Origin of the sequence: Shimia sp., from assembly GCF_049116215.1 — a bacterium.
Lineage (GTDB): Bacteria > Pseudomonadota > Alphaproteobacteria > Rhodobacterales > Rhodobacteraceae > Shimia.
In genome coordinates this window covers 966,832-1,078,838 of sequence record NZ_JAGDZB010000001.1, presented here as the reverse complement: position 1 = coordinate 1,078,838, position 112,007 = coordinate 966,832, and the positions used below count along the sequence as shown (strand labels likewise).

The following is a 112,007-nucleotide window of genomic DNA, read 5'->3' as shown; positions in this document are numbered from 1 at the left end:
TGGCATCAGTTACCAAGAAATCATGGAATTTGCCGCCCATGAGGGATTGTTTGTGTTGGAAGACACGTCTCCCGATGATTGGTGCAACATGATGGAGCAGCGGTGGCACGAAGATGAGCCGGAACCGGTGATCGTGCGCTTGTGGAACGAAGAGTTCCTGAAGCTGATTGATCAGCGAGATCAGGGCGAAGACCGCGCCAGCCTTGCACTCAACATCACTGATTCCGTGAGAAAGGAAGCCGAGCTTCAACACGCGCGTCAGGAAGCAGAGGCGGCAAGCCAGGCAAAATCCGCCTTTTTGGCCAATATGAGTCACGAGCTCCGCACCCCGATGAATGGGGTTGTTGGCATGGCGAGCTTGCTGATGGACACGTCATTAAGTGAAGAACAACGGCTGTTCGCCTCCACCATCAAGAACTCCGGCGAGGCATTGCTTTCGATCATCAACGACGTGCTCGATTACTCCAAACTTGGGGCCGAGAATGTTGGACTGCGTACAGAACCGTTTGATTTAGAGCGCTGCATCCATGAAGTTATGACCTTGCATCAGGTCTCTGCCCGAGAAAAAGGCGTTGAGCTTTTGGTGGACTACGATCTGTTCCTACCTACAAAATTTGTTGGCGACATCGGTCGGATGCGGCAAATTTTGACACATCTGATTGGAAACGGCGTCAAGTTTACACATCATGGGCATGTCCAAGTGCAAGTGGTCGGTGTGATCACCAATGACGGCTCTGAAGCGGTGATACACGTGACCGTTCAGGACACTGGCATTGGCATTCCTGAAGAGAAACTGGACCATATTTTTGGCGAGTTTAATCAGGTAGATACCAGTCAAAACCGCGAATTTGAAGGCACCGGACTTGGACTTGCGCTCACCAAACAGCTAGTTGGGCTGATGTCCGGAGAAATCTGGGTAGATTCTGTGATTGCAGAGGGCACGTCTTTTGGCTTCCGTCTCTCTATGCCCATCGAAGAGGATTGTGATCAGCTTCCCATCCCGCTGCCGGACACAGTTCAGCATGTGCTGGTTGCTTCGGATATGGAGGTAAACAGCGACCTCCTGCACAAACAGCTGGAGCAAATGGGGGCCACCGTCACCATCTGCACGGACAAAACACAGGTGCTGTTGTTGGCGCCACATGTAGACTTGATTCTCGCTGATCACACGCCATCCGGGATCAATGCCCGCGAATTGGGCGCAGAGTTGCAACAGTTGGAAATCAGCACGCCAATCCTGGCGCTCACCAGCGACTTGAAGGTTTTTGCCGGCATGGAGAAAGACTCGCTTGTGAAGGCGATCCTCCAGAAGCCGGGCTCGCGCGCAGAGTTGAACCTCGGGATTGCCAAAGCTGCCAGTGCGGGCGCATCTCAAAGACGCAAGCCAACAAAACGGCGCATGCGTGTGCTGTCCGCAGAAGACAACAAGACCAATCGCTTGGTACTTGAAAAACTGCTTAAGCCTTTGGATCTCGAACTGGAGTTTGCCCATGACGGCGTCGAGGCCGTCGAGAAATTCCAGTCTTATGCTCCGGACCTCATTTTTATGGACATTTCCATGCCACGTATGGATGGCACCGAGGCTACTCAGAAAATTCGCGAGCTGGAATTGGCCACCAAGGGGCATGTGCCAATTGTTGCGTTGACCGCTCTGGCCAACGAGGGAGACGAAGAGCACATCTTGTCACACGGTTTGGACAGGTATCTGACCAAACCATTGCGCAAGAAAGAAATCTTCAAGGTGATCGCAGAAATCTATACTGGCGACACAGTTGACCCGTTCCCGCAACCCGAAGAGCTACCGCTTCAGGCCTCCGGATAATCGCGCAGGAAAACCCAGCGGTCACCATCCGACATTTCCGGCTGGTATTGGTATCCACCGTAGTCGAACTCCTTGAGGCCTTCGGCATCGTTCAGTCGGTTGTGAATGATGTAACGCGCCATGCTGCCGCGGGCTTTCTTGGCAAAGAAAGAGACAATTTTTGCCTCGCCATTGCGCTCTTCCATAAACACCGGCGTGATGACGCGCAGTTTAAGCGCCTTCAGATCGACCGCGCCAAAATACTCCTGACTTGCACAATTCACCAATGTGTCAGAATTGATTTCTTCCGCCTGAGCGCGCAGAGCTTTCGCCGGCGCTTGCCGCCAGTACTCATAAAGCGATTTGCCGCGTCGTGTCTTCAAGCGACTGCCCATTTCCAGACGATATGGTTGCATGGCATCCAACGGACGTAGCACACCGTAAAGCCCAGACAGAATCCGCAAGTGATCCTGTGCCCATTTCATCTCATCTTGCTCAAGGCTTGCAGCATCCAAACCAACATATGTGTCACCGGCAAATGCATGCACTGCCGGGCGAGTCAGTTCTTCCGAAGGTGTTGCTTCGAACGCCTTGAACCGATCGCGGTTCAACTTTGCTAAATCCGCGCTCAGGTCCATCAACTTGCGCAGATCTGCCAACGTGAGGTTACGCGCGGTCTTGGCCAGGCGGACAGCGTCTTCATGAAACTCAGGTTCCGTTTTTGGTCCCGCAACGGGATCCCAGTTCAGACGTTTTGCGGGTGAGATCACTACAAGCATCGGGCGCTCCTCATATTTCAGAACTGTCTAAATGGCATCTCGCAAGACGTCCAGAAACGCCTCGCCAAACCGATTGGCACGCCGGTCTCCCAACAAGCGTTCCATCGCTTGCGCGTCACGCGGCTTGGCGCTGGCAATTTTTGCCAACAACCCGGCGGAACAGCTCATCGGCTTGTCGATTCCCTCCGGGCCGCGCAGCAGTTTGGATTGGGCTTCCAGCAATAAGTCGTAAAGGTCGGCATCCTGCCGGCCCGCGATCTTGCGGCGGCTAGGGTGCATCTGCTCTGCTTCGCCATTGATCACTTCCAAAAAGGCGTCGCCGTAATTGGCCAGCTTTTTTGCGCCGACCCCACTCACCCGCGCCATGTCATCCAAATTGGAAGGCCGCACTTCCGCCATTTCCGCCAAGGTGCGATCCGGGAAAATCACGTATGCGGGCACCTTGGCCGCTTCTGCCAACGCGCGGCGTTTGGCTTTGAGCGCGGACATCAAAGGGGCGTTTTCTTCGCTCACCAAAGTTTTTGCAGCTGGCCTGCGCGAGGTGGCGCGAATGGTGTCTCTGCGCAGTTGCACAGTATCTTCATCCCGCAGTATTGGCCTTGCCCGGTCTGTCATGGTCAGCGCGCCGTGGCGTTCCGGATTGGGGCGCACCAAGTCATGGCCCATCATTTGCCTAAAAACCGCTTGCCATTGGCGTTTGTCGTACTCGGTGCCAACACCATAGGTCGGCAAGACGTCATGTCCTCGCTCGCGGATTTTGTCGGTGTCATTGCCAAGCAGAATGTCGATCAGGTGACCGGTGCCAAACCACTCGCCAGTGCGCAAAATGGCCGACAGCGCTTTGCGCACCGCCACGGTGCCATCAAACACCTCAGGGGGCGTGTCGCAAAGATCGCACTTCCCACAAGTGACCTCGGTTTCTCCGAAGTATTGCAAAAGGTTGCGGCGACGACATTGCAGAGCTTCCGCCAAACCCAGTAGCGCATTGAGACGCGCATGGTCAGCGGCACGGCGTTCGGGCGGGGCCAAACCTTCGTCAATCTGCGACCGCCGCAGACGAATGTCATCAGAGCCAAACAAGGTCAGTGTTTCCGCGGGCGCCCCATCGCGACCTGCGCGACCGATCTCTTGATAATAAGCCTCAATCGACTTGGGCAAATCCGCATGTGCCACCCAGCGGATGTCGGGTTTATCAACCCCCATGCCAAAGGCCACGGTTGCCACCACAATCAGGCCATCTTCGCGTTGAAATCGCACTTCGGTGTCACGGCGTTCCTGTGGATCCATACCGCCGTGGTAATGCAGCGACAGGTGACCGTCTTCGCGCAGAGCTTTTGCCAGCGATTCCGTTTTGGCGCGGGTACCGCAATAGACAATCCCGGATTGCCCTTTTCGGGCAGCCGCAAACTGTAAGATTTGCTTTCGTGGATTGTCTTTGGCCGCAAAGGCCAGATGCAAATTGGGTCGGTCAAACCCATGCAGGAAAGTTTGCGGCGCTGCGCCACCAAACAGACGTTCAACAATTTCATCACGGGTTTCGGCGTCAGCTGTGGCTGTGAAGGCGGCAATTGGAACATCTAAGGCGTGTTGCAATTCGCCAATGCGCAGGTAATCGGGCCGGAAATCATGGCCCCACTGGCTCACACAGTGCGCTTCATCCACTGCAATGAGACCAACTCCAATTTGGCGCAACATGCCCAGCGCCGCGCCAGAGGCAAGCCGTTCAGGCGCAATATAGAGAAGTTTGAGGCGACCGGCATCGATAGCATCCCAAACTTGCGCGGTTTCTTCCTCTGTATTGCCAGAGGTCAGCGCACCTGCCTCCACGCCTGCCTCGCGCAAGGCCCGCACCTGATCGCGCATCAACGCGATCAAAGGGGAGATCACAACCGTGACACCGCCACGAATAAGCGCAGGCAACTGATAACACAGCGACTTGCCACCGCCGGTTGGCATGATGGCAAGCACATTGTCACCGCGGGTGACAGCGTCCACAATCTCTTCTTGTCCCGGGCGGAAGGCGTCAAAGCCAAAAACATCGCTCAGAACCGTAGTTGCGGCCTGCATTTCTCACCTTTTATTGGGACACTCTGCGTTGCGCGCGACTGTCCCATAGGCGGGCGCCAGCCTCAAGTCCGAAGGCGCAGGTTAGCCGAGAAGAACCGCTGGTAGAATGTAGTCCCGCAAAGAGATGATGATGACAAACACCACCAACGGCGCAAGATCCAAGGGGCGGGTATCTGGCATCACACGACGCACCGGTTCGTAGATCGGCTCCAGCAGGCGGTTCAGCCCGGTCCAGATTTGCGAGACCAGAGGTTGGCGCAGATTCAGAACCTGGAAATTGATCAACCAGCTCATGATGATATGTGCCAGCATAAAGAAGAAGGCGATATCCAAGATCAGCCGCAGTGGGCCATAAATTGCCATCATGAGAGGCTCCTTTGCTCCGATTGAGGCACAGTTAAGCACCGTTGCGTCAAAGCACAAGTCTGCGCTGGAATCTCGGTTGACGATGTGTTGCAGAGCGCATTGAAAGACGGTCAAAGGAGAGCCTTATGTATCCCATCATGCGCATGGTCAAAGAGCTGATCAAATTCCGCAACGCGTCCCCGCTGCCGTTGACCGGCACTCATGTGTCCGCGCACCGCTGTTGGCCGTCCGACATTGACCTGTGGATGGAGTTGAACAACGGGCGCACGCTGACCCTGTTTGACTTGGGGCGTATCCCGCTGGCGCAACGCATTGGCTTGGTGGCTGTGTTGCGTCAGGAAAAATGGAGCATGACCATGGCGGGAGCGACGGTGCGCTATCGCCGCCGCATCCGCACGTTTGAGAAAGTGGAAATGCGCAGCCGAGCGGTGTTTTGGGATGACCGTTTTATCTACCTGGAGCAGTCCATGTGGAAACAAAACGGCGAATGCGCCAACCACGCACTGTACCGCGCCGCGGTTACGGATCGCGCGGGCATAGTGACGCCGGATCGTGTTCTGGCGGCCATGGGGCGAGAGGAAACCTCTCCGGTCTCGCCAGAATGGGTGGCCAACTGGATTGCTGCAGAGTCCACCAGACCGTGGCCTCCAATGCAGGATTAACTTGCTAAGGTTGTGACATCCCGTCTAAGTGTAAATCAAAGTCCGGGGGGATGCGGATGTCGGAAGTTTCAGCGCGTAAGCGCATTTGGGGTTGGTTCTTTTTTGACTGGGCAAGCCAGCCATATAATACCCTCCTGATCACCTTTATTTTTGCGCCATATATCAAAGATTTGATGGGCGATGGCGCCGAAGCGCAGGCGGCCTGGGGATTCGGCGTTGCAGCAGCAGGCATTGTCATTGCCATCTTAGCCCCGGTCCTAGGCGCCATGGCGGACAATTCAGGCAACAGACTACGCTGGATCTGGCTGTTTTCGGCAATGTATGTTGTCGGCGCTTTTGGGCTTTGGTTTGCGGCCCCCGGCAGTTTTGATCTGCACAAAACCCTGTTTTTGTTTGCCGTTGGCCTGATCGGAATGGAATTTGCGACGATCTTCACCAATTCCATGTTGCCGGAACTTGGTTCCACGGAGGAAGTGGGGCGCATTTCTGGCAACGGCTGGGCGTTTGGTTATGTTGGTGGACTTGTCACGCTTGTGCTGATGCTGGCGTTGTTTGCCGAAGACGCTGACAGCGGCAAAACCATGATTGGTCTGGATCCGGCCTTTGGCCTTGACGCAAGCCAACGAGAAGGCACGCGGTTTGTGGGCCCACTGACGGCATTGTGGTACGCAATCTTTATGATCCCGTTTTTCTTGTGGGTACGCGATCCGAAGCCAACCAAGCCCCCCAAAGGGGCCACAGCCAGCGCGCTCAAAGAAGTGTGGGGCACCATTCGAAACCTGCCACAAACCCCATCGCTTTTTGCCTATTTGGGCAGCTCAATGTTCTACCGCGACGCGCTGAACGGGATGTATACGTTTGGGGGCATTTACGCGGCAGGCGTATTGAATTGGTCGGTGGTGGATGTGGGTATTTTTGGCATTCTGGCGATCATTTCCGGCGCAATCTTCGCCTGGATAGGCGGACGGGCGGACGCAAAAATGGGTCCCAAGCCTGTCATTACCTTCTGCATTTTTGTACTGTGTGGCGTGGCCATTGCCATTGTTTTCGTCTGCCGCGAGAGCGTGTTTGGCATTGCTGTGGAAGAAACCTCCAAACTGCCCGACGTGATTTTCTATGTGCTAGGCGCCTTGATTGGGGCCGCTGGTGGCGTGATTCAATCGGCGAGCCGCTCTATGATGGTACGACAGGCGCTGCCGGGCAAAACCGCTGAATCCTTTGGGCTCTATGCATTGGCCGGCAAAGCGACCTCTTTCATCGCACCCTTTATGATTGGGGTCGTGACGCTCATGTCCGGCAGCCAGCAGATTGGCGTGACGCCGCTTATCGCTCTTTTCCTACTGGGTCTGATCCTGCTACGCTGGGTCAACCCAAAGGGAGATAGCGACACATGGGCTACCGCGTCTTAACTGTACTGGCCCTGATTGGGCTTGCGGCGTGTAAGAACGAGGCACCGGAGCGCACAGTTGCGGTGTCGACCCAGCAACAAGTCCCGGCAAGCATGCAGGGCATTCAAGCCAAGCAGCTTTTTGGCGCCAAACCTGTCGCCTCGCAACAAAGCAGCGCCCCGTTTGGCGGCTATTCCAAAGGTTGTCTGGCCGGGGGAGATATGCTGCCGGAAACTGGCCCAACCTGGCAAGCCATGCGGCTGTCGCGCAACCGGAATTGGGGCCATCCCGAAACCATCTCATATATCAAAGACCTATCCGCCAAAGCTGCGAAGCAGCCTGGCTGGAACGGGCTTTACATTGGGGACATAAGCCAGCCGCGCGGGGGACCGATGTTGACCGGACACCGCTCGCATCAATTGGGACTGGACATCGATATCTGGATGCTGCCTGCGAACCGGCTGAACCTGACACCAGCCGAACGGGAGAGCATTTCCTCGATTTCTATGCGGCGCGAACGAGGCGCTTACGTCAACAGCAGTTGGACCAAGCAGCATCATGAGATCCTGAAAGCAGCCGCAAGTGACCCTCGGACAGCGCGAATTTTTGTCTTCCCCGGCGCCAAGGTGCAGATGTGTGACGATGCCAAAGGCGACCGCGCGTGGCTGCGAAAAATCCGGCCATGGTGGGGGCACCACTATCATTTTCATGTGCGGCTGAACTGTCCAGATGGCACCACAGGGTGCGTGAACCAAGATCCGCCGCCCAAGGGCGATGGCTGTGATGATGCGAGACAGTGGGTGCAGGATATACTGTTCCCACCGCCCCCAGATCCCAATGCGCCCAAGCCAAAACCACGACGTGAACTTCAGATGACGGACCTTCCACAACAATGCGTCGCAGTTTTGCAATCGCCGTAGCGGCGTGTGTGCTCAGTGTTGGAGTGTTGGCGAGCCACAGCAAAAGCGGCGCGCCCGATGATCTGGCAGAGCATGTTTCGACTTATACATGGCGCCTGCACGACGGGTGGTTTGGCGGATTTTCCGGCATCGAGCTGTCTCGCGACGGTCGCGAGATGGTGGCCATTTCCGATCGCGGGATGTTTGTAACCGGCACATTGCGCCGCAACGATGGAGCTGTTTCCAGTGTTGAGGACGCTGAAGCCTTTCGGGTGTTGGACACCACGGGCACCTTCCCCAAAAAGGCGGGATTGCGCGACAGCGAAGGTCTGGTGCTTCAGACGGACGGCAAACTTGTGGTGTCCTTTGAGGGAAAACACCGCCTCAACCGGTTTGCCCAACCGGGAGCCAAGGCACAGGGTATGCCTTGGCGCAAAGCGTTCAACCGGATGAAAGTGAACGGCGGTTTTGAAGCTTTGGCGATCAACAATTGGGGCAAGATTTTTGCGATTCCCGAGCAACCGCTTGGCGATGCAAGCGTGGCCCAAGTCTTCACGTTGAAGAAAGGCCAATGGAAGAAAGCCTTTACCTTGCCGCGCGAGAAACAGTTTCAGCCTGTGGGCGCGGATTTTGGGCCGGACGGACGATTGTACCTTTTGGAGCGGGGATTCAATGGTCTGGGCTTTCGGGTTCGGGTGCGTAGTTTCGCTGTGGAACGCAACACGGTCAGTGATGAAAAACTGTTGTTGCGCAAAGGCATAGGCATTCACGACAACCTCGAAGGACTGGCGGTCTGGCGCGATGATTTGGGTCGTATCCGGCTAACAATGATCTCAGATGATAATTTCCGTTTGATCCAGCGCACCGAGATCGTGGAATACGCGATCCCTCAATAAAGCTTGATTTGCCAAACGACGCGCGGTAGGAGCGCCCCGTCCCGCGACGGTCGCGGGGCCAAGTCGCCGCTACCTTGACAAAACGGGCTCAGACAAATGAAAACGACCTATCTTCCTGGCATCATTGCCATGGCTGCCATTGTTGTAGCCTCCAATATTCTTGTGCAATTCCTCTTTGGTCAGTGGCTGACCTGGGGGGCGTTCACCTATCCTCTCGCCTTTCTTGTGACCGACGTGATGAACCGCGTTTATGGTGCGCCTGCCGCACGAAAAGTGGTTTTTGCCGGTTTCATCGTAGGTGTGATCTGTTCCTTCATTGGTACCAAGATCATGTTGCAAGGCGACGGCTTCACCTATCCTGCCGTGACATTGCGCATTGCAATTGGCTCCGGCCTGGCGTTCCTGACGGCGCAACTGCTTGATGTTGCTATCTTTGATCGGCTGCGCGAGGGCGCGTGGTGGCGGGCGCCTTTGGCCTCGACCCTGATCGGCTCCTCTGTGGATACAGCTATTTTCTTCACTGTTGCCTTCAGCGGCGCACTCTCGGTCATCGAACCAAGCAACGATGTGAGCTGGGCGGGCGAAATGCTGCCGCTTCTGGGCGCGGGCCCTGTGGTGCCACTTTGGGTGAGCCTGGGCTTTGCCGATTGGTGCGTAAAACTTTCGCTCGCACTGCTTGCGCTTGTGCCGTTCCGCATGATCGTGGGGTCTTTGACTGCGCGCACCACATGATTTTGTTTGACTTATCCCCAACCTGTGGCAGGCTGGGGGTACGCGAAACAAATTGAAGGGAGGTGCCCATTGTCTAGAGAAGCTATGGAGAACGAGGTCGGAACAGTTTGGGGGGAGCGCAGCTGAGGCAGCCCTTGGCTGACGTAAAGTCCGAATTGGTGTGATCCTAACCGATGCACCTCCAATCATCTCGAAGGGCTGCTTCCAACGCGGGAAGCGGCCCTTTTTGCTGTCAAATTAACCACTCAAAGTCACCCAAAAACCACGTCGGTTTCGCGTCGGTATTACGACTGTATTGCGGTGGTGCGAATTTCCAGCGCATATCAAAGCGGAAATCTTAATCGACAGGCCGCGCAACGCGGAGACATGCATGCGGATCAGCGACGACATCACAATTGAGGACTGGGAGCTGACCGAGCAGTTCATGCGTGCCAGCGGGCCTGGCGGGCAGAATGTGAACAAGGTCGCAACCGCGGTAGAACTGCGGTTTGAGGCGGAGCGCTCTCCTGCCCTTTCAGCCCCGGTGAAGGCGCGCCTCAAACGGCTGGCCGGACGACGCTGGACCAAAGACGGTGCGATCATAATCCAGTGTGACGAGACCCGCAGCCAAGCGCGCAATCGCGACATTGCGCGTGACCGTTTGGCGGAGCTGGTCCGCAAGTCTCTGGTGGCGCCTAAACGGCGGATCAAGACCAAGCCGACCTACGGCAGCCAGCAACGACGTCTCAAAGCCAAGAAGGTGCGCGGTGACGTAAAGGCGATGCGTGGCAAAGTCTCCCGCGACGAGTGATTGCGGGGTTGCAGCCTCAGGGCTTCAGGCGCAGTAATGGCGCCGGAGCAAATTGAGGGAGCAAGCCATGTCGGATATTTTGGCGCGGCGCAAACGGCTGTTGGGGCCACATGTCACCACCTTTTACAAAGAGCCTGTGCATTTGGCACGCGGCGAAGGGGTTTGGTTGTGGGACACGGACGGCCGCAAATATCTGGACTGTTACAACAACGTGCCGCATGTCGGGCATTGCCACCCGCGGGTGGTTGAGGCGATTGCGACACAGGCTGCCACGCTGAACACGCACACTCGGTATGTGCATGACGGGATTCTGGAGTATGGAGAGGCGTTGACCGCAAAGTTTGACCATGACCTGAGCAGCATGGTGATGGTCTGTTCCGGATCGGAAGCCAACGATGTGGCGTTGCGCATGGCGCAGGCGGTGACCGGCAAGACCGGCGTCATCACCACTGACAACACCTATCACGGCAATACCACTGCGGTGAGCCAGCTGAACAGTTCCAAGACCCCAATTGGTGGCTTTAGAGATCATGTGAAACGCGTGCCTGCGCCGGACAATATGCAGCCTACTGGCGGCACGCGCGATGGTCAGAAAGCGGCCTTCACCGCGGGCGTTAAAGCGGCGATTGCCGAGCTTGAGGCCTCCGAACACGGTCTGTCGGCGCTGATTATCTGCCCGTATTTTGCCAATGAGGGTTTCCCAACCTTGGAAGAAGGCTTCCTTGATGAGGCCGTGGCCGCAGTGAAGGCGGAGGGCGGCATTGTGATTGCCGATGAAGTGCAGCCGGGATTTGGGCGAATTGGCAGCCACTGGTGGGGACACCAGAAACTTGGATTTGCGCCGGACATTGTGACTTTGGGCAAGCCGATGGCAAACGGGCATCCGGTGGCAGCGACGATCACGCGGCCGGAAATCCTGACCGCATTTCAGGAAGGTTTCAAATACTTCAACACCTTTGGCGGCAACCCGGTGAGTGCGGCGGCGGCACATGCGGTGCTCAATGTGATTGAAGACGAAGGGCTAGTTGAAAACGCGGCGGATGTGGGCGCCTATGCGGTGGCGCAGTTGAAAGAGCTGCAGGCTCGGTATGACGTGATTGCCGATGTGCGCGGCTCCGGCCTGTTCTTTGGTGTGGAGCTGTGGCGCGATGGGAAACCGGCCACAGAGGTTTGCACGGCGATGATTGACGAGATGCGCGACCGTGGCGTGCTGCTGCACAGCGAGGGACGGTATGACAACACGCTCAAGATTCGCCCGCCCTGTGCGTTTGATCGCGGCAATGCAGACCTGTTGGTGGAGACCCTAAATTCGGCGTTTGAGGCGGTGCTATGAACAATCAAGAAGCCATTGTTGCCGCGCAGGAGGCGCTGAAGGCTTGGGGTGTGGAGATGACACCTCGGTTGATCAAGAACCGTGAGAACATCGTTTTGGAAGCGGCGGGGCCGGATGGGCAGCGCGCGGCGTTGCGGCTGCATCGGCCTGGGTATCAAAGCGATGATGCGATCCGGTCGGAACTGTGGTGGTCTGAGGCGCTGGTGGCAGCCGGTATGCTGGTGCCGCAGCCGATCCGTACCCTGGCTGGCGATGTGCTGGCGACGGGTGGCGCGCGCGTCGCCTCGCTGGTGACCTGGCTGGACGGCGCGCCACTCGGTGAAGGTGGTGTGCCGCTGGCGATGGATGTGGCGGAGCAGGACCGGCTGCATGAGGCATTGGGGGCGGAACTGGCGCGTTTGCATGTGGCCAGCGATGCGATGACACGGCCGGAGGCATTTGCGCGCGAGGTGTTGGACCTGGGCGCGCTGCTGGGCGACGCGCCGTCCTGGGGACGGTTCTGGGAGAATGCCAGCCTGTCAAAGGAGGAAGCTGCGCTGTTGCTGTCCTGTCGCGAGAAGCTGTTGGCGGAGATTGGCGCGCATGCAGACGCGGGTGGTGATTTTGGCTTGATCCATGCGGATGCCTTGCGGGAAAATGTGCTGGTTCAGGACGGGCAAACGCGGCTGATCGACTTTGACGATGGCGTGTTTGGCTTCCGCATGTATGAGCTGGGCGTGGCCATGTCCCAGAATTGGGATCAGGCCAATGAGGCAGCTTTGGGGGCAGCCTTGCTGCGGGGCTACGCCTCTGTACGGGCCTTGCCGGACCAGGCGGAGCAGCTGGTGCTGGCGTTTACCGTGATGCGGGCCATGGCATCGTGTGGCTGGGTCATCGGACGCTATGCCGACGATCATCCGGCTGTGCGCGACTACGCCGAGCGGGCGATTGCCATGGCGACACGGTATTTGGCTTAGCGGCGGGTGGTTTCAACCCAAATGGACTTTGAGGTGATTTCGGCGCCGGTGTTGGCGTCGATCACCTTGGGGTCTGTGGGTTGTCGAGTTTCGCGATCGAGGAATCTATAGGGCTCCGATTTTTCCGTGGGCAAGTGGGTCTGCGCCCAAGCTGTCATGGCCTGCATGACCGGCACAAAGTCTTTGGCGGCTTGGGTTGGGTGATACTCGTAGCGCGTGGGGCGCTCCTGATAAGGTTTGCGCTCCAGAAGGCCGTGTGATTCCAATCGCTTGAGACGATCCGACAACACGTGACGCGTGATCTTTAGGCGTTTTTGAATGTCATCAAAGCGGCGGATGCCAAACAGGGTGTCGCGCAGGATGAGCAGCGTCCAGCGGTCGCCGAGCACCGACATTGTGCGGGCTACAGAGCAGCCTTCATTGGGGAGATCGGTCCATTTCATGGGTTTCACATAGCATCTCTCGCAGATTTTCCCAACAGGTTCCAAAACAGAACTTGACTCAGTTCTGATTTGGAACTTATGAATCTCTGCATGGGTTCCATTTTGGAACCTAGCCACGTTTGGCGCAGGAGAGAGTGATGACCGACAGCAGTGTTCCTTCCATTGTGCGGCGGCGACGCAAGCTGCCGCAGATCAAAAAGCTGGCGATGTTGGCGGCACTGCGCAGCCAGATGTGGGTGATGTCCCGCACGTCGCCAGACACGGCGGCAGCACGGTTGGCAGATTTGTTCACCACCCCTCCCCGCCCGTCTGTGCGCCATTGGGAACGCCATGCCATGACACAAGCGCGCTACACGCGGCGGCGGTTTGGCGCCTTGGGGTTTCTATCGTTGTACCGATGGGTGCCGGAGGGTAATGGGCCGCATCCCAAAGTGCTCTTGATGCATGGGTTTGGCGGGCGGATCAGCCAGTTGAGCGGTTTGGCGGAGCCCTTGGTGGCCGCGGGTTATGAAGTGGTGGGGTTTGATGCGCCGGGGCATGGGCAATCACCAAAACGCAACGCCGGGTTGCCGGATTTTGTCGATGCGCTGGAGATGTTTGCCACACAGGAGGGGCCGTTTGATACGGTGGTTGGCCATTCCATGGGCGGCGCGGCGGTGGCAACGGCCTTGCGGCGGGGCATGGTAGCCAAGCGCGCGGTGCTGATTGCGCCGCCGGCCTATCCGGGTACGTATCTGGCGCAGACGGGGCGCATGTTGGGGGCCACTGAGAAGGTTTCCGGGCGGGCACAGGCGTTGATCGAGGCGCGGTATGGGCGGGCATTTGATGAGTTTCGCACGCCGCTTAATGCGTCAGTTCTAAATCAAGACGCGTTGATCCTGCATGATTGCAACGATCAGCAGGTGCCGCTGTCTGAAGGCGAACAAGTGGCCAAAGCCTGGGAAGGGGCGCAATTTGAGATCACCGAGGGCCTGGGCCACACCCGCATTTTACAGGCCCCAAGCACGGTGGCTTTGGTGCAGAAGTTTCTGATGGAAACGACTTAGACGATCACATCCATTTCATCCTGCTGCCCAACACCAAACACCCGCTTGTAGCGTTCGATTTCGCTGGCGGGACCCATGGCTTTGTTGGGGTTGTCCGACAGTTTCACTGTCGGCTTTCCGTTGGCTTTGATAGCTTTGCATACCATGGAGAACGGCGCCAGACCGTCGTCCTGGGTCAAACCGCGGAAGTCGTTGGTCAGCAAGGTGCCCCAACCAAAAGACACACGCACACGGCCAGCAAACTGCGTGTGTAATTCGGCAATTTTGTCGGTATCCAAGCCATCGGAGAAAATTACCAGTTTTTTAGTGGGGTCTTCACCACGGTCTTTCCACCAGCGAATGGCGGTTTCGGCACCTTTGGCGGGATCGCCGCTGTCGATGCGAATACCCGTCCAGCCAGCAAGCCAATCCGGTGCGCCTTGCAAAAAGCCTTCGGTGCCGTAGGTGTCCGGCAGGATGATGCGCAGGTTGCCTTCGTGTTCTTCGTGCCAGTCCGCTAGGACTTTGTAAGGGGCCTGACGCAACGCTTCGTCATTTTCTGCCAGTGCGGAGAACACCATCGGCAATTCATGTGCATTGGTGCCAATCGCTTCCAGATCGCGTTTCATCGCAATCAAGCAGTTGGAGGTGCCGACGAATTTGTCACCGAGGCCTTCGACCATAGCCTGCACACACCAGTCTTGCCAAAGATAGGAATGACGGCGGCGGGTACCAAAATCAGCAATCCGCAGGTCAGGCAAGGTACGCAGGTGGTCGACTTTCTCCCACAGCTTGGTCATGGCGCGGGCGTAGAGCACTTGCAGCTCAAACTTGCGCATGTCGTGCAGCACGGCCCGGCCGCGCAGTTCCATCAGAACGGCCAGAGCCGGGATTTCCCAGAGCATGACTTCGTGCCATTTGCCTTCAAAGGTCAACTCATACTGGCCGTCGCGCTTTTCCAGATGGTAGTCCGGTAAGCGCATGTTTTCGAACCACTCCATGAAGTCCGGACGAAACATCTGGCGCTTACCGTAGAAGGTGTTGCCGCGCAGAAAGGTGCTTTCGCCACGGCTCAGGGACAGCGATTGGATGTGGTCGAGCTGTTCGCGCAACTCGCCTTCGTCGATCAGATCCGCCAAGCGGATGTTGGAAGATCGGTTGATCAAGCTAAAGGTGACATGCGCGTCAGGGCGATTGCGAAAAATCGACTGACACATCAGCAACTTATAAAAGTCGTTGTCGATGAGGGAACGCACAATGGGATCAATTTTCCATTTGTGGTTCCAGACACGGGTGGCGATATCGACCATATTCTCTGGTCCTCACAGTCTCGTTTCGCCGTTGATACCCAGAAAACCAAGGGTCTGGAAGCCCTTATGGGTGAGTCAGCGCGACTGAACCACGCGGGTGCGGCTTTCCAGTCCCTGTGCAATGGCTTTCAGCAGGTCGATGCGGCGCACCGGTTTGGGCAGAAACCCATTCATACCCGCCTCGAGACAGGCCTGACGGTCACTGCGATAGGCATTGGCCGTCAGAGCAATGATGTGCGGCTGGACCGGGATGTGGTTGCGAATGAAGCGAGTGGCGTCGAGCCCATCCATTTCCGGCATGGACATGTCCATAAGCACCACCTGCGGCTTATGCGTCTTGACCATCTCGACTGCCTCCTTGCCGTTCACGGCCGTGATTAACGTCAGTGGCAAATCTTTCAGCAGCTTCTGCACAAGGAACCGGTTGGTGCGATTGTCTTCTGCCAAAAGCACGGTTGTGCCGGCAAACACCATTGGGTCCGGCATTACATCCGGGTCCTCGATACGCTTGGCCGGGAGGGTGACAGCAGGAAAATCCACATGCACGACAAAGCACGACCCAACGTTTAGCGCGCTGGTTGCGGTGACATCTCCGCCCATCATCCGAGCCAGCTGGCGTGAAATGGCAAGGCCCAGCCCGGTCCCACCAAAGCGCCGCGTGGTGGCAGCATCCGCCTGGGCAAATTGGTCAAACACATGTTCAATGCGATCCGGGGCGATGCCGATACCCGAATCCGTGACCGAAATCTCCAGACCGTGGTCTGGGCCTTCTTTGACCGTGCCCACATGCACAGTCACGCCACCGGTTTCAGTGAACTTGATGGCGTTGCCAATCACATTCACCAATATTTGCCGCAAGCGGCCGTCGTCGCCCCAAACCGTACGGGGCAGGTTGTCGGTGGTTTCAATCACAAGCGAAATGCCCTTTGACGCCGCTTGCGGGCGCATCAGGTTCATGACTTCGTCCAGACAGGGCTGCAACTCAAAGGCAACGGAACTGATTTTTAGATGACCGTCCTGGAGTTTTGAGAAATCAAGGATATCGTTGATGATGGTCAGCAGCGCTTCAGACGAATGGCGAATGGTCTGTACATAAAGCGTCTCTTCGGCGCTGAGCTTTGCGTCTGTCAGAAGCTCCGACATGCCAATAATGCCGTTCATCGGCGTGCGGATTTCATGGCTCATGGTCGCAAGGAAGGCGGTTTTGGCGCGCTCCCCCTGCTCCGCCGCCCGCTTGGCCTCTGCCAATTCACTTTCGCGCTGATTCTTAAGGGTGACGTCCCGGTCCACCGAGATGACCATCTCGAGCTTGCCGTTTTCATCAAACACCGGAGAGAGGTTGGTTTCGACCCAGAACGGCGCGCCAACTTTGGTGTAGTTCACGTTTTCGCCGCTGGCGGCCACGCCGTCTTTGATGGCCTGTGTGAACCGCTTCAGAATCGCGGGGTCGGACCGGGGGCCGTGCAGGTAATCGGCGGGATGTTTGCCCACAACTTCGGACAGCTTGTAGCCGGTTTTGCGGGTGAAGGCCGGGTTGACCCAAAGCGTGTTGGCATCCGCGTCCAACATGATGATGCTGTCGACGGCATTTTCGGCAATCGAGCCCAGAAAACGGCCTTCGCGCTGACGTGCGAGCAGAGAGGCGTTGGCCTTGGCCAGCTCCAGCCCCTGTTCAATCTGGCGGCGCTGTTGCCGCAAATCCCGCTGGCGTCCGGTTGTGACATAGCTGACAAATGGCAACATGGTGTACGCGACCATGAGGGCAGCAACCAGGTTGTAGAACACCTGTTCACGGTGGCTCTGCAGCATATAAAAATCTGCGACGAATAGCAGAAAGACTGAGGCTCCGTACACTGAAAGGCGGATGAAGGCCGCCGCGCGGTGGTATGACAAAGCCATAATGGCATTCACGGAGGCGGACCCTAAATAGGCCAGGCACAGCAGGAGTGCGGCTTCGCGTGGGGTTGCCAACCATAAGATCGCGACAAAGGCTGAAAGGCCAAACGCCTGAGCAAATGCCGTTAGTGTTGTTTTACGCAGGAGGGTCTTAACAGTCTCACCGCGCTCTAATTTCTTGGTCACTCCCCGTAGCACGTAGCTGTCGATTACATCGCCAATGGCCGCAACCAAAACGGCCAACGCCGCGATTTGGAGCGACACAGTATAGGCAAGGACCACAGCCCCAAACAGCACGAGCACTTGGCGGCTGGGGAAATATCGCAGACGACCACGGGCGTAACGCACCAACAGGCCGGCCGGCGTGTTGCGCCGGTCAAAAGCCTCCAGGGCCCGGTTAAGCTCGTGAATCTCCGCAGCCATTTCCCAATCTTCTCAGACAACTAACAATGGGTAAATGACCGGTATTTGGTTAACAAACCAAGAATTTTTTCTCTCAAATGCGAGAAATTCCTGCTGCATCCATGGCATTTTTAGCAGCCTTGAGGGAGCCATCGAGATCAATCGCACGACACAGGCCTTCGCGGACCGTCACCTGGAACCCCAATCGGGCGGCGTCCAGCGCGGAGAACTGCACGCAAAAATCGGTGGCCAGCCCAACCATTGTGATCTCGGTGACACCCAGTGTTTTAAGATACCCTTCCAGACCGGTTGGGGTTTTTTGGTCGTTCTCAAAAAATGCGGAGTAGCTGTCGATGGCCGGATTTGTACCTTTTCGGATGATGACATTGGCGCGGGTCACGTCGAGGTCGGCGTGTAGGTCCGAACCAGCGCTGCCCTGCACGCAGTGGTCTGGCCACAACACCTGTGGCCCATATGGCATGTCGATCATCTCGTAGGGAGATTTGCCATCGTGGCTGCTGGCAAAAGACGAATGGCCGGCCGGATGCCAGTCTTGTGTCAGAACCACCGTGTCAAAGTCCTGCATCAGGGCGTTGATTCTGGGCACAATCTGATCGCCTTCGGGCACCGCCAGCGCGCCGCCGGGGCAAAAGTCGTTTTGCACATCAATCACAATCAAAGCGTTGGCCATTCTGGTCTCCTCGTCTTTGGCGAAAGACTTACCAACCGTGCCGGTCAGGTCAACGGCTGTGAATTATTCCGCAGCCAGACTGTTTGTGTCCGGTTTGCCCAAGGCCGCAATTTGGGCCACCACCGAGGTCAGGCGCGCGCGGAAATTCTCGTAGTCAGCATGTGGTTGGATGGTGGCCTCATCCATATAGAGCGACCGGTCAATTTCAATTTGGATTGCGTGTTGCGCCTTGAGCGGGCGACCATAGTGTTGCGTGACATACGCGCCGGCAAACGGCGTGTTGCGGGACACCACAAAGCCGGCCTTCAGGAACGCGGCTTCAATCTGATCCACCAGCTCGACATCTGCGGCGGCGCCAAAACGATCCCCAAGCACAATTTCGGGCCGCGGTACGCCACGGCGGGAGGCGCCTTGCACGGCTTCTCGCGGCATGGAGTGGCAATCAATCAAAATCGCTTCGCCAAACGCCTGCCTGGCTGTTTCGAGCAAAGTTTGCAGCGCAGTGTGGTACGGGCGCCAATATGTCTCGATGCGGTCATCCGCCTCTGCACGGGTCATTTTGCCGTGATAGATCGCCCGCCCGTTTGCGACCACGCGCGGAATCACCCCGAGGCCCGAGGCAACACGTGGATTGTGTCCCACCTTGCGTACGCCTTGGATCAAGGCAGGGTCCAGCTCCTCGGCCGCGCGATTCAGGTCCAACAAGGCTCTGGGTGCCTGCGCCACAAGGAACGGTGCGCCAAAATTGGGTGCCTCCGCAAAGAGTTGGTCGACGTAAGCATCTTCGGATGAGCGAATCGTGTGCGCATTGAGCAAAGACCGCCGAATAAACCACTCCGGATAGTCACAGCCGCTATGCGGCGAGGCAAAAACCACCGATGTCTGCACGGTTTGAGGCTCAAAAATGCGGTAGGCGGGCGTTTGCATCGTCTCTCCTGTTCCCTCAAACTATAGACGAAAAAATTACTGCGCCAAAAGCCCTTGATCCCCCCTGCGACTCCTTTTATAGAGACCGCCACTGGCGCGGGTTTTCCGCGCCCCCTTTCGTTAGGGGGAGTTTGATCCAAGCTGGTAGTAAGGGCGATTAGCTCAGCGGTAGAGCACTTCGTTGACATCGAAGGGGTCACTGGTTCGATCCCAGTATCGCCCACCATGAATTCATCGCCTCTCACTTTGAGAGGTCCCGTAACCCCAGGCGCACGCCGCGCCGCGAAATGAGGAGAAGACCCATGAAGGTCAAGAACTCGCTCCGCTCGCTCAAGAACCGGCACCGCGATTGCCGGATCGTGCGCCGCAAGGGCCGCGTTTACGTGATCAATAAGACCCAGCGTCGCTTCAAAGCACGTCAGGGCTAAGTCGTAAGACTTACATCACAGCGAAGAAGAAGCCGCCTTTGGGCGGCTTTTTTGTTGCAAGCACCGTTGTTTCGCACTCACTTGAACGTATAGGCGTAAGCAATAAAGGGGCCGGTCGAGTAGAAATCCGCCCCAAACGCACCGTCAGACCTAGTGGTTTCAAAATTGATGTCGTAATGGCGCCAGCCGAACACCACAGATGAGCGTTCATTGAATTGTTTGGAAATAGCGAGATTGGCGCTCCAGGCGAGCTTATTGCCATTTGCGCCAAAGCCACTGGCATCCACCGCAACAGCACCTGTCCAAGTGTCCGCGATTTCCCAGGCATAGCGCGCGCCCACCACCGGTTCCCACCAACGTTCAGTCCCGCCAGCATCCACAAGCCCACCAGAGCCAACCACGCTTTGCGTGAGGCGATTGTAGCGCGCGCCGCCTTGCACGTCGAAGGCAAAGGGACGGCCATTGCCCATCTCACCGCTCAGGGCGCGATACCCCACCATCAGCCCCAACCAGCTTTGTGTGGATTCCACTTCTGCAGTTCGGCCTGCTCTTGGGCCGGAGGAGATCGTTCCAGTCTCGCTTAGTCCGATGTAATGCCCCTCGGCAATCAAGCCCAGCCGTCCATTCCAAGCTTCAAACCGGCCGGTGGCCGTAAAATCCAAATGCTCTAGAGCGTCGCGCAAATTCATGTCCAGCGCGGCGGTGTTACCCGCCACAGTGACATCGCCGTTGGTTTTGGCAGCCGCAAACAGGCCAAGCGTGCCGCGGATGCGCCAATCATCTGAATCAGAAAGCGTTATGGGGTTGGCCAAAAGCGGGCTGCTGCCCCAGAAGAGCAGGGTCGATAGCGCTGTAAAAAATCGAAACATCTAGAGCCTCCGGTCCTGTGAGTCCCGTCGCCTGATCCAATGTGCGCCCGATTCTATGGTTTTCCAAAGCAAAAAATGAAAGCGCCCCGCCAGGGTGACCCGGCGAGGCGCAAATATTTGGATCTCTGTCAGCTCATTAGAGGTTGAGCTTTTTGCCTTTGATCGGCGCCCAGAGCTTCTTGTTGGTCAGGTAGAGCAACACGCTGAGCAGTGTCAGGAACAGAACCGCTGTCAGGCCTGCGCGCTGACGGGCCATCATTTTTGGTTCGGCTGTCCACATCAGGAAGGCGGCCGTATCCTCTGCCACGTGGTGCAGGGAGTTGGAGTGGCCATCGGCGTACTCCACATCCTCACCATACAGTGGAGGTGCCATGGCGATCCAACCACCCGGGAAGGCGGTGTTTTCGTAGAAGGTGGTGCCAGCTTCTTCTTTCTCCTCACCGGTGTAACCGGTCAGCAGAGAGTAGATGTACTCTGCGCCACCCATGCCTTTGACCAGCTGGTTGATGCCGGTGCCCTGCGGACCGTGGAAGCCTGCGCGTGCTTTGGCCATCAAGCTGAGGTCCGGCGCTTCTGCCAGACCGCTCTCAGGGAAGTGGTCGGTTGGCGCCCGAGGGCGATCATCGTCCAGCTCCGGATCAAAGATGTCGAACTGCGCCGCGTAAGCACGCACCTGATCTTCCGGCAGGTGTGGACCACCTTCGTCAGCCAGTGTGCGCAGCGGGACATACTTCAGGCCGTGACACGCTGAGCAAACCTCGGTGTAGACCTGAAGGCCACGTTGCAGCTGGTTCTGGTCAAATTTGCCAAACGGACCTTCAAAGGAGAAGTCGATGTCTTCGACGTGGCCTGCGCCACCTGCAGCCATCGCGCCACCTGCCGAGAAGGACAGGGCGGCCAAAGCAGCAATGCTAAGTTTCTTAAGCATAATCCTGGTTCCTCTTATTCAGCAGGTTTGCCGTAGTGGGCGTTGAAGTCTTCTTCGATGGTGGCCGGCGGAGTTGTCGGCTTTTCGATCACACCGAGGATCGGCAGGATCACAAAGAAGTAAGCGAACCAGTATGTCGCACCGATCAAGGAGATGGTGGAATATGGCGGTTCTGCTGGCATCGCGCCGGCCCACATCAGAACGATGAAGTCGACAACCAGAAGGGCGTACCACCACTTGAACATCGGACGGTAACGACCGGAGCGCACGCGGGAGGTATCGAGCCATGGCACCAAAGCCATCGCAATGATCGCACCAAACATCGCCAGAACACCAAAGAACTTCGCGTCGATGATGCCACCGGTGATCCAGCTGGCACCCATCACAACCCAAACGTCGGCAGTGAAGGCACGCAGGATGGCGTAGAACGGCAGGAAGTACCATTCAGGCACGATGTGTGCAGGTGTCGCCAGCGGGTTGGCTTCGAGATAGTTGTCCGGGTGACCCAGGTAGTTAGGCATAAAGCCTACGATCGCGAAGAAGATGGTCAGAACAATTGCCAGGCCCACGAGATCTTTGATCACGAAGTAAGGCCAGAACGGCAGGGTGTCTTTCTCAGCTTCTTCTTTGGAACCCTTACGAACATCAACACCGGTTGGGTTGTTGTTGCCCGTGGTGTGGAACGCCCAGATGTGCACAACTACCAGAGCGGCAATCACAAACGGCACCAGATAGTGCAGCGAGAAGAACCGGTTCAGCGTGGCGTTGTCCACCGCTGGTCCACCCAGCAGCCAGGTCTGGATCGCTTCGCCCACAAATGGGATCGCGCCAAACAGGCCGGTGATCACGGTTGCACCCCAGAAGGACATCTGACCCCAAGGCAGAACGTAGCCCATGAAGCCTGCGGCCATCATCAGAAGGTAGATGATCATGCCAACAATCCATGTGATCTCACGTGGGGCTTTATAAGAGCCGTAGTAGAGGCCACGGAAGATGTGGATGTAGACAGCAAAGAAGAACAGCGAGGCGCCGTTCATGTGGATATAGCGGATCATGTGACCGCCGTTCACGTTGCGCATGATGTGCTCAACGGAAGCAAACGCCAGATCAACGTGCGGGGTGTAGTGCATCACCAGAACAATGCCGGTGACAATTTGCAGCACCAGGCAGAACGCCAGAACGATGCCCCAAATCCACCACCAGTTCAGGTTCTTTGGCGTTGGAATCATCAGGGTGTTGTACAGCAGACCGATGATCGGAAGGCGGCTTTCAACCCATTTTTCGCCCTTGGTCTTGGGCTCGTAGTGATCGTGTGGGATACCAGACATACGCGCGTCTCCTTATCCGAGGACCAGTTCGCTGCCCTCAAAGCGGGCAACAGGAACGTGGAGGTTTTCAGGAGCCGGACCTTTGCGGATGCGGCCGGAGGTGTCGTAGTGCGAGCCGTGGCATGGGCAGAACCAGCCACCAAAGTCACCAGCGCCGTCGCCCAGAGGCACACAACCGAGGTGGGTACACACGCCCATCATTACCAGCCATTCGCCGGTTTCATCCATCGCGCGGTTTTCATCCGCAGCGTCGGTGCCTGGCTTGTTGGCGTTTTGAGACGCTTGGTCGATGGACAGGTCGTCCATGGTGACCGCACGGGCTTCGTCGATCTCAGTTTGGGTGCGGCGGCGAATAAACACCGGCTTACCAAGCCATTTCACAGTCAACTGCGTACCTGGCTCAATGCCGGATGTATCAACGCGAATCGAGGAGAGCGCGCGCACATCGGCGGAGGGGTTCATCTGATTGACCAGCGGCCAGACGGCGGCACCAGTAGCCACGGCACCTGCGCCAGCGGTGGCGTAGTAGAGAAAGTCTCTCCGGGTGCCTTCGTGATCTTCTGCGTGGGACACGAGGTTCCTCCATTTTTCAGCCGACAAGCGGCCCATATCGGTTCGGGCCGCAGTTACCCGCAGCCTCTCTCCGCCGCTATTTAACGAAGGTGGTGCAACCCGTCCAGCGAACATTCGCTTATCTTGTACTGTCGCGTCCCCTTGTCGCGCTTGATGACACGGTTTTTCAGGCAATGGGCCGCAATATTCTTACCCTGTGCTTTGGATTTTGCGCCCCGAACCGCTCGAATCGCGGGCGAGTCCGCAGGCTGGCGCAGGCCATGTAAAGCCGCTAGAGCTTGACCCACAGCCAAGCGGAGCGGCCTTTTGATCAGCCTGAAAGACCTAGAATTTCTGTCCTCACTGGCCCGTCACGGACATTTTGCACGGGCTGCGGAGGAATGTGGCGTGTCCCAGCCTGCGTTCAGCATGCGCATTCGCAAGATGGAAGAACGCCTCGACGCGGCAATTGTGAAACGCGGCAACCGGTTTTTGGGCTTCACTCCGGAAGGGGAAGCACTGGTGCGTCACGCCCGCAAAATCATGGACAGTGTGAAGCTGCTCGAAGAGGATTTTCGCTCCGCCGGTGGAGAAATCACCGGGAAACTTGCGATTGGCGTGGTGCCAACCGCTGTGGGATTTGCAGCGGACACGGTTCAGAAACTGCGCACGGTCCACCCAGGGATTGTTGTGCGGGTGCAAGCGGCCTCATCCCTGGCCATCCAACAGGGATTGGAAAACGGGGTTTTTGACGCTGGGATAACCTATGGCGAGGGCGTGTCGCCGGAAATGATGCGCGTCGAGCATCTCTATCACGAGGCCTATCTGCTGCTGTCCCCCAAAGAACTTGCGCCGCGTGAGCGTGGCAACGCCAGCTGGGAAGAAGCCGCACAATTGCCTTTGAGCTTGCTGGAGCCGGGTATGCAGAACCGGCGCATCCTTGATTTGGTGTTTCGCGACATCGGTGTGGTGCCCACGGTGGTGGCGGAAACCGGGGAATTCACCTCCTCTATGTTAATGGCAGCCAATGGGATGGCGGCGACGGTCATTCCGGAAGGCTTGGCCAACAGCCTGGGAAAGATGGCAGGCACCGTTGCGCTGCCCTTAACCGATCCGGTGGTGCAAAAAGACGTGAGCCTGATCTCTCCACACCGCGATCCAGGATTGTCCACGGTTGAAGCGCTTCGTCGTGCGCTCAACCTGAATAATTCATAAGCAAAACTGATCGCAACTTAAGCTTTACCTGATTGATTATCAGTTTGCGTGATGCCACCCTGAGCCATCTGGCAGGGAGGTGACCATGGTACCGCTGGACGAGTCCAAAGGTGTTTGGAAGAAAAAAGGCACAGGCAAATCGCGACGCACGCCCAAGGGGCGGCAGGTCGATGATACTGCTTTGACGGACGTGCAGACGCTTTTGGGAGAGATGCCCAGACGTCGTGACTTGCTGATCGAATTTTTGCATCTCATTCAAGACGCTTACGGGCATTTGTCCGCCGCGCACATCCGCGCTTTGGCGGAAGAAATGCGCGTTGGGCAAGCTGAGATTTACGAGGTGGCCACCTTCTATGCCCACTTCGATGTGGTCACCGACGACGAGACTCCGCCCCCTGCCCTAACCATTCGAGTGTGTGATTCGCTGTCCTGCGAATTGGCCGGAGCCGAACAGCTGCACAAAGCGCTGAAAGACGGCATGGATCCTTCCAAAGTGCGGGTCCTGCGCGCGCCTTGCATGGGGCGTTGTGATACCGCACCCACATTGGAGTTGGGCCACAACCACATTGACCACGCCACGGTGGAAAAGGTTGAAGCAGCGATTGCCGCAGATGACACCCACACGCATATTCCTGAGTATGAAGACTTCGCAGCCTATCAAGCCGAAGGTGGCTTTACGGAGCTGAGCAGGCTTCGCGATGGCGGTGATTGGGAAACGGTGCAGGAACAAGTGCTGGCCAGCGGGCTGCGTGGGCTTGGCGGCGCGGGATTCCCTTCGGGCAAGAAGTGGGGCTTTGTGCGCGCAAACGCTGGGCCACGTTACCTTGCAGTGAACGGCGACGAGGGTGAGCCGGGCACGTTTAAAGACCGCTACTACTTAGAGCGCCGCCCGCATCTGTTCCTTGAGGGCATGTTGGTTGCGGCCTGGGCCGTGGAAGCGGAGACCTGCTTTATCTATCTGCGCGATGAATACCCGGCGGTGCGCCTCATTCTGACACGAGAGATTGCCAAACTGGAAGCCGCTGGAATTGTGGAGCCGGGGTACATTGATCTGCGCCGTGGCGCGGGCGCCTACATCTGCGGTGAAGAAAGCGCGATGATTGAGTCGCTGGAGGGCAAGCGCGGATTGCCCCGTCACCGGCCGCCGTTTGTGGCCCAAGTTGGCATCTTCAACCGCCCCACCTTGGTGCACAACGTCGAAACGCTCTATTGGGTGGCACGGATTGTGCGCGAAGGCGCAGAAGCAATGTCTTCTGTTGAACTCAATGGTCGCACCGGCCTGCGCAGCTATTCCGTATCTGGCCGCGTAAAAGAGCCGGGCGTGTATGAACTGCCAGCTGGGTCCACCATTTTGGACATCATCGATGCCGCAGGCGGCATGATGGACGGACATAACTTCAAAGCCTTTCAGCCGGGTGGGCCTTCCTCCGGCCTTTTGCCCGCCTCGATGTCTGATGTGCCTTTGGATTTTGACACCTTACAACCACTTGGCACCTTTATTGGATCTGCTGCTGTGGTGGTACTGTCAGATCAGGACAGCGCCCGAGATGCGGCTCTAAACATGCTGAAGTTCTTCGAAGATGAGAGCTGTGGCCAATGTACGCCGTGCCGGACGGGCTGTGAGAAAGCTGTTAAACTGATGCAAGCGGACAGTTGGGATCAGCCCCTGCTGGAAGATCTGTGTCAGGTGATGAGTGATGCCAGCATTTGTGGCCTTGGGCAGGCTGCGCCCAATCCGATCCGCCTTGTGATGAAGCATTTCAGCGAGGAGATTTAGGATGACACAGATGGATTTGGGCGCGTTTTCGGTGAGCTTGGCCGTGAAAGATCTGGCGGCCAGCCGCGCGTTTTACGAAAAGCTTGGGTTTGAAATGATGGGCGGACAGCCTGCCGAGAACTGGTGCATTTTGAAAAACGGCGACCATGTGATTGGGCTGTTTCAGGATATGTTTGAAGGCAACATCCTGACGTTTAATCCCGGCTGGGATCAGAGCGCGCAGAACACCGACGCGTTCACCGATGTGCGGGACCTGCAAAAACAACTTAAGGACAAAGGCCTTGAGTTGATGAGCGAGGCGGATGAGGCCTCTGAGGGGCCCGCGAGCCTGATGCTGCAAGATCCGGATGGCAACACCATCCTGATCGACCAACACCGATAAAGAGCGAGGTCGCCATGCTTGACGCCAGCCAGACCAACACTGTGACCTTTTCCCTGGATGGGAAGGACGTGACCGTACCCGAAGGCACCAGCATCTGGGATGCGGCCAATGGACAAGGGTTTGTGATCCCGCATCTTTGTCACAGACCGGCCAAGAGTTACCGCCCGGATGGCAATTGCCGCGCCTGTGTGGTGGAGGTGGAAGGGGAGCGCACGCTTGCGGCCTCCTGCATTCGCCCTGCCACAGAAGGCATGGTGGTGCACACCCAATCCGAGCGGGCGGTGAAAGCGCGGGAGATGGTGATCGAACTTTTGGCTGCCGATCAGCCCGAAGTGAAGCACGACGCCAGTAGCCATTTTGCCGACATGGCGACCCAAGTTGGGGTGGAACAGTCTCGTTTCCCGGCCAAAGCGCCAGAGTCTGTACCGCTGTTGGATGCCAGCCACGTGGCGATGAGCGTCAATCTGGATGCCTGTATTCACTGTAACCTCTGTGTGCGGGCGTGCCGCGAGGTGCAGGTCAACGATGTGATCGGCATGAGCGGGCGCGGGGCTGAAGCCAAGATTGTGTTTGATCAGGACGACGCCATGGGTGCCTCATCCTGTGTGGCCTGCGGCGAATGTGTGCAGGCCTGCCCCACCGGCGCATTGATGCCAGCGGCCGTTTTGGACGAAACCGGCGCAGGCGACAGCGCGGACTATGACCGCGAAGTCAAAAGCGTCTGCCCTTATTGCGGTGTGGGCTGTCAAATCAGCTTCAAGGTCAAAGACAACAAGATCAAATATGTTGAGGGCATCGACGGGCCGGCGAATGAAAACCGGCTGTGTGTGAAAGGCCGGTTTGGCTTTGACTACATCGAGCACCCACACCGTTTGACCAAACCATTGATCCGCCGCGAGGATGCACCCGCGAAAGGGTTGAACGTCGATCCCGGCAATCTGCTCACGCATTTCCGCGAAGCGAGCTGGGAGGAGGCGCTGGATGCGGCGGCGGGTGGTTTGGCCAAGCTGCGGGCAGAAAAAGGCACGAATGTTGCTGGATTCGGCTCTGCGAAGTGTTCCAACGAGGAGGCTTACCTGTTCCAAAAGCTGATCCGTCAGGGTTTTGGTCACAACAATGTCGACCACTGCACGCGGCTGTGTCACGCCTCCTCTGTTTCCGCACTGTTGGAGAATGTAGGCTCCGGCGCGGTGACCGCGACATTCAACGAGATCGAAAACGCCGATGTGGCCATTGCGATTGGCTGCAACCCAATTGAGAACCACCCGGTGGCGGCGACCTATTTTAAGCAATTCGCCAAACGCGGCGGCAAGTTGATTGTCTGTGACCCGCGGGGTGTGGGCCTTGGCAAACACGCCAGCCACAAGCTGCAATTCAAGCCGGGCGCAGATGTCTCCATGCTGAACGCGATCATGCATGTGATCGTCGAAGAAGAGCTTTATGACGCGGATTACATAACGCAGTTCACCGAGAACTGGGACGAGATGAAATCGCATCTGAAAGACTTCTCTCCTGAGGCGATGGAGTCGATCTGCGGCCTTGATCCGGAGTTGTTGCGCGACGCGGCGCGGACCTTTGCCAAAGGCAAGGCGGGCATGATTTTCTGGGGCATGGGTGTGTCACAGCACATTCACGGTACCGACAATGCACGCTGTCTGATTGCCTTGGCGCTGATGACTGGCAATGTGGGCAAATCGGGCGCGGGTCTGCACCCGCTGCGAGGTCAGAACAACGTGCAAGGTGCGTCTGATGCGGGCCTGATCCCGATGTTCCTGCCAGACTATCAGTCGGTGATGGATGATGGTGTGCGCTCGGCCTTTACCAAGGTTTGGGGCAGCGAGGATTTCTCCGCTCAGAAAGGCCTCACGGTGGTGGAGATCATGCATGCGATCCATGATGGCGACATCAAAGGCATGTATATTTTGGGTGAAAATCCGGCGATGTCGGACCCGGATGTGGATCATGCACGGGACGCGCTGGCGATGCTGGACCATCTGGTTGTGCAGGACATCTTCCTCACAGAAACTGCCAACTATGCTGATGTGATCCTGCCAAGCTCCGCTTGGTACGAAAAGTCCGGCACGGTAACCAACACCAATCGACAGGTGCAGATGGGCCGTTCTGTGACGGCGCCTCCCGGTGAGGCCAAGGAAGATTGGTGGATCGAGGTAGAGCTGGCGAAACGGCTGGGGCTGAACTGGGATTACACGCACCCCAAAGAGGTGTTTGCCGAGATGAAGCTCAACATGGGCTCGCTCGACAACATTACTTGGGAACGGCTTGAAGGCGAAGCAGTGACCTATCCGTCGCTGTCGCCGGAAGACCCCGGGCAGGCAATTGTGTTTGGTGATGGCTTCCCACGCGAAAACAAGCGCGCGCGGTTTACGCCTGCGTCGGTGATTGCGCCAGATGACAAGCAAAACGAAGACTATCCGATGGTCTTGATCACAGGGCGGCAGCTGGAGCATTGGCACACGGGATCAATGACCCGTCGCGCCAGCACGCTGGATGCGTTGGAGCCGGAAGCGAACTGTTCCTTGCATCCGTCGACTTTGCGCAAGCTGGGGGTTGAGGCTGGCGAATACGTGGCGCTGACCACGCGGCGCGGGACAGTGACCGTGATGGCGCGGGCGGATCGTGCGGTAGCGCCGGACAATGTGTTCCTGCCGTTTGCCTATGTCGAAGCGGCGGCCAATATCCTGACCAATGCCGCGCTAGATCCATATGGGAAAATCCCGGAGTTCAAGTTTTCCGCAGTGAAAGTGGAGAAGGCGGAGACGCCAATCGCGGCGGAATAGAGACTGTTTCTAACACAGCAAGGCCGCGTCCCAAATCGGGAGCGCGGCCTTTTTTGTTCAATCGCTTGGCACCGTGGCCATCATACTCTCACGCTTGGAAAACTCGGCGTACCAGCCCGCCAGACCATCGCGGCCCTTGCGCCAATCCCGATCCCCATGGCGGAAATCGAGATAACCCAGCGCGCAGCCTACAGCGATTTGTCCCATGTCGAGCGGCCCAAACAAGTGGCTCATCCAGCGCTCATTGATCGCATCCAGCGCGCCTTCGACCTTGCCCCACTGCGCGGAGAGCCAGTCGTCAAACACCATCTCTTCCGGGCGCAGGCGTTTTTCGTAGACCATCAGGACGGCGGCTTCGAGAATGCCGTCCGCAGTGGCTTCCAGCGTCAACACATCCCAAAGGCGGTCTTCAGGGTAGAGGTCCGCCCCCGTGCGGGCCACCAGATAGCGACAAATCACCCGGCTGTCGTAAATCGCCGGGCCATCGGGACGCACCAGTGCGGGAATTTTACCCAACGGGTTGGCGGCGGCGGCCTCATCTGCGGTGCTGAGTGCGGTGGTGTGCACGCGGGTCAGCTCCACATCATCCGTCTGGCCAGTCTCCGCCAAGGTCACGCGCACCTTGCGCACAAACGGTGAGGCCGGGGAATGGATCAGCTGCAATTTGGACATCTCAATTACTCCGTATCGGGGTCGGCAAAAGGGGATTGCATCAAAGCGGCGAGTTCGCGGGCCTCGCTGCCAAAGCCGTAGGCGGCCATTTGGTCAGCGGCGGCATGACGGACCTCCGCGGGTTTGTTTTGACCCAGCTTCCAGGTGCCCTGCACATCCTCAATTGTGAGACGATAAGGCACGATCATCCGCAACATGCGCTCAAAGCTGTCGCCACTCATCTTGGCCCGGGTCCAAGGCGGTTTGGGCAGCAGGTTGGCTTCAAAATGCGCGGACAGGCGGTCCAAGAGATTGGGCAAGTCGTCTTGTGGCAACGGCGTCAGATGTCCCGTGATCTGCACCGCAACATAGTTCCACGTCGGGACCTGATCGTCTGCGTTATACCAATCCGGAGAGACATAGCCGTCCGGCCCACTCACCGCCAATCGCGCAGGGGTGACGCTTTTGACGGCGCGGGCCATGGGATTGGAGCGCACCAGGTGCAGATCTGCGGTTTTGCCATCTTCGGATAGAAGAAACGGAACGTGGCTCAACATCGGCGCAACGTCAGGTGCAGAGATCGCGAGCATGCCAAAGCCACGCTCCTTGGCGAAAGCCAGGTTCTTGTCCTCTGCGGTGCCGCGGAAGGCCGGATTGGGATGCATGATGCGCCTCGTCTCTGATTTGGCGCGATCGTGCAGGGGGGATTACGGATTGGCAACCGCTATTGCGCGCTCAAAGCGCAGTGGTTCATCCCCTTCGCGCCACATCGGCAGTTTGGGCATGATCGCGGCGAACCGTTCGGACGCAATAAAGCCTTCGAGCCAGCGGGACAGATTGGCCCCCGCGTCCGCATCAAAGCGGGGTTTGTTGATAAAGGCGAACTGGCGCACAAACGGCAGAATTGCCATGTCGGCCAGGCTGGGCGTGTCGCCAAAGAGCCAGGGTTTGTCACCGATCTGTTGAGCCAATTTGGACAGAAAGGACATGGCGTTGGCCCGCGACTCTTCCGGGTCCAACTCCGGATAGCGTGAATGGTATTTGGTGTGGTCCAACGCAGCCTTAAAAGGCCCATCCGCCTCGCCAATCAGCTCATGGCCCAGTTCTGGCATATCCAGCCAGCCTTCCGGATCATTTTGCTGCAGCGCCCAGATCATCACGTCAAGACTTTCGTCAATCACATGACCTTCCGCTTTCAGACAAGGCACCGTTCCGCTTGGGGAAGCTTCGAGAAACGCAGGCGCCTTGTCGCGCAGCAAAATCTCACGCAGCTCCACCGCCGCACCGGAGACCGCCACCGCCAAACGTGCGCGCATCGCATATGGGCAACGGCGGAAGGAATAGAGAACGGGCAATTCAGTCATCTTGTTTTCTCTGTCCAGAAATATCCCGGGGGTTTGGGGGCTGGCCCCCAAGTGCTTAGGCGACCAGCTGTTGCCCGCGCACATCAAGGATGGATGCAGTCACAATCGCGCCCTCCTCTTGCGGCGCATCAAACATGACTTCGGTAAACTGTTCCGTGCGGCCCATGGTGGGGTTTTCCATCAGGATGTGATGGGTCTTGCCAAGCTGCGCCGCCAGATGTTTCTGCACCTGTGCCGCCCCTGCTTCGCGTAATTGCGCCGCCCGGCCTTTGATCACGTTGCCGTTCACCTGACTGGGGATTTTGGCCGCCGGGGTGCCTTCGCGCTTGGAATAAGGGAAGACATGCAGCCAGGTGAGGTCACAGTCCTGCACCAGCTTCAACGAGTTCTCAAAATGCGCTTCGGTTTCTGTGGGGAAGCCGGCAATAATATCCGCGCCAAAGGTCATCTCTGGACGCAGCCTTTTGGCCTCTTCGCAGAAGCGTATGGCGTCATCGCGCAAGTGGCGGCGGGCCATGCGTTTGAGGATCAGGTCATCGCCGTGCTGCAAGCTCAGATGCAGATGTGGCATCAGGCGTGGCTCTGAAGCTATGGCCAACATCAGGTTTTCATCCACCTCAATGCTGTCGATCGAACTGATCCGAAGGCGAGGCAGATCCGGCACCAGCTTGAGGATTCGCATGACCAGATCGCCCAGCTTCGGTTGCATCGGCTGATCCGCGCCCCAGCTGGTCAGGTCCACGCCGGTCAGCACAACTTCGTTGAAGCCTTTGTCCACCAGACGTTTGATTTGATCGACCACCACACCGGCAGGAACCGAACGGGAATTGCCGCGGCCATAAGGAATGATGCAAAAGGTGCAGCGGTGATCACAGCCGTTTTGCACCTGCACGTAGGCGCGTGAGCGGGTGCCAAAACCGTCAATCAGGTGCCCGGCGGTCTCCGTCACCGACATGATATCGTCGACCTGCACCTTTTCGGTCTCACCAATGAAGTCGGCGGCCATGCCCTGCCAGGTGGCAGGGTTCATCTTTTCGGTGTTGCCAATGACCTTGTCGACTTCGCCCATGGCGGCAAACGTCTCTGGCTCGACCTGTGCGGCACAGCCGGTGACAATGATCTGGGCATCCGGATTGTCACGGCGCAGGCGGCGGATTTCCTGACGGCTTTTGCGCACCGCCTCTGCCGTCACCGCGCAGGTGTTCACAATCACAGCATTCTCAAGACCGGCGGATTGCGCCATGTCTTTCATCGCCTCTGATTCATAAGAATTCAGGCGACAGCCCAGCGTGGTGAACTTTGGCGGTGCGGCGGTCATTTGTGCCGCTCCAGAAAGGCTGCGGTGAACTGACCGGACATGACATGTTCGGTCTCACCCGTCATCCAGACGCCGTCTTCGGCCCAATTGATCCAAAGCGTGCCGCCATCCAGATCGATCTGCACCTCACGGCCGGTCAGACCACGGCGGGCGGCGGCCACAGCGGTGGCACAGCTGGAAGAGCCTGAAGCGAGAGTCGTGCCGACACCGCGCTCCCAGACGCGCATGCGGATGTGGTTTTCCCCGATGATCTGCGCAACCTGCACATTGGTGCGCTTAGGATAGAGCGGGTGATGCTCATGTGCTGCACCAAAGGCTTCTAGGTTCACGCTCTCTACGTTGTCTACAAAAAAGGTGCAGTGCGGGTTGCCCATGCCGGTGGCGGTCGGCGCGCCGTCGATCGGCAGCTCCAACGTGTCCATCTCATTTGCAAGCGGCACTTCGTGCCACAAAAGTTGCGGATGGCCCATGTTCACCGACACCAGACCGTTGCCAGCCTCGCGGGCCAACAATGTGCCGCGATCCGTGGTCAGGGTTAACGACTCAGCCCCCGACTCATCCATCAGATGCCGCGCGATACAGCGGGTGGCGTTTCCACAAGCGGCCGAGGTCGAGCCATCGGCATTGTAAAACGTCAGGTGTGCGTCTGCGTTGCTGCCCTCTGTGCCATAGGTGATCACCGCAAGCTGATCAAATCCCACACCTTTTTGGCGGTGTGCGATGGCGGTTATTTGATTTTCACTCAGCGCAAAGGCGCGCGTGCGGGCATCGACAACGACAAAATCATTGCCCAGCCCATGCATTTTCATGAACGCCAAAGGGGTTTCAACACGTGTATCCATTGGGCGCATATACGCCCGTTGAACATCCTTTTCCAGTATGGCGAATTTTTTCTTGAGAATCGGCTTGACCCCTTCGTTCAGTCGGCTTAGTAACCGCGCACCAACACAGAGAGTGGGCCGTTAGCTCAGTTGGTAGAGCAACTGACTTTTAATCAGTAGGTCGAAGGTTCGAACCCTTCACGGCTCACCACTTTCAAACAAAACCCCGCCATCGGCGGGGTTTTGTTGTTTTGGGATCTCTTTAAAAAGCACGTTGAGAGCGTGCGGCCTGTGGGCCATCACACTCCTTTAGAGCCTTCCGCCGGTACTAAGTGGCGTGCCTCAAACGGAGTTGTTCTCATTGGATCGGCGCAGAGCCTGGCTGACCCGAAAGTTGCCGGGCGACAGGCCGCGAGAACGCGTGCGCAAAACCGGGGTTTGCTCGGACGTGCCGCCGGTGGCTTCGCGGGCGATAATAAAGAGACCACTGGCGACGATCACCGCCGCGCCTATCAGGGTTGGCGCATCTGGAGATTCGTCAAACAGAAACACGCCAAAGAGCACCGCCCAGATGATTTGTGAATACTGCATGGGAGCAACCAAAGCCGCTTCGCCAAGGGTATATGCGGAGACCATGAGCAAGGTGGCGACAAAGCCAAAGACCGCAACAATGGCAAAACCTGCCAAATCGGGGGCGGAAACCGGGTGATAGACAAAAGCCATGGCCACGGACATCGCAACCACGCTGATCAGCAGCGGATAGAGCATCAGCACCACGCGTCGCTCGTCCTGGCCAATTTTTCGCACGATCACTGACTGCAACGCAGCGGTGCCTGCGGCCACCAAAGCAGCCAAGTGGCCGAGGTTCAACTCAGTTGCGCCGGGGCGGACCACAATCATCACGCCCATGAGGCCAACCAAAACCGCCAACATACGCCAGATGCCAACTTTCTCGCCCAAAACGGGTATGGCCAGAACCGTGACCAATAACGGCGTTGAGAACAACAACGCATAGACCTGCGCCAGCGGTAGAACTGAAAAGGCATAGAAGGCAGCGGTAGGGCAGATGACAACGCAGAGTGAGCGTAACGCAACCCACCACGGGTGCACGGGGCGAAGGTTGCCATGAGTGGGATCGCGCACCAGCATCAGAGTGATCAGCGGAAAGCTAAACAACGCCGAAAAGAACACGATCTGAAACGGCGAAAACGTCGCGCCGAGGTGTTTCACCACGACGTCATGTGTCGAATAGATTGCAAAGGCCAGCAGGGCCAGCAGGGTCGCTTTCAGATTCATGGGGTACTCCGCGCTTGGTGGCGCTAACGGATTGAGTTTTCCGATGTGTGACACGCGCCGCCTCAAAAGGGAAGCGGCGCGTGAGATGCTAAAAGTAACTGCGCACCAAGCTGCCTGCAATCAGGCTCCAGCCGTCTGCGATCACAAAGAACGACAGTTTAAACGGCAGAGATACAATGGCTGGGGGCACCATCATCATGCCCATGGACATCAGCACGGCGGCGACCACGAGGTCGATGATCAGGAACGGCAGGAAGATCAGGAACCCAATCTGAAACGCGCGCGCGATTTCCGACAACATGAAGCTGGGCACCAGAACCGACAGGGGCGACTCTGGGCCGGGGGCGGTATCAACCGTATCCGGGCGCAAAGAAGCCAGATGGGTGTAGGTGTCCGGGTCCAGGCGGGCAGCCATGAATTGACGGAACGGTTCCGTGGTCAGCTCAAAGGCGGTTTCGATGTCAATCAGCTCAGCCATTAGGGGTTCCACCCCGGTGGTCCAAGCCTGAGTAAAGACTGGCTCCATCACGTAATAGGTCAGGAACATCGCCAGCGAGACCATCATCATATTGGGCGGCGACTGCTGCAGGCCGATGGCCTGACGCAGGATCGAAAGCACCGTCACGATGAATGGAAAACAAGTGACCATGATCGCGATCCCCGGCGCGAGGCTGAGGACCGTGATCAGGAGAAAGATTTGAATGCTGCGTGCCGTCAGCGAACCGTCTTGGGTGATCGGAATGGACAGATCCTGCGCCGACGCCGGATCTGCCATAAAGAGAAAGACGGTGGAAAACGTGACGGCAAGAAATGCCGCGCGGATCATCACAACCCGCTTTCGAACTCAGCCACTTCGGTCAGACGCACGGCCAGTTGGCCTTCTTGTCCGCCGTCCATTTCTTCCAGCTCGCCACGGGCGATGAGTTTGTCGCCCACATAAAGTTCAACCGGATCATCCACGCGCTTGTCGAGCGGCAACACAGAGTTTTCGTTCATGTTCAGCAAGTCGCCAATCAGCGGGCGCGCCTTACCAACGGAGATGGTGATCTCCACCGGCACGGAGGTGAACGGGTTACCGGAATCGGATTTGAGAGTTGGATCAGCCATTCTGGGCCTCCTTGCGTGTTTCATGTGTGAACGCGGTCATGGCGCCAGCGACGGCTTCCAAAACCTCGCTGAGATCAATCAGGCGTTCGCGTTGGGCAAACTCAAAACGTACCTGGCCTTCTGCCAGGCTTTCGTCGCGTACCACCTCAACGGGCAGTTGCTTGTCTTCGGGCATCACATCGATGACCGGTTGGTAACAATCTGGTGCTGTTGACAGCACCACAGGTGTTTCGCTGTTTTCGCGCACAATTTTATGCAGCTGTTCCACAGCCAAAGCGCCAACCGCCTGCCGGGCCAGTTCTGGCAGGACAGTCATGATGGCTTTCTCCACAGTGGGGGCCAAATCCGCGAGAATCGCTTCGCGGGCCTCGTGGTAGGTGAAAGACAGATCATTCAGACGACCGGCCAGCGCGGCGGAGACACTGGCGTGCTCCTCAGATTTGGCGCTGATTGCGTCATCCCAGCCAGCTTTGTAGCCCTGCTCAAAGGACTCGAGCATGTCGTCTTCATTGCCAACTTCCTGAGTTGCAACAGGCTCCGGCTCCGGTGCGGTGATACCGCCAAAGTCTTCAAACAGATGTGAAATTGACATCAGGCTTCCTCACGATCATCGAGCCAGTTGCGGAGGATCTCCACAGTTTCTTCTTTGCGGTCACTGATCAGGCCACGCAGACGGTCTGCGGCGTCAGATTGCGACATGCCGCCACCATCACCGCCCAGCGCGGGCAAACCACCGCCCAGATCTGGCAGACCACCAACATCGCCGCCCATGTCACCCATCATTGGCAATCCCATGTCAGCGCCACCCATGTCGCCCATCATTGGCGCCATAGCCGGGAAATCACCATCGTCGCCGCCCAAGTCAGGCAGCATCGGGGAATCGCCAATTTCGTTGAGGTCGCGGCTACCACCGCCAGCCAGAAGAGGCCGCACCACAAACAAACCTAGAACCAGAGCCACAATGGCCAATACTACGGTTTGAATGATCGACATCAGGTCGAGTTCCATGCCCTTGAACATGGAGGATTCGGCGGAAGTACCCATCGGCAGGACCGGCTGGAAGTTCATGGATTTCAAAGTGATAACGTCGCCGCGGCTTTCGTTAAAGCCAACCGCAGAGGCCACCAGTTCACGCAGGGCCTCAAGCTCTTCGTCGGGACGCGGCTCAACCACCGGCTCCCCAAGATCGTTTTCGGTTTGGGTGCCGTTCACCAGAACCGCAACCGTCATACGTTTCACCGCACCTGGCTGACGCAGGACTTCGCGTTGGGTCTCGGACACTTCGTAATTGATGCGTTCACGGGTTTCCCGATTCTGATTGGTGGAGCCGGAGCTGCCAGCCGCGTCGCCATCCGGCAGATTGGAGGCCACGGTCACCTGACCAGAGGCGTTTTGGGAATCGGTGCTGCGCTCTTCGGTATCTGTGCTGATCGCCACACGGCTGGCAGGATCAAAAATCCGTTCAGTGATAGATTCGGTCTCGGTCACGGTCTCAATGCTGACCTCAACCACCGCATTTCCAGGGCCAACCCGTGCTTCCAGCATACGCTGAACCGCCAAACGGGTTTCTTCTTCTTTGTTGTCCCCAACTTTGGTGGTGGTTTCATCTGCCACCCCAACAAGACCGCCACTGCCATCAATAATGGCGACATCTTCTGGAGACAGACCGGATACAGCAGACGCCACAAGGAATCGCAGTGCTTGGGCGTGTTTGGTGGGCAAATCCCCGGCAGGTGTGGTGATCGTCACGGAGGCGGACGGTTTGATGTGCCGTTGGAAAGGATTGGAAGACGCGTTGGCAATGTGCACCCGCGCCTGGCTGACCAGCGGGCTCACAACAATAGTGCGGGCCAGCTCACCTTCTTTTGCGCGCCAGTAAGCTGCGTCAAACATTTGCGAGGTTGTGCCGAAGCCAGACAGCGAATCAAGAAGCTCGTAGCCCTGAGTCGTATTGGCGGGCAATCCTTCACTTGCGAGCGTCATGCGCAACTCGTCACGCATGCCGTTGGCGACATAAATCGAGCCGCCGCGCACTTCGTAAATGGCACCACGTTGTTCAAGCGCCGTTACGACTTCGCCGGCGGCACCGCTTTCCAAACCACTATATAGAAGGGCCATTCCTGGTTTTGTGGCGACCCGACCCAATGACAATACGGTCGCAAAAACCGCAATCGTGGCCAATACGACGATCACCTTCCGCCGATTGTCCATTGCTGTCCACATATTCAAAAAATTTTGCACGTCTGTTCTCCGTGGGATCGCACTTTCTGCACGACCGTCACGAACTGTTTCTCTCAACAGACTTAACAATCGGTTAGTTTCTGTGTGGGAGAAGTTGCAGGGACAAAGAATTTGGAACCTGTGATGACTGACGAAACTGTCGAGACAGAAGACGCACCGAAAAAAGCGTCAAAACTCCCTTTAATCATTGGGCTTGTGCTGGCTTTGGTTGGCGGCGGCGGAGGATTCTTCGCTGTCTATTCAGGCATGATATTGGGAAATGATTCTGCTGAGGTGGCCGAAGAATCGGCGCCAGCGGAAGAGATCGAAGCTCTACCCGACGTTGTTTACGTCGGCATGGACCCTCTCATTGTTTCTCTCACGTCTAGTGGCGGCGCCGACTACCTGCGGTTCCGTGCACAGTTGGAAGTGCCTAGCGATCATCAGGAAGAAGTCGAGCGGGTGTTGCCGCGGGTTGTGGATGTGCTGAACGGCTATTTGCGCGCGCTCAATACATCAGACATCGAATCGCCAGATGCGCTGGTGACCCTGCGGTCGCAAATGCTGCGTCGTGTACAAATTGTAACCGGACCTGAACGTGTTTCTGACCTTTTGGTCATGGAATTCGTGTTGAACTGAGGAGCGTTGAGATGAACTTGATTGCAGATATCTTGTTGGTAGCCGGTGCCCTTGGGGCAGGCATTTATTGCTTTGTTCTGGCGCGGCGCCTGTCGAAATTTAATGATTTGGAATCCGGCGTTGGTGGCGCCGTGGCTGTCTTGTCAGCCCAGGTGGATGACATGACGCGCACGTTGAAAGCTGCGCAAGGCACCGCCGGGAAATCCACAGAAAGACTGGAGGCCCTGACCCAACGCGCGGAAGGGGTTTCTAAACGTCTTGAGCTGATGATGGCGGCCATGCACGACATCGAAGACGCCAAACCTGCCAAAGCCAAAGCCGCCCCGGAACCGGAAAAGGTGGAAGACACCCTCGCTCCGGCCGCCGAAGACGGCACAGCGCCAGCAGAGGCCGCTGAGGCGGACTCTGCGGTGATTGAGGAAACCGCCGAAGACGAAAACTGGGCCCAACTGCAGGCAGAGGCCATCGCAGCCGAAGAGGCCAAGCTGATCCGTCGCGCAAAGAAAAAGGCAAAAAAGAAAGCCAAGAAAAAAGCTGCCATGGCCCTGGCCGCAATGCAGGCAGAAGCCGCACCGGCGGCACCAAAGCCTGCAGCGGACAGCAAAGAGCCAGAAGCAGGCCCGATGTTTAAACGCCACGTCGCCTAACTGGAGCGTATGCGATGAAAAAAGATGCCAAGAAAACCCGCGCCAAAGCGGCCGCTGAGACGCTGACCAAAGCGGATGCCCCGGCTGCGAAGCCAAAGGCTAAGAAAAAGGCCCGCCGGAAACAGTCCAAAGGAAGCCTGTTTCTGATTGCGACGTTTTTGATTGCCTCAGCCACCGTGCGTGTGAGTATCAGCGCCACGGAAGCCCTAGCGCGAGAAGAGCCCCTTTTTGAGTCGCCACTGGCCAGTATGGCCAAACCTGAAACCTGCGAGCCGCCAGAAGACCTGCGCGAGCTGATGGCTGTGTTCAAGGAACGTGAGAAACGCATCGAACAGCGTGAGGCGGAGATCAAGAATCGCCTGCAAGCGCTGAACGTTGCGGATGGTGAAGTGACGCGAAAACTGGCTGCTTTGGAAGATGCCGAAGGGCGTCTGCGCGGTTTGATTGCCTTGTCAGAAACCGCCGCAGAGGACGATCTGGGGCGTCTCACCCAAGTCTATGAGACCATGAAGCCCAAAGATGTCGCCGCTCTGTTTGAAGAGATGGATCCGAAATTTGCCGCTGGTTTCATCGGTCGCATGAAGCCGGAATCTGCGGCGGGTGTCATGGCGGGCATGGCTCCAGACGCTGCCTATACAATCAGCGTTATTTTGGCCGGTCGGAACGCAAATACTCCCACCGAATGAGAACTTGTTAACCGCCACCGGCTTATGGTCGGACTGAAACGCTACTAGGAGTTTGATCCCGTGCTAGGCATTATTGGCATCGCTGTTGTTTTTATCATGGTGTTGGGCGGATACGTTCTTGCCGGTGGTAGTCTTGGGCCCATTATGAAGGCCCTGCCGTTTGAGATGATCATCATTGGCGGCTCCGGTGTGGGCGCCTTTTTGGTGTCCAACGACGGGTCCGTTGTGAAACACACGCTGAAAGATCTCGGCAAAGTCTTCAAAGGCCCCAAATGGAAGCCGGATGACTACAAGGATCTGCTGTGTTTGCTGTTTGAGCTCATACGATTGGCCAGGAAAAACCCTGTGGCCATCGAAGAGCACATCGAGAACCCGGATGAATCTGACATTTTCCAGAAATACCCCCGCGTCACTGCGGACAAAGAAGCGATCAACCTGATTGCAGACACCATGCGCTCTGCGTCGATGAACTATGACGACCCACATCAGGTGGAAGAGGTTTTGGAAAAGCGAATCGAAGCCAACTTTCACCACGCGATGCACCCCAACCACGCGTTGCAGTCGCTTGCGGATGCGCTTCCGGCGCTGGGGATTGTGGCGGCGGTTTTGGGGGTTATCAAAACCATGGGCTCGATCGACCAGCCACCAGAAGTTCTGGGTGGCATGATTGGTGGCGCGCTTGTGGGCACGTTCCTCGGGGTTTTCCTGGCCTATGGTCTGGTGGGTCCGTTTGCCGCGAAGATCAAAGGTGTGGTCGAAGATGAGGCGCATTTCTATCAACTGATCCGCGAGGTGCTGATTGCCAATCTGCACAACCACTCGCCAAACATCTGCATCGAAGTTGGGCGTCAGAACACGCCGGGCCACAACCGTCCGCAGTTTGCGGAGCTGGAAGAGGCGCTGGCCGAAGTGAAGAAGGAAGCGGCATGAAACAGCTTCTGCTTGCTGTTCCGATGGTATTGGCAGCCTCTGCGGGGGCTGCACAAGACGTGCTGTTCCGGTCCGGCGAGCACGAAGACTTCACCCGTTTGGTGGCGACACTGCCGTCGGCCGAAACCGACTGGACCGTGTCGCGCGACGGGCGGTTTTACACCATCAAAATTGAGGGTGACGCCGTTAATCTGCGCACCAGCACCATCTTTGACAAAATCCCACGTGACCGTTTGGCCAATATTGTTGCCAATGACGCGGCTGGCGAATTGGAGCTGGAACTGGCCTGTGCCTGCCGTGTGGTGTCGATCCCTTACGATGGGCGGTATGTGATCTTTGACATTCGCGACGATCTGCCACCGGCGCAGAACGACGACCTGCCACAGGTGCCTTTGTCGTTTGGCGAGGCTGTGCCGGTCGAGAAAAAACCACAGCGACAGTTCCGGTTCTCCTCTTTTGAGGCGGCAAGCCCGGTTCCAACGCCGGTTCAAGTGGCGGAAGCAAAGCCCGCAGCAGACTATTCCGACTTGCTTGCGCTTGAGAATTTTGTGGATCGTAGCGCCCAGGTGCGGGTCTTGCGTGGTGATCTGATCAAACAAGTGGACCGCGCGGCCAATCAAAACTTGTTGCAGGCGCAAACTCCCGAGGTGGACGACACCAGCGGGTTGGTTGGCAAGCCCGTAAAAACAGCTGAATCGCAAATGCCACAGCTCAACAGCTCGGACCACGTACCGCCACAAGCTGCCGTTGGAAAAGACCTGAACATCGTTGCGTACAACGTGCTGGACGAAGTGGGCCGAGACATTGCCGCCCTGCTGAGTGGTCAGGTGGCCACAGGCATGTGCCTACCGGATTCGGCCGTGAACATTACCGACTGGAGCGGCGAAGGCACGTTTGTGCAAGAGCTCAGCCGCCTGCGTCAGGACGTGGTCGGCGAGTTTGACCGCACCAATAAAGACGCCCTGCGTGAACTTGCGCAGCTCTACGTGCATTACTCTTTTGGCGCTGAGGCGCTTCAAATCCTGGCGTTGCTGCCGGAAAGTGGTGAAAACAGCATTTTGAGTGCAATGGCGCACATCATGGATGGGCGTGAACCACCAGCGGACAACCCATCCTTTGCCAGCCAAGGGCATTGTGCCGGAAACACCACCCTTTGGGCGGCCCTGTCGGGCGAAACTCTGGTTGGAGAAAGTGCAATTCATGGCGCGTTGGACGCGCTGCAAAAGATGCCACGCCATCTGCGCGAATACCTTGGTCCACAGCTGAGCAACCGGTTGGTGGCACAGGGTCAAACCGAGGCGGCGATGCTGGTGCTCAATGGCATTGAACGCACGTCTCCGAGGCCTGATGTAAATTTCGACTTTGCTGAGGCCACTCTGAATGCGGAGCTGGGCAACACCGAAGAGGCAACCGAGGCGCTAACGGAAATAGCCACGCAAAATGCCGACATATCCACCAAAGCGGTGATTGATTTGATCGAGACCCATATGGCGCAGGGCGAGGCCCCTTCTGCGGAGACCATTTCTCTGGTTGGCGCCTTGGCTGTGGAACACAAAGGCGGGGCCATGGGGCCAGATCTGCGCCGGGCTCATGCGCTTGCGCGTATTCTGCAGCAGGAATTTGGCGAAGCATTCAAGATCGTCAACGACATTGAAACCCGCGACGGATCCGAAGCCGCTGAAGATGTGCGTAGTAAATTGGTGATGGCCGTACTGGAACATGCGGATGACTTTGAAGTGATCTCCTGGTCCATTCAGGAACGTCTTGCTGCGCCGGGGCGCATTTCAACCAAAGCCGCGTTGCAGCTGGCCCATAAGACGTTTGAAATGGGCTTTTTGGGCGAGACCAAACGCCTGATGCAAGCTGCCCAAACCGTTATCCCAAGCGATGAAAAACGTCTTTTGAATGCGCGATTGGCCCTAGCGGAGGCCCTGCCTAAGCGGGCCGAGGCAGAGCTTATGGGCATGGAAACGCCGATAGCGGATCGCCTGCGGGCGCGGGCCAAAGCCATGGCCGGGGATCATGCCGGCGCCGCACGTTTGTTGGCCGAACTTGGCGAACGTGGTGCGGCGGAAACCGAAGCCTGGCTGGATGGTGACTTGGCATCGTTGACAGCCTCGGAAAACGACGTGTTGCGACGCGCCTCCACCTACCTCTTGCCACCAGAAGAAGGTAGCGAGACAGAGGCGGCCACAGACCGTGTGACCCATGGCATGTTGGCCCGCAATCGGGCGTTGCTGGAAGGCGCGGCGGAAAGCCGGGGCGTGCTGGGCGACTTGCTCGATCTGCACAGCGTGACCGAGCCATCTTCTTAACAACGGTTACCACATCTTAACCATGCGCCGATAGCTTGGGCCTTGAACTGGGCAGAAAGCTATCGGTATGAAGAAACAGTACGTTTTCAACGCGGTGTCGCGATTCTATTGCGACTCATTCAAGATCGTCACAATCGGTCTTCTGGGACTTGGGACAAGTCTCTTTTTGGTTTTCACCATATTTGTACAAGACAGTACCGACGGCGCGGAAACCAACTTCAGGGATAACGCGGCCTATCAGGCTCGCACCCCCAAATTTTCCGACACATACAAAGCCCGCTTTCAGCGCGATCTGGCGCAATCACCGGATCAGGCGGTGATGCCGGTGAAGCGCACTGCCACTGTGATCCGCGAAAACAATTTTCCGCTGCTGCAACGCGGCAGTTCAGCTGGCACGATGGGTTCCCTCGTGCCGCTTGGGTCCGGATCGGGCCGGTCATTGCTGAGCAATGGAGGGTAATCCGTGAACCCAACCTTTTCTCTCAAAGCGCTTTTTAGCCCGACGATCCTGCTCGCCCTCGCCCTGATGGCGATTATTGTCATGATGATTCTGCCGATGCCGTCCTGGGTGCTGGACATCGGTTTGGCAACCTCTTTTGCTTTGGCGATCCTGATCTTCACCGTGACGCTGTTTATCGAGCGTCCGTTGGACTTTTCCGCCTTCCCGACCATCTTGCTGGCGTCACTGATGCTGCGATTGTCGCTCAACGTGTCCTCAACCAAGTTAATCATTGGTCAGGGCCACACCGGCACCAATGCCGCCGGTGACGTGATTGAGGGCTTTGCCAACTTTGTCATGGGCGGCAGCGTCTTCCTGGGTCTTGTGGTGTTCTGTGTGCTGCTCATCGTGAACTTCATGGTGATCAACAAAGGTGCCACACGCATGGCCGAAGTGGGCGCACGTTTTGCCCTTGATGGGATGCCCGGCAAACAGCTTGCGATTGACAGCGACATGTCCGCAGGCGCGATTGATCACGCCGAAGCCAAAGCCCGCCGCGAGCGCGAACAACAGGAAACCACCTTCTTTGGCTCACTGGACGGTGCATCAAAGTTTGTCAAAGGCGACGCGATTGCCGGTCTGTTGATCACGCTGATGAACCTAGTGATGGGTCTGATCATGGGGGTTGCTGTGCACGGCATGCCCATTGGCCAGGCGTTTGAGACCTATGCCATCCTGACCGTCGGCGATGGTCTGGTCACGCAAATCCCGGCTGTGATCATCTCGATTGCCTCCGCACTGCTGTTGGCGCGTGGCGGTACCACTGGCTCCACCGACCTGACCCTGCTGAAACAGCTGGGCAACTACCCACCAGCGATTGCCACCGTGGCTGTGTTGATGGTGCTGTTTGCACTGGTGCCGGGCCTGCCGTTTCTGCCCTTCTTGGCCGGTGGGTCTGTTCTGGGGTTCGCAGCCTATTACCTGCATCAAAGCAAAAAGGCCGAAGCCGAGGCCAGCCTGGAACCTGAAGAGGACGATGCGCCGGTTCTGCCACGCGACAAACCCATTGGCGACGTGCTGGATTTGGACGACATCCACGTCGAATTCGCCACCGATCTGGTGAACATGGTGCTCGATCCGGGCGCTGGCCTGGACGCTCGCATCACCAATATGCGCACCCATGTCGCCTCAACCTATGGTCTGATCCTGCCGGAAATCCGTTTGACTGATGAGCCGTCCCTGCCCAATGGCACCTACACCATCCGCATTCAGGGCGTGGAACAGGTGCGCGACCGTCTGGAGCCGGAGAAGGTTCTGGCCCTGGCAGGGGACAGCCCGGATTCGCTGCCATCTGGCGAAGATGTGTCCGAGCCGGTTTACGGCGCCCCTGCCCGCTGGATCGACAGCGCCGCGCAGGAGAAAGCCGCGCTGGCGGGGATCACCATTGTGACACCTGGCGAAGTTCTGGCCACGCACCTGCTTGAAACCATCAAGTCCAACTTTGGCCGCTTGCTGACCTTCAAGGCGCTGCGCCGCATTCTGGATGAAATGATGAACCTGTCCGATCCGGTGCGCGCCGATGCCAACCGCCGGATGATGGATGAGTTTGTACCGGACAAAGTGCCACTCGATCTGTTGCACCGCATTTTGCGCATGCTGCTGGATGAGCAGGTTTCGATCCGCAACATGCCGCTGATTTTGGAATCTATCGCAGAGGCCCGTCATGTGAGCGTGCAGCCGGAAATCATCTGCGAAAACGTGCGCCAACGTCTGGGCTTCCAGTTGATTTCTGACCTGAAACGGGACGATGGCACCATTCCCTTGGTGCAACTGGCACCCGAGTGGGAAGACACATTTGCCACCTACCAAGTGGATGGCGACGCAGGCGGCATGGATGTGGCGCTGCCACCAGACGTGTTCAACGCCCTGGCCCAATCGATTGCCGATCGTATGTCTGACGCCGGTAACAGCGGGATTTTTGCCGCACTGGTGACATCAACACGACGCAGGCGGTTCCTGCGCACGGTGCTCAGCGCCAAAGGCATTTCCAATCCGGTGCTCAGTTTTGAGGAAATTGGATTGGATGCGCGGCCCGCACTTGTCGGGGTTGTTGCCGCATGATGGAGACCGCCCTCTTCCTTCTGAACACCACAGAAGCCGCGCTTTGGCACGGTTTTTTGGTGTTTTTGCGGGTGGGCACAGCGGTGGCCTTGCTGCCAGCCTTTGGCGAGACCTCGGTGCCGACCCGCATCAAGCTGGGCTTGGCATTGGCGTTTACCGTAATCGTCGCCCCAGCTGTGCCGGTGTTTGAAAGCGCCGAGCCGACTTTCCCGTTGATAGCGCAATATGCGCTGACCGAAACCATCAGCGGGTTTTTGATGGGCATTGGCATTCGCATGTTTGTGTTTGCGTTGCAGACCGCAGGCACCATTGCCGGTCAGTCGACCTCCTTGGCCCAGCTTTTGGGTGGCGCGGCAGGCGAGCCGCTGCCAGCGATTGGTAATGTGCTGGTGATTGCAGGCCTGGCGCTGGCGGTGACCATGGGACTGCACGTCTATGTCGCGCGTTACTTGATCGGATCTTACATGTTGTTCCCCGCAGGCACCTTTCCGCCGCGGGAAATCATGACCGAATGGGGCGTGCCGCATATGGCGCAGGCATTCAACATGGCGTTCCGCCTTGCAGCGCCGTTTGTGATTATTTCGGCGATCTACAACCTGATGCTTGGCGTGATCAACCGCGCCATGCCGCAGTTGATGGTGGCCTTTGTAGGTGCGCCGCTGATCACCGCCGGCGGCCTGTTTCTTTTGTTTCTTGTGGCGCCCGCGTTGCTCACCCTGTGGTGGGGCGCGATGGAGGCGTTCATGATCAACCCGGTTGAGGGCTTGAGATGAGCGGCGGCGGTCAGGACGACGACAGCGAAAAGAGTTTTGAGCCCACCCAGAAGAAACTGGATGATGCGCGCAAGAAAGGCGAGATTGCCAAGTCCATGGATGTCTCTGTGGCAGCGGGCTACCTCGGGCTGACACTTGCGTTTTTGACCGTCGGCGCCGCCACCATCAAATCCGCCGGCAACGGGTTGATGGTGTTGCTGGATCAGGCTGATGAGCTTGCGCCCATGGTGTTTGAAGGCAACCCATCTACGCCGCTTGGCGGCATAATGATCGAGACCATAACGTCAGTGGCGCCGTGGTTCGTGGTGCCGATGGTTGCGGTTATCCTGAGCATCATTGCGCAGAATGCCTTTTTGGTCACGGGTTCAAAGCTTGCCCCAAAACTGTCGCGCATCAATCCGATCTCCAACGCCAAAAACAAGTTTGGCCGCAGCGGGTTGTTTGAATTTGCCAAGAGCTTTGCCAAGCTGGTGATCTTTTCGGTCTGTCTTGGATTTTTCCTGAAAGCGCGCATGGCGGAAATGGCATCCGCCATTCAACTCGACGCCATTATGGTGCCTGCCCTTCTGGGCCGCTTGATGCTTGAGTTTTTGATGATTGTGATTGTGGTTTCCGCCTCAATCGCGGTGATCGACTATTTCTGGCAACGCGCCGAGCACATTCGAAAAAACATGATGACCCGCAAAGAAATGACGGACGAGAGCAAAGAGTCCGAAGGCGATCCGCATATGAAACAACAGCGGCGGCAGAAGGGGCAAGAGATTGCCATGAACCAGATGCTTACGGATGTGCCGGATGCGGATGTGGTCATGGTCAACCCGACCCATTACGCCGTAGCGCTGAAATGGTCCCGCATGCCCGGTGCCGCACCGGTGTGTGTGGCCAAAGGTGTGGACGAAGTGGCCGCCAAAATCCGCGAAGTGGCGCAGGAAAATGCCGTCCCTATTCATCGGGATCCGCCATCAACACGGGCCTTGCACGCGGTTGCGGAAATTGGCCAGGAAGTGCCACCAGACCACTATGCACCTGTGGCCGCGGCCATCCGATTTGCCGACGCCATGCGTCAACGTATGAAAGGACGGGTATGAGCGACGACCTGAAAGAACTGAATGTGATCACCCAGGCGCGGTACCAAAAGGCGCAGGCGGCCATGCAGGCGATCCAGGCTGAGGAAAACAAGCTGCGCGGATTGCTCGACGACCTCGCGGGCCAGGAAAAGAATGGCCGCGACATGCTCAACGGCGACACCGCGATGCGTATCACTGGCGGTGATTTGGCGTGGAACAGCTGGATTGGCCGCAACCGGAAAATCCTGAACCACCAACTGGCCAATGTGATGGTGCGCAAAGAGATGGCCTACAAAGATCTCCAAACGCATTTTGGCAAAGCGGATGTAATGGAGAAACTGTTGGAACATGAGGTGCAGACGCGGCGCCAAATTCGGGCAGTTGCGCTGGTGGATTCGATTATGGAAGGCAAATTGAGCTGCGGCATGTGAGATCTGCGTGTCACCAAAGCACAAAAAAGGCGGCGCGTTATGCGCCGCCTTTTTACTGTTAAGCGATGGGATCTTCTACGCGATGTCTTGGCGTGTGATTTGCACAATCAGAACATCGGTGATCTCGTCTCCGTAAGCCTTTTGCGCCACCTCCATGAAAGTCTCACGCAAGCGATCCAATTTGCTGGAATTGGTGAAAGCCCCATTAAAGCCGCCGATATTGGCGTGATCAAACATGGCCTGCAAAAGCGCACCGCGCAGCCGAGGCTCAGACTCAAAAATGGCTTCCCGGTTGCCGCTTTCCACTTCGATGGTGAGCGTGATCAGGATGAGCGATGCAACCGCATCATCGTTCACAACCGGGACAATGAACTGGTCCACCAAGTCGACGTATTCACGCCCGGATGGCGGGCCGTCTTCTTCGTCTTTTTTATCTGACTTTTCAGCGTGATCCGCGCTCTCTGCCCCTTCGGTCGGCTCCACCGGCGCGGGCTCTGGACGCAGGGCAAGCCCTGCGCCAACACCGACACCGATACCAACTAGGAGAAGGATGATTGGGAGAAGTTTCTTCATCAGACTACCCGATTAATATGGCAGGACCGCGTCCATAACCTGTTGACCCCAACGTGGTTGCTGCATGTCAGTGATCTGGCCACGACCGCCGTAAGACACACGCGCAGAGGCAATTTTGTCGAAAGTGATTTCGTTCTGACGCGAGATGTCCTCAGAGCGGGCAAAACCGGACACAAGCAACTCGCGCAGCTCGTAGTTCACGCGCAGCTCCTGGGAGCCTTCAATGGCCAAAACACCGTTTGGCAGCACGTCCACAACAGTGGCCGCAACACGTAGGGTGAGTTTCTCGCTGCGTTTTACTGAGCCGTCGCCAGAGCTTTTGCTGTCAGAGCTGATATCGACCAGCGGGTCCGTGGTGGCCCCGTTTGGAAGGCGCTCATTGATACGCTGCGGCAGGCCTGCCAAAGCAGGCAAGTTCAGACTGTCAGACCCGCTGCGATTTCGCTCGGATTCGTTTTTGATCTGGGCCTTTTCATCGACCTCGATCACCACTGTCAGGATGTCCCCGCGGCTGGCCGCCCGACGATCGCCAAGCAGGGAGGCTTTGTTGCCACTCCAGAGCGAAGCCGTGTCAGACCGGCGCGACACACTGGCCTGTTGCGGCAGCGGTGGGTTCATCATCGCATAGTGTTCTTGGTTATTGGTGGTTGGGGTGAAGCTGGGCGCTTTGCCCATGTGATCGGTACGGCCACAACCGGACACGGCCAGCGCCACAAGAAGAAGTGTTGTAGAGAGAATACGCACTGGGATGTTCCTTTAATTGGCGACCTGGATATTGCCGTTTGGCAATACGGTTCCGGTGATGGTGGAGCGAGAACTGAGGTTCATCACGCGCAAGCGCTCCCCCTCCCCCGCACGGGCCAAAGACCGGCCCTCAGTTTCAATGTTCAGACCATTGGCATTGTAAATCAGCGTGACAATCTGATTGCGTTCAACCAGAGCCGGCTCGCCAACGTCACCTTTGCGCACGGGGCGGCCGGGATAGATCGCCTTGCGCGCTTCCTTGCCGATGACAGCTTCCAAATCGGTATGAACGCCTGGCACGTCGCCTTCTTTGAGGCCAACAACGCCAGGTTCGATGATGGTGTTGGCGCGAATGATTTCGGTTGCCACCACGATTTCCGCAGACACCGGAGCGGCCAGAACAGTCAGGATAAGGGCAAGCGCGCGTTTCATCTTAGCGCACCTGCGCCGTGGCAGCCATCATCTGGTCAGCGGCAGTGATAACCTTGGCGTTGAGCTCGTAGCCGCGCTGGGCTTCGATCAATTCGGTGACTTCACGCACCGCGTCCACAGAGCTGTCTTCCAGATAGCCTTGACGCAGGGTGCCGAGGCCGTCTTCGCCTGGGTTGGTCACATTGGGCGCACCGGAGGCTTCGGTTTCAGCAAAGAGGTTGCCGCCCAGCGCCTCGAGACCTTTGGCGTTGGTGAAGCCTGCCAGGGTAAATTGGCCAAGCTCTTCGGCCTCTGTGGCATCGTCAAAATAGGCAAACACCTGACCGTCTCCGTTGATGGAGATGCTGGTGGCGTCTTCTGGAATGGTGATTTCAGGTGCCACCGGGTAGCCGTCCGAAGTCACGATCAAGCCGTCGGCGCTGCGTTTCAGGCCACCGTCACGGGTGTAGGCCGCTTCGCCGTTTGGCAGGGTGACTTCGAGATAGCCTTTGCCTTCGATCGCCACATCCAAATCACCGCCGGTGTTGGACAGGGAGCCTTGTTCCAGGTTCACGTTGATCGCCGCGGCACGCACACCAAGGCCAACCTGCACACCGGTTGGCAGGACCGAGCCATCAGAGGCGCTGATCGCACCCGCGCGGGAAACTTGCTGATAGTGCAAATCCGCGAACTCGGCGCGACGGGCGTTATAGCCAGTGGTCGACATGTTGGAGAGGTTGTTGGAAATCGTCTCAACACGCAGTTGCTGAGCGCTCATACCGGTGGCTGCAATTGTCAGGGCACGCATTCTGCTGTCCTCTTTCTATTAATTATCTGACGAAGGTTTTCACCGCGTCGCGGATGCGGCTGTGTTCATTTTCCAGGAAGGTCTGTCCCATTTCATAGGCGCGCTGCACCTCGATCATGCGGGACAATTGAGTAATCGGGTTCACGTTTGAGCTTTCAAGGAAGCCCTGCAAAACGCGGGCCTCTTCAATCGGTTCCACCCCATCAGGGGCCTCAAACAGCACGCCGGTTTCCCGCTTCAAATCGAGCGGGTTGACTGGGCGGTAGACACCCAATTGTCCGAGAGGATTGCCGTCCACGCTAAAGGTACCGTCGGAGGACACGTCCACGCCTTTGGCATCCGGCGGAATGAAGATCGGCGCGCCGCCTGCGTCCAGAACGAGGTGACCATCCATGTTCACCAGATCGCCGTTTTCATTTGGAGAAAACGCACCTGCGCGGGTCAGGCGCTCCCCTTCAGGAGTTTGCACCATAAAAAATCCGGGACCCTCAACAGCAAAATCCAGGCTTCCGCCTGTCTGCTTCAAAGCCCCCTGCTCCAGCGAGGTCATCTGCACATTGGCCGTGGCCATGGAGATGCTTTCGGTGCCGGGTGCCGACTTGATGAATTCTGAAAACGCAATGCCCTCGGCGCGATAGCCGGTGGTGGCCGCGTTAGCGATGTTGTTCGCCAGCACATTCATCTCACGGACAAGACCTGACTGACGGGTTAGCGTTGTGTAGCCTGCGTTGTCCATAATTAGCCTCCAGCAATCAACGGAACGAGGGTGGATTGAAAAAACGACACCAGTGTTTGGCTCATGAATCCCATGGTGGCCCAGAACACGATGACGATGCACAGCACCTTTGGCACAAAGGTCAGGGTCATCTCCTGGATCGACGTCAGCGCCTGAAACAAGCCAACCAAAACACCAGAGACCAACGCCACGGCCAGAATGGGCATGGAGATCATCACCGCGACCCATAGGCCTTGGCGCAAGGTGTCAAAGAAGATGGCTTGATCAAACATCAGACCGGCATACGCAGAATTTCTTGGTAGGCTTCGACCACCTTGTTGCGCACGGTCACGGCGGTTTCGACAGCCAGTTCGGACTGGGCCAGCGCCTGTACCAATGTGTGCGGGTCTGCCTTGGCGGTCATCGCCTGCATCGAGACCTGCTCGCTTTCCTGAAGGGTGGCGGCAAAATCTTTTGCCAGGCCAAACAGAGCATTGCCACCTTGGCCGTTTTCAGCCGGCCCTGTCGCGGGCTTTGAGGCGGTGTAATTCTGAGCGGCTAGTACTGTACGGACATCCATTCTGGGTCTCCTTAGTTAAATTTATTTGCGCAAGAGTTCCATGAGCGACGAAGACATCTGACGGGTTTGGTCAAACATCTTGAGGTTGGCTTCGTAGCTGCGCTGCGCTTCGCGCGCGTCAGCGATTTCGATGATCATGTCGACGTTGGAGCCCAGATAGTTACCGCTGGCATCCGCCATCGGGTGGCTTGGATCAAAGATTTTTGTGCCTTCGCTGCGGTCCAGTTGAACTGGGCTCACCGACACCTGACCGTCACGGGTAGATGTGTCTGCCTCAAAGCTCACGGTCTTCCGCTGATAGCCTGGGGTGTCGGCGTTGGCGATGTTCTCGGACACGTGACGCAGGCGGGCGGCCTGGGCACGCAAACCTGACGAGGTGACGCTTAATGCGGAACCAAAATCACTCATTGATCATGACTTTCTGTCTTACTTAACGTCCAAGTGCAGTTCGAAGCACGGACAGGGAGGATTTGTAGATGGCCAGCGAACGGTCGTGCTGACGTTTGACATCGACCGCTTTCAGCATCTCTTCTTCCAAGGAGACACTGTTGCCGCTTGGGGCAACTTCGGCGGTGGCGAGAGACGGGCGCAATGCGGAGGCTTCCAGCCCATGGCCTTGATGACCAGAGCGGGTGGCACGCATACTGGAGGCTCCACCGTCATTGCGGTAGACCTCTTTAAACGGCGTGATGTCGCGAGCTTTGTAGCCCGGCGTATCGGCGTTTGCCATATTCTGAGCCACAACCGACTGTCGTACAGCGGCGTGTTGGCCCATGGCATGTGCAGTTTTAAATACGTTCAAATTCTTGAACACGGGGTTTCTCCCTCGGTGGCTTAAATCAAGACTTAACCCTGATTCCTTTAGAAAGGGTTTCGAAGGAACTTTGGAGAATCCAAATGGACGCTAAAGGGCTAGAAAGCCTTGGCGCAGAGCTCAAAAGAGTGCGCCCAATCAAAGACATAGGACGAGTCTGCGCCGTGGAAGGCAACCTTCTGCGCGTGAGTGGGCTCAATAAGGTCGCACGAATCGGAGATCTGCTGGAAGTGACGCTTCATGACGGGGCAAAAATTGCCGGTGAAGTGATCCAGCTGCATACACAAGACATGACAATGTTGCCGGATGCGGCGCCGGATGGGGTCTCGATTGGCGACCGTGTGGCGCTGCGCGATCAGGTGGGCATTGCGCCGTCAGATGCCTGGATTGGGCGGATCATTGATCCTTATGGCAATCCGCTCGATGGCAAACCCTTGTTACGGGGGCCGGAAATGCGGCCTTTGAAGAACAGCCCGCCGCCGCCAGCCGCCCGTCGTGCGCTGGGCGATAGGTTGGAAACCGGGATGGCGATTTTCAACACGATGCTGCCAATTGTGAAAGGCCAACGTATTGGCTTGTTTGCAGGTTCCGGCGTCGGGAAATCGAGCCTGATGGGCCAGTTTGCCAAACATATGACCGGTGATATTGCCGTAATTGCCTTGATTGGGGAACGGGGTAGAGAGCTGCGGGAGTTTGTGGAAAACGTGTTGGGGCCGGAAGGGCTAAAACGCTCGATAGTGATCGCGGCTACCTCGGATCAATCCCCCCTGGTGCGCAGGAGGTGCGCTTTGGCGGCGATGAGTGTGGCGGAGCATTTCCGAGATTCCGGCAAGCACGTGATTTTTATGGCAGATTCCATCACACGCTTTGCCGAAGCCCACCGCGAGGTGGCTGTTGCGTCAGGCGAAATGCCGGCGCTGCGAGGCTATCCGCCATCAACCTCCCACATGATCATGTCGCTGTGTGAACGGGCCGGCCCCGGACTTGAAGGTCAGGGCGATATTACCGGTGTTTTCAGTGTGTTGGTCGCAGGCTCCGATATGGATGAACCCATCGCGGACATCCTGCGTGGGGTGCTGGATGGGCATGTGGTGTTGGATCGAAAGATTGCGGAACGTGGGCGATACCCGGCTGTGGATCTGCTGCGGTCTGTTTCCCGGAGCCTGCCGCATTGTGCGACCGACCAAGAAAATGCAACGATTTCAGAGGCTCGCAGACTTTTGGGGGCGTATGAACAAAGTGCCACGATGATCCGGGCGGGGCTGTATTCGGCGGGGTCTGATCCGGTGCTGGATGTGGCGATCAACGCCTGGCCGGAGCTGGATGCCTATATGGGCGACGGCAACAGTGCCTCAATTATGAATGCATTTCAGAAGCTTACGCTGCTTCTGCGCCGTGCAGGCGCGAAAGCGTAAACAGGCATCTACAAAACGACAAAAGCGCGCCTTTTGAGGCGCGCTTTTTGCTGAATTTTCACGTCGGTATTGCGTCGGTATCACAACTGTAATGCGACGGTTCTAGATGTTGTGGGTCAGATCAATACTGCAACAAGGTCAAAGCAATCTGACCGCCGCTCAAACCCTGCGAGGTGTTGATCTGGGACATGATCAAGTAGCGATCCACCAGCTTCTGTTGCGCGTCTTCCCCAACAAATTGGCTGATCTCGGAGTCACCGGTCAGTTTCTCCATACGACCACGGAACACCTCGAGCTGCTTGTCGAGATCCAACGCGCCAAAAGAAGACGGCAGGTTGAAAGTTTGCTCCATCACATTGCGCAAGGGCGGAGAGCCAAGAACGGAAAACCACTTGGTGTTGTCGCTGCCGCCGTTGACCGAAATCTCTTCCAACTCGCGCACAGCATTCAGCGCCAGACGCATGCTTTCGTCCTGTTCGCCTACAGCAATCTCAAACTGCCGCGTGGTGTAATCCGCTTTGATGTTTTCAACAAAGGAGTCGGTTTTGTGCCAAGGTCCGCCGAGATCCCCAAAGCCAAAATCTTTGGCAAAAGCGAGGTACCGCTTATCGGCCATTTTGTTGGCCAGCGCATCCGGGGCTTGTGAGCCCTCCTCAAGAACTTTCTTCATGAGGAAGGTGTGGTTGAGGTCTTCGTCCAAGCCGTAGGCGCCTAGCGCAATCCGCATCAGGCGGCGGTCGCTGGTGAGATCCTCTGCGGTTTCAACATTTTTGATGTTTTCTTCAAAATAGTCGAGGTCGCGCTGCATGACCGGCGAACTTTCGAACGCCTTGGTCTGCGTGTCCATCGTCCGCTGGAGAAAGTTCCAGGCAACGAGGCCGGTTCCTGCGACGATAGGTTGAAAGCTCATTGGCGCGCCACCGCCATCAAACGGTCTTCGCGTGGCAACAAGGTGCGCAACGCTTTGAGGCTTTGATAGTGACGGCCAGCCAGTACGGCCTCAGAGGCCAATGTGATCTGTTGCCGGCTGTCGTGATCGGTGAAGACCTGACTCAGATCCTCGATGTGGCGCAGCAAGGTGCGTTCCACCTCATCGGCCTCGGCATCACCAGACAGCACCAGCTGCAGCGAATAACAGGCGCGGCGCACAGGGGTGTTAGCTTCTTCCGGGTGGATGGCATCCCGCAGGCGCAGGATGTTGGCATTTGGGGTCATGATGGACAGACGGGACCGGCGATCGCCGTTCTCGATGACTGCGCCATTGACCAGAACCCGCTCTTTGGGGCTTAATTTTAGAACCAGGCCGCTCATGCTGCTGCTGCTCCGCTTCGAAGGCCGCGTAATATCGCGGTGTTGACTTCCAGTAGGGGCCGCACATTGGCGTCGCCCGCCAGCACTTTTGCGCTGTGATGATCCGTGAATTCCGCGAGGTAGAAGATCTGGGCCCGAAGCTGTTCGGGAAGACCGTTGTCATTGCCAGCAACATCCACAGCGAGAAGGGTCCAAAGGGAGCGGTTCTCATGGATGGCTTCGGCTAAAAGAGGGAAACCACGTTTGCCTTGCATGGCAGCTTGTTTCAGCTTGTGGGTGACCCGCGCGATCACGTCATATTCCAGCTTGCCTGTGGACTTTGTTGGCGCTGAGGCCTGCCCGTAGGCGCGTTTTGCGAGAGCATTAGGTGTCACGTCGGAGTTCTCCCGATATGCGAGACAGAAATTAGAAAGATGGAGGTGCTGGGGGCGCCGTTCGAGCGCCCCCAACTAAGTCCATTAACGGAAGAGCGACAGCAGCTGCTGTGGCGCCTGGTTCGCAATAGACAGCGACTGTGTCGCCAGCTGCTGCTGAACCTGAAGTGCCTGCAGACGTGCAGATGTTTCTTCCATATCGGCGTCAACCATGGAACCGATGCCCGAAGTCAGGGAGTCAGACAGCTTCGATACGAAGTCGTTCTGAGTGCTGATGCGGGATTCAACGGTACCGAAAGCTGCGGCTGCGTCGATGGAGGTGGTGATCAAAGCCTCGATGTTGTCCAGTGCTGCGGTTGCACCCGCTGAAGTAGAAACGTCGATGTTGGCCAGCTCAGCCATACCGCCGGACCCATTGTTTTTAAAGGAACCGGTTGCGGAGAGGTCTTCAGTGCCATTGTTGGTGAAAACCAATTCGCCCGGGTTGGCGCTGTCATAGACAACATCCAAATCAGCGATACCCAGATCATCGATGGCGTTCTTCATGCCAACGGCGATCATGTCAGTGGTGGTTACACCGGTAGCAATGTCTGCATCAGTCAGAGTGTAGGATGCAGTCTGATCACCAATTGTCATGGAGATCTTGTCACCTGCCGCCCACGCTGTTGCACCGTCTTGGAAGGCGATGTCGTCAGAGCCACCACCGTTGTCCAAAGACAGAACAAAGGTGTCAGCATTGGCGGATACCGTGGCGTTACCTACTGCAGTACCAGCCGCAAACACGTCATTTGCAGCGTAGCCACCGCTGGACAGGTCTTGACCAGTAACAGTGATTGAAGACGCGTTCACAGCACCTGTGGAGTCGCGGTCAAGAGAGGACAAAACGTCGGTAGAAGCGGTAGAACCATCAACCAAGTTCAAGCCGTTGAACTGGGCTGCGCCCACAACAGAACCAATCTGGTCACGCAGATCAGAAACTTCGGCCTGCAGTTTTGCACGGTCCACGTTGTCACCCTGTGCGGCAACAATGCGCTCTTTCATCTGACCCAGCAGGTCGGTCACTGTTTCGGTTGCGTTACGGGCAACAGCAACAGTGGATTCACCCAGCGAAAGACTTTCTTTCACCGATTTGAAACCGTTTACGTCAGATTCCATGGTCTTGGAAATCGCCCATACCGCGGCGTTTTGCTTGGCGTCGGCAACCTTCTTACCAGTCGAGATAGCGGACGTGGTGTCAGACAGGCTGGAGTTAACGGATTTCAGAGTTTGCAGCGCAACCATTGCGCCGTTATTTGTCAGAATGCTGGACATGGCATTTCCTATATGTCGTGACGCTTTTGCGTCGGTTTGTATTTTGCGCCTCTTTAGGGAGGCACTCCTGAACGTCATTCTGACATCTACCGGTCGGCTCAGGTCCGTGTCCGGTGCCACCCTCCTTGGGATGCGGGTTTAACATGGCGTGGTAAGTGCTAACGTTTCCCTAAACCCAAACCGTACAATCGATGGCATTTTAAACAAACTTGGTTGAGTGCGATTTACGCTCTCTTTTCAACACGTTGACCGGCGCTCAGCTGAACAGCTTGGCGCTGACCACGGTTGTCATACGATTCGAAAGAGGTGCGCACGCGACGCAGGGTTGTCATACGTTCCTGGGTGGCCTGCAGACCGGCCTGCGCCGATTCCAAAAGGTGCTGGTTGCGGGCGAATCCCTCTTGCAACGGGGCAAGGTCATCGGCGTCGATCTCCTCTTCCTCTTGCAATGTGGTGAGTTCCTCAAACAGCGCTTCCTTGCGCGTTAAAAGGTCAGGCAACGCGTCCAACTTGCCTTCGATCAGCGCAACACGTTCGTCCGCCAGCAGCTCTTGCAGCGAATCGATCAGCGGGATTTCAACGGTCTCATCAGACATCAGCGCGCTCCTTTAGGGCATTGAAGAAAGCCTCAGACAGGCCGATTCCGCCGGCGTCCACCATGGCGCGGGCTTGTTCCTGCACCAGGAAGGAGGAGAACTGGTCTTCGCCAGCGCCCCCACCAAAAGATTCGCTGGTTTTTCCGAGGCCTGCGGATTTCAGCATCTCCGCCAGGAAGCCGGCTTCGAGCTCTTTGGCCGCATCGCGCAGCGCGGTCTCGCGGGCGCTGGGCATCGGTTGAATGGGGGGCGCAGCGGGCGCCACAGGGGAAGGTGTGTTGAGCATTTCTTGCCTCACAGTCTAAACGTGGATTTTTTCAGTTGTCGCTCAGGACGGTAAAGAAAGTGGTAAGGAACACTGAGGTAGAGAGGTCGGCGAGGAAGAATTCCCGGAGACCGCTATGCTGAACCTGCCCTTTGTGACCCAACCGTCCACCACCACCGAGACAACGGCCACCAAAAATGCGCCCAAGCCCAAGCAGGAAAAGGACGACTTTTCCAAAGCTTACGAGGCATCTGACACGGGTCGAGACCGGTCGTCCGAGGATGTAAACGACACCCGCGGCACCGATCAGGATCAGCCCGAAGAGACGCCAAAAGAGGCTGATTCGCACGCTGACAAAGACGGCAATCAGAGCCAGCCCGATGGGCGGGACACAAAGTCTGAGGCACCGGATGAGGCGGAATTTGTGGCTGTGGAGGTCGCCAAAGCAATTGACGACATCCCCGAAATTCCGGCCGAGGGCGATATGGTTGTGAAGGCCATCAAAGGCTCCCCGGAGAATGCCGCGCTGATGAAGCTGGCGGATCAAGCCGGAGACGCGGCCAAACAAGCCACGGCGCAAACCACACAGACCACTGACGTGAAAGCAACTGCTCTACCGGAGCAGGTCGCCCCGAAAACCGCCGAGTCGGTTCAGATGGCCAATGCCCAAGGTTCCAAGATCGCAGCGGAAGTTGGCGAGGGTCTGGACCCCATGAAGGTTCAGGTGCGTTCCAAAGTGAGCCAGCAGGCGGCACAGGCGGCGCCACAGCAGGTTGTGCAAGAAGTGGCCGCTCAGGATGCGGGCCGTCGCGGCGCAATCAAGCAGAGTGTAGAATCGGTGGATGAGCCAACCGCGCCCAAACTCGAAACGCCATCCGTGCCAACCACGTCCACCACGCAGCAGATGCAGGCCCGTGCCATTATGGAGCAGGTCAATGCCGGTGTGCAGCAGATGAGCGGTAAGGCAGTGGACATTCAGGCCAACCAAAGCGTTGATATGGTGATTGCCGCGGCAGATGAGACCAACAACAGCTCACGCTCGATCATGAGCTCGCAAGAAGCCGCGTCGCAAGCACGTCTGAGCAACAGTGCGCCCAACCCGGCCTATGTGGTGCGTCAGGTGGCAGATGCCTTCAAAATGGCAGACAAAAACCTGATCGAGCTGGCAATGGATCCGCCGGAGCTTGGCAAGGTGCGTATGTCTATGACCGAGACCGGTGGCGTGATGACCGTGAACATCGCCGCCGAGAACCAGGCCACAACCGAATTGATGCGCCGTCACATCGACATGCTGCGCAAAGACTTTATGGAGATGGGCTATCAGGACGTCTCCTTTAGCTTTGAACAACAGGGAAGCGACGGCCAGAATGCCCAAGGTGGCAATGACTTTGCCCAAGGCGGACAGGGTGGAAATGGCCAAGGCGATGGCCCGATTCTGCCCGATGCCGCCGCATTGGCCGCACAACAGGCCACCCCACAAACCCTCGTAAGCAGCGGCCTTGATATCCGCGTCTAGGAGAGAGACATGACCCCTACCGCAACCTCCGCCGCGTCCCAGACCGGCGCAGCACAAGCCACAGCAGCGGCTGCCGCTGCAAATGAACCCACAAACGGGTCCGCAGCACTGGCCTCTGATTTTGAGACCTTTCTGACCATGTTGTCGGTGCAGATGCAGAACCAAGATCCGTTGAACCCAACCGATTCGACAGAATTTGCCTCACAGCTGGCGCAGTTCTCGACCGTGGAACAGCAAACGCTGACCAACACGCTGTTGACCAACCTTGGCACGCAACTCGGTGCGATGGGCATGGGCAATCTGGCGACCTGGGTTGGTATGGAAGCCCGCGTGACCGCGCCGGCGCATTTCACCGGTGACCCCATTGAGGTTGTGCCAAATGCCAATGAATTAGCCGCGTCGGCAACATTGATTGTGCGCAACGACTCCGGCAGCGAAGTGCAACGCTACGCCATTGATCCCAAGTCGGAAACGGTGACGTGGTCGGGTCTTGACGATGCGGGCAATCCGTTCCCGGATGGCAATTATACTTTTGTCACCGAAAGCCGTGCCAATGGCGAAACTTTGGACACGGTGTATGGCGATATTTACGCGCGGGTGACCGAGGCACGGAACACCGATCAAGGCGTGGTGTTGATCTCGCCCGGTGGTGTGGAATTTGCGGCAGACTCTGTTGTGTCCCTGCGCGAGCCAACCACCTAACACTTGCCTCCGTTCGGCACGTGAATTAGCGTCGCGGCGCTCTGCTCAAGGACCGCCGCGCTGACTGATCTGCCCCCTACCCCACCTGACGCCGTGATTGCGGATTTGGCCGATGCGCTTCCAACGCGCGCGGTGCCGTCGGCATGGCATCCGCTGTTTGGAGGGCGAACCAACACGGCTTGGCATGGGGAATGCGGGGCATATGGCGACATCGTGCTGAAGCTTTATGCTGGCCCTGCGCGCAATCCGCTGTTTCCAAATGACCCAGAGGCCGAAGCGAAATTGCTTCAGTATTTGCAACCCACGGGCTTGGCACCGACGTTTTTGGCTGGATTCGAGACCGATCTAGGCATCTGCAATGTCTACGCACATGTGCCCGGAACCACCTGGCAACAGGACGTGAATTCCGTTGCCGCACTCATGCTCAAGCTGCATGGACTAGTCGCGCCCAAAGGGCTGCGACGCGTGGCGGATGGCTCTGCCGCGCTGATTGCGCAGACGCTGGAGATTGTAAGGCGCTGTGAGAAGATCCCGCAATTTTTGTCTGATTTGCCAAACGCGGTGGTGCCGCCATCTGGGCAAGCCGTGCTTTTGCACAGCGATATTGTGCCCGGGAACCTGATACAGAGTGAGGGCGGGCTGCATCTCATTGACTGGCAATGCCCGGCGGTGGGCGATCCTTGTGAGGATATCGCGGTGTTTCTGTCCCCGGCGATGCAACACCTTTATCGTCAATCACCTCTATTAGAGACTGATATTCGTGATTTTCTAGCCACATATGGCCAAGGCGACGTGATTGCGCGCTATCGGCAGTTGGCGCCGTTTTATCATGCCCGCATGGCCGCTTATTGCCTGTGGCAAGTTGAGAATGACCGCCCAGCCTATGCTGCCGGATTACAGCTAGAAGTGGCAGCGCTTCAAAGGTCTTTGAGACCGTAGTAGAGATAGCCCGGATACATCGCCAAGCGGCGAAAGCGGCCAAGGGGGAAGCGCCTGGGGGTGGCACGCATGATGTTCGGGTGTATTAGGGTCGATTCCTGCAGGATATCCTGCGCAATCAAAGCACCGGCATAGCTGCCCATGGCGACGCCATTGCCATGGTAGGCAAAGCCCGCATATAGATTTTTCACACCAGGAACGCGGCCTGCAAACGGCGTCTGACCACGACTGTAGCAGACAAAACCGGACCAGTAATACGGCGTTTCGATGTGTGCCCAGGCGGGGAAGAGCCGCTCAAAATGCTGACGGATGCGCAGCTTGATCTGGTCGCTGGTGCGTTTGGAGGTTGAGAGACCACCGCGCATGCCAAACAGAAAGCGGTTGTCGGGCATCAGGCGGAAATAGTGCAGCAGGTTGCGGCTGTCATAGGACATCTGCCGCGAGGTCCAGCCTTGCGCGGCCTGTTCTGCTGGTGAGATCGGCCGTGTGACAATCACGCTGGATTGCGCCGGGAGGAAGCGCCCGGCGAGCCATGGCGGGGTGGACTCGCTGGAATAGCCATTGGTGGCGATCACCAGATTTTTGGCTGTGACCTGCCCCTGCGGCGTTTTGAGCAGCCAGAGGCCTCCCTGTTGAATGGTCTCTAGTACAGGCGTATCGCCATAGAGTGTGGCACCGCCTTTTTCAGCGGATTGGGCCAGGCTAGAGACGTATTTGCGTGGATTCAGTGCAAAGCCAATTGGGGTTGTAATGGCCCCATAAAACCCGCCTCCGAAGCCACGATCCGCGAGGTCTTCTTTGGCGATTACGTCTATTGGTTTTTTGTAGAGCGTGGCGAGGTCTTCTGCCTCTTGCGCAAAGCCAGCAGCGGCACGGGCATTGTGGGCAAGCATGGTTTCGCCCTCGCTGTGCTGATCCACATCCCAGTCAAATCGGGAAAGAAGGCCGTCCACGTGATCGACTGCCGCGCGTTCGGCAGTCATATAGTCTGACAGCGCCTCTTCGCCAAAGCGCCTTTTTAGAGACTTGTAAGATGCTTTGGCGCCACCAAGGCAGCAGAAGCCACCGTTGCGCCCGGACGCGCCCCAGCCAACCTGCTTGGCGTCCAGCACGGTGACGTCGACGCCCGCTTCCGCCAGCTTGAGCGCGGCGTTGAGACCAGTGAACCCCGCGCCGATGATCGCAACCTCCGTGGTCACGTCACCAGACAGGGCTGGACGGGCCGAAACAGGCACTGTTTCAGCCCAAAAGCTGCTTTCTACCGGTCCATCCGAGTAGGCAAACGGGTCGCAGATACGTCTCATGCCAGCTTTTCTGCCGCCGCTTCCTCACGCTGTTGCCGCACCACATTGCGCTTGTTGATCAGCGAGGCAGTGATCACCCCAATCGCCACCACAAAGATCATGATGGTGGAGAGTGCGTTGATTTCCGGGCTCACACCTAGACGCACCGAGGACCAGATTTTCATCGGCAAGGTGGTGGCCGAGGGGCCAGAGGTGAAGGACGCGATCACCAGATCGTCCAGCGACAGGGTGAAAGCCAGCAGCCAGCCGGAGATCACCGCCGGAGCGATGATCGGCAGGGTCACGAGGCGGAAGGCTTGCACTGGCGAACAGCCCAGATCAAGCGCGGCTTCCTCGAGGCTTTGGTCAAAACTTACCAAACGCGAGCTGACCACCACGGAGACGTAGCACATCGCAAAAGTGGTGTGTGCCAGCACAATGGTGAAGACGCCGCGATCCATGCCAAGACTGATGAACAGCAGTAGCAGGGAGAGGCCAGTGATGACTTCGGGCATCACCATCGGCGCATAGATCATGCCAGAGAACACGGTGCGGCCGCGGAACCGCCCCGCGCGAACCATGACGATGGCAGCCATGGTGCCGAGAACTGTCGCGAGGCAGGAGCTGAGGAATGCCACTTTGATGGTCACCCAGGCGGCGTCCAGGAAAGCGGTGTTGCGCAGCACTTCGCCATACCATTTAGTGCTGAATCCCGCCCAAACAGTGACCAGTTTGCTTTCATTGAAGCTGAAGATGATCAGGATCAGCATGGGCAGATAAAGGAAGGCAAAGCCAAGCGTCAGCGAGGTGACGTTGAACCAAGTCATGCGTCTCATTGGTTGGCCTCCCGCTGTTTCTGCTCGTTGCGTTGGAAGAGCACGATGGGAATGATCAGGATCAGCAGGAGCACCACAGCCACCGCAGAGGCCACCGGCCAATCGCGGTTGGAGAAGAACTCTTCCCAGAGGACTTTACCAATCATCAGTGTGCGCGAACCGCCCAGAAGTGACGGGATGACAAATTCACCGATGGTCGGGATGAAGACCAGAAAGCTGCCGGCAATAATGCCTTGTTTGGAGAGTGGAATTGTCACCAGCCAGAAGGCGGAAAAACGGGAACAGCCGAGGTCCTCGGCCGCTTCCAGCAGGCTGATGTCGAGCTTTTCCAAGGCTGCGTAGATCGGCAGGATCATAAACGGCAAGTAGGTGTAAACAATGCCGATATAGACCGCGATATTGGTATTGAGGATGATCAGCGGCTCGTTGATCACGCCGAGCCAGAGAAGCACCTGATTGAGGTAGCCCTCCTGGCTCAAAATCCCCATCCAGGAATAGACGCGGATCAGGAAGCTGGTCCAAAACGGCAGGATCACCAACATGAACAACATGGCGCGCCATTCTTGTGGGGCGCGGGCAATACCGTAAGCAATGGGGTAACCAACCAGCAGCGTCAGCAGGGTCGAAATCACCGCAATCTTGAGGCTGGAAAGGTAGGCTTTCCAATAAAGATCATCCTCGGTCAGCCAGATGTAGTTCTCAAAATCCAACTCCGCAAAGAAGGCTTTTAGTCCGGCCCAGCCTTCGGCGAAGTCCAGGGTTGGCGTGTATGGCGGAATCGCCACGGCCAAATCGGATAGGGAGATTTTGAAGACAATGACAAACGGCACAATGAACAGGGCCAGCAGCCAGACGTAAGGCGTTCCGATAAGTAACCGTTTTGCAATCGCATCTCTCAATTCACCGCTGAGCAGCCACCAAATTCCACAAGCGATACCAGCAGGAACAGCCGACTGCAGCGCCAATGACAACGAGGACACCAGGAAAGTCTGCAAGCTGATTTGATCGAGTGCGCCAAGGAACAGAAGCTGGCCAAATAGGTACAGAGTGTTCAGGAGAGACCCGAAGCTCACCAACGTAGCCAGCCCAAGGGCGCCAATTGTGAGTGCGAGGAGAAAACTTGCCGCGGACCGCATCGCTTAGCGCTCCAGAAAGACACCGGCGGTGTCTGTCCAGCTGAGCCATACTTTGTCTTCCCAGGTAAACGCACGGCGGGAGATACGGCGGTTGTTGGCGGATTGCGCCTTGATGATTTGACCACCTGGTAGCTGCACGTGGTAGGTCGAGATGTTGCCGAGGTAGGCAATGTCGTGCACTTCGCCCTGGATGGCGTTGGCGGCGTTGTCAGGCTTTTCCGCTGAAATGGAGACTTTTTCGGGCCGGATTGCATAGTGCACGTCCTGACCTTTTGCGGCCCCGTCCAGCGGAGATCCCACCACAGCAGGTTGGCCCTCGGCCCAATGCATGTGCAGCTTTTCGCCTTGCGGATCAGCCTTGCCTGAAATCAGGTTCACGTCGCCGATGAAGTCCGCCACGTAGGTGGAGTTGGGCGCCTCGTAAATCACATCCGGTGTGGACACCTGAATGATCTTGCCATGGTCCATTACCGCCACGCGGCTTGCCACCGTCATGGCCTCTTCCTGATCGTGGGTCACAATCACAAAGGTGGTGCCAGTGGTTTCCTGAATGTCCATCAGCTCAAACTGGGTCTCTTGGCGTAGCTTCTTGTCGAGTGCGCCGAGCGGTTCATCAAGCAACAACAACTTGGGCGCTTTGGCCAAGGAGCGCGCAAGCGCCACGCGCTGGCGCTGACCACCGGAGATCTGGTGGGGTTTGCGACGGGCAAATTTTTCAAGCCGGGTCAGCCGCAGCATTTCTTCGACACGCTCGCCAATCTGTTCCTTGGGCATCTTGTCCCGTTTCAGGCCAAAGGCGATGTTTTCCCAAATCGAGAGATGCGGGAACAGCGCGTATGACTGGAACATCATGTTCACAGCGCGCTTGTTGGGCGGCACAGCGCCAATGTCCTGCCCCGCAAGCAGGATCTTCCCTTCAGTGGGCGTTTCAAATCCCGCCAACATGCGCATCATTGTGGTTTTGCCACAGCCGGAGGGACCTAGAAGGGCAAAGAACTCCTTCTCAAAAATGTCCACGGTCAGGTCATCAATCGCCGTGAAGTCGCCAAAGCGTTTGGTCACGTTCTGAAATTGAATGAGGGGTTTTGCGTTGGGATCATCCCAAGGGGCAAAGACATCAAGCGCCATGGCGGGCTCCGGCAATGTTGGAGAAGTCAAAGTGGCCCGCGCAACAGGTGCGCGAGCCAGGGTCAATCAGGCTTAGGTGCCGGATTTGATTTTGGTCCACATACGGGTCACAACGCGCTGTACCTTTGGTGGGTATGGCGAGGTGGTGTAGAGGTTTTCCAGCGTGGCTTCGTCCGGGTAGATCGCCGGATCGCCAATCACGTCTTCTTCCAGCAAGGGCTGGGACGCCTTGTTGCCGTTGGCGTAGTAAACGTAGTTGGACGCATCCGCCATGTTCTGCGCATCCATGATGAAGTTCAGGAACTTGTGCGCAGCTTCAGCGTTGGGCGCATCCACTGGAATGGCCATTTGGTCAAACCACATCAACGCGCCCTCAGACGGTGCGTTGTAGGCAATTTCAACCCCGTTTTCCGCCTCTGCGGCACGGTCACGCGCTTGCAGAATGTCGCCGGACCAACCCACGGCCACACAGATGTCCCCGTTTGCCAGTGCATTGATGTACTCGGAGCTGTGGAACTTTTGAATGTAAGGCGCAACTGCGGTGAACAGTGGTTCGGTCTTGGCAATCACATCTTTGTCGTGGCTGTCAGGGTTTTCGCCCAAATACGCCAAGGCCGCCGGGATCATCTCATCCGCTGCGTCCAGCACGTGCACGCCGCACGAGGCCAGTTTTTCCATATTGGCAGGATCGAAGATCAACGCGAGAGAGCCAATCGGGGCGTCGTCGCCCAGCACTTCTTTCACTTTGCCAACGTTCACACCAATGCCGGTGGTGCCCCACATGTAGTTGATGGAGTACTCGTTGCCGGGGTCGTAGCTTGCGGTGCGATCTGCGATCACGTCCCACATGTTGCCAGCGTTGGCCAGTTTGGATTTGTCGAGCTTCTGGAACGCGCCTGCCGCGATCTGACGCTGCAGGAAGGTTCCAGAGGGCACAACCACATCGTAGCCGGAGTTGCCGGCCAGCATTTTGGTTTCCAATACGTCGTTGCTGTCAAACACGTCGTAGATCAGCTTGATTTTGGTCTCTTCTTCGAATTTGGCCAAAAGAGCCTCATCGATATAGTCAGACCAGTTGTAAACGCGCACCTCTTCGGCGGTGGCAGCAGTTGCACCAATCGCCATTGTGGCCGCGAGTGCGATGAAGGATGTCTTCATGATGTTCTCCCGTTGGACGCCAGGTTCCGACCCGGTCGCATTCTGTGAGATTAATTTGATCAAGTTTTTGCGTTATGGCAATATGCTTGTGCATTTTGCCGATGATTATACGTTCTAGCACATCGCATTGAGGATTGGATTGCACAAATGGAAGGCACTGGGAAATTGGGACAAGGTTTTGATCACAGCGACGAAAACGCGGCTCGCGTCCCGGTGCATCAGCAGGTTTATGCGCAGCTGCGCGATGCGGTGTTGTTTGGCGAATTGGCGCCGGGACAGGCGGTCACCATCCAGGGTTTGATCGAACGCACCGGTGCCGGCATGACCCCCATTCGCGAAGCGATTCGCCGATTGACCAGTGAAGGGGCGCTGGAGTTTCGCGGCAACCGGCGTGTGGTGGTGCCGATGCTGACCGTGGATGCCATAGATGACCTTATTTTTCTGAGAGAAACCGTGGAATCGCGGCTAGCTGCGCATGCCGCGGAGAAGATCACGGCAACAGATATTGCAGCGCTGGAAACGATTGATGCACAAGTTGATGAGGCGATCACGCGGGGCGATGTGTCTGCCTACCTGCGGCAGAACTATGCCTTTCACGCCAAGCTGTATGCGGTGGCCAATGCGCCTACTCTGATGGATGTGGCCAACAGTGTTTGGCTGCGATTCGGGCCGTCGATGCGGGTGGTCTGTGGGCGTATGGGCACGCAGAATCTGCCCGACAATCACAAGACTGCACTGGACGCTTTGAGGGCCAAAGATGCGCAATCCACCGCCGATGCAATGCGCGAAGATGTGGTGCAAGGCATGGAACAGATCCGTGCGGCACTGCGGGATGGCACCGCATTTAGCGAGACGATTGACTAATCAGAATTTGATCATATTTTTGTGACAAGAGATGTGAAGCGGTGATTTGGCCGTTTTGCCCACCCTGATTCTGTTGCGAGGTTAGCCATGAACGCGATCACCAATCACTTGCCCACTGCGGAGCTCCAGGCGCTGGATGTGGCGCACCACATGCACCCGTTCTCCACCCAGAACGATTTTCATGACGCTGGCGCACGGGTGATCACCCAGGCCAAAGGCGTGACGCTGACCGACAGCGAAGGCGAGCAAATTCTCGACGCGATGGCGGGATTGTGGTGTGTGAACATCGGCTATGGCCGCGATGAGCTGGCAGATGTGGCGGCTCGTCAGATGCGCGAGCTGCCGTATTACAATACGTTTTTCAAAACCACCCATGTGCCGGTGATTGCGTTGTCCGCAAAGCTGGCGGAATTGGCACCTGGCGATCTGAACCATGTGTTTTATGCGGGCTCCGGCTCGGAAGCGAACGACACCAACCTGCGTTTGGTGCGGCATTATTGGTCCGCTAAAGGCAAACCCACCAAGACTGTCTTTATCAGCCGCAAGAATGCCTATCACGGCTCAACAGTGGCAGGGGCAAGCCTTGGCGGTATGGTGCCCATGCATCAACAGGGCAGCCTGCCAATTCCGGACATTCACCACATCAACCAGCCAAACTGGTGGGCCGAAGGCGGGGACATTTCACCGGAAGACTTTGGCCTGCAGCGCGCGCAAGAATTGGAAGAAGCGATTCTGGAGCTGGGCGAAGATCGCGTGGCGGCCTTTATTGCCGAGCCGATCCAGGGAGCTGGTGGTGTGATTATACCGCCAGAGACCTATTGGCCGGAAATTCAGCGCATCTGTGACAAATATGAAATCCTGCTGATTGCGGATGAGGTGATCTGTGGCTTTGGCCGCACTGGCAATTGGTTTGGCAGCCAGACCGTGGGCATCAAACCCCATATCATGTCGATCGCCAAAGGCCTGTCGTCAGGCTATGCGCCGATTGGTGGCAGCATTGTCTGTGACGAAGTCGCCGAAGTGGTGGCCGCGACCGAATTCAACCATGGTTACACTTACTCTGGTCACCCCGTGTCTTGTGCGGTGGCGCTGGAGAATCTGCGAATTCTCGAGGAAGAGAAAATTGTCGAGCATGTGCGTGACGATGTGGCACCGTATCTGAAAGAGAAATGGGAAGCGCTGGCGGATCATCCGCTGGTGGGCGAAGCCAAGATTGTCGGCATGATGGGCTCCATTGCACTGACTCCCAACAAAGCGACGCGTGCCACGTTTGAAGCAGAGGCCGGTACCGTGGGTTACAAATGCCGCGAGCACTGCTTCGGCAACAATCTGGTCATGCGCCATGTGGGCGACCGGATGATCATTTCTCCACCACTGGTGATGACCCGTGACGACATCGACGTGCTGATTGAGCGGGCGACTCGCGCGTTGGACCAGACCTTTGAACAGATCAAATCCGAAGGGCTTTACAAGTAATCTGCCTATTCTTTGCGCAAATTTGATCAACCCGGAGCCCTGCTCCGGGTTTTTTTGTTGTCCGCTCTAGCGGAGGCTTTGCAACTTTAGCCGGAAATACTTTGAAGTTTTGCAGACTTATGGGTTTACCATTTGATCATAATTGGCGAAAATCGTCACCGAAGTGTCGCAAACAGACGTCGACCCTACCAATAGGCTGGCAGACTTTCCCATACGGAATGCTGGCTTGCGCATTTAAGCTCAGGTGTGGTTACACTTGAGACAGACGAGCAGAGTAAATCTGCCGACCGACAACACAGGGAGCCGATTATTGGCTGATAGTGCATCTAACGACGCGTTTGTCGAATTCGACCGCGTGCAAAAGAGCTATGATGGTGAGACCCTCGTCGTCAAAGATCTGAACCTAAGCCTTCCAAGAGGCGAGTTTTTGACAATGTTGGGCCCATCCGGCTCTGGCAAAACAACTTGCCTTATGATGTTGGCAGGCTTTGAAACGGCAACCCACGGCGATATTCGCCTTGGCGGAACCTCCATCAACAACATCCCACCGCACAAACGCGGCATTGGCATGGTGTTCCAAAACTACGCGCTGTTCCCGCATATGACGATTGCGGAGAACCTGAGCTTCCCACTGGAAGTGCGCAAAATGGGCAAAACCGAGCGCGAAGAGAAAATCATGCGTGCCTTGGACATGGTCGAAATGGGTGCCTTTGGCGGCCGCCGGCCTGCCCAGCTTTCCGGGGGTCAGCAACAGCGTATCGCTTTGGCGCGCGCACTGGTGTTTGAACCCGAACTGGTTCTGATGGATGAGCCACTGGGTGCGCTCGACAAACAACTGCGTGAAAAGATGCAGTTTGAGATCACCAACCTGGCGCACAATCTGGGCATCACCACAGTCTATGTGACCCACGACCAGACCGAAGCGCTGACCATGTCAGATCGCGTGGCGGTGTTTGATGACGGCCGCATTCAGCAATTGGATCCACCGGACACCCTGTATGAAAACCCACAAAACAGCTTTGTGGCGCAGTTCATCGGCGAGAACAACACGCTCGAGGGCGTGGTCAAAGAGATCAACAACGGCATCGCAATTGTTGAACTGGACGACGGCGAGTTGATCGACTGTAAGCCAGTGCATGAAAGCGTGAAGCCGGGTGCCCGCACCCGCGTGTCGATCCGTCCGGAACGTGTTGAATATAACAAAGACCGGATTCAGGAAGGCGCGCACACCCTGAAAGCTGAAGTGAAAGAGTTCATCTACATGGGTGATATCTTCCGCACACGTCTTTCGGTTGCGGGCAATGAAGAGTTTGTAATTAAGACTCGGAACGCCCCGGATGTGGAGCGCCTCACCCCAGGTCAGCAGATTGAAATTGGCTGGTTGCCTGAAGATTGCCGTGCGCTGGACGCCTAAAACGGGCTGGCGCACACAAACCGGGCGGAAGATCCGGACCCAAAAACAACAGACCATAAGAAATCAACAAGGAGTGTATCCAATGAAAACCAAGCTGACAGCTCTTGCCGTCACAACCGCACTGGTGGCCCCTGCCGCCATGGCGCAGGAAATGACCATCGTATCCTGGGGCGGCGCGTATTCTAAGTCGCAACTGAAAGCCTACCACGAGCCCTACTCTGCGAAGTCCGGCGTGACCATCATCAACGATGATAGCTCCGCTGAAGCCGTGGCCAAGCTGCGTGCGATGAACGAAGCCGGCAACGTGACATGGGATGTTGTGGACGTTGTGGCTGCAGACGCGATCCGTCTGTGTGACGAAGGTCTGGCAATGGAAATCGACGCAGACACCCAACTGGCCGCTGCGCCAGATGGCACCTCTGCTTCTGAAGACTTCGGAGACCTGCTGGTATCCGACTGCTTTATCCCGCAGATCGTATACTCGACCACATTCGGCTACCGTACCGATCTGGTAGGCGACACTGCGCCATCCACCATCTGTGACGTGTTTGACACCGATGCGTACCCAGGCAAGCGTTCGCTGGAAAAGCGCCCAATCAACAACATGGAATGGGCTCTGCTCTGTGACGGCGTTGCAAAAGACGACGTTTATGACGTTCTGGCAACTCCGGAAGGTCAAGATCAGGCTCTGGCCAAACTCGGCACCATCAAAGACGACGTGATCTGGTGGTCTGCTGGTGCGGACACACCTCAGCTGCTGGCTGACGGTGAAGTTGTGATGGGCTCCACCTACAACGGCCGTTTGTTCTCTGTGATCGAAGAGCAGAAGCAGCCGGTTGCCATGCTGTGGGACGCACAAGTGTTTGACCTTGATGGTTGGATCATCCCAGCTGGTCTGTCTGATGAGCGTAAAGCACAGGCACTGGACTACATCATGTTCGCGACAGACACACAGCGTCTGGCGGATCAGGCCAAGTACATCTCTTACGGTCCAGCACGTGCGTCTTCCGCACCGCTGGTTGGTAAGCACGCGGAACTGGGCATCGACATGGCGCCACACATGCCAACCGATCCTAACAACGCGCAGAACACTTTCCTGTACAACTACGAGTTCTGGGCTGACTACCGTGACGACATCGACGCCAAATTCCAGGCGTGGCTGGCGAAATAAGTCCGCTTAGCAAGCTAAAGACAGGGCCGCGTTGGGCGGCCCTGTTTCTCCACAAAAGATCGGGCGTCACATAAGCCTGACATGTGAGACAAAACGGGGACATTATGACCGACGCCACCTCCCAAAGCGGGCCGATGCTCGCCGCCGACGGCACACCGCTAAAGAAAAGCCTCGCTCGGGCACTCCGCTTGCAAAAAACACGTGCCTTGATGCTGATTGCGCCTTTGTTGGTGTTTGTTCTGGTCAGCTTTATCTTCCCGATTGGCAAAATGCTGTTCAAGTCGGTTGAGAACGACATTGTTGTCGAAACACTGCCGCTGACAGTGGCCGAGCTGCAAAATTGGGATGCCGAGTCCGGTGCGTTGCCAGATGAAGCGCTCTATGCAGCATTTGTTGCGGATATGGTGGTCGCGATTGACGCAAAACGGCACACCCGGTTGGGCACGCGCCTCAACTACGAACATACTGGTATGTCGTCCTTGTTCCGCAAGTCCGGACGTAAGATCAAAAAGCTGGATCCGGCCACCGATGGCCCGTTCAAAGAGCAATTGATCGACATCGACAAAAAATGGGGTGACGTGACCACTTGGGCGGTGATCAAGACCCATTCCGTGAAGATCACCAACGGCTACTTCCTGAACGCGATTGACATGCAGCGCACTCCGGAAGGCGCGCAGGCGCAGCCGGAAGACAAACGTATTCTAATCAAACTGTTCCAGCGGACTTTGTTTATGTCGCTGATGATCACAGTGAGCTGTATTCTGCTAGGCTACCCGGTGGCGTGGCTGTTGGCCAACCTGCCCGCCCGCACCGCAAATATCCTGATGATCCTGGTGTTGCTGCCGTTCTGGACCTCTCTGCTGGTGCGGACCTCGGCCTGGAAAGTGATGCTGCAACAACAGGGTGTGATCAACGAAGTTCTGGTTTGGATCGGCCTGGTGGCGGATGACGCCCGGCTGGTGATGATCAACAACCAGTTTGGTACCATTGTGGCGATGACGCATATCCTGCTGCCGTTTATGATCCTGCCGATGTATTCGGTGATGCAGACCATCCAGCCAACCTATCTGCGGGCCGCAAAATCCATGGGCGCCACCAACTGGACCGCGTTCTGGCGCGTCTACTTCCCGCTGTCCGTTCCGGGCATTGGAGCTGGGTCAATCCTCGTGTTCATTCTGGCAATTGGCTACTACATCACACCGGAAATTGTGGGTGGCACCAAAGGTGTCTTCATCTCCAACCGGATTGCCTATCACATCTCAAGCTCGCTGAACTGGGGTCTCGCTGCGGCGTTGGGCACCATCCTGCTGGGCGTCGTCCTGCTACTCTACTGGTGCTATGACAAGATCGTCGGCATCGACAACGTGAAATTGGGATAAGAACCATGGCTGCACTCACTCCGATTTCCCGCAAACCGATGTCTTTGGTTCTGCCCACTGTGGCAGCCGCAGGTGGCTTCTTTGGCCTGTTCATCGGCACCTCAAATGGCTCCGGCATTATGGGTGTGTTGATTGGCGCGCTGATGGCTGTTGTTGGCGCCGTGCTCTACATCTTTGTGCTCAAGAACGAGAAGCTGGGCAAATGGCTCACCATTGGGCTCTATGGCGCACTTGGGTTTTGGTTTGGTGGTCTCGCGGCCGCAATCGTTGGCCTGCTGTATGGCTGGTTTATCCAATGGTTCAGCTACTGGCTGTATGAGGGCCGTTATCGCGCCCGCCTGCTGCCGTATCTGACGCCGGGACAGGTGCTATGGCACTATGCGTTCCGTGTGATCTGTGGTGCGATCTTCACCTTCCTGATCACGCCAATTCTTGTGGTGATGCCGCTGTCGTTTAACGCGCAGGACTTCTTCACGTTCACACCGGAGATGCTGCGGCTTGACCCAGCCGGTTACTCGCTGAAGCACTATCAGGACTTCTTCACCAACAACGAATGGCAGCGCAGCTTCAAAAACTCGCTGATCATTGCGCCAATTGCGACTGTGATCTCGGTCAGCCTGGGTACATTGGCCGCGATTGGCCTGTCCCAAAGCCATGTACCCGGACGCCGTGCGATCATGGCGATTATGATTTCGCCAATGATTGTGCCGCTGATCATTTCCGCCACAGGTATGTTCTTTTTCTACAGCGACATCGGCAACTGGCTCGAAGGCACGCTGGGCATGAACAAGACCTTTGTCGGCTATGTGAAAGTGGTTCTGGCACACGCCGTGCTTGGCATTCCGTTTGTGATCATCACCGTAACCGCGACGCTGGTGGGTTTTGACCGCTCCCTGACACGCGCCGCAGCCAACATGGGGGCCAACCCGGTGACCACCTTCTTCCGGGTGCAAATGCCATTGATCCTACCGGGTGTGATCTCCGGTGGTCTGTTTGCCTTTATCACCTCGTTTGATGAGGTTGTGGTGGTGCTGTTTGTCGGATCTGCAAGCCAGAAAACCCTGCCATGGCAGATGTTCACCGGCCTGCGCGAGCAGATCAGCCCAACCATTCTGGCGGTGGCCACAATCCTGGTGGGGATCTCCATCCTGCTGTTGGCAACCGTGGAACTGCTGCGGCGTCGCTCTGAGCGGCTGCGGGGCATGTCGCCTAGCTAAGCAACGTTAGCGATTTCACAGCATATTTTGGGGAATATGGGCAAAGTCGGGACCACCTGACTTTGCCCGCTGTCACGTCTGTGGCATAGATTTTGCACGTAAACGGAACGAGTACTTATGCATAGACGCCATTTCCTTGCCGCTGGCGCCAGCCTTCTGGCCACCCCCCATATCCTACGTGCCGCCCAAGGCGGTGATTTCGAACTGATGGAGCACCTGAAACCCAAAGAGGTCCGGGTGAAGAAGAAATACGGTTTTCAACCGGGACAGCTGGTTGTGGTGCTGGCCTCCTACCACCTGTACCACATGCAGGATGAGCGCAACGCCGTGCGCTATGGCGTGGCGATTGGTCAGGAAGGGCTCAACTTCTCAGGCCGCGCCACCATTGATCGCAAGGTGGAATGGCCCAGCTGGCGTCCAACCCAAGAGATGATCGAGCGCAATCCGGCTTACGCCAAGTACGAAGACGGCATGCCGGGTGGCCCTAACAACCCATTGGGGTCGCGGGCGATGTATCTCTACCAGAATGGCCGTGACACGCTGTTCCGCATCCATGGCACCACCGCGCCGCAGTCGATTGGCACACCCAGCTCTAACGGCTGTATACGCATGGCCAACTGGCACATCGAACAGCTCTACGAGCAGGTTCCGTTGGGCACAGAGGTGATTGTGGTCAGTGGCCGCGAATAGGCAAGATACTCCTGACAGAACAGAAGGCGCGCCGGAATGAGACGCGCCTTTTTTGATGCCTTAACGCAGAGTTTTCAGCAGCGTTAGAGACGCATATCCATCCGGCACCATGCCTTCGGAGCGTTGATATTCACGTACAGCGGCGATGGTGAGTGGGCCAATCTTGCCGTCGATCTTTTTGGTGTCAAACCCAGCTTTGGTCAGGCGCTTTTGCAACTCAATCCGCTCCTTATATGTCAGTGCACGATCGCCACGTGGCCAATTTCCCTGAATGGCTGGGCCACCCTGAATGCGGTCTGCGAGATGACCGACGCCGATCACATAGGCATCGGCCGTGTTGTAGTGCTCGATCACGTCAAAGTTCTTGAAGATCATAAAGGCCGCCCCTTGCGCGCCGGCAGGTAGTAGGATCGAGGCCTTGCCATGATTGGGCACGGCACGACCACGCATGTCCTTGATGCCCAGACGCGCCCATTCGCTGGGGTTCTTCAGGTTCTCGCGGTTGGCGGAGGCGTAATCAAACCCTTTGGGCAGTTTCACTTCCACACCCCAGGGCTGATTTTTCTTCCAACCAAAATGCTTGAGATACGCGGCCGTGGAGGCGAGCGCATCGGTTGGGTCACCCGACCAGATGTCACGTTTGCCATCGCCGGTGAAGTCCACGGCATAAGATTGGAACGAGGTTGGCATAAATTGGGTGTGGCCCATGGCGCCAGCCCAGCTGCCTTTCATATTCTGCGCAGTGACGTCGCCGTTTTGCAGGATGCTGAGCGCGGCAGTGAGTTGTTCCTCAAAGAAATCACCGCGGCGCCCGTCATAGGCCAAGCTGGCCAGGGCCTCGATCACCGGCGTGCTGCCTTTGAAGGTGCCATAAGCGCTCTCCAGCCCCCAGATCGCGACCACAACCTCTTTGTCGACGCCGTAGCGCTTTTCAATCTTTTGCAGGGTGGCGTTGTGTTTGCTTAGTGCGGCCTTGCCGTTGTTGATGCGTGCGTCAGAGACGGCCGTATCAAGGTAATCCCAGATGGTCTTGGTGAACTCGTTTTGATTGCGGTCTTTCTTGATGATGTCGGCGTTGTATTGAACGCCCTGGAAGGCGCGGTCAAAAACTGCCGCGCTGATCCCCGCCTTGAGGGCGCGTGATTTGTAGCGTTTGATCCAGCGCTGCAGGCCTTTGGTGGAGGCGGCCACTTCGATGGGGTTTTGCGCGTTCAGAATCTCCGCCAACGGGCGCAGAACTGGGCGCAACGACTGTGATGGGGCGCCTGCAGAGACCGTTGACGCAACGACGGAGCCAATAACCAAACTCACCAAAAACCCAAATGTCCGCATCACAACTTTCCCTGCCTGTTTAAGGAAGTGTAGCGCGGCGATGGGAGCGGCAAAAGCGCTGTCAATCAGAGGCGCGGGGAATTGCCGATTGTTATTGCTCCGCTTCGAGTCGCGCTTTGAACTCCCGCAACATGGGGATCCGACGTGGGCGGAAGGAGCGGTTGGTGATGTCGAGATTGACCATACGATCCAAGCGAAACGCCCGATAGTCGGCGCGCAGGTGGCAGTAAGCCAGGAGGCAATGCACATTCTGCATAAAGACGATGGAGAGCGGATCAACTTCGCGCGTGCTGGGCCGGCCTTCGGCATCGCCATAGTCAAAGGCCACTGTCCGCTCTTCCCAGGCAGCTTGGCGCAGGGCGCCTGCGTCGATGGTGATCTCTGGGGGCTTGTGGAAGCGCTTTGCGGTCAAAACAGCGTGTTTCAAGCGATGCGCCTGCCCCTCTGGAAGGCGCGATTTGAGCTTGGTTAGTGCCGATTTTGCTGCATCTGCCAGCGATGGATCAGCCACCTCCATGACCTCGTTGAGCCCCACAACCAAGGCTTCGATTTCCTCCGGGACAAAGCCCAAAGGCGGCAAAGTGGCGTCTTCAATAAGTGTGAACCCAAACCCGGCCTCACCGTCAATCACGGCACCGAGGCCACGCAAGCTATCTATGTCGCGATAGATTGTGCGCTCTGACACGCCGGTTTCCTGCGCCAGCGCTTGGGCTGTGGCGGGGGGCGGCAGGTCGCGCAGGGCCTGCATAAGGTGGAACAGTCGGTCGGTACGGCTCATGATTTTGGGATACTGCACCCTACTGACAGAAACTGACAAGAGGCATCTGTAGGACTGTCGCCACAATCAATCAGTGGAGAGTTCCCATGAAGCTAATTTCATTTCCCGGTGACGCGCAGTTTCCAACCCATTCCCCGTTTTGCCTGAAAGCCATGTGCCTGCTGGAAATGGCCAAGGTCGATTGGCAGCCCGAAATGGTTCAGGATTTTGAAGCGCTGCCATTGGGCAAGGTGCCGGTGGCACGGGTTGGCGAGACCTTGATCCCGGACAGCCACAACATTCAGGCCTATTTAGAGTCTAAAGGCGCGGATTTCATGCCGGGATTGAGCCGGATTGAAAAGGCGGCAACCCACGCCCTGATCCGCACGGTGGAGGAGAGCCTGCGGCTTGGGCTGGTGCATGATCGCTGGCTGAATGACGCGTGTTGGGCCGTGATGAAAGAGATCTTCTTTGCCGCTGTGCCGGAGCCAATGCGGGAGCAAGCGGCGGAAGAGGCCCGCGGCCATGTGCGAGCTGGTTTGATGTCTGAGGGCATTGCGCGGTTCTCGCCAGAAGACCGTCAGGCGCGGTTTGACAACGACCTTGAGGTGATCGACGCCAAGTTGGACGGGCAACAATTCCTGTTTGGCGACACGCCAACAGCCGCAGACGCGGCGGTCGCGCCGGTGCTGGATATGATCCTGACGCTGCCTGTTGCCACCGACCTGCGTAAGGCGACCGAGGCGCGGCCCGCCTTGGCACCTTATGTGGCGCGTGTGCGGGAGGCGATTTATCCGGACATTGGCAAAGTCATGCAGGCGTTTTTTAACGTCGCCGCCGAGTGACCTTGCGTTTGGTCTTGGCCGCCTTGTGCTTTGCTTTGGTGGCCTTGCGCCGGGTGGGGCCACCGCGGCCCCGCCCCTTGCCGCCGCGACCAGCACGTTTGACCAGCTCGCCATCCAGCGAGATCAACTCAAGCGCGATGCCGCCGGTGACCGCAGTCGCCTCTTTTAAGCGCGCCGTTACACGTTGCCCCAAGCCAATCACGATGCCTGTGTCAGAGCCCAGAAGCGTGTTGGTCTCCGCGTCAAAGTGGAAGTATTCCTGCCCCAACTCACGCATCGGGATCAGGCCATCCGCACCGGTTTCATCCAGCTTCACAAACACGCCAAAGCGGGCGATGCCGCTCACCCGTCCGGTGAACTCATTGCCAATCCGTTCGGACATATAGGCGGCAAGGTAGCGATCCGTCGTGTCCCGTTCCGCCAGCATTGAGCGGCGTTCGGTGTCCGAAATATGGGTGGCGGTTTTTTCGAGTACTTCGGTGGCCTCGGGTGTGAGGCCGTCATCGCCCCAGCCGTGCGCCGAAATCAGAGCGCGGTGCACGATCAAGTCGGCATACCGCCGGATCGGCGAGGTGAAGTGCGCATAAGCCCGCAGCGCCAGGCCGAAGTGGCCGAAGTTGGACGGCGCGTAATACGCCTGCGTCATGGAGCGCAGGGTGGAAATGTTGATAAGTTCCGCCTGTTCCGTGCCTGCGGCGGCATCCAGCAGCTGGTTCAAATGGCGCGTTTGCAGCACCTGCCCTTTGGCCAACGTCAGGCCAGCGGCCTGGGCGGTGTCACGTAGGGCTGTGAGTTTCTCGGGACTCGGTTCCTCGTGCACACGGAACAGCAGCGGAGATTTCTTGGCAATCAGCGTCTCAGCCGCGCAGACGTTGGAGAGCACCATGAACTCTTCGACCAGTTTGTGGGCGTCAAAGCGGTCGCGGAAGTTCACAGAGGTGACTTCGCCTGCGTCCGAGAGCTCAATTTTGCGTTCCGGCAGGTCGAGTGCAAGCGGCTGACGCTCGGCTTTGGCCTTTGTTAGAGCCTTATATGCTGCGTAGAGCGGGGTGATGATCTCATCCATTATCGGCGCGCAGCGCTCATTTGGATGGCCGTCTTGCGCCTGTTGCACTTCGCCGTAGTTCAATGACGCCACAGAGCGGATCATGGCGCGGGTAAAGCGGTGGCCGATTTTTTTGCCCTTGCTGTCGATCTGAATGCGCAGGGCCAACACGGCGCGCGGCACACCTTCGTGCAGTGAGCACAAATCGCCAGAGAGGCGGTCCGGCAGCATCGGCACCACACGGTCCGGGAAGTAGCTAGAGTTGCCACGTTTGCGGGCCTCTCGGTCGAGCGCCGTGTCGGATGTCACGTAGTGCGCGACATCGGCAATCGCGACCCAAAGCACATGGCCGCCCTCGTTTTTTGGATCGTCATCCGCATGCGCCCAGCAGGCGTCATCATGGTCGCGCGCGTCGGCCGGATCGATGGTGACAAACGGCATGTCCCGCAAGTCTTCACGTTGACCCAAAGGCGCCGGCTTGGCTTTATCAGACTCTGATAGCACCTCATCGGGGAAAGTGTCTGGGATGCCATGTTGATGGATGGCGATCAGGCTCACAGCTTTGGGTGCTGTTGGATCCCCAATGCGGGCCACAATACGGGCGCGCGGCAAACCAAGTCGGCCTTTGGGGCCGGATTGCTCAGCCTCGACCAGTTCGCCGTCCTTGGCGCCGTGGGTTTGATCGGAGGCCACGGACCATTCTTTGCCGTCGCCCTTGTCGATGGGCAGGATGCGACCGCCTTCGGCGGTTTTGCGGAACATGCCCAGCACGCGGCGCGGGTTGGTGCCAATCCGGCGGATCAGACGGGCCTCATATTGGATGTCGCCGTCATCCAGCTTGGTCAGCCGACCGAGAATGCGGTCGCCTGCGCCCAGCGCCGGATCAGACGCACGGGGCAGCACCAGAATTTTGGGCTCTTCGCCTTCGCCATGCCATTCCAGAGGGCGGGCAAAAAGATCGCCATCGGCGTCTGCCTCAAGGATCTGCAACACGGTGACCGGCGGCAGGCTTTCCGGATCGCGATAAGTTTTCTTCCGTTTTTGCAGATGCCCTTCGGCCTCCAGCTCCTTGAGCAGGCGCTTCAGGTCAATGCGCGCAGCCCCTTTGATGCCAAAAGCTTTGGCGATGTCACGTTTGGAGGTGAGGGTCGGGTTCTCGGAAATCCACTCAAGGACTTCCTCTTTGCTGGGCATAGGCATGGGGTGGCCCTAGCACGGTGATGCGGGGAGGTCACGCGGAGAAAACTGGGGGCAAGTTGAGGGGCCAGCCCCTTCTTGGGCCTGTGGCCCAATTCAACCCCGAGATATTTGGGGAATGAGAAAGCTTAGAGACGCGCCAGATCGATGGCGGTATCCACATCTGCCAGCGTGGCGATGGTGGCAATGCGCGCATCGGGCAGGGTGGCACGGCTGTCAGCCAAGGCGTGTTCCGTGGACCAGCGCACATTGGCAAAGAGGCCTGGTTTGGGGGCGTGTTTCAAACCCACCAGCCAGTAGCCGCCATCCGGGGCTGGACCGAACACCGCGTCATGATCGCCCAGCGCCTTGAAGGCATCAGCGACGTGGCCTGGCCGAATACCGGGAATGTCAGCACCAATGATGCAGGTGGGGCCTTGGTGGAAACGCAGCTGTCGCGCCATGCGGTCGCCGAGGGTGCCGGTGCCTTGTGGCACGCGTGGCAGGTGAGCTGGCCAAACACGCGACGTGAGGCCTTTGTGATCCGGCGCAACGGCCAGGATCAGGTTCCAACGCGGATCATCGAGACGGCGCAGCAGGGCAGCGGATTGGTGGCGGAACCACCAGGCGGCGGCGGTCATGCCGAGGTCGCGGCCCAGCCGGGTTTTCACACGGCCTGAACGCGGTTCCTTGATCATCACCACAAGGTTTGGGTGATATTTAGGCAAAATAGTCTCGCAAAATGCGGCTGTAGATGTCTTTGAGCTGATGGATTTGCGCAACCGGCACCTGTTCATCCACCTGATGCATGGTTTTGCCCACGAGACCAAATTCCACCACCGGGCAGTGGTGCTGCACAAAGCGGGCGTCCGAGGTGCCACCAGACGTAGAAAGCTCCGGGCGGCGACCGGTTTCAGCTTCCACAGAGTTGGCCACCAATTCGGACAAATCACCGGGTGGGGTGATGAAGCTTTCCCCAGAGATGGTGACTTTCATGTCGATGCCAACGCCGGTTTCCGCCGAGATAGTATCTACTTTCGACTGTATCCACTCTGTGAGGGACGCGCCGGAGTGGGAGTCGTTGAAGCGGATGTTGAGCGTTGCTTTGCATTCCGCCGGGATCACATTGGTGGCCGGATTGCCTGTGTCCATGGTGACGACCGCCAAAGTAGACGCATCAAAATGGTCGGTGCCATTGTCCAGCGGCTCGGAAGAGAACTGATCCATCAGGCGGGCCATCACCGGCAGCGGGTTGTTGGCGCGGTGCGGATAGGCGGAGTGACCTTGTTTTCCGGTAAAGGTGAAATAGGCGGTCATCGAGCCGCGACGGCCAATTTTCATCATCTCGCCCATCTCGTTGGGGCAGGTTGGCTCGCCCACCAGACAGACGGACATGCGCTCCTGTTCGGTGGACATGTAGTCCAGAAGCGCGGTGGTGCCGTCGATGGCGTCACCCTCCTCATCGCCGGTGATGGTGAGGATGATGGCACCCTCTGGCGGTGTGTTAGAGACAAAATCAATCGCGGCGGCAGCAAACGCGGCGACACCGGATTTCATATCGGTGGCGCCACGGCCAAACATGATGCCGTCTTTGATGTCTGCGCCAAACGGATCTACCGTCCAGGCGGCCTCGTCGCCAACGGGCACCACATCCGTGTGACCGTTAAAGCCAAACGTCTTGCTGTCGCCTTTGCGGCCCCAGCGGGCAAAAAGGTTGCTGACCGCGCCGCGATCTACGCGGTTGCAGTCAAACCCGGCGTCCGACAGCAGCTTTTCCAGCAAGACCAGCGCCCCGCCCTCCTCCGGCGTCACAGAGGGACAGCGGATCAGATCTGCGGTCAGCTGTGCGGCATCGGTCTTGGTCATGGCGGGTTCCTTTGTGTGATAAGCTTGCGCCATGGGTTGTGGCACAGCCACGGCAGACCGGAAAGCCACATTTGGAACACAAAGCGGTGGGCCACCCCTTAACAAGCGGAAAAATATGCTGTTTAGTTAGAGTTAATAAAAATCGACCGAGGCAGGTCACCAGCAGTTCGGCTAAAACAGCCAAAGGTTTCCAACAAACGCATCTCGAAGTGCAACGAAACCCGTATGAGCGCCCTGTGAGCAGGTGGGCGTTGTTGTGTGGCGTGCCTCATCAACATGAGGCGAGAAATAATGCCCAGATTGCCCGTAAACACCGGCGCGTCTGCCATGGATATGGCGGAAACCATTTTTGGCGATGACGTGACCATTGTGTCCGCAGACTATAATGGGCAGAACTCCTCTTCCGGCATCTACACCAATGGCGACAGTGTTTCTCCTGGCGCAACCCCAAGCGACGAAGGGGTGATCCTATCTACGGGACATGCCAGAAATTTTTCCAATCGCTGGGGCGGCAACAACCAACGCACCAACCGGTCGACAGATACCAACGGTGAGGACAACAACGCCGAATTCAACGCGGTGGCCGGCACCAACACCTATGACGCTTCTTATCTGGACGTGTCTTTTGTCGCCAATGAAGCGGGTCAAATGACCATGCAGTTCGTTTTTGCGTCAGAGGAATACCCGGAATACATCAGCTCCATCTATCAGGACTTTGTCGCGGTTTCGATCAACGGAAGCTATGTTCCGCTAGAAATTGGCAACGGGGATGTGGACCCGGGCAACATCAACAACGGCGAAAACGAAAGCCTGTTCGTGAACAACACCGGGGGTCTCTACAACACGGAAATGGATGGGTTCACCATCACCATGACCCTGACGTTTGACATCGTTGCGGGCATGAATGACATCCGCATTGTTGTGGCCGATGTGTCAGACAGCCAATACGACAGTTCGCTTTTGATTGCGGCTAATTCGATCCAGACATCCCTGATTGCCAACACCGATGAGGTAGAGCTGCCGATTGACGGCACACGTACCATCGACGTGCTGGCCAATGACGTGAATGACACCGGCAATGCCATCACCATCACGCATATTTCAGGACAGCCAATTACAGTTGGTGTGCCGATCACATTGCCAAGCGGGCAAATCATCACCGTCAACGCAGATGGTACCATCACTTTTGAAGGCGACAGTGATGAAGAAGAGGTCAACCTGACCTACACCATTGATGACGGAAACGGCACAACCGATGTCGGCTATATCAAGATCAATCAGGCGCCTTGCTTCACGGTGGGCACATTTATTCGCACGCCACATGGCGAAGTGCCAATTGAGTGCCTGAACGTGGGGGACTTGGTTGAGACTTTGGACAACGGCCCCCAACCGGTGCGTTGGATTGGGCGGCGCAAGGTGCCGGCAACCGGAGCGATGGCCCCGATCCGCATCATGGAAAACACCCTTGGCAACCACCGCGAGTTACTGCTCTCCCCGCTGCACCGCGTGTTGATCCGCAATGCCTGGGCGGAGCTGTTGTTTGGTGAAGAAGAGGTTTTGGTCGCGGCGCGCGATCTGGTGAACGACAAAACCATCCGCCAAGTCCCGGGAGGCGAGGTTGAATACGTACATCTTTTGTTTGATGACCATCAGATCATTTTTTCAGAAAAGCTGATGACGGAAAGCTATTTGCCGGGGCCGCAGACCTCGAGCAGTTTTGAACCGGACATTGTTGCAGAGATCTGTGCCCTCTTTCCCGAGCTCGACCCGGTGTCCGGGGATGGGTACGGTCAAATGGCCCGACGTGGATTGCGCAGCTTTGAGGTCGCGACCCTCACTCAGATTGCCTTTGGCGGGGTCTGATCTATGAGTTGGATTGCACTTTGGGACAAAAAACACGCGTTGTTTGACCCAAACGGGTTGGCCCGTCCGCGCGGCGCGCCAACTGAGGCAATTGCAGATCCCCAGCCGCTCTCGAACACCACCCTGCCACGTGGCAGCTTGGTTGTTGAAACGCGGGTGTCCCCTTACGACCGGCCGCAAACGCTTTTGGGCATGGCCTCCCAAACCGGCAGCGGCTTTCGCCTGTCTTTGCAGGCGGTGCCCGGTGGCGGCGTTGTGCTTGTCCTGAACCGGGGTGGGCGCACCGCCCATGTGGCGGTCAATCTCGACACCGGGGGGCGTGCGGATGTCCTGCGTGTGACCTATTCCTGGGATCTGTCTGCCAATGTTGGTCGCCTGGCGGTGGAGCAACCCGGCACATGGCGTGTGGAGCTCCGTACGTTGGTGCGCCCAGTGGCTCTCACCCCCGCGGAAATCCGGGAGTGTGTGCAAGACGATGAGGCGCGTGTGCTTTCAAGCGACTTGTCCTTTATTGCGGTTTCCAACCGGATTGAACCCATTGGCCCAATGCCGAGCCTGTCTGAAGAAACGCCGGTTATGACCGCGCAGGGTTATCGCAAAGTCGGCACATTGAAACGCGGCGATGTGGTGCAGACCCCGTCTGGCGATTTGGTGCCGGTTTTGGCCAATATCCGCAGAACGGTGCCCGCCACCGGGCATTTTGCCCCGATCAAATTGCGCGCGCCCTTTTTTGGTCTCAGCCGCGATATTGTCACCAGCCCGACCCAACGGCTTATGATCGGCGGCAGCCGGGTCGAGTATATGTTTGGCTCCGAGTTTGTCTTGGTTCCGGCCGGGCATTTGTTACATGGCAACGCAGCAACTCCTGGCGGAGAAGCACCCTTAGTGACCTATTGCCAACTGTTGCTGCCCAATCACGAGGCCATTTTGGCAGCGGACACCTATGTGGAAAGCATGGATGTGGGCCGGATGCGCAGACGGCGGGATTTGCTAAGCGCCAGCTTGTTGTCAGGATACCCACGCCGGTTGCTGCCAGAACACGCGCGCACCGCCTTCCCGGTTTTGCGGGAGTTTGACGCGCTCACCTTGGCGGCCCAGCGCGCGGCGTGACAGGCGCCGATCGAGGTCAGTGCTCGGTGGTGGCAGCGTCCTCAGATTCTTCTCCGTGGTAAAACGGCGTCAACTGCGCAACAACCACAGAGTTTTCATCCAAGGCACGCTGCATCAAACCACGCTCATGGCCGTCAATCTCGTGGCCTTGAGCTTCACGTTCTTCAACGGTGCCATAACCGGTGACGTCAAGCGGGTTCAAATCCGCCTGCTTCAGAATCGCAACCGTTTCGCGCACCGCCTCCGCCTCGTCCACGCCGCTGGCATAGATCATCAGAGCGCCGCCAGTGGCTTCGTCCGGCAGACCATCTCCGTCTTTGCGCCCAACCTGCACCAACAGCGTGTACACCTGTTGCCGGGTCTTCTTTTTCTTTTTTTCCTGGGTCATGACGGTGCCTTTCTCTTAAACCGGCCTTAGCGCGCCATGGGGCAAAGGGTCAACCACTCGGTGCTGACTGCCGTTTTACACTTCCAACAATCGAGAAAATTTTCTTCTTTTTTTCAGAGTCTTGGGGTGGTTTGGTCATCTTTTGGAAAGGGTTGTATTCCAAACTGTTAGCGCGCAGAACGTGCCCTCTTTCTAATGGTGACTTTCGAATCTCCACTCGGCAATTTCACAGCCGACGCCAATGTCCGGGCACGTTGTTCCGCCGGACCAGCCAAAGCGTTCGACCGGGTTCCCAACTGAAACAGGGCAGAGACGCCACATCTATGGTTTGGGAATGCAAATAGGGGACCACTATGCCAACCGCATCAGAACTGCCAGTTGACAACAGTGCCAGTGCGACGCAGATGGCGGACGCCATGTTTGGCACCGGTGTCCAGGTATTGGGGGCAAGCTATTCCGGCCACCACATGTCCAGTGGGACCTATTCAGACGGTGACTCCGTGGCGCCGGATGCCACACCGTCTGACAGCGGGGTGATCCTCTCTACAGGTTACACCAAAGACTTCACCAACGCGGACGGTGACGTGAACGAGGCGGCCAATACAACTGGCCAAATGGACACCAGCGGCGACGATGATTTGTCCGAGATCGCCGGCGGAGAAACCTACGACGCTGCGGTGTTTGAAGCCAGTTTCATACCGGATGGCGACACGCTGACCATGCAGATCGTGTTTTCGTCCGAAGAATACCTGGAATACGTCGACGAGGGCTACAACGATGCCATAGGCATATGGGTGAATGGTGAGAAGGCCACGCTGTCGATTGGCGATGGTGACATCACAATCGACAACATCAACGACGAAGACAACAGCAACCTCTATATCGACAACCCGGCCGACGGCGAGGTGGTCAATAGCGAGATGGACGGGCTGACCATTACACTCAACGTGAAAGCACCGGTCAATCCGGGCGAGGTCAACACCATTAAGATCGGCATAGCAGACGCCGGAGACGACAAGTATGATTCCAACCTGCTGATCGCCGGTGACTCTATTCAATGCGCCCTTCTGGCGCATGACGATGAATATGAAATTGGGGCCGATGCCACCAAAACCGTGGATGTGTTGGCCAATGACTCGGCACCCGATGGCACAACCATGACCATCACCAAAATCAACGGCCAGGAGGTCAGTGCTGGTGACTCGGTTACGCTCACCTCTGGTGAAGTGGTTACGCTGAACCCGGACGGCACGCTTTCGATCCAAACGGACGATGATTTGGGCAGCGAGGCTTTCACTTATGAAGTGGAAGATTCAGACGGCAACACAGACACCGGATTTGTGAAGGTGACAACCACCACAGCGCCGTGTTTTGTCGCCGGGACTGAGATCGTCACCCAAGACGGCTTAATGAAAGTCGAAGACCTGATGCCCGGCCAAATGGTGCTCACCCGCGACAACGGCTTCCAACCGTTGCTGTGGATTGGCACAACAACCCGCCAAGCCACCGGATCCGATGCGCCGATCCGGTTGGAGAAAGACACGCTGGGTCACCATGAGGCCGTCGAGTTCTCGCCCAACCACCGCATCCTGATCAAATCTTCACAGGCCGCCATGTTGTTTGGCGAATCCGAGGTGTTGGTCAAAGCCAAGGATCTGGTGAACGGGGACACCATCACTGTGCGCGAAGACCATGGGCCGGTGACCTATGTACATATCCTGTTTGACCGCCACGAGATTGTGCGCGCCAATGGATTGGACAGCGAAAGCTACCATCCGGGGCAGGAAACACTCGACAGTTTTGATGCCGACACCCGCGACGAAATCCTGCGACTCATGCCAAATTCGGATGCGTTGATGGGTTACGGCTTTGGGCCCTCTGCCCGTGTGTCGCTGCGCAAATACGAGGCTGAGGCCCTCATGGCTGCGGCTTAAGGGGCAAAATGTCCGCATTAGAGCCACAAAACCCTAGGTCAACTTCAGAGCGCGGTTGACCGGGTCAAGCGGTGCGCGATAGGGGGAGCCAAGCAACTTCGGTACTGACTATGCGCTTCCTCCCCGCAGCCCTACTCTCTCTTGGCGCCATCTTGTCATGGATTTCTGTCGCCTCTGCCCAATCGGCAGAGACGTTGATGTTTGCGACCGTGGACCGTCCGCCTTTTGTCTTTCTGACTGACAACACACCGCGCGGCTTCAGCATCGACTTGATGCGGGCCATCGGCGAGGACCTGGGCAAGGAAATCACCTTTGTCCCTCAAGACAGCTTCCCAGACATGTTGGCGGCTGTAGAAGCGGTTTCCGTAGACGGCGCGATTGCCAATATTTCGATCACCGCCTCGCGTGAAACGGTGATGGATTTTAGCCAGCCGATTTTTGAGAGTGGCATTCAGATCCTGCTCCCGTCCGAACCCGGTAGTCTTGCGCGGATTGGCCACTTGCTCACACGTGAAATCATGACAGCCATCCTTGTGGCGCTGGGCCTTTTGTTTGGTGGTGGCATGATCATGTGGCTGTTTGAGCGCCGCCATCAGCCCTATTTTGATCGGCCTGCGAAAGACGCGCTGTTCCCATCGTTCTGGTGGGCCCTCAACTTGGTGGTCAACGGTGGCTTTGAAGAACGCATGCCGCAATCACGCCCGGGGCGGTTCTTTGCGGTGATCCTTGTGGTCGCCAGCCTGTTTGTGGTGTCGGTGTTTGTTGCGACCATCACCGCAGCTGTCACCGTGGAAGCCTTGCAAGACTCTGTAGACAGCATCAACGATCTGGAAGGTCGAAAGGTCGGGTCTGTTGAAGGGTCCACCTCCGCACAGTTCCTAACCGCGCGCGACATCCGGTTTCGGGACTTTGAAACACCCCATGAAGTGCTTGCCGCCTTTCAGGATGGCGACATCGACTCGGTGGTGTTTGACGGACCGATCCTGGCCTATTTTGCCACCACTGACGGCCGCAATGAATCCCGCCTGATCGAGCGGGTGTATCGGCCCGAAAACTACGGCATTGCCTTACCAACCGGCAGCCCGTGGCGTGAAGAGATTGACCAGTCTTTGCTGAAACTGCGTGAAGATGGCACCTATGACGCCCTGTTGGAACACTGGTTTGGTGCCACGTTCCGGCGGTAAAACTCCGGACCCTTTGCGGAGATCGTTGTTAGGCAGGAGCCTTTCACAATTGCTGTGGTTGCAATGAACGATCTATGAGTAACGCATAGCGTTGGTTTCCACACCGAACAGATGTGACGGGGGTGTCAGGACCAACGATTGGTGCGAAGTCAAACAGGGTTTTGGGTATGGATTTTGCTGCGTGGTTTCCGATGGTCGCGTTTGTTACCGCCTCCACGATCACACCCGGTCCAAACAGCATTATGATCATGGCCTCAGGCGTGAATTTTGGTTTTCGCAGCACGGTGCCCCATATCCTTGGCGTTGCGGTCGGCATCACCCTTGTGATCAGCCTGGCCGGAATTGGCATTGGCGCCATTCTTGACCTGTTTCCCGTGGCGCGTTGGACGCTTTTGGCCGCCTCGACCGTGTACCTGCTCTATCTGGCATGGAAAATTGCAAACGCAGCGCCACCGGCAGAGGCCGATGCGGCGGGCACGCCATTGACCTTTGTGCAGGCGCTTTTGTTTCAGGCGGTCAATCCAAAGGTCTGGGCCTTGGGCATGGCCGCCGTGGCGCTCTTTGCGCCTGGGTTTGCGCCGGCAAGCGTGGTTTTTGTGGCATTGACCTTTGCAGGTGTTGGGCTTTTGTCCAATTCCGCCTGGGGCTGGTTTGGGACAGTTATTCGTCGGTACCTGTCGACGGGGCGACGGCTCAAAACCTTCAATATCGTCGCTGCGTTGGCGCTTGTGGCGTCGTTGGCTCCCGCGCTTTTCTGACAGAATACCAAAAACAAAGGCCAGCCTCCGAATGGAGACTGGCCCAAGATTTTGATAGGGCGCAGTCTTAGTCGCGCAGCAGCTCGTTGATGCCGGTCTTGGAGCGGGTGCGCTCGTCCACGCGTTTCACGATTACCGCACAGTAGAGGTTCACGCCATTCTTGGATGGCATGGAGCCTGCGACAACCACCGAGTAAGGCGGCACTTCACCGTACATCACTTCGCCGGTTTCACGATCCACAATCTTGGTGGACTGGCCAATGAACACGCCCATGCCCAGCACAGAGCCTTCGCGGACGATGCAGCCTTCAACCACCTCGGAGCGCGCGCCGATGAAGCAGTTGTCTTCAATGATGGTCGGGCCGGCCTGCATGGGTTCCAGAACGCCACCGATGCCAACACCGCCAGAGAGGTGCACGTTCTTGCCGATCTGGGCGCAGGAGCCAACGGTGGCCCATGTGTCGACCATGGTGCCTTCGTCAACATAGGCGCCGATGTTCACAAAAGACGGCATCAGCACAACGCTTGGCGCAACATAGGCTGACTTGCGGACCACGCAGTTTGGCACCGCGCGGAAGCCAGCATCTTTCCACTGCTTCTCACCCCAGCCTTTGAATTTGCTGTCAACTTTGTCCCACCAGCCGGAGCCCTGTGGGCCGCCATCCTGGATTTCCATGTCTTTGATGCGGAAGCCAAGCAGCACAGCCTTTTTGGCCCACTGATTGACGTGCCAGTCACCGTTTTCCATTTTCTCGGCGACGCGCAGGCTGCCGCTATCGAGCGCGTTCAGTGTGGACTCGATCGCGTCACGGGTTTCGCCAGTGGTCGCGGGGGTGATGGTGTCGCGCGCGTCCCACGCGGCTTCGATGGCTTGTTCCAGTTGGGCATTCGACATGTTTAAGGCTCCGGATGTCTTGGAATTTGGGGTGTTCTAACGGGATAGTGCGCGGGCGTCACGCGCTCATTATGTCGCTTGGCCAAACGGGTCCGGCGCAATGTTGGCGCCACAGACCAAAACGGCAACTTTTTCGCCCGGTTCGGGCACGTAGGCACCGGACATCAACGCAGCCAAAGCAGTTGCGCCAGCGGGTTCAACCAGTTGCCGGCGTTCCCGCCACAAGGCCTGTTGCGCTTGGGTGATGGCCTCATCTGTGACCAATACAGACTCCGCTCCCGTGGAGACTGCGAGTTCAAAGCAAATCTGGCCAATGCGTTTGGCGCCCAGCGCATTGGCCGCCACGCCTGACACATCCACGTCTACAGGCTCACCAGCCTTCAAGGCCGCATTGAGCGCGCAGGAGGTTTCCGGCTCCACAGCGATCACGCGGCGGCGGCCGTCAAACCAGGCCATCGATCCACCAATCAACCCACCACCACCGACAGCAATAATTACTGTATCGGCATCCAGCCCCTGCTCTTCCCACTCCAGCGCCACGGTCCCCTGCCCGCCCACAGTGCCCAGCGCGTCATAGGCGTGGATCTGCATCGCACCTGTCTCAGCTTCATACGACAGGGCTTTGTCGAGCGCATCAGAGTATGCACCGGGCACCACTTCTAGGTCCGCACCGACGTCGTGGATCAACGCCACTTTGGCGGGTCCCGCCATTTCCGGCACATAGATGCGGGCTTTGTGACCGAGTTTATGGGCCGCGTACGCCACCGCAGCGCCGTGGTTGCCTCCAGAAGCGGCAACCAGCCCTGCCGCAGGAACGTCCGAGGACAAGAGCGTATTGAATGCGCCGCGCGCCTTGAAGGTGCCGGTGTGTTGCATCTGCTCCAGCTTCATCTGTACCGGGAAATCCAGACCAAAGCCGTTGTCCACGGTCACCACCGGGGTGCGCAGTACGTGGGTTTTGATCCGCTCCGCCGCTGCGGCAATCTCTGTGCTCCAGTCCATTTTCACTTCCCTGTCACTGGTTTTGTTAGCGCGAACCCTATAGGCAAAAGAAAAACGCGCAAGCAAGGACCAGTAACGATGAAAGATGATCGCCGCCACCCGCTGTCAGATGCCCACTCTGATCGCCACACCGCCAACCAAGTTCCGGACACCCCCCAGACCCGCGCACCGTCCTACCGACTGGCCTTTGCGGACGAGGATTTCCTGTGTCGTCCGGAACTGCGTCCTGTGCGGTTGCAGCTGGAACTGCTGAAGCCTGAGTTGGCGATGGACGAGCATGAAATTGAGAGCACGGTGGTGCTGTTTGGTGGCGCGCGTATTCCGGAACCATCAAAGAAGGAGACTGCCCGCACCGAAACGCTGGCGGAACTGTCGCGGTTTTATGATGAAACCCGCAAGTTTGCGCAGCTGGTGACGGAAGCCAGCGACGGCAAGAAGAACGTCATTGTCACCGGTGGCGGCCCTGGTGTGATGGAAGCGGGCAATCGCGGCGCACAGGACGCCGGTGGGCGCTCGATAGGCCTCAACATCGTGCTGCCGCACGAGCAGGCGCCAAACGAATATGTGACACCGGAGCTGTGCTTCAACTTCCACTATTTTGCGATCCGTAAGATGCACTTCCTGATGCGCGCCAATGCGATTTGTGTGTTCCCGGGGGGCTTCGGCACCTTGGACGAGTTGTTTGAATCTCTGACGCTGATCCAGACCGGCCGCATGCAGCGTGTGCCGTTCCTGCTGTTTGGCAAGGAGTTCTGGCAGAAGATCATCAATTGGGACGCGCTGTCGGATGCGGGCACAATTTCCGCAGAAGACCTCGATCTGTTCCAGTTTGTAGAGACCGCGGAAGAGGCGGTGGACGTGCTCAATAACTGGCAGGACTATTCCCGTCGGGATCAGATTCCCGGCCGTTAGAGCCTTTTGATGCAAGGCGTCCCGGCCAAAGCCGGGGCGCTGCCTTGAGTTACTCAAGTGATCGTTACAGGTACCAGGTCCACTTAGTGGAAGTGCGCTGGAAGCACGCCAATTTCAGTACCCTGGGGCAGTTTGGTCACAACCTGTGCGCCCGCCACATCTTTGATCGCGTAGCCGTAGCCTGCCAGACGGAATTTCCATTCACGCGCGCTTAGAGAATTGTTCTTTTCGCGGGTCAAAATGTCGAGAACAGGCGCGTCGATCATTGCGCCGCCGATGTCTGCATGTGCCATGTGTCAGTTCCTTTCTGATTGTTTACAGAATGGAAACTGACCGTTGATCGAGGCGCAATTGGCGCTCAATTGTGAAAAGTTTTAGGCAAACTTTACGTGTGCGCTTTGGGTTTCGCGAGGGATGGGAAGAGATACTTCGGCAACAGCACCCCGGCAATCAGCGCGCCGAGCCAGACAATCAGGGTGGCCGCCAGAAGGTTGGCAATACCGCCGATGGTAAAATCACTGACCAGCATTTCGGTGATCAGCAGGCCAGCAAAGGTGACAACCAAGGACAGACCTCCCAGAAGCTCCGGCAGTTTTTTCTCGGATACTTTACGGATGATCGGCAAGAGCACGACAGAAACCACAGTGAACACCAACGTGACAATCACGATGCCAAGAAAGCCGATGGTAAAGCCGGGTAGCAAAATATTCGCGAGGATCAGACCAATGGCATTGGCAATCAAATGGGCCGCGGCGGACAGTACAAAACGGGGCATGATGCGCCTTTCCTAATAGAAATCTCCAGCAGCTTACCCTGATTGCCGTGGCACAATCTATGGTCATTTGGCGGCGCACAAATGCGCTGCAATGCGCGGGCAGCTGCGGAACCGAATCCTGCACATAGCAAAGGCCTGGGAGGCAAATCCGGCTTAGATATTATCTTAAATAGACCGTTGGAAATAAGGTATCTGAGATGCTGCTTTAGAGCATACGAATAAAAGTAACTATTTAATTTCAAGATATTTTTTCGACATGCGCACCGCCTCACACCGCCGTGTCGCTAAAGCGTACTTTGGAAATCTAGGGTGCCCTTAACAATTGTCAATCGTCTGGCCGAGACAAGGCTCTATGCCCAAAAATGGATAACTGAGCTGGAGGCCGATATGCGAGAAGTCATGACCAAGACCATGGCACGAAACGTGTTCTATGGCGGCTCGCTGTTCTTCATTGTGGTCTTTTTGATCTTATCGGCGCATTCGGTGCGGTACGTTGTTACCCAATCGACTGCACATGCCGAACTGACGGACAGCGTGGCCCGTGGCAAACATGTGTGGGAAAAACACGCATGTATCAACTGCCACACACTGATGGGGGAAGGTGCCTACTTCGCCCCGGAACTACAAAATGTGATGGCCCGGTGGGGCGTGGACGACGATCCTGAAACCGCTTTCGAAATCATGAAAGCGTGGATGGAGTCCCAACCAACCGGCATCGAAGGGCGTCGTCAGATGCCTCAATTCAACCTGAGCGATGACGAACTGCGCGACCTCACGGATTTCTTCCTGTGGGTGAACGGGATCGATGCGCAGGGTTGGCCGCCCAACGAGGCGGGCTAAGGCCGGACGAGGAGACAAGAGATGAAATATCAAACTCAAAAAATTGCCTATTGGTACTTCCTGGCGGCCATGATTCTGTTCGCTGTGCAAGTCACCGGCGGGCTGATCGCCGGCTGGATTTATGTCAGCCCGAACTTCCTGTCCGAGCTGCTGCCGTTCAACATCGTCCGGATGCTGCACACCAACTCCCTGGTTGTGTGGTTGCTGCTGGGCTTCTTTGGTGCGGCCTACTTCCTTGTACCGGAAGAAGCCGAACGGGAGATCTATTCCCCCAAATTGGCATATCTACAGTTGATCATCCTGCTTCTGGGCACCGCTGGCGTGGTGGTCACCTATGTGTTCAACCTGTTTGAAGGCAACTGGCTGCTGGGCAAAGAAGGTCGCGAGTTCATTGAGCAACCTGTCTGGGTCAAGCTGGGCATTCTGGTTGCGGCGCTGATCTTCCTGTTCAACATCACAATGACCGTGTTGCAGGGCCGTAAAACCGCAATCACCAACGTGCTGCTTCTGGGTCTTTGGGGCTTGTCGCTGCTGTGGCTGTTTGCCTTCTACAACCCTGCCAACCTGGCGCTGGACAAAATGTTCTGGTGGTACATCGTTCACCTGTGGGTGGAAGGTACTTGGGAACTGGTGATGGCGTCGATCCTGGCCTACCTGCTTCTGAAACTGACCGGTGTGGACCGTGAGATCATCGAAAAGTGGCTCTACATCATTGTCGCCACCGCGCTGTTCTCTGGCATCCTTGGCACAGGCCACCACTACTACTGGATCGGCTTGCCGGGTTACTGGCAGTGGATTGGCTCGATCTTCTCCTCGCTGGAAGTGATCCCCTTCTTCGCAATGATGAGCTTCAGCTTTGTCATGGTGTGGAAAGGCAAACGTGACCATCCGAACAAAGCCGCGCTGCTTTGGGCATTGGGTGCCGCAACCGTGGCCTTCTTTGGCGCAGGCGTCTGGGGCTTCCTGCACACACTGCACGGTGTGAACTACTACACCCACGGCACACAGATCACCGCAGCCCACGGTCACTTGGCCTTCTACGGCGCCTATGTGGCAGTGAACCTGGCGATCTTCACCTATGCCTTCCCAATCCTGACCAACCGGGACCCCTACAATCAGGTGCTCAATATGGTGAGCTTCTGGCTGATGACCGGCGGGATGGCGTTCATGACCTTTGTTCTGACCTTTGCGGGCACTGTGCAAACACACCTGCAGCGCGTCATGGGCGAAAACTTCATGGACATCCAAGAAGGTCTCAACTTGTTCTACCTGATGCGCTGGGGCTCTGGTCTCTGTGTTGTGGTCGGCGCCATCCTGTTCATCTATGCGCAGCTGGCTCCTCGTAAAGAGATCATCACACGCGGCGCTGAAGCCAAAAGTGAAGGAGCCTGATGATGGCTGCTGTTGAAAAAACCACGGAGGGGGCTAAAGCCCCCTTCTACTCACCCGTCTCAGATGAATGTGATGTCTTTGAAGCTGCTGAACGCCATGGGCTGCCGCTGCTTCTGAAGGGGCCTACTGGCTGCGGTAAGACACGCTTTGTCGCCCATATGGCTGCCAAACTTGGCCGCCCACTTTATACCATTGCTTGCCACGACGACCTTTCTGCGGCGGACCTTGTTGGTCGCTACTTGTTAAAAGGTGGAGAAACAGTCTGGGTGGATGGTCCTTTGACACGCGCGGTGCGCGAAGGGGCAATTTGTTACCTAGATGAGGTTGTTGAAGCCCGCAAAGACGTGACCGTTGTGTTGCACCCGCTCACAGATGATCGTCGCATCCTGCCGCTGGACAAAACCGGCGAAGAAATCGAGGCAGCACCGGGCTTCATGCTCGTGGCCAGCTACAACCCTGGCTATCAGAACATCCTGAAGACTCTGAAGCCGTCCACCCGTCAGCGTTTCCTGTCGATTGATTTTGATTTCCCTGCGCAAGACCGGGAAATTGACATTGTTGAGCATGAAACCGGCTTGGACACAGATCGTGTGACCGCGCTTGTCCGCTTGGCCAACAAGCTGCGCGGCCTGAAAGGTCAGGACCTGGAAGAAGGCGTCTCGACCCGCCTTGTGATCTACTGTGCCACGCTGATTGCCGACGGCATGTCCGTTGAGCGCGCCATCCGCACCGCCATGATCGAGCCGCTCACCGATGACGAAGACGTCAAACGTGGCCTGATGGATCTGGTCACTGCGATATACGGTTAAGCGTCCCTCTAGTGCTTAACCGCCCTCGGCAGCGACCGGCCACCCAGTACGGTCGGTCGCTGTTTTTCTTTCCAGGACGTTACCTAATCACCCGAGGTGCCTCATGTCCGAACATGAATTCGATATTTTTGAACCAGAAGAGACCGTTGGCAAACTCTGGCATACCTTTGCCAGCCGGTTGGACGCCCGCGACACCCACGAGGATGCCGCCGTGGCGTTGGAAGACGTTTCAGGCCGTCTTGGTGTCTTTTTCCGCGGCCTTGGTGGCTCACACGGGGCGGAGATAAAACCCGCCACACTAAAAGTGTCCAACCACCGCCTGTCATGGCGTCGTACCTTGGGGACTTGGCGCGAGCGCGAAGCCCGCCCGAGCTTTGATGGAGAGGCGCTGCGCCTCCCAGAACACATCGCGGAATTCCCGGCCCGCGAGGCCAATGCGGCGCTGTATTTCTGGCTGGTGGCCTCTGTTGCCCACGCCCCTGAGCCTGTGAAAGAAGACGACCCCCTGCGGGCTGATCTGCGAGCGCTGCAAGCCTCCATTGCGATGACGCAGGCAACGTTGAAAGATTGCCCCGGCCTGCGCGGGTTTTATGAAACTCTTGTGGGGGCCTGTCGGTCTCAACGACCAACCACACAGCTCCCTAAGTTTGAAAGGGCCCTCGAAGCAGCCATTGATCATTTGCTGGGGGGACCGGAGCCAACAAACAGTCTGGCGGCTGAGTTCATTATGCTGATCCGCCAACCTGAAGCGTCTCTGGATACGATCACGGCGCCTCATGGCTACCGCCCATTTCAGTCGATTCCGATGTGGCCGGACTTGAGGCCAATGGCAAAACGCGCCGCCGTGGACCGTCTGCCGGAAAGCGAAGAACAGGGGCAAGGTCCCGGCGAAGACTCTGAGGGCACCAAGGCTGCACGCCGGTCTCAAAGTGATCTTGCTGAACGCCGTGACAGCCTGATCCTGCACAAGTTCGAAGCCATCTTTAGCTGGGTTGAGAGCCTCAACATGAACCGGCGGGTGGAAGATGACGACGAGGACAACGCGCGCCGGGCGGCAGATGACCAAGACGAGCTGGCGCTGGGTCAGATTTCCAAAAAGACCGCCACGCGGCTGAAATTTCACCTCGATCTATCGCCTGAGGATGCCGAGCGGGAGCAATTGTCCGGCAAACACATGTATCCGGAATGGGATCACCGCAAAGGGGCTTACATCCCCAACCACGCGCGGGTTTTGGCCAGCGTGGCAGATGAGGTTGAAGCGCTTGAACATGATCCGGCGGCAGAACGGCGTATCCGCGCGGTGAAGCGACAGTTTGAAGCTCTGCGTCCGAAACGTGTGATCCTGCCACGTCAGCTTGATGGGGATGAATTGGACCTAGAAGCTGCAATTGCGGCGCAGGTGGAGCTGCGTGCGACTGGCCGATCCAGTGACCGGGTGTATCGCGCGGCGAAAGTTATGGACCGTGATCTGGCGATCTCCGTGCTGATGGACATTTCTCGCTCCACTGAATCTGCCATTGGCGACCGCTCTGTGATCGAAGTCGAACGGGAAGCGCTGACCGCCTTGGCTTGGGGGCTCAATGCTTGTGGCGATGATTTTGCCATCAATTGCTTCTCGTCGCTCAAACGCGACCGAGTCTATGTTCAGACCTGCAAAGAGTTTGATGAAACCATGAGCGCCAAAGTCGAAGCGCGGATTGGCGGGTTGAACCCCGCGTTTTACACGCGCCTTGGCGCGGCGGTGCGTCACGCGGCGGCAGGGCTGGATGACCGGCCCAACTCTCGTCGCCTGCTACTGGTGATCACCGATGGCAAGCCCAATGATCTGGACCACTACGAAGGCCGTCACGGCATTGAGGACAGCCGCATGGCAGTGCGCGAAGCCCGCCGTCGGGGTCACGCCGTGCACGGAGTTGTGGTCGATCAAAAAGGCCAGGGTTGGGTGCAGCGGATTTTTGGGACCGATGGATTTTCCGTGGTGCCGGACCCTACGCGATTGACCGCAGCTTTGCCGGAAATCTACCGACAGATCACAGGCGGCGCATGAGTGATCAAACCTCTGTGCTGGACGAGCTGCCGGGGGATCTGATGATCTGGGTGCTGATTGTGTCCGAACTGTTGGTGTTTGGTGCAGGTTTTTTGGCCTTCCTCGGCATGCGGGCGATGGATCCGGTTGGCTTTGCCGCTGATCAGGCGCAGCTCAACCGCGTGGCCGGAGCCGCCAATACCATTGTGTTGGTGACAAGCGGATACTGCGCGGCGCGAGCGGTGCATTCCACCCGACACATGCGCCTCTGGCTCACTGGTGCCATTGTTTTTGGCATGGTGTTTCTGGTCGTAAAGTGGCTCGAATACGCAGAAAAAGCCCGTTTGGGCATTGGTATTGAGACCAGCGACTTCTTCACTTTCTACTACCTGCTCACAGGGTTTCACGCGCTGCATGTGGTAGCCGGTTTGGTGATCTTTGGCCTGCTGATGCGCTGGAACACGCCCCGCAACATGGAAGCGGGCACTGCCTTTTGGCACATGGTGGATCTGATCTGGATACTGCTCTTTCCCATTATCTATCTGGTGCATTGATGACCACAGTCCTGACCCGCGCCTGGCTGCTTTTGATGGCCTTATCTTTTGCGACCACCGTGTTTGCCGGCGTCCTACCGGAGGCAGGCCCAATTTTTGTGGCAGCTGTGCTGGGTCTGGCTGGTGTGAAGTCGCGGGTGATTTTGTCCGACTATCTTGGCCTGCGCGATGCGCCGACATTTCAGCGTGGCTTTACAATGATCCTGATTGGGTTTCTTGGTCTGGCTCTGATGCTTTATGCGCTCCCGTTTGGAATGTGATCCGGCTTGACCATGGTCAAACAAAGCCCCCTGCCGAGTCGGTAAAGTGCCCCCAGAACATAACAGGAGTCGTCTTATGAACAGGTTCCCTCTGGCCGTATTGGCTGGGGTCTTGGCCTCACCCGCCTTCGCCCACCACGATCACACGCCGCTGCGTGAAGCTGTCATTGACGGCCACTCCCACGCGGTTGGCGGTGCCACGCTTTGGCTGGCCGGCGCTGTCATCGCCATGGTCCTCGCCCTCTATGCCGTGCAACGATCGGTCTTCCGCAAGAAATGAGCATCATGGCGCAGCATAGAGACGGCAGATGGCCCGTATGGGCAGTGTCCCTGGTGATGTACCCGTTTGCCGCGGGGGCCGCCTATGTGAACCTGTTTTTCCTGTTTCTGATGCTGCAGGCCATCGGCATTGAGGCGATCTCCACCAAACAAGCGATCTACGGCGGCATTGTGCTGGGCATTCCTTTTGCCTGGATCTCCGGTCGCTGGATCCGCGGGCTGATTGATGAGGCGGAAGACGCCGCAGACAAAGACTCCGAAACCCGACCCTGACGTGGCCACCTTAGGCTGACCCATTCAGCCGCCCCTCCCTCCCCCGGATAGGCCACGACCCAGCAGACACCAGACCCACCCTCGGGTTTGGTGTTTTGCTTTTCTTGGGGGCTGCACTCCATGAAAAATAGCTGCATGTCACAGGCATCATTTCCCCATATTTTTAAGGCTTTAGGAGAGATTTTTTGAATGTCTTGACCGTTGTTAAGTGCGCCGACTCGCGGCCGTGTCACAACAGGCACAGGTTCACCCGGCAAGGGTATTCGCGTCCCCTTGTCCCTGCCAAAGAATTCGGCCTCAGTGAATGTGTTGCCTCTGTTCTTGGGTGAGGCCAGAGGCGGCAAGCATCACGCCCGGGCGTGTTTCGCCCACAGGCCAACCGCCTTGATGTATCGAGTTTTCATACATGTCGGGGCCGAACGCTGTCTCTTGACCGGGCAGCAGGCGGTTGGTCTTTCTACCCTTTCAAGTCGTTACATGTGAGCACCCAAACAAAATGGATCCCGCTTGACAAAGGTCATGCGAAAGGCCGACGGGATGCGTTTTAAAGAGGGCAACCCAGACTCTACCGGAGGATGTCCGATGGACTACCAGGCATATTTCACAACCCGTCTTGATGCTCTGCGGGACGATGGCAACTATCGTGTGTTTGCTGACCTTGCCCGTAAACGGGGCAGCTTCCCGCGCGCCAATCACACTGGGGAAGACAGCAGTGGCGAAGTCACCATCTGGTGCTCCAATGACTACCTTGGCATGGGGCAAAACCCTGACGTTCTGGCCGCTATGCACACCGCGCTGGACACGGTGGGTGCAGGCGCAGGCGGCACACGCAATATCTCGGGCACCACGCATGAACACGTACTCCTGGAGGCAGAGCTGGCGGATTTGCATGGGAAAGAAGCCGCTCTGCTATTCACCTCCGGATATGTTTCTAACTGGGCCGCATTGGGCACTTTGGCGAGCCAAGTTCCGGGCTGTATCGTGTTTTCCGACGCGCTTAATCATGCCTCGATGATTGAAGGCATCCGCCACTCCAAAGCGGCGCGGGTGATCTGGAAACACAATGATCTGGACGACCTTGAGGCCAAATTGGCCACCGCGGATCCGGACGCGCCAAAGCTGATTGCTTTTGAAAGTGTTTATTCCATGGACGGTGATATCGCACCGATCAAGGAAATCTGCGATCTGGCGGACAAATACGGCGCCATGACCTATCTTGATGAGGTGCATGCAGTGGGTCTTTACGGGCCACGCGGCGGCGGAATTGCCGAGCGCGAAGGCTTGATGGACCGGTTGACCGTGATCGAAGGCACCTTAGGCAAAGCCTACGGCGTTGTCGGCGGCTATATCGCAGCCTCTGCAGAGCTCTGCGACTTTGTGCGCAGCTTTGCCAGCGGGTTTATCTTCACCACCGCCCTGCCCCCTGCTGTAGCCGCCGGGGCGCGTGCCTCGGTGCAGCACCTGAAAGCCTCAAACGTAGAGCGAGACAGCCAAAAAGAACGCGTGGCTAAGGTGCGTGCGGGTTTGGACACTCTTGGCATTCCGCATATCCCAAACCCCTCCCACATCATCCCTGTGATGGTGGGCGACCCGGTGAAATGTAAGTTTATCTCCGACACGTTGATGCGCGACTATGGCGTTTACATTCAGCCAATCAACTACCCCACCGTGCCCAAAGGCACCGAGCGGCTGCGCATCACTCCATCGCCGGTCCACTCTGATGCGGACATTGAGCACTTGCTGCAAGCGCTGGAGGCATTGTGGAGCCAATGTGAAGTTGCGCGCGTGCCAATGGCGGCACAATAGAGACTAATTGAGGGAAAGCGATGCGTATTGGCTTTGTGTCGGCAGAGGGCCGCGGGGAAACTGATCGGCTGATCTCTGAAGCAGCTGCCACTTTGGAGGCGGAGGGATTCCGCCTCAATGGCATTGTGAAGGTGCTGCAAGAACAACCGGAGGGCAGCCACCATTGTGATACGGACGTGCGGGTGCTGTCGGATGGGCGCACCATTCGGATTACGCAGTCGCTGGGTAAAGAATCCCAGGGCTGTCGGCTGAATCCAGAGGCGATTGCCGAAGCGGTCGCCGCTGTGGATCAAACCGGTGGTTTGAAGGCGGATGCTTTCTTGCTGAACAAATTTGGTCCCGAAGAGGCCGAGGGGCGCGGCTTTCGCCACGCCATCGCCGATGCTTTGGAGAAAGGCATTCCGGTGCTGGTCGGATTGGGGGCAGGTGAAGCCACGCGCAAGGGGTTTGACGCCTTTGTAGGGGATCTGGCAGAAGCGCTTCCCGCCGATCCCGACGCCATTTTGAGGTTTGTACGCGGCTGATCTTACGCCGCGTTTTTGGCATCAAGAATGGCAACTTCTGCCCGAATAGACTCTGATATTGTTTTTTTCATCCCCGGCAAGTAGCTAATACTGGGCAGCAGATCTCCGGTGAACCCAGCGGTGTCAAGCGCCTTGCGCACATCCTTGCGCACGTGCTCCCCTTCCATGGCAAAGAACGGCAAACACATAGCCGCATCCGGCGTCGCTTGCGCCACATCCGTGAGAAGTGGTTCCTGCTCGATGAAACCAAGCTGCACGGGATATCCGCCCAACGCGTCCTGGAGCTGACGGGTGAACTCCTGCGGCACCTGGGCCGGCGCAATGCGCCCACTGGCAGATCCATGCGCCACCACCAAAAGTGGACCTTTGCCAAACCCACATGCGGACTTGATGGCTTCGGCCGTGCGCACAGCCAATCCTTCCGTCATGCCAAATGGGGGCATCATCGTCACCGATGCATGCCCCAGACGTTTGGCAAGGGTGGTTTTTACAAACCAACCATCCGTCATGAACAATGGATAGATCACACCGTCTGGCCGCAACTGCGCCAGTTTTTCTTCCAACTTACCTGGCGCGGCCAGGGTGGCCGTGCCAACTGAAGAACACGAGAAATGAGGCTCTAACCCGGCCAAAAATGCCTCAAGCGCAATCTCTGCCTCCTCAGGAAAAGAGGGTTGGCCGTGTGCAACTATAAGCGCGTCAAGCTGTGACATAGCGGGCTCCTTTCGAGCTGGCTTAGTGACTTGTGCCTTCTTCGAAGGTGATCTTGTTCCAGACGTTGTATTTGCCGGAGGGCTTGTTCATCGGCAGACGTTTGATCTCCTCAAGCGTCTTGGCGTCATAGACGATCACCGCGCCGTCGTTCTCCCAGATCGACACCAGCGCGTAGCTGCCATCTTTGGTGAACTCGACGTGCGCCACGGTGGCATCTGGTTCTGGCCGCAGGGTTTTCACGATTTCCAAAGTCTGCTTGTCGATTACGTGCATCTTGTCCTTGTTGGGGCCAAAGAACACATCGACCCAAACGTAGGGCGAGTTTTTGTGAGACCGCATAAAGAAGCCTGGACCTTCGGTCTTGATTTTCTTCACGGTCTGCCAGCTTTCCATGTCGATCACCGATACCATGCCATCTTTGAGATGCGGCGTGGCCATCACGGTGGTGCCGTTCCAGTCCCAGGTGATGCCAGAGCCAAGGTGCGGCATGCCGGGCAGGTCGAGATCGGCCTCTTTCTGTCCAATCACCAGATCCATCACCAGACCGCCCTCACCTTTGCGTGAGGCGCCCATGACGTATTCGTAAGATTGATCAAAAAAGAAGTCGTCCATGTAATCCGGCGTGCTGATCTTGCGCACGGGGAAGTCGGTGTCCTGCGGCACCGGGCCTTCGATGCGGTAGTCATGTGCCAAACCACCAGCAAAGATGTTCAGGTCCGGGTATTTGGAATAGCTGACTTCCCAGATTTCCGGCACATCTTTGAGCGCGAGGACAAAGCTTTCCCGTGGCGGCGCTTGATAAACAGCAGCAATCCGACTTGGCGTGCCGTCTTTGCCGACAACGTCATGCACCTCGGCGACGGAGAGGTCTTCGGTCGAGAGAATGGTCAGCGTGTTGGGCAGGTAATTCGCCACCGCCAGCCATTTGCCGTCACCGGACATGGCGATGTTGCGGCTGTTCAGGCCCGCACGTACGCGGCCGACCTGCTTCAATGCGTAGATGTCATACTTCTGCACCCAGCCGTCGCGCGACATGATGAAAACAAACTTGCCATCGGGCGTGAACTTCGGCCCGCCATGTACGGCAAACGGCGTTTCAAATCGATCGAGCACCTCAAAAGTGTCACCATCGAGCACCGAGACATGGTGATCGCCGGTTTCCACCGCTAGGGTGATGTTCATCGGATCGGACGACCAGACCGGGCCATCGACGGGCGCATAGTCTTCGTCCATCACGCGAGACGCCATGATCTCTGCGTCGCCCCAAGGTGGGATCACCTCCAGTGGGGTTTTGAGGTAAGCAGCCAGTTCGGCAATGGCCGCATCGTCCAACTCCTCGGAATACCCCGGCATCTGTGTGGCCACACGTCCATCGCGGATCACCGCTTCAATCTTCGGCCCACGCATTCGCTTGAGGGTTTCCGGGATCAGAGCCGGACCCTGCGCGCCAAGCCGGTTTTCACCGTGACAATCGGCACAGAGGTTTTTGTAATCCTCAACGGGGTCGGCCTGTGCAGTAAAAGGCAAACCCGCGACCACGGTTGCGAGCAGCGCGGTTTTAAAAGAACTGGTGTTTCGGGTCATGGCTTTTTCCTCGGAAGGGGGTGACTTCGAGACGCGCGGCATCCGCGATGCCTATCTCTTCATTGGTGAGGTAGCAGGCCGGATCTTCGGCCCAGGGGTTGCCGGTTACTTGCAAAGCACGAATGCGGGTGTTGCCACCACAGACGTCTTTAATTGGACAGGCACCACAGCGGCCTTCAAGCGGACGGGGGCGGGTGCGCAGCGTGGCGAGCATCTGGTCCTCACCGGTCCAGAGCTCGGAAAACGGTGTCGTTTTCACATTGCCCACAGTGTAGTCGGACCAATAAGTGTCCGGATGCACCTTGCCCAAGAAGTCGATATTGGCGACGCCGAGGCCGGAAGAATTGCCGCCCCAAGCCACAAGGTGATCGCGCAGATTAGAGACTAAGTCTGCTGAAAACCGCTCTTTGGCCCACTGCAGGAAGTATCCGGCATCAGCGTCGTTGTTGCCGGTCACAATATCAAGTTCACGACCGCCATTGGCCGATTCCCAGGCACGTTCCAGCAGGAGATCCATACCCTTGCGAGTCATCAAATGGTGCGCATCTTCGCAGCGGTTTTTGTCACCACGTCCGGCGTACACAAGGTGGGACAAGTAGAATTTATCGACCCCTTCGTCATCACACAGCTTCAGCAGATCAGGCAGGTGATGCTGTGTGCCTTCGGTCAGACAGAAGCGCAGCCCCACGCGTACATCGCGCTTCTTGAGCTCCCGCACACCACGCACAGCGTCGTCAAAGGCGCCATCCACACCGCGGAACCAGTCATTGGTTTCGCCGATGCCGTCGATGGAAATGCCGACGTAGTCAAAACCAATCTCGGCCACCTGATCGGCGGTTTCACCATGGATTTTGGTGCCATTGGTCGAGAGCGCCAGAACACGAGTCAGTTCCCGCGCGCGTTTGGCTAGAGGAAAAAGATAAGGGCTGTCGAGCGGCTCGCCACCGGACAGGATAATCGCCGGCACGCGGAATTGGCCGAGGTCTTCGAGCGTGTCAAACGCCTGTGCCTCGCTCAGCTCGCCTGGGAACTTCACGTCGGCCGACACGGTATAGCAGTGACGGCATTTCAAGTTGCAGCGGCGGGTCAGGTTCCAGATCACCACCGGCTTGACCGGCCCAGAGCCACGGCGGCGGCGCACCGGGGTCGGGTTGGCGAGCTGATGCATGTATTCGGTCAGACGGAACATGTCAGTCTCCTTTGTTGCGCAACCGGAGGCCGGTTTTTTTCAAAATTCGGGTGGAATAGAGGGTGTCAGAGGCACGTAAGGCATCACCAAGGATGGCCACAATCTCTTGGCGTTTCTCTTCGACTTCCTCGCGGGAGGAGCCATGGACCATGGCAAAGAGGTTATACGGCCAATCTGGAAGCGCACGTGGGCGTTCATAACTGTGGGTCACAAACGGCAGCGCGCCAATTTTTGGACCCAATTCAGAAAGTACTGAATCGTCCACATCCCACACCGTCATGCCATTTGCGGTCATGCCAAGCTTGTAGTGGTTGGGCGCGGCGGCAATGCGGCGGATGGCGCCGCTTTCTTTCATGGCGGCAAGGCGGGCGGTCAGCTCGGCCTCTTGCAGATTCAGACTCCGTGCCACCTCAAAATAGGGGTTTGAGATCAAGGGAAGGCCGCCTTGAAGTGCTTCGATTATGGCGCGGTCTGTTGCGTCGATGCTCATGCTGACACCCTGAATCCGATGAAAAATTCTTGGAGTTTGGGGAACTGATAAACCCGCAAACCGGTCTCTTCCTCGATGCGCGCGGCGCTCTCACCGATGCCCTCTTCGGTCTCACAGGCCAGTACAAACCACATGTTGAGTTTGTGGGTGCGCTCGTAGTTATGAGCGACTTCAAGATGGGCGTTCACAAGATCATTGACCCCGTCAAAGCGGTCTTGCGGCACTTCCATGGCGCAGAGGCAAAACGCCCCGCCCATGCGGACTGCATCAAAGAACGGACCAAAGCGGGTCAAGATACCGCTCTCGCGCATCGCTTTCACGCGGGCCAGCAACTCGTTCTCGGTGATGCCGAGGTTTTCCGCCAACGGCAAAAACGGACGGTGGGTCAGCGGCAGGTCGTCCTGCAATGCGTTCACCAGCGCGCGGTCGATATCATCCAGCTGGTTCATGCGGACACCTCTTTGGCTTGGTCGATCACCGCACCTTTTTGGCGGAAACAACGGATGGAGAAGAGAACTTCGTGGTCCACATCCTGAAGCTCTGGCAGCGCTTCGGCCTTGGCCAAAACTGTCATCGCATCTTCACGGGATTGCGCATGGATCATGCAGTAGAGCCGATAGGGCCACACATCTGGCACCGGGCGACGTTCATAGCAAAGCGTTATGCCTGGCAGAGCGGCAAGCTGTTTGCCAGCATAGGCGACGCGGTCCTGCGGCAGGTCCCACACCACCATGGCGTTGGATTTCCATCCCAAGGTGCGGTGGCGCACGATCACGCCAAGTCGGGACAGGATGCCGGCATCACTCAAGACTGCGATACGGTCCATCACGTCCTGTTCTTTGCGGTGTAACTGGTTGGCAATCACCGCGTAAGGTTCTGAGGCGAGAGGCATGCCAATGGACAGGATATTCATCAGCGCCTTGTCGCCTTCGACAATCGCAGAAGGGTCCGCTGTGCGTTTGGCCGGGTGGCAAATCGGTGCACCGCCAGACGTCATTTTGAACCCAAGGTCGATGTTAAACGGCTGCCGCAGGCGTAAATCCATCACTCGCAAGCCGGTACGCTGTGCAATACGGTCCAGAAGATCATCCACCGCGTCGCGATCGGAGCCAGTTGCCACAAACCAGAGGTTCCAGTGGTTTTCCCGCTCATAGGAATGGTTGACGCCCGGTTCCAGATTGATGATGGCGGCCACGTCTTCCACCCGCCCTTGAGGCGCGGCGACGGCCGCCAGAGTGGAGGCAGAGAGCGTGTTGGGCGCGCAGGTGGCGCCCACACGGGTGATGCGGCCTTCGTTGCGCAGCGCGGTCAGGCGCTCCAGCACGTCAGCTTCATTTGTACCCAAGCTCTTCGCCAATTCGGCAAAGGGTTTGGACACAATTGGAAAATCGCGCTGCCAATCATCCAGCAGCTGGCGATCGAGGATGTCAGCAACGTCTTGCATGGCTTACAATCCAGTCCGGTGAGCACGCGCGGTGAAGAAGATGCCCGAGGGGCTGTCCGCATCAATCTCGCGCAGCAGCTCGAAGGTGTGGGTGTCGTAGACCTTGACCTTGTTCTCATCTCGTACGCTGAGCCAGATCTCGTGCCCGCGCGGGGTGAACTCCATGTGCAGCACGGCAGGGCCGGGTTTGAACTCATGAATGATCTCTTTGCTGACGCTGTCGATCACCTGAATGGTGTCGTTCATCGGGTGGGCAAAGTTCACCCAGACCTGACGCCCATCGGGCCGCGCCATGGCAAACACCGGCTGCGAGTACGTCTTGGTCCGTGCGGTCTCTTCCAATGTGTTGGCGTCGATCCAGAGCACCTCGTGATGGCCCACGGCTGGCAGGACAAATTCAGACCCGGTTAAAGCCCAACCTTCCAAATGCGGCATCTTATACACCGGCATCTCTTCCTGCCCGCGGCCATAGTTTGGCAGCACACGGATCGGCTTGGGATCGTCTTCCCAAAGGTCGAGCGCGGTCAGGCCATCTTCGCCAAAAAGACCGGTGATATAGGTCCGCCCGTTGCCGGTGATCAGCGCGTCATAGGGATTTTCACCCATGTCAGGGATCTTGGTGATTTCCACCGCGGATCCCGACAGATCAGCAATCCAGGTCTCGCCTGTGTCCCACATCGTAAAGACGAACCGGCGCCCCGGCGCGTCCACGAGACCAATGGTTTTGCTGTCTGTCGGAATGTCTGCGACCAGGTCCAGCGTGTCGGCATCAAAGATGCGCACACCGCCGGGTTCATAGTTGGAGACGGCGACCAATTTGCCGTCATCCGAAATTGCGCCGCCAATGGAGTTCCCGGCCTGTACCACGCGGTTGGCGATTTTGCGCTCCACGATGTCGACTTTCGTCAACCCGCCGTCGCGGCCAAAGACGTAGGCATAGCGTTCATCGGAGGAGTAGACCATCGAGGCGTGGGAGAGATCGCCCAGTCCTTCGATCCGAGCCAGCGAGGCGCGCTCGGATTGATCCACCAACAACACCGAGCCTTTGGCGCGCTCAATAATCAGGCCCAGATCGCCGGTGGCGATGGTTTCAGCAAACGCGGCGGTGCCCATCGCGGCAGCCACGGCCAAGGCGGAAATCAGGCTTTTCATGGTGTCTGTCCTTTCAACAAATACTCCGCAATCCAATCGGCCTCAGCCTCTGTGATGAGGGGGCGCCACGGGGGCATTGCGGTGTCGGGAATACCGTCGAGGATCACGGCCTTAAGCCCCTCGGCGTCGTAATGTCCGATGGTCGCAGGCCGGATATCCGGCCCCAGACCACCTTTCAGCGTCAACCCATGGCACGAGCCACAATCCTGCAGCACAAACCGCTCCAGCTTAACGGGGTCCAACGTGGGCTCCCCGGCAGCAGCGGTGCCTGCAAGGAGCAGCAAGGCCAAAAGGTCACGCATGGGCGGCAACCCCATTTTCCGGCGTCAACGAGGCGCTGTCGTAAAGCGAGACCACTTTGCCGATCACAAAAAGCGTTGGCGGCTTCAGTCCGACATCGCGGCTGTCTTGCGCCACGCGGTTGAGGGTCGAAATCATCCGGCTTTCGTCCGCTGCGGAGACACGCGAGATGGCCATTACAGGGGTAGAACCCGGCAGGCCTTCGGTCATCAAGCCCACGGCAATTTGGCCGATGTTGGCGACCCCCATGTAGACCACCAAAGTGGTGTCCGGATCAGCGAGCTTTTTCCAGTCCAGATCAAGCGCATTGTCGGCCTGACGGTGACCGGTCACATATTGCACACCGGTGGCGAGGCCCCGGTGGGTGAGCGGCACGCCGGTCACGCTGGCGGCACCTTGGGCCGCGGTGATGCCGGGCGCGTATTCGACTTCGACGCCTTGCTCGATCAGATGTGCCGCTTCCTCAGAGCCACGGCCAAATATCAGAGGGTCGCCCCCCTTTAGTCGGGCGACCGTGCGGCCTGCCAAAGCCTCTTCCACGAGGATTTCGTTGATGCGCTCCTGCGGCACGGTATGGCATTTGGGGGATTTGCCGACAAAGATCATCTTGGCATCAGGACTGGCCATGGCGATGATCTCGTCAGAGACCAAACGGTCATAGACCACGGCATCGGCTTCTTTCAGCATGCGGATGGCTTTTACGGTCATCAGCTCCGGGTCTCCGGGGCCTGCGCCGATCAGGTAAACTTTACCGGTCATATCTCTCTCGCTCGTCATCTTGTGGCTGGCTGATCACCACACGACACAGGCAAAGACGGCGCAAAATGCGCGCTTACGAGACATTGCCAGCGGGTGAGGCTTGGGCCGGTTTATGAGAGCAAATTGGCGGGAATGGCGTGATGATTCCTTGACATATGCTAAGGCGCCCCACTTTTGAGACGCCTTATTTCATTGACTAAAACATCAATTGAAAATGTGTTTTTAGGAAAGGTTATTCCGCCACCACCGTAACCATGCCAATCATCTTTTGCGTCTCCCAATGCGGGCCACACAGGTAATCTTGGTCACCTTCGGTCAGAAACGTGAACTCGATCACTTCCTCTGGAAAAGCCCGATCACTTTCAGGTTCATCCGGCACCTTCACACTATGGCTGGTGCGTTTGTCTACGTTGGCCCAGCGCACGGTAGTGCCAACCGGAACGGTAATCGCGGCGGGGCAAAAATTGTATTTGTACATCTTCACCACAACCACGCCTTCAGCCTCAGCTGACGGGGCGCCGAACATTTCGACGTACCGCTCTTCGGCTTCCGCACAGAGCTCAGCCGTGGTGTCATCGGCCAAAACAGAAGACGCCGCGCAAAGCGCGACTGATAAAGGCAGAGCAAGAGCTGTCAAACGATGGATCATTTGTCTTCCTTCCTGATGAGAAACGGAAAAGCGGCGGCCAAAACCTTTGACCGCCGCCTTTGACTGCTTATTGTCCTACGACGTTGATGTCCGCATCCGCGTTGTCTAGCGCCAATCCAAGATTGAGCGTGACGTGGTGGAACCGGGCGTCAGAGTAGTCATCGTGGATGGCAAACCCAACGGTGTAGGTTTTGCCAGCTTCCAGTGCGACATCACCTTCGCCACCAGAGAGCGGCCGCGAGAACGTCACCGTCCAGGTGCCGTCGGCGGACAGATTGGCTTCGCCAGCCATCTCGCCTTTGTTCACTGTTCGGCTCTCCAGTAGGTAACCATTTTCAGACGTACCATCTGCATAGACACGCATCAGGTCCATGAATGTGCCATCTGCCAGAAGCTGATCTACTTCCCCCTGTACCTTCAGGTTGGCCCAGCCACCCTGGGCCTTGCCACGGCGGCCTTTGACTTCCACCTTGGTGCGGCTCTCGGTTAGGTATTTGGTGATCGAGTCGCTCACCGCAAGACGTCCCGCTGCATCCGCATTGGCGGCAATGCCTTCGGCGCCCGGATCAAACGGCATGTAAGTGTTGTCTGCGTGACAGGTCGCCCAGCAACCCACCTGCTCACCCAACTCAATGCCAGTGCCGGTGATCATCATGCCCACCTTGATCTGGTTGTCTGGGTCCATCTTACCGCCGTCGACAAAGGGCACAGGGTTGTGCCCTGCCTCTTCCCATTGCAGTCGGAAATAGACGGTTTCTCCGTCGTGCGCCGCTTGCAGCGTGGCCGGAATGGTACCGCGCTTGCCGGGGATTGGCGTTGGTTCAAGCTCATCTTTTTTGCCACCGCCACCAGCAACAATCTTATTCCCGATCGTTTCCAGTTCTTTGGCGTGACATGTGGTGCATTGATCACCGCCTTTGGTGAGCGGACGGGCACCGCCGTGTGTGCTGCCGTTTTGCACCCACTCAAAAGAGGCCTGACCGGGATAGAACAGAGTCAGATCCGCGCTATCGACGCCGTCCCAATTGACGTTGGCACCAACCGTTTCACCAGACGATGCCGGTGTCGCAGCAGCATACCCGCCGGTATTGGCAGCGGCCAGTTCTGCTTCCACTTTGGCGCGCTCATCAGCACGTGCCGCAGCAACCGCAGACTTCAACTTCTCCTTAGCCGCAGCTGTTTCAGCTTTCTTCGCGGCTTCTTCTTCGGCTTCTTTGGCTTCTACCCGTGCAAGGCTTTCCAAATAGGCGGCTGGCACTTCGCGGATAAACTCTGGGTTTGGCGATTCCAGCACCTCCAGATACTCCTCATCCGCACGATCTCGCGCGTCGGAGTGGGCAATGCCTTTGTGGCAATCAATACAGGTTTGCCCGGTTTTCATCGCATTCAAGTGCTGCGCCCGCGCCCGTGGTTTTTGGAACTCCGGCATCATGCTTTCAAAGTCATGGCAGTTTCGACATTCAATAGAGTCGGTTTTTTTCATCCGCTCCCATTCGTTCATCGCCAGATGCAGACGTTTGGCTTCAAACTTCTCACGTGTGTTGATGGTGCCGGTGATCTTGCCCCAGACCTCACGGGAGGCTTTGATCTTACGGATGATTTTGTGCGTCCAGTCTTTGGGCACGTGACAATCTGAACAGACCGCGCCGACACCGGAGCGGTTCACGTCGTGGATTGTGCCTTGGTATTCCTGATACACGAAGTCATTCATTTCGTGACAAGAAACACAGAATTCTTTGGTATTGGTAGCTTCCATGGCGGTGTTGAAACCGCCCCAGAAGACAATGCCGGCCACAAAGACGCCTAGGATACCGGCCAGCGGCATTCCCC

At 57.3% G+C, this 112,007-nt stretch carries 116 protein-coding genes and 2 tRNA genes (2 of these 118 only partly in view); 55 read left to right on the top strand and 63 right to left on the bottom strand.

The annotated features are described in order from the left end of the window. Window positions 1-1,822, top strand: the 3' portion of a protein-coding gene (locus tag JXR15_RS05150; protein WP_422052147.1) for a response regulator. The gene continues 359 nt to the left of window position 1, outside the view; the window shows 1,822 of its 2,181 coding nt (coding positions 360-2,181); its start codon lies beyond the left edge, outside the window; the stop codon is at window positions 1,820-1,822. On the opposite strand, the gene yaaA is transcribed toward JXR15_RS05150, so the two are convergent. The 3 genes from yaaA to JXR15_RS05135 form a co-directional block, all read right to left on the bottom strand. Next, window positions 1,807-2,580 carry a peroxide stress protein YaaA gene (yaaA, locus tag JXR15_RS05145; protein ID WP_422052146.1) on the bottom strand — a complete coding sequence of 258 codons (774 nt, stop codon included), beginning with the start codon at window positions 2,578-2,580 and terminating at the stop codon, window positions 1,807-1,809. The genes JXR15_RS05150 and yaaA overlap by 16 nt on opposite strands. A gap of 27 nt (window positions 2,581-2,607) precedes the next feature. Next, window positions 2,608-4,647: a DNA helicase RecQ gene (gene recQ, locus JXR15_RS05140; protein WP_422052145.1), complete on the bottom strand. Its 2,040-nt coding sequence runs from the start codon at window positions 4,645-4,647 to the stop codon at window positions 2,608-2,610. Between the two features lie 81 nt (window positions 4,648-4,728). Continuing rightward, entirely contained in the window at window positions 4,729-5,013 is a 285-nt protein-coding gene (locus tag JXR15_RS05135) for a YggT family protein (protein ID WP_294115632.1), read from the bottom strand. 125 nt (window positions 5,014-5,138) lie between these two features. Here JXR15_RS05135 and JXR15_RS05130 point away from each other — a divergent pair, with 125 nt between their 5' ends. The 8 genes from JXR15_RS05130 to JXR15_RS05095 all read left to right on the top strand — a co-directional run bounded on the left by JXR15_RS05130 (window position 5,139) and on the right by JXR15_RS05095 (window position 12,669). After that, entirely contained in the window at window positions 5,139-5,675 is a 537-nt protein-coding gene (locus JXR15_RS05130) for an acyl-CoA thioesterase (RefSeq protein WP_422052144.1), read from the top strand. Between the two features lie 56 nt (window positions 5,676-5,731). Then, window positions 5,732-7,084, top strand: coding sequence for an MFS transporter (locus tag JXR15_RS05125; RefSeq protein WP_422052143.1), 1,353 nt, complete (start codon window positions 5,732-5,734; stop codon window positions 7,082-7,084). Next, entirely contained in the window at window positions 7,066-7,983 is a 918-nt protein-coding gene (mepA, locus tag JXR15_RS05120; protein WP_422052142.1) for a penicillin-insensitive murein endopeptidase, read from the top strand. The genes JXR15_RS05125 and mepA overlap by 19 nt, the downstream gene beginning before the upstream one ends. An 8-nt stretch (window positions 7,984-7,991) precedes the next feature. Beyond that, window positions 7,992-8,858: an esterase-like activity of phytase family protein gene (locus JXR15_RS05115; protein WP_422052141.1), complete on the top strand. Its 867-nt coding sequence runs from the start codon at window positions 7,992-7,994 to the stop codon at window positions 8,856-8,858. Window positions 8,859-8,954: 96 nt separating this feature from the next. Beyond that, window positions 8,955-9,590 carry a queuosine precursor transporter gene (locus tag JXR15_RS05110; protein ID WP_422052140.1) on the top strand — a complete coding sequence of 212 codons (636 nt, stop codon included), beginning with the start codon at window positions 8,955-8,957 and terminating at the stop codon, window positions 9,588-9,590. Between the two features lie 370 nt (window positions 9,591-9,960). Further along, entirely contained in the window at window positions 9,961-10,380 is a 420-nt protein-coding gene (arfB, locus tag JXR15_RS05105) for an alternative ribosome rescue aminoacyl-tRNA hydrolase ArfB (RefSeq protein ID WP_422052139.1), read from the top strand. 67 nt (window positions 10,381-10,447) lie between these two features. Beyond that, on the top strand, window positions 10,448-11,713 hold the full coding sequence (locus tag JXR15_RS05100) for an aminotransferase class III-fold pyridoxal phosphate-dependent enzyme (protein WP_422052138.1): 1,266 nt from the start codon (window positions 10,448-10,450) through the stop codon (window positions 11,711-11,713). Beyond that, complete coding sequence (locus JXR15_RS05095) at window positions 11,710-12,669, top strand: phosphotransferase enzyme family protein (protein WP_422052136.1); 960 nt, start codon at window positions 11,710-11,712, stop codon at window positions 12,667-12,669. Before JXR15_RS05100 ends, JXR15_RS05095 begins: the two co-directional genes overlap by 4 nt. On the opposite strand, the gene JXR15_RS05090 is transcribed toward JXR15_RS05095, so the two are convergent. After that, complete coding sequence (locus JXR15_RS05090; RefSeq protein ID WP_422052135.1) at window positions 12,666-13,112, bottom strand: winged helix-turn-helix transcriptional regulator; 447 nt, start codon at window positions 13,110-13,112, stop codon at window positions 12,666-12,668. The genes JXR15_RS05095 and JXR15_RS05090 overlap by 4 nt on opposite strands. Window positions 13,113-13,249: 137 nt before the next feature. Here JXR15_RS05090 and JXR15_RS05085 point away from each other — a divergent pair, with 137 nt between their 5' ends. After that, window positions 13,250-14,158, top strand: coding sequence for an alpha/beta hydrolase (locus JXR15_RS05085; protein WP_422052134.1), 909 nt, complete (start codon window positions 13,250-13,252; stop codon window positions 14,156-14,158). Here JXR15_RS05085 and pncB read toward each other — a convergent pair. The 4 genes from pncB to JXR15_RS05065 form a co-directional block, all read right to left on the bottom strand. Next, window positions 14,155-15,447, bottom strand: coding sequence for a nicotinate phosphoribosyltransferase (gene pncB, locus JXR15_RS05080; protein WP_422052133.1), 1,293 nt, complete (start codon window positions 15,445-15,447; stop codon window positions 14,155-14,157). The genes JXR15_RS05085 and pncB overlap by 4 nt on opposite strands. A 75-nt stretch (window positions 15,448-15,522) precedes the next feature. After that, entirely contained in the window at window positions 15,523-17,766 is a 2,244-nt protein-coding gene (locus JXR15_RS05075) for an ATP-binding protein (RefSeq protein ID WP_422052132.1), read from the bottom strand. A 73-nt stretch (window positions 17,767-17,839) separates the two neighbouring features. Then, complete coding sequence (gene pncA / locus JXR15_RS05070; protein WP_422052131.1) at window positions 17,840-18,436, bottom strand: bifunctional nicotinamidase/pyrazinamidase; 597 nt, start codon at window positions 18,434-18,436, stop codon at window positions 17,840-17,842. Between the two features lie 63 nt (window positions 18,437-18,499). Further along, a complete protein-coding gene (locus JXR15_RS05065; protein ID WP_422052130.1) occupies window positions 18,500-19,363 on the bottom strand; it encodes an N-formylglutamate amidohydrolase in 864 nt (287 codons plus the stop codon). 151 nt (window positions 19,364-19,514) lie between these two features. Here JXR15_RS05065 and JXR15_RS05060 point away from each other — a divergent pair. Next, window positions 19,515-19,589 (top strand) — tRNA-Val (locus tag JXR15_RS05060). Window positions 19,590-19,665: 76 nt separating this feature from the next. After that, window positions 19,666-19,791 (top strand): type B 50S ribosomal protein L36, encoded by a 126-nt coding sequence (gene ykgO, locus JXR15_RS05055; RefSeq protein WP_054004448.1) that lies wholly within the window; start codon window positions 19,666-19,668, stop codon window positions 19,789-19,791. Between the two features lie 77 nt (window positions 19,792-19,868). Here the strand turns inward: ykgO and JXR15_RS05050 are convergent, their stop codons facing one another. The 4 genes from JXR15_RS05050 to petA form a co-directional block, all read right to left on the bottom strand. Then, on the bottom strand, window positions 19,869-20,660 hold the full coding sequence (locus JXR15_RS05050) for a hypothetical protein (RefSeq protein ID WP_422052129.1): 792 nt from the start codon (window positions 20,658-20,660) through the stop codon (window positions 19,869-19,871). A gap of 136 nt (window positions 20,661-20,796) precedes the next feature. Continuing rightward, a complete protein-coding gene (locus JXR15_RS05045) occupies window positions 20,797-21,588 on the bottom strand; it encodes a cytochrome c1 (protein WP_422052128.1) in 792 nt (263 codons plus the stop codon). A gap of 14 nt (window positions 21,589-21,602) precedes the next feature. Beyond that, window positions 21,603-22,916, bottom strand: coding sequence for a cytochrome b (petB, locus tag JXR15_RS05040; protein WP_422052127.1), 1,314 nt, complete (start codon window positions 22,914-22,916; stop codon window positions 21,603-21,605). A 12-nt stretch (window positions 22,917-22,928) separates the two neighbouring features. Further along, window positions 22,929-23,489: a ubiquinol-cytochrome c reductase iron-sulfur subunit gene (petA, locus tag JXR15_RS05035; protein WP_422052125.1), complete on the bottom strand. Its 561-nt coding sequence runs from the start codon at window positions 23,487-23,489 to the stop codon at window positions 22,929-22,931. A 306-nt stretch (window positions 23,490-23,795) separates the two neighbouring features. Between petA and JXR15_RS05030 the strand changes: the two genes are divergently transcribed. The 4 genes from JXR15_RS05030 (at window position 23,796) to fdhF (ending at window position 29,640) form a co-directional block, all read left to right on the top strand. Continuing rightward, the gene (locus tag JXR15_RS05030; protein WP_422052124.1) at window positions 23,796-24,683 is read left to right on the top strand and encodes a LysR family transcriptional regulator; all 888 of its coding nucleotides are present in this window, start codon (window positions 23,796-23,798) and stop codon (window positions 24,681-24,683) included. Between the two features lie 85 nt (window positions 24,684-24,768). Beyond that, window positions 24,769-26,460, top strand: coding sequence for an NAD(P)H-dependent oxidoreductase subunit E (locus JXR15_RS05025; protein ID WP_422052123.1), 1,692 nt, complete (start codon window positions 24,769-24,771; stop codon window positions 26,458-26,460). Window position 26,461: 1 nt separating this feature from the next. Continuing rightward, window positions 26,462-26,842 carry a VOC family protein gene (locus tag JXR15_RS05020; protein ID WP_422052122.1) on the top strand — a complete coding sequence of 127 codons (381 nt, stop codon included), beginning with the start codon at window positions 26,462-26,464 and terminating at the stop codon, window positions 26,840-26,842. A gap of 14 nt (window positions 26,843-26,856) precedes the next feature. Beyond that, window positions 26,857-29,640: a formate dehydrogenase subunit alpha gene (gene fdhF / locus JXR15_RS05015; protein ID WP_422052121.1), complete on the top strand. Its 2,784-nt coding sequence runs from the start codon at window positions 26,857-26,859 to the stop codon at window positions 29,638-29,640. A 57-nt stretch (window positions 29,641-29,697) separates the two neighbouring features. On the opposite strand, the gene JXR15_RS05010 is transcribed toward fdhF, so the two are convergent. From JXR15_RS05010 to dapF, 5 genes are read right to left on the bottom strand one after another with little or no spacing between them, the layout of a single operon-like run. Beyond that, window positions 29,698-30,303 (bottom strand): glutathione S-transferase, encoded by a 606-nt coding sequence (locus tag JXR15_RS05010; RefSeq protein WP_422052253.1) that lies wholly within the window; start codon window positions 30,301-30,303, stop codon window positions 29,698-29,700. 14 nt (window positions 30,304-30,317) lie between these two features. Beyond that, window positions 30,318-30,956 carry an FMN-binding negative transcriptional regulator gene (locus JXR15_RS05005; protein ID WP_422052120.1) on the bottom strand — a complete coding sequence of 213 codons (639 nt, stop codon included), beginning with the start codon at window positions 30,954-30,956 and terminating at the stop codon, window positions 30,318-30,320. A gap of 42 nt (window positions 30,957-30,998) precedes the next feature. Beyond that, the gene (locus JXR15_RS05000; protein WP_422052119.1) at window positions 30,999-31,655 is read right to left on the bottom strand and encodes a glutathione S-transferase; all 657 of its coding nucleotides are present in this window, start codon (window positions 31,653-31,655) and stop codon (window positions 30,999-31,001) included. Window positions 31,656-31,710: 55 nt separating this feature from the next. Beyond that, a complete protein-coding gene (gene mtaB / locus JXR15_RS04995) occupies window positions 31,711-32,973 on the bottom strand; it encodes a tRNA (N(6)-L-threonylcarbamoyladenosine(37)-C(2))-methylthiotransferase MtaB (RefSeq protein WP_422052118.1) in 1,263 nt (420 codons plus the stop codon). Beyond that, window positions 32,970-33,824, bottom strand: coding sequence for a diaminopimelate epimerase (gene dapF / locus JXR15_RS04990; protein ID WP_422052117.1), 855 nt, complete (start codon window positions 33,822-33,824; stop codon window positions 32,970-32,972). The genes mtaB and dapF overlap by 4 nt, the downstream gene beginning before the upstream one ends. A 105-nt stretch (window positions 33,825-33,929) precedes the next feature. Between dapF and JXR15_RS04985 the strand changes: the two genes are divergently transcribed. Then, a tRNA-Lys gene (locus JXR15_RS04985) sits at window positions 33,930-34,005 on the top strand. A 131-nt stretch (window positions 34,006-34,136) separates the two neighbouring features. Here JXR15_RS04985 and JXR15_RS04980 read toward each other — a convergent pair. The 5 genes from JXR15_RS04980 to fliF all read right to left on the bottom strand — a co-directional run bounded on the left by JXR15_RS04980 (window position 34,137) and on the right by fliF (window position 38,420). Then, window positions 34,137-35,090, bottom strand: coding sequence for a DMT family transporter (locus JXR15_RS04980; protein WP_422052116.1), 954 nt, complete (start codon window positions 35,088-35,090; stop codon window positions 34,137-34,139). Between the two features lie 88 nt (window positions 35,091-35,178). Continuing rightward, window positions 35,179-35,916 (bottom strand): flagellar type III secretion system pore protein FliP, encoded by a 738-nt coding sequence (gene fliP / locus JXR15_RS04975; RefSeq protein WP_422052115.1) that lies wholly within the window; start codon window positions 35,914-35,916, stop codon window positions 35,179-35,181. Beyond that, window positions 35,916-36,197, bottom strand: coding sequence for a FliM/FliN family flagellar motor C-terminal domain-containing protein (locus tag JXR15_RS04970; RefSeq protein WP_299421370.1), 282 nt, complete (start codon window positions 36,195-36,197; stop codon window positions 35,916-35,918). Before JXR15_RS04970 ends, fliP begins: the two co-directional genes overlap by 1 nt. Then, window positions 36,190-36,789, bottom strand: a complete 600-nt coding sequence (locus JXR15_RS04965) for a hypothetical protein (protein WP_422052114.1) — start codon at window positions 36,787-36,789, stop codon at window positions 36,190-36,192. The genes JXR15_RS04970 and JXR15_RS04965 overlap by 8 nt, the downstream gene beginning before the upstream one ends. Next, a complete protein-coding gene (gene fliF / locus JXR15_RS04960) occupies window positions 36,789-38,420 on the bottom strand; it encodes a flagellar basal-body MS-ring/collar protein FliF (RefSeq protein WP_422052252.1) in 1,632 nt (543 codons plus the stop codon). The genes JXR15_RS04965 and fliF overlap by 1 nt, the downstream gene beginning before the upstream one ends. 141 nt (window positions 38,421-38,561) lie before the next feature. On the opposite strand from fliF, the gene JXR15_RS04955 reads away from it, so the two are divergent. The 10 genes from JXR15_RS04955 (at window position 38,562) to JXR15_RS04910 (ending at window position 48,465) form a co-directional block, all read left to right on the top strand. After that, window positions 38,562-39,056, top strand: a complete 495-nt coding sequence (locus JXR15_RS04955; RefSeq protein WP_422052113.1) for a flagellar basal body-associated FliL family protein — start codon at window positions 38,562-38,564, stop codon at window positions 39,054-39,056. Between the two features lie 11 nt (window positions 39,057-39,067). Beyond that, a complete protein-coding gene (locus tag JXR15_RS04950; RefSeq protein WP_422052112.1) occupies window positions 39,068-39,703 on the top strand; it encodes a hypothetical protein in 636 nt (211 codons plus the stop codon). A gap of 14 nt (window positions 39,704-39,717) precedes the next feature. Then, window positions 39,718-40,389: a MotE family protein gene (locus JXR15_RS04945; protein ID WP_422052111.1), complete on the top strand. Its 672-nt coding sequence runs from the start codon at window positions 39,718-39,720 to the stop codon at window positions 40,387-40,389. A gap of 60 nt (window positions 40,390-40,449) precedes the next feature. Then, window positions 40,450-41,319 carry a flagellar motor stator protein MotA gene (motA, locus tag JXR15_RS04940; protein ID WP_422052110.1) on the top strand — a complete coding sequence of 290 codons (870 nt, stop codon included), beginning with the start codon at window positions 40,450-40,452 and terminating at the stop codon, window positions 41,317-41,319. After that, the gene (locus tag JXR15_RS04935) at window positions 41,316-43,634 is read left to right on the top strand and encodes a hypothetical protein (RefSeq protein WP_422052109.1); all 2,319 of its coding nucleotides are present in this window, start codon (window positions 41,316-41,318) and stop codon (window positions 43,632-43,634) included. Before motA ends, JXR15_RS04935 begins: the two co-directional genes overlap by 4 nt. 67 nt (window positions 43,635-43,701) lie before the next feature. Next, window positions 43,702-44,094, top strand: a complete 393-nt coding sequence (locus tag JXR15_RS04930) for a hypothetical protein (RefSeq protein WP_422052108.1) — start codon at window positions 43,702-43,704, stop codon at window positions 44,092-44,094. 66 nt (window positions 44,095-44,160) lie between these two features. Then, a complete protein-coding gene (flhA, locus tag JXR15_RS04925) occupies window positions 44,161-46,194 on the top strand; it encodes a flagellar biosynthesis protein FlhA (RefSeq protein WP_422052251.1) in 2,034 nt (677 codons plus the stop codon). Then, on the top strand, window positions 46,191-46,967 hold the full coding sequence (locus JXR15_RS04920; protein ID WP_299421391.1) for a flagellar biosynthetic protein FliR: 777 nt from the start codon (window positions 46,191-46,193) through the stop codon (window positions 46,965-46,967). The genes flhA and JXR15_RS04920 overlap by 4 nt, the downstream gene beginning before the upstream one ends. Beyond that, window positions 46,964-48,055 carry an EscU/YscU/HrcU family type III secretion system export apparatus switch protein gene (locus JXR15_RS04915; protein ID WP_422052107.1) on the top strand — a complete coding sequence of 364 codons (1,092 nt, stop codon included), beginning with the start codon at window positions 46,964-46,966 and terminating at the stop codon, window positions 48,053-48,055. The genes JXR15_RS04920 and JXR15_RS04915 overlap by 4 nt, the downstream gene beginning before the upstream one ends. After that, entirely contained in the window at window positions 48,052-48,465 is a 414-nt protein-coding gene (locus tag JXR15_RS04910) for a hypothetical protein (protein ID WP_422052106.1), read from the top strand. The genes JXR15_RS04915 and JXR15_RS04910 overlap by 4 nt, the downstream gene beginning before the upstream one ends. Before the next feature lie 75 nt (window positions 48,466-48,540). Here JXR15_RS04910 and JXR15_RS04905 read toward each other — a convergent pair whose 3' ends face one another. From JXR15_RS04905 to JXR15_RS04865, 9 genes are read right to left on the bottom strand one after another with little or no spacing between them, the layout of a single operon-like run. Beyond that, window positions 48,541-49,038: a flagellar basal body-associated protein FliL gene (locus tag JXR15_RS04905; RefSeq protein ID WP_422052105.1), complete on the bottom strand. Its 498-nt coding sequence runs from the start codon at window positions 49,036-49,038 to the stop codon at window positions 48,541-48,543. A 12-nt stretch (window positions 49,039-49,050) separates the two neighbouring features. Next, window positions 49,051-49,782, bottom strand: a complete 732-nt coding sequence (gene flgH, locus JXR15_RS04900) for a flagellar basal body L-ring protein FlgH (RefSeq protein WP_422052104.1) — start codon at window positions 49,780-49,782, stop codon at window positions 49,051-49,053. A gap of 12 nt (window positions 49,783-49,794) precedes the next feature. Then, the gene (gene flgA / locus JXR15_RS04895; RefSeq protein ID WP_422052103.1) at window positions 49,795-50,214 is read right to left on the bottom strand and encodes a flagellar basal body P-ring formation chaperone FlgA; all 420 of its coding nucleotides are present in this window, start codon (window positions 50,212-50,214) and stop codon (window positions 49,795-49,797) included. A gap of 1 nt (window position 50,215) precedes the next feature. Beyond that, window positions 50,216-51,001 carry a flagellar basal-body rod protein FlgG gene (gene flgG, locus JXR15_RS04890; RefSeq protein WP_422052102.1) on the bottom strand — a complete coding sequence of 262 codons (786 nt, stop codon included), beginning with the start codon at window positions 50,999-51,001 and terminating at the stop codon, window positions 50,216-50,218. Window positions 51,002-51,023: 22 nt separating this feature from the next. Then, the gene (locus JXR15_RS04885; RefSeq protein WP_422052101.1) at window positions 51,024-51,737 is read right to left on the bottom strand and encodes a flagellar hook-basal body complex protein; all 714 of its coding nucleotides are present in this window, start codon (window positions 51,735-51,737) and stop codon (window positions 51,024-51,026) included. Window positions 51,738-51,739: 2 nt separating this feature from the next. Continuing rightward, window positions 51,740-52,009 (bottom strand): flagellar biosynthetic protein FliQ, encoded by a 270-nt coding sequence (locus tag JXR15_RS04880; protein ID WP_299421410.1) that lies wholly within the window; start codon window positions 52,007-52,009, stop codon window positions 51,740-51,742. After that, window positions 52,009-52,296, bottom strand: coding sequence for a flagellar hook-basal body complex protein FliE (gene fliE, locus JXR15_RS04875; RefSeq protein ID WP_422052100.1), 288 nt, complete (start codon window positions 52,294-52,296; stop codon window positions 52,009-52,011). Before fliE ends, JXR15_RS04880 begins: the two co-directional genes overlap by 1 nt. 21 nt (window positions 52,297-52,317) lie before the next feature. Continuing rightward, window positions 52,318-52,704, bottom strand: coding sequence for a flagellar basal body rod protein FlgC (flgC, locus tag JXR15_RS04870; RefSeq protein ID WP_299421415.1), 387 nt, complete (start codon window positions 52,702-52,704; stop codon window positions 52,318-52,320). A gap of 22 nt (window positions 52,705-52,726) precedes the next feature. Further along, complete coding sequence (locus JXR15_RS04865) at window positions 52,727-53,110, bottom strand: FlgB family protein (protein ID WP_412552743.1); 384 nt, start codon at window positions 53,108-53,110, stop codon at window positions 52,727-52,729. An 83-nt stretch (window positions 53,111-53,193) separates the two neighbouring features. On the opposite strand from JXR15_RS04865, the gene JXR15_RS04860 reads away from it, so the two are divergent. Beyond that, window positions 53,194-54,525, top strand: a complete 1,332-nt coding sequence (locus JXR15_RS04860) for a FliI/YscN family ATPase (protein WP_422052099.1) — start codon at window positions 53,194-53,196, stop codon at window positions 54,523-54,525. 121 nt (window positions 54,526-54,646) lie between these two features. On the opposite strand, the gene JXR15_RS04855 is transcribed toward JXR15_RS04860, so the two are convergent. The 6 genes from JXR15_RS04855 to JXR15_RS04830 form a co-directional block, all read right to left on the bottom strand. Continuing rightward, entirely contained in the window at window positions 54,647-55,435 is a 789-nt protein-coding gene (locus tag JXR15_RS04855; protein ID WP_422052098.1) for a DUF1217 domain-containing protein, read from the bottom strand. Then, window positions 55,432-55,836 (bottom strand): flagellar biosynthesis repressor FlbT, encoded by a 405-nt coding sequence (gene flbT / locus JXR15_RS04850; RefSeq protein ID WP_422052097.1) that lies wholly within the window; start codon window positions 55,834-55,836, stop codon window positions 55,432-55,434. Before flbT ends, JXR15_RS04855 begins: the two co-directional genes overlap by 4 nt. Further along, on the bottom strand, window positions 55,833-56,210 hold the full coding sequence (gene flaF, locus JXR15_RS04845) for a flagellar biosynthesis regulator FlaF (protein ID WP_422052096.1): 378 nt from the start codon (window positions 56,208-56,210) through the stop codon (window positions 55,833-55,835). The genes flbT and flaF overlap by 4 nt, the downstream gene beginning before the upstream one ends. A gap of 84 nt (window positions 56,211-56,294) precedes the next feature. After that, window positions 56,295-57,521 (bottom strand): flagellin, encoded by a 1,227-nt coding sequence (locus JXR15_RS04840; RefSeq protein WP_422052095.1) that lies wholly within the window; start codon window positions 57,519-57,521, stop codon window positions 56,295-56,297. Between the two features lie 224 nt (window positions 57,522-57,745). Then, entirely contained in the window at window positions 57,746-58,117 is a 372-nt protein-coding gene (locus tag JXR15_RS04835; RefSeq protein ID WP_422052094.1) for a flagellar biosynthesis protein FlgN, read from the bottom strand. Then, window positions 58,110-58,403, bottom strand: coding sequence for a rod-binding protein (locus JXR15_RS04830; RefSeq protein ID WP_422052093.1), 294 nt, complete (start codon window positions 58,401-58,403; stop codon window positions 58,110-58,112). Before JXR15_RS04830 ends, JXR15_RS04835 begins: the two co-directional genes overlap by 8 nt. A 115-nt stretch (window positions 58,404-58,518) precedes the next feature. Here JXR15_RS04830 and JXR15_RS04825 point away from each other — a divergent pair, with 115 nt between their 5' ends. From JXR15_RS04825 to JXR15_RS04815, 3 genes are all read left to right on the top strand, one after another. After that, on the top strand, window positions 58,519-59,898 hold the full coding sequence (locus JXR15_RS04825; RefSeq protein WP_422052092.1) for a flagellar hook-length control protein FliK: 1,380 nt from the start codon (window positions 58,519-58,521) through the stop codon (window positions 59,896-59,898). A gap of 9 nt (window positions 59,899-59,907) precedes the next feature. Beyond that, window positions 59,908-60,600, top strand: a complete 693-nt coding sequence (locus tag JXR15_RS04820) for a flagellar hook capping FlgD N-terminal domain-containing protein (protein ID WP_422052091.1) — start codon at window positions 59,908-59,910, stop codon at window positions 60,598-60,600. 105 nt (window positions 60,601-60,705) lie between these two features. Further along, complete coding sequence (locus JXR15_RS04815; RefSeq protein WP_422052090.1) at window positions 60,706-61,539, top strand: phosphotransferase; 834 nt, start codon at window positions 60,706-60,708, stop codon at window positions 61,537-61,539. On the opposite strand, the gene JXR15_RS04810 is transcribed toward JXR15_RS04815, so the two are convergent. The 5 genes from JXR15_RS04810 to JXR15_RS04790 form a co-directional block, all read right to left on the bottom strand. Beyond that, on the bottom strand, window positions 61,518-62,843 hold the full coding sequence (locus tag JXR15_RS04810) for an NAD(P)/FAD-dependent oxidoreductase (protein ID WP_422052089.1): 1,326 nt from the start codon (window positions 62,841-62,843) through the stop codon (window positions 61,518-61,520). The genes JXR15_RS04815 and JXR15_RS04810 overlap by 22 nt on opposite strands. Further along, window positions 62,840-63,658: an ABC transporter permease gene (locus JXR15_RS04805; protein WP_422052088.1), complete on the bottom strand. Its 819-nt coding sequence runs from the start codon at window positions 63,656-63,658 to the stop codon at window positions 62,840-62,842. Before JXR15_RS04805 ends, JXR15_RS04810 begins: the two co-directional genes overlap by 4 nt. Further along, complete coding sequence (locus tag JXR15_RS04800; protein WP_422052250.1) at window positions 63,655-64,545, bottom strand: ABC transporter permease subunit; 891 nt, start codon at window positions 64,543-64,545, stop codon at window positions 63,655-63,657. Before JXR15_RS04800 ends, JXR15_RS04805 begins: the two co-directional genes overlap by 4 nt. Window positions 64,546-64,797: 252 nt before the next feature. Beyond that, window positions 64,798-65,922: an ABC transporter ATP-binding protein gene (locus JXR15_RS04795; protein ID WP_422052087.1), complete on the bottom strand. Its 1,125-nt coding sequence runs from the start codon at window positions 65,920-65,922 to the stop codon at window positions 64,798-64,800. 72 nt (window positions 65,923-65,994) lie between these two features. After that, on the bottom strand, window positions 65,995-67,080 hold the full coding sequence (locus tag JXR15_RS04790) for a polyamine ABC transporter substrate-binding protein (RefSeq protein WP_422052086.1): 1,086 nt from the start codon (window positions 67,078-67,080) through the stop codon (window positions 65,995-65,997). A gap of 147 nt (window positions 67,081-67,227) precedes the next feature. Here JXR15_RS04790 and JXR15_RS04785 point away from each other — a divergent pair, with 147 nt between their 5' ends. The 7 genes from JXR15_RS04785 (at window position 67,228) to JXR15_RS04755 (ending at window position 75,291) form a co-directional block, all read left to right on the top strand. Further along, window positions 67,228-67,944 carry a GntR family transcriptional regulator gene (locus JXR15_RS04785; RefSeq protein WP_422052085.1) on the top strand — a complete coding sequence of 239 codons (717 nt, stop codon included), beginning with the start codon at window positions 67,228-67,230 and terminating at the stop codon, window positions 67,942-67,944. A gap of 87 nt (window positions 67,945-68,031) precedes the next feature. Further along, complete coding sequence (locus JXR15_RS04780; RefSeq protein ID WP_422052084.1) at window positions 68,032-69,420, top strand: aspartate aminotransferase family protein; 1,389 nt, start codon at window positions 68,032-68,034, stop codon at window positions 69,418-69,420. A gap of 310 nt (window positions 69,421-69,730) precedes the next feature. After that, the gene (locus tag JXR15_RS04775) at window positions 69,731-70,834 is read left to right on the top strand and encodes an ABC transporter ATP-binding protein (RefSeq protein ID WP_422052083.1); all 1,104 of its coding nucleotides are present in this window, start codon (window positions 69,731-69,733) and stop codon (window positions 70,832-70,834) included. 82 nt (window positions 70,835-70,916) lie between these two features. Then, window positions 70,917-72,005: an extracellular solute-binding protein gene (locus JXR15_RS04770; protein WP_422052082.1), complete on the top strand. Its 1,089-nt coding sequence runs from the start codon at window positions 70,917-70,919 to the stop codon at window positions 72,003-72,005. 104 nt (window positions 72,006-72,109) lie between these two features. After that, entirely contained in the window at window positions 72,110-73,384 is a 1,275-nt protein-coding gene (locus JXR15_RS04765; protein ID WP_422052081.1) for an ABC transporter permease, read from the top strand. Between the two features lie 5 nt (window positions 73,385-73,389). Further along, window positions 73,390-74,601, top strand: coding sequence for an ABC transporter permease subunit (locus JXR15_RS04760; protein ID WP_422052080.1), 1,212 nt, complete (start codon window positions 73,390-73,392; stop codon window positions 74,599-74,601). Window positions 74,602-74,718: 117 nt separating this feature from the next. Next, a complete protein-coding gene (locus tag JXR15_RS04755) occupies window positions 74,719-75,291 on the top strand; it encodes a L,D-transpeptidase (protein ID WP_422052079.1) in 573 nt (190 codons plus the stop codon). Between the two features lie 60 nt (window positions 75,292-75,351). On the opposite strand, the gene JXR15_RS04750 is transcribed toward JXR15_RS04755, so the two are convergent. Together JXR15_RS04750 and JXR15_RS04745 are read right to left on the bottom strand one after the other, a co-directional pair. Further along, window positions 75,352-76,623, bottom strand: coding sequence for a lytic murein transglycosylase (locus JXR15_RS04750; RefSeq protein WP_422052078.1), 1,272 nt, complete (start codon window positions 76,621-76,623; stop codon window positions 75,352-75,354). Window positions 76,624-76,714: 91 nt separating this feature from the next. Then, window positions 76,715-77,401, bottom strand: coding sequence for a helix-turn-helix transcriptional regulator (locus JXR15_RS04745; protein ID WP_422052077.1), 687 nt, complete (start codon window positions 77,399-77,401; stop codon window positions 76,715-76,717). A gap of 86 nt (window positions 77,402-77,487) precedes the next feature. Here JXR15_RS04745 and JXR15_RS04740 point away from each other — a divergent pair, with 86 nt between their 5' ends. Continuing rightward, a complete protein-coding gene (locus JXR15_RS04740; RefSeq protein WP_422052076.1) occupies window positions 77,488-78,225 on the top strand; it encodes a glutathione S-transferase family protein in 738 nt (245 codons plus the stop codon). On the opposite strand, the gene rnr is transcribed toward JXR15_RS04740, so the two are convergent. The 3 genes from rnr to dapE form a co-directional block, all read right to left on the bottom strand. Further along, complete coding sequence (gene rnr, locus JXR15_RS04735; protein WP_422052075.1) at window positions 78,206-80,470, bottom strand: ribonuclease R; 2,265 nt, start codon at window positions 80,468-80,470, stop codon at window positions 78,206-78,208. The genes JXR15_RS04740 and rnr overlap by 20 nt on opposite strands. A gap of 125 nt (window positions 80,471-80,595) precedes the next feature. Then, the gene (locus JXR15_RS04730) at window positions 80,596-81,144 is read right to left on the bottom strand and encodes a TIGR04282 family arsenosugar biosynthesis glycosyltransferase (protein ID WP_422052249.1); all 549 of its coding nucleotides are present in this window, start codon (window positions 81,142-81,144) and stop codon (window positions 80,596-80,598) included. A 22-nt stretch (window positions 81,145-81,166) separates the two neighbouring features. Beyond that, window positions 81,167-82,312 carry a succinyl-diaminopimelate desuccinylase gene (gene dapE / locus JXR15_RS04725; RefSeq protein WP_422052074.1) on the bottom strand — a complete coding sequence of 382 codons (1,146 nt, stop codon included), beginning with the start codon at window positions 82,310-82,312 and terminating at the stop codon, window positions 81,167-81,169. 291 nt (window positions 82,313-82,603) lie between these two features. On the opposite strand from dapE, the gene JXR15_RS04720 reads away from it, so the two are divergent. Both JXR15_RS04720 and JXR15_RS04715 read left to right on the top strand, forming a co-directional pair. Further along, entirely contained in the window at window positions 82,604-84,175 is a 1,572-nt protein-coding gene (locus tag JXR15_RS04720; protein ID WP_422052073.1) for a Hint domain-containing protein, read from the top strand. Between the two features lie 3 nt (window positions 84,176-84,178). Further along, window positions 84,179-85,285: a Hint domain-containing protein gene (locus JXR15_RS04715; RefSeq protein WP_422052072.1), complete on the top strand. Its 1,107-nt coding sequence runs from the start codon at window positions 84,179-84,181 to the stop codon at window positions 85,283-85,285. Window positions 85,286-85,301: 16 nt separating this feature from the next. On the opposite strand, the gene JXR15_RS04710 is transcribed toward JXR15_RS04715, so the two are convergent. Next, a complete protein-coding gene (locus JXR15_RS04710; RefSeq protein WP_422052071.1) occupies window positions 85,302-85,673 on the bottom strand; it encodes a hypothetical protein in 372 nt (123 codons plus the stop codon). 353 nt (window positions 85,674-86,026) lie between these two features. Between JXR15_RS04710 and JXR15_RS04705 the strand changes: the two genes are divergently transcribed. From JXR15_RS04705 to JXR15_RS04695, 3 genes are all read left to right on the top strand, one after another. Next, window positions 86,027-87,607 carry a choice-of-anchor L domain-containing protein gene (locus JXR15_RS04705; RefSeq protein WP_422052070.1) on the top strand — a complete coding sequence of 527 codons (1,581 nt, stop codon included), beginning with the start codon at window positions 86,027-86,029 and terminating at the stop codon, window positions 87,605-87,607. Between the two features lie 110 nt (window positions 87,608-87,717). Next, a complete protein-coding gene (locus JXR15_RS04700) occupies window positions 87,718-88,791 on the top strand; it encodes a transporter substrate-binding domain-containing protein (RefSeq protein WP_422052069.1) in 1,074 nt (357 codons plus the stop codon). A 167-nt stretch (window positions 88,792-88,958) separates the two neighbouring features. Then, window positions 88,959-89,549 carry a LysE family translocator gene (locus JXR15_RS04695; protein WP_422052068.1) on the top strand — a complete coding sequence of 197 codons (591 nt, stop codon included), beginning with the start codon at window positions 88,959-88,961 and terminating at the stop codon, window positions 89,547-89,549. A 67-nt stretch (window positions 89,550-89,616) separates the two neighbouring features. On the opposite strand, the gene dapD is transcribed toward JXR15_RS04695, so the two are convergent. Together dapD and JXR15_RS04685 are read right to left on the bottom strand one after the other, a co-directional pair. Continuing rightward, window positions 89,617-90,444 carry a 2,3,4,5-tetrahydropyridine-2,6-dicarboxylate N-succinyltransferase gene (dapD, locus tag JXR15_RS04690; RefSeq protein ID WP_422052067.1) on the bottom strand — a complete coding sequence of 276 codons (828 nt, stop codon included), beginning with the start codon at window positions 90,442-90,444 and terminating at the stop codon, window positions 89,617-89,619. A 69-nt stretch (window positions 90,445-90,513) separates the two neighbouring features. Further along, window positions 90,514-91,446, bottom strand: coding sequence for a threonine/serine dehydratase (locus tag JXR15_RS04685; protein ID WP_422052066.1), 933 nt, complete (start codon window positions 91,444-91,446; stop codon window positions 90,514-90,516). A gap of 78 nt (window positions 91,447-91,524) precedes the next feature. Between JXR15_RS04685 and JXR15_RS04680 the strand changes: the two genes are divergently transcribed. Beyond that, window positions 91,525-92,358 carry a TIGR00730 family Rossman fold protein gene (locus tag JXR15_RS04680; RefSeq protein WP_422052065.1) on the top strand — a complete coding sequence of 278 codons (834 nt, stop codon included), beginning with the start codon at window positions 91,525-91,527 and terminating at the stop codon, window positions 92,356-92,358. An 83-nt stretch (window positions 92,359-92,441) separates the two neighbouring features. Here the strand turns inward: JXR15_RS04680 and JXR15_RS04675 are convergent, their stop codons facing one another. Further along, window positions 92,442-92,651, bottom strand: a complete 210-nt coding sequence (locus JXR15_RS04675; protein WP_283424573.1) for a hypothetical protein — start codon at window positions 92,649-92,651, stop codon at window positions 92,442-92,444. A 92-nt stretch (window positions 92,652-92,743) separates the two neighbouring features. Beyond that, window positions 92,744-93,133 carry a phage holin family protein gene (locus JXR15_RS04670; RefSeq protein ID WP_294115455.1) on the bottom strand — a complete coding sequence of 130 codons (390 nt, stop codon included), beginning with the start codon at window positions 93,131-93,133 and terminating at the stop codon, window positions 92,744-92,746. 387 nt (window positions 93,134-93,520) lie between these two features. Between JXR15_RS04670 and JXR15_RS04665 the strand changes: the two genes are divergently transcribed. The 10 genes from JXR15_RS04665 (at window position 93,521) to JXR15_RS04620 (ending at window position 101,896) form a co-directional block, all read left to right on the top strand. Further along, complete coding sequence (locus JXR15_RS04665; RefSeq protein ID WP_422052064.1) at window positions 93,521-93,973, top strand: c-type cytochrome; 453 nt, start codon at window positions 93,521-93,523, stop codon at window positions 93,971-93,973. A gap of 21 nt (window positions 93,974-93,994) precedes the next feature. Then, window positions 93,995-95,365 carry a cbb3-type cytochrome c oxidase subunit I gene (locus JXR15_RS04660; RefSeq protein WP_422052063.1) on the top strand — a complete coding sequence of 457 codons (1,371 nt, stop codon included), beginning with the start codon at window positions 93,995-93,997 and terminating at the stop codon, window positions 95,363-95,365. Window positions 95,366-95,367: 2 nt separating this feature from the next. Further along, window positions 95,368-96,174, top strand: coding sequence for a CbbQ/NirQ/NorQ/GpvN family protein (locus JXR15_RS04655; protein ID WP_164643498.1), 807 nt, complete (start codon window positions 95,368-95,370; stop codon window positions 96,172-96,174). A 103-nt stretch (window positions 96,175-96,277) separates the two neighbouring features. After that, the gene (locus tag JXR15_RS04650; protein WP_422052062.1) at window positions 96,278-98,221 is read left to right on the top strand and encodes a nitric oxide reductase activation protein NorD; all 1,944 of its coding nucleotides are present in this window, start codon (window positions 96,278-96,280) and stop codon (window positions 98,219-98,221) included. Further along, entirely contained in the window at window positions 98,218-98,754 is a 537-nt protein-coding gene (locus JXR15_RS04645) for a cytochrome c oxidase subunit 3 (protein ID WP_422052061.1), read from the top strand. Before JXR15_RS04650 ends, JXR15_RS04645 begins: the two co-directional genes overlap by 4 nt. Beyond that, window positions 98,754-99,014 (top strand): cytochrome C oxidase subunit IV family protein, encoded by a 261-nt coding sequence (locus JXR15_RS04640; RefSeq protein ID WP_422052060.1) that lies wholly within the window; start codon window positions 98,754-98,756, stop codon window positions 99,012-99,014. The genes JXR15_RS04645 and JXR15_RS04640 overlap by 1 nt, the downstream gene beginning before the upstream one ends. Before the next feature lie 76 nt (window positions 99,015-99,090). Further along, window positions 99,091-99,294: a hypothetical protein gene (locus JXR15_RS04635; protein WP_422052059.1), complete on the top strand. Its 204-nt coding sequence runs from the start codon at window positions 99,091-99,093 to the stop codon at window positions 99,292-99,294. Window positions 99,295-99,299: 5 nt separating this feature from the next. Further along, window positions 99,300-99,566, top strand: coding sequence for a hypothetical protein (locus JXR15_RS04630; protein ID WP_422052058.1), 267 nt, complete (start codon window positions 99,300-99,302; stop codon window positions 99,564-99,566). A gap of 582 nt (window positions 99,567-100,148) precedes the next feature. Next, a complete protein-coding gene (hemA, locus tag JXR15_RS04625) occupies window positions 100,149-101,372 on the top strand; it encodes a 5-aminolevulinate synthase (RefSeq protein WP_422052057.1) in 1,224 nt (407 codons plus the stop codon). Between the two features lie 20 nt (window positions 101,373-101,392). Continuing rightward, window positions 101,393-101,896 (top strand): DUF2478 domain-containing protein, encoded by a 504-nt coding sequence (locus JXR15_RS04620; RefSeq protein WP_422052056.1) that lies wholly within the window; start codon window positions 101,393-101,395, stop codon window positions 101,894-101,896. 2 nt (window positions 101,897-101,898) lie between these two features. On the opposite strand, the gene JXR15_RS04615 is transcribed toward JXR15_RS04620, so the two are convergent. The 11 genes from JXR15_RS04615 to JXR15_RS04565 all read right to left on the bottom strand — a co-directional run. Continuing rightward, a complete protein-coding gene (locus tag JXR15_RS04615) occupies window positions 101,899-102,609 on the bottom strand; it encodes a CbiX/SirB N-terminal domain-containing protein (protein WP_422052055.1) in 711 nt (236 codons plus the stop codon). 22 nt (window positions 102,610-102,631) lie between these two features. Then, window positions 102,632-104,194 (bottom strand): cytochrome D1 domain-containing protein, encoded by a 1,563-nt coding sequence (locus tag JXR15_RS04610; protein WP_422052054.1) that lies wholly within the window; start codon window positions 104,192-104,194, stop codon window positions 102,632-102,634. Beyond that, the gene (gene nirJ / locus JXR15_RS04605; protein WP_422052053.1) at window positions 104,169-105,383 is read right to left on the bottom strand and encodes a heme d1 biosynthesis radical SAM protein NirJ; all 1,215 of its coding nucleotides are present in this window, start codon (window positions 105,381-105,383) and stop codon (window positions 104,169-104,171) included. Before nirJ ends, JXR15_RS04610 begins: the two co-directional genes overlap by 26 nt. A gap of 1 nt (window position 105,384) precedes the next feature. Further along, window positions 105,385-105,873, bottom strand: coding sequence for an Lrp/AsnC family transcriptional regulator (locus JXR15_RS04600; protein WP_422052052.1), 489 nt, complete (start codon window positions 105,871-105,873; stop codon window positions 105,385-105,387). Continuing rightward, a complete protein-coding gene (locus tag JXR15_RS04595) occupies window positions 105,870-106,322 on the bottom strand; it encodes an Lrp/AsnC family transcriptional regulator (RefSeq protein ID WP_422052051.1) in 453 nt (150 codons plus the stop codon). Before JXR15_RS04595 ends, JXR15_RS04600 begins: the two co-directional genes overlap by 4 nt. Next, complete coding sequence (locus JXR15_RS04590; protein ID WP_422052050.1) at window positions 106,319-107,317, bottom strand: Lrp/AsnC family transcriptional regulator; 999 nt, start codon at window positions 107,315-107,317, stop codon at window positions 106,319-106,321. Before JXR15_RS04590 ends, JXR15_RS04595 begins: the two co-directional genes overlap by 4 nt. A gap of 3 nt (window positions 107,318-107,320) precedes the next feature. After that, entirely contained in the window at window positions 107,321-108,469 is a 1,149-nt protein-coding gene (locus JXR15_RS04585; RefSeq protein WP_422052049.1) for a cytochrome D1 domain-containing protein, read from the bottom strand. Next, window positions 108,466-108,771, bottom strand: coding sequence for a c-type cytochrome (locus tag JXR15_RS04580; RefSeq protein ID WP_422052048.1), 306 nt, complete (start codon window positions 108,769-108,771; stop codon window positions 108,466-108,468). Before JXR15_RS04580 ends, JXR15_RS04585 begins: the two co-directional genes overlap by 4 nt. Beyond that, window positions 108,764-109,528 carry a uroporphyrinogen-III C-methyltransferase gene (gene cobA / locus JXR15_RS04575; RefSeq protein WP_422052047.1) on the bottom strand — a complete coding sequence of 255 codons (765 nt, stop codon included), beginning with the start codon at window positions 109,526-109,528 and terminating at the stop codon, window positions 108,764-108,766. The genes JXR15_RS04580 and cobA overlap by 8 nt, the downstream gene beginning before the upstream one ends. Before the next feature lie 232 nt (window positions 109,529-109,760). After that, window positions 109,761-110,177: a cupredoxin domain-containing protein gene (locus JXR15_RS04570; protein WP_422052046.1), complete on the bottom strand. Its 417-nt coding sequence runs from the start codon at window positions 110,175-110,177 to the stop codon at window positions 109,761-109,763. A 67-nt stretch (window positions 110,178-110,244) separates the two neighbouring features. After that, window positions 110,245-112,007, bottom strand: partial view of a NapC/NirT family cytochrome c gene (locus tag JXR15_RS04565; RefSeq protein WP_422052045.1) — the 3' portion only. The gene runs 58 nt beyond the window's last position; 1,763 of the gene's 1,821 nt are visible here — the last part of the coding sequence; its start codon lies off the right edge, out of view; its stop codon occupies window positions 110,245-110,247.

Excerpts from the sequence above, each read along its gene's own strand:
- JXR15_RS04720 (WP_422052073.1), top strand. The coding sequence starts at position 82,604 with ATGCCCAGATTGCCCGTAAACACCGGCGCGTCTGCCATGGATATGGCG.
- JXR15_RS04880 (WP_299421410.1), bottom strand. The coding sequence starts at position 52,009 with ATGTTTGATCAAGCCATCTTCTTTGACACCTTGCGCCAAGGCCTATGG.
- JXR15_RS04630 (WP_422052058.1), top strand. The coding sequence starts at position 99,300 with ATGGCGCAGCATAGAGACGGCAGATGGCCCGTATGGGCAGTGTCCCTG.
- JXR15_RS04590 (WP_422052050.1), bottom strand. The coding sequence starts at position 107,317 with ATGCAAGACGTTGCTGACATCCTCGATCGCCAGCTGCTGGATGATTGG.
- JXR15_RS05090 (WP_422052135.1), bottom strand. The coding sequence starts at position 13,112 with ATGAAATGGACCGATCTCCCCAATGAAGGCTGCTCTGTAGCCCGCACA.
- dapE (WP_422052074.1), bottom strand. The coding sequence starts at position 82,312 with ATGACCAAGACCGATGCCGCACAGCTGACCGCAGATCTGATCCGCTGT.
- JXR15_RS04600 (WP_422052052.1), bottom strand. The coding sequence starts at position 105,873 with ATGAGCATCGACGCAACAGACCGCGCCATAATCGAAGCACTTCAAGGC.
- JXR15_RS04580 (WP_422052048.1), bottom strand. The coding sequence starts at position 108,771 with ATGCGTGACCTTTTGGCCTTGCTGCTCCTTGCAGGCACCGCTGCTGCC.
- pncB (WP_422052133.1), bottom strand. The coding sequence starts at position 15,447 with ATGGTCGATATCGCCACCCGTGTCTGGAACCACAAATGGAAAATTGAT.
- arfB (WP_422052139.1), top strand. The coding sequence starts at position 9,961 with ATGCGGATCAGCGACGACATCACAATTGAGGACTGGGAGCTGACCGAG.
- JXR15_RS04710 (WP_422052071.1), bottom strand. The coding sequence starts at position 85,673 with ATGACCCAGGAAAAAAAGAAAAAGAAGACCCGGCAACAGGTGTACACG.
- JXR15_RS04670 (WP_294115455.1), bottom strand. The coding sequence starts at position 93,133 with ATGCCCCGTTTTGTACTGTCCGCCGCGGCCCATTTGATTGCCAATGCC.
- hemA (WP_422052057.1), top strand. The coding sequence starts at position 100,149 with ATGGACTACCAGGCATATTTCACAACCCGTCTTGATGCTCTGCGGGAC.
- JXR15_RS04700 (WP_422052069.1), top strand. The coding sequence starts at position 87,718 with ATGCGCTTCCTCCCCGCAGCCCTACTCTCTCTTGGCGCCATCTTGTCA.
- mtaB (WP_422052118.1), bottom strand. The coding sequence starts at position 32,973 with ATGACCGCCGCACCGCCAAAGTTCACCACGCTGGGCTGTCGCCTGAAT.
- JXR15_RS04950 (WP_422052112.1), top strand. The coding sequence starts at position 39,068 with ATGAACTTGATTGCAGATATCTTGTTGGTAGCCGGTGCCCTTGGGGCA.
- ykgO (WP_054004448.1), top strand. The coding sequence starts at position 19,666 with ATGAAGGTCAAGAACTCGCTCCGCTCGCTCAAGAACCGGCACCGCGAT.
- petB (WP_422052127.1), bottom strand. The coding sequence starts at position 22,916 with ATGTCTGGTATCCCACACGATCACTACGAGCCCAAGACCAAGGGCGAA.
- JXR15_RS04635 (WP_422052059.1), top strand. The coding sequence starts at position 99,091 with ATGAACAGGTTCCCTCTGGCCGTATTGGCTGGGGTCTTGGCCTCACCC.
- JXR15_RS05050 (WP_422052129.1), bottom strand. The coding sequence starts at position 20,660 with ATGTTTCGATTTTTTACAGCGCTATCGACCCTGCTCTTCTGGGGCAGC.
- JXR15_RS04840 (WP_422052095.1), bottom strand. The coding sequence starts at position 57,521 with ATGTCCAGCATTCTGACAAATAACGGCGCAATGGTTGCGCTGCAAACT.
- JXR15_RS04570 (WP_422052046.1), bottom strand. The coding sequence starts at position 110,177 with ATGATCCATCGTTTGACAGCTCTTGCTCTGCCTTTATCAGTCGCGCTT.
- fliP (WP_422052115.1), bottom strand. The coding sequence starts at position 35,916 with ATGATCCGCGCGGCATTTCTTGCCGTCACGTTTTCCACCGTCTTTCTC.
- JXR15_RS04965 (WP_422052114.1), bottom strand. The coding sequence starts at position 36,789 with ATGTCAATTTCACATCTGTTTGAAGACTTTGGCGGTATCACCGCACCG.
- JXR15_RS04615 (WP_422052055.1), bottom strand. The coding sequence starts at position 102,609 with ATGTCACAGCTTGACGCGCTTATAGTTGCACACGGCCAACCCTCTTTT.
- fdhF (WP_422052121.1), top strand. The coding sequence starts at position 26,857 with ATGCTTGACGCCAGCCAGACCAACACTGTGACCTTTTCCCTGGATGGG.
- JXR15_RS04885 (WP_422052101.1), bottom strand. The coding sequence starts at position 51,737 with ATGGACAACGCAGGCTACACAACGCTAACCCGTCAGTCAGGTCTTGTC.
- JXR15_RS05125 (WP_422052143.1), top strand. The coding sequence starts at position 5,732 with ATGTCGGAAGTTTCAGCGCGTAAGCGCATTTGGGGTTGGTTCTTTTTT.
- JXR15_RS04810 (WP_422052089.1), bottom strand. The coding sequence starts at position 62,843 with ATGAGACGTATCTGCGACCCGTTTGCCTACTCGGATGGACCGGTAGAA.
- dapF (WP_422052117.1), bottom strand. The coding sequence starts at position 33,824 with ATGCGCCCAATGGATACACGTGTTGAAACCCCTTTGGCGTTCATGAAA.
- JXR15_RS05130 (WP_422052144.1), top strand. The coding sequence starts at position 5,139 with ATGTATCCCATCATGCGCATGGTCAAAGAGCTGATCAAATTCCGCAAC.
- JXR15_RS04905 (WP_422052105.1), bottom strand. The coding sequence starts at position 49,038 with ATGAAGAAACTTCTCCCAATCATCCTTCTCCTAGTTGGTATCGGTGTC.
- JXR15_RS04655 (WP_164643498.1), top strand. The coding sequence starts at position 95,368 with ATGGCTGCTGTTGAAAAAACCACGGAGGGGGCTAAAGCCCCCTTCTAC.
- JXR15_RS04790 (WP_422052086.1), bottom strand. The coding sequence starts at position 67,080 with ATGAAGACATCCTTCATCGCACTCGCGGCCACAATGGCGATTGGTGCA.
- JXR15_RS04610 (WP_422052054.1), bottom strand. The coding sequence starts at position 104,194 with ATGACCCGAAACACCAGTTCTTTTAAAACCGCGCTGCTCGCAACCGTG.
- JXR15_RS04825 (WP_422052092.1), top strand. The coding sequence starts at position 58,519 with ATGCTGAACCTGCCCTTTGTGACCCAACCGTCCACCACCACCGAGACA.
- JXR15_RS05000 (WP_422052119.1), bottom strand. The coding sequence starts at position 31,655 with ATGACTGAATTGCCCGTTCTCTATTCCTTCCGCCGTTGCCCATATGCG.
- JXR15_RS04935 (WP_422052109.1), top strand. The coding sequence starts at position 41,316 with ATGAAACAGCTTCTGCTTGCTGTTCCGATGGTATTGGCAGCCTCTGCG.
- cobA (WP_422052047.1), bottom strand. The coding sequence starts at position 109,528 with ATGACCGGTAAAGTTTACCTGATCGGCGCAGGCCCCGGAGACCCGGAG.
- JXR15_RS04730 (WP_422052249.1), bottom strand. The coding sequence starts at position 81,144 with ATGATCAAGGAACCGCGTTCAGGCCGTGTGAAAACCCGGCTGGGCCGC.
- JXR15_RS05075 (WP_422052132.1), bottom strand. The coding sequence starts at position 17,766 with ATGGCTGCGGAGATTCACGAGCTTAACCGGGCCCTGGAGGCTTTTGAC.
- JXR15_RS05085 (WP_422052134.1), top strand. The coding sequence starts at position 13,250 with ATGACCGACAGCAGTGTTCCTTCCATTGTGCGGCGGCGACGCAAGCTG.
- JXR15_RS04665 (WP_422052064.1), top strand. The coding sequence starts at position 93,521 with ATGCGAGAAGTCATGACCAAGACCATGGCACGAAACGTGTTCTATGGC.
- pncA (WP_422052131.1), bottom strand. The coding sequence starts at position 18,436 with ATGGCCAACGCTTTGATTGTGATTGATGTGCAAAACGACTTTTGCCCC.
- JXR15_RS05100 (WP_422052138.1), top strand. The coding sequence starts at position 10,448 with ATGTCGGATATTTTGGCGCGGCGCAAACGGCTGTTGGGGCCACATGTC.
- JXR15_RS04970 (WP_299421370.1), bottom strand. The coding sequence starts at position 36,197 with ATGGCTGATCCAACTCTCAAATCCGATTCCGGTAACCCGTTCACCTCC.
- JXR15_RS04915 (WP_422052107.1), top strand. The coding sequence starts at position 46,964 with ATGAGCGGCGGCGGTCAGGACGACGACAGCGAAAAGAGTTTTGAGCCC.
- JXR15_RS04765 (WP_422052081.1), top strand. The coding sequence starts at position 72,110 with ATGACCGACGCCACCTCCCAAAGCGGGCCGATGCTCGCCGCCGACGGC.
- JXR15_RS05020 (WP_422052122.1), top strand. The coding sequence starts at position 26,462 with ATGACACAGATGGATTTGGGCGCGTTTTCGGTGAGCTTGGCCGTGAAA.
- flhA (WP_422052251.1), top strand. The coding sequence starts at position 44,161 with ATGGCGATTATTGTCATGATGATTCTGCCGATGCCGTCCTGGGTGCTG.
- fliF (WP_422052252.1), bottom strand. The coding sequence starts at position 38,420 with ATGTGGACAGCAATGGACAATCGGCGGAAGGTGATCGTCGTATTGGCC.
- JXR15_RS04785 (WP_422052085.1), top strand. The coding sequence starts at position 67,228 with ATGGAAGGCACTGGGAAATTGGGACAAGGTTTTGATCACAGCGACGAA.
- JXR15_RS04910 (WP_422052106.1), top strand. The coding sequence starts at position 48,052 with ATGAGCGACGACCTGAAAGAACTGAATGTGATCACCCAGGCGCGGTAC.
- JXR15_RS04860 (WP_422052099.1), top strand. The coding sequence starts at position 53,194 with ATGGACGCTAAAGGGCTAGAAAGCCTTGGCGCAGAGCTCAAAAGAGTG.
- JXR15_RS04595 (WP_422052051.1), bottom strand. The coding sequence starts at position 106,322 with ATGAACCAGCTGGATGATATCGACCGCGCGCTGGTGAACGCATTGCAG.
- JXR15_RS05065 (WP_422052130.1), bottom strand. The coding sequence starts at position 19,363 with ATGCAAACGCCCGCCTACCGCATTTTTGAGCCTCAAACCGTGCAGACA.
- dapD (WP_422052067.1), bottom strand. The coding sequence starts at position 90,444 with ATGTCGAATGCCCAACTGGAACAAGCCATCGAAGCCGCGTGGGACGCG.
- JXR15_RS04980 (WP_422052116.1), bottom strand. The coding sequence starts at position 35,090 with ATGAATCTGAAAGCGACCCTGCTGGCCCTGCTGGCCTTTGCAATCTAT.
- rnr (WP_422052075.1), bottom strand. The coding sequence starts at position 80,470 with ATGCCTATGCCCAGCAAAGAGGAAGTCCTTGAGTGGATTTCCGAGAAC.
- flgG (WP_422052102.1), bottom strand. The coding sequence starts at position 51,001 with ATGCGTGCCCTGACAATTGCAGCCACCGGTATGAGCGCTCAGCAACTG.
- JXR15_RS04945 (WP_422052111.1), top strand. The coding sequence starts at position 39,718 with ATGAAAAAAGATGCCAAGAAAACCCGCGCCAAAGCGGCCGCTGAGACG.
- JXR15_RS04620 (WP_422052056.1), top strand. The coding sequence starts at position 101,393 with ATGCGTATTGGCTTTGTGTCGGCAGAGGGCCGCGGGGAAACTGATCGG.
- JXR15_RS04745 (WP_422052077.1), bottom strand. The coding sequence starts at position 77,401 with ATGAGCCGTACCGACCGACTGTTCCACCTTATGCAGGCCCTGCGCGAC.
- JXR15_RS04715 (WP_422052072.1), top strand. The coding sequence starts at position 84,179 with ATGAGTTGGATTGCACTTTGGGACAAAAAACACGCGTTGTTTGACCCA.
- JXR15_RS04820 (WP_422052091.1), top strand. The coding sequence starts at position 59,908 with ATGACCCCTACCGCAACCTCCGCCGCGTCCCAGACCGGCGCAGCACAA.
- JXR15_RS04955 (WP_422052113.1), top strand. The coding sequence starts at position 38,562 with ATGACTGACGAAACTGTCGAGACAGAAGACGCACCGAAAAAAGCGTCA.
- JXR15_RS04930 (WP_422052108.1), top strand. The coding sequence starts at position 43,702 with ATGAAGAAACAGTACGTTTTCAACGCGGTGTCGCGATTCTATTGCGAC.
- JXR15_RS04695 (WP_422052068.1), top strand. The coding sequence starts at position 88,959 with ATGGATTTTGCTGCGTGGTTTCCGATGGTCGCGTTTGTTACCGCCTCC.
- JXR15_RS04660 (WP_422052063.1), top strand. The coding sequence starts at position 93,995 with ATGAAATATCAAACTCAAAAAATTGCCTATTGGTACTTCCTGGCGGCC.
- JXR15_RS04740 (WP_422052076.1), top strand. The coding sequence starts at position 77,488 with ATGAAGCTAATTTCATTTCCCGGTGACGCGCAGTTTCCAACCCATTCC.
- JXR15_RS04835 (WP_422052094.1), bottom strand. The coding sequence starts at position 58,117 with ATGTCTGATGAGACCGTTGAAATCCCGCTGATCGATTCGCTGCAAGAG.
- JXR15_RS04830 (WP_422052093.1), bottom strand. The coding sequence starts at position 58,403 with ATGCTCAACACACCTTCCCCTGTGGCGCCCGCTGCGCCCCCCATTCAA.
- JXR15_RS05110 (WP_422052140.1), top strand. The coding sequence starts at position 8,955 with ATGAAAACGACCTATCTTCCTGGCATCATTGCCATGGCTGCCATTGTT.
- JXR15_RS04770 (WP_422052082.1), top strand. The coding sequence starts at position 70,917 with ATGAAAACCAAGCTGACAGCTCTTGCCGTCACAACCGCACTGGTGGCC.
- JXR15_RS04640 (WP_422052060.1), top strand. The coding sequence starts at position 98,754 with ATGACCACAGTCCTGACCCGCGCCTGGCTGCTTTTGATGGCCTTATCT.
- yaaA (WP_422052146.1), bottom strand. The coding sequence starts at position 2,580 with ATGCTTGTAGTGATCTCACCCGCAAAACGTCTGAACTGGGATCCCGTT.
- JXR15_RS04685 (WP_422052066.1), bottom strand. The coding sequence starts at position 91,446 with ATGGACTGGAGCACAGAGATTGCCGCAGCGGCGGAGCGGATCAAAACC.
- recQ (WP_422052145.1), bottom strand. The coding sequence starts at position 4,647 with ATGCAGGCCGCAACTACGGTTCTGAGCGATGTTTTTGGCTTTGACGCC.
- JXR15_RS04645 (WP_422052061.1), top strand. The coding sequence starts at position 98,218 with ATGAGTGATCAAACCTCTGTGCTGGACGAGCTGCCGGGGGATCTGATG.
- JXR15_RS04750 (WP_422052078.1), bottom strand. The coding sequence starts at position 76,623 with ATGCGGACATTTGGGTTTTTGGTGAGTTTGGTTATTGGCTCCGTCGTT.
- mepA (WP_422052142.1), top strand. The coding sequence starts at position 7,066 with ATGGGCTACCGCGTCTTAACTGTACTGGCCCTGATTGGGCTTGCGGCG.
- JXR15_RS04585 (WP_422052049.1), bottom strand. The coding sequence starts at position 108,469 with ATGAAAAGCCTGATTTCCGCCTTGGCCGTGGCTGCCGCGATGGGCACC.
- JXR15_RS05025 (WP_422052123.1), top strand. The coding sequence starts at position 24,769 with ATGGTACCGCTGGACGAGTCCAAAGGTGTTTGGAAGAAAAAAGGCACA.
- JXR15_RS05095 (WP_422052136.1), top strand. The coding sequence starts at position 11,710 with ATGAACAATCAAGAAGCCATTGTTGCCGCGCAGGAGGCGCTGAAGGCT.
- JXR15_RS04780 (WP_422052084.1), top strand. The coding sequence starts at position 68,032 with ATGAACGCGATCACCAATCACTTGCCCACTGCGGAGCTCCAGGCGCTG.
- flgC (WP_299421415.1), bottom strand. The coding sequence starts at position 52,704 with ATGAGTGATTTTGGTTCCGCATTAAGCGTCACCTCGTCAGGTTTGCGT.
- JXR15_RS04805 (WP_422052088.1), bottom strand. The coding sequence starts at position 63,658 with ATGAGACGCATGACTTGGTTCAACGTCACCTCGCTGACGCTTGGCTTT.
- JXR15_RS04675 (WP_283424573.1), bottom strand. The coding sequence starts at position 92,651 with ATGGCACATGCAGACATCGGCGGCGCAATGATCGACGCGCCTGTTCTC.
- JXR15_RS04680 (WP_422052065.1), top strand. The coding sequence starts at position 91,525 with ATGAAAGATGATCGCCGCCACCCGCTGTCAGATGCCCACTCTGATCGC.
- flgA (WP_422052103.1), bottom strand. The coding sequence starts at position 50,214 with ATGAAACGCGCGCTTGCCCTTATCCTGACTGTTCTGGCCGCTCCGGTG.
- JXR15_RS04855 (WP_422052098.1), bottom strand. The coding sequence starts at position 55,435 with ATGAGCTTTCAACCTATCGTCGCAGGAACCGGCCTCGTTGCCTGGAAC.
- JXR15_RS05005 (WP_422052120.1), bottom strand. The coding sequence starts at position 30,956 with ATGCATCCCAATCCGGCCTTCCGCGGCACCGCAGAGGACAAGAACCTG.
- JXR15_RS05135 (WP_294115632.1), bottom strand. The coding sequence starts at position 5,013 with ATGATGGCAATTTATGGCCCACTGCGGCTGATCTTGGATATCGCCTTC.
- JXR15_RS04795 (WP_422052087.1), bottom strand. The coding sequence starts at position 65,922 with ATGGCGCTTGATGTCTTTGCCCCTTGGGATGATCCCAACGCAAAACCC.
- JXR15_RS04705 (WP_422052070.1), top strand. The coding sequence starts at position 86,027 with ATGCCAACCGCATCAGAACTGCCAGTTGACAACAGTGCCAGTGCGACG.
- fliE (WP_422052100.1), bottom strand. The coding sequence starts at position 52,296 with ATGGATGTCCGTACAGTACTAGCCGCTCAGAATTACACCGCCTCAAAG.
- JXR15_RS05045 (WP_422052128.1), bottom strand. The coding sequence starts at position 21,588 with ATGCTTAAGAAACTTAGCATTGCTGCTTTGGCCGCCCTGTCCTTCTCG.
- flbT (WP_422052097.1), bottom strand. The coding sequence starts at position 55,836 with ATGAGCGGCCTGGTTCTAAAATTAAGCCCCAAAGAGCGGGTTCTGGTC.
- JXR15_RS04650 (WP_422052062.1), top strand. The coding sequence starts at position 96,278 with ATGTCCGAACATGAATTCGATATTTTTGAACCAGAAGAGACCGTTGGC.
- JXR15_RS04760 (WP_422052080.1), top strand. The coding sequence starts at position 73,390 with ATGGCTGCACTCACTCCGATTTCCCGCAAACCGATGTCTTTGGTTCTG.
- nirJ (WP_422052053.1), bottom strand. The coding sequence starts at position 105,383 with ATGTTCCGTCTGACCGAATACATGCATCAGCTCGCCAACCCGACCCCG.
- JXR15_RS04755 (WP_422052079.1), top strand. The coding sequence starts at position 74,719 with ATGCATAGACGCCATTTCCTTGCCGCTGGCGCCAGCCTTCTGGCCACC.
- JXR15_RS04920 (WP_299421391.1), top strand. The coding sequence starts at position 46,191 with ATGATGGAGACCGCCCTCTTCCTTCTGAACACCACAGAAGCCGCGCTT.